This is a genomic window from Enterobacter cloacae complex sp. P15RS (assembly GCF_014895905.1).
Lineage (GTDB): Bacteria > Pseudomonadota > Gammaproteobacteria > Enterobacterales > Enterobacteriaceae > Enterobacter > Enterobacter quasihormaechei.
In genome coordinates this window covers 1-83663 of record NZ_JADBQL010000030.1, presented here as the reverse complement: position 1 = coordinate 83663, position 83663 = coordinate 1, and the positions used below count along the sequence as shown (strand labels likewise).

Below are 83663 nucleotides of genomic sequence, written 5' to 3'. Positions count from 1 at the left end.
GCCCAATACTGGCTTAATATCGCATAAAGACCATAAATATTTAATTAAAACCACCTGAAAATATCGACAATATGAAATTAGAAATACTTAATGTATTATTTATATATATCCTTCGTTTATATTCATTAAATAAATAAAATACGTTTTCTCTTCCTGACTTCAGACGCGCAACCAATCGCACAAATCTTGATCTGGCCCAGCACAACGGCCACCGCACTTTGTGTTAAAAGTAAGCAATCTCTCTTCTTTTCAGGGCGTTTCATGCAGGCAGATCGGTCTACGCAGCGTGCCGCAACGCGGCTATGTATTCAGTGCGGGCTTTTCCTCTTACAGCACGGGGCAGAAAGCGCCCTCGTCGAAGAACTTTCCACGCGCCTCGGGCTGGCGCTGGGGATGGACAGCGTGGAGAGTTCCATCTCGTCAAATGCCATTGTGCTGACCACCATTAAGGACGGACAGTGCCTGACCTCCACGCGTAAAAATCACGATCGCGGCATTAACATGCACGTGGTAACGGAAGTGCAGCACATCGTGATCCTCGCCGAACACAAGCTGCTCGATCTCCGGGAGATAGAAAAACGTTTCAACCAAATCAAACCCCTGCGCTATCCGCGCTGGCTGGTTGTTTTGATGGTGGGGCTGTCCTGCGCCTGCTTCTGTAAGCTCAACAACGGCGGGTGGGACGGCGCGGTAGTGACCTTCTTTGCCAGCAGTATCGCGATGTACGTCCGCCAGCTTCTGACCCACAGGCAGCTGCATCCGCAGATTAACTTCTGTATTACGGCCTTTGTGGCGACAACCGTCTCCGGCCTGCTGCTGCGCCAGCCCGTCTTCGCCAGCACGCCTACGGTTGCGATGGCCGCCAGCGTATTGCTGCTGGTGCCGGGTTTTCCCTTAATCAACGCCGTCGCTGATATGTTTAAAGGCCATATCAATACCGGTCTGGCGCGCTGGGCGATAGCCAGCCTGCTGACGCTGGCAACCTGTATCGGGGTGGTCATGGCAATGACGATGTGGGGGTTACGCGGATGGGCGTGATAGATTTTCTGCTCGCACTGTCGCAGGACATGCTCCTGGCAGCCCTTCCCGCCGTTGGATTTGCGATGGTGTTTAACGTCCCACAGCGTGCGTTACCCTGGTGCGCGCTGCTCGGCGCCATTGGCCACGGCTCGCGTATGGTGATGATGACCGCGGGCTTTAATATCGAATGGTCGACGTTTATTGCCGCCATGCTGGTCGGCAGCATCGGTATCCAGTGGTCACGCTGGTATCTGGCACACCCGAAGGTGTTCACCGTGGCGGCAGTCATTCCTATGTTCCCGGGCATTTCGGCCTATACGGCAATGATATCCGCCGTAAAAATCAGTCACTTTGGCTACAGCGAACCCCAAATGATCCTGCTCCTGAGCAACTTCCTTAAGGCCTCGTCGATTGTGGGCGCGCTCTCAATCGGTCTGTCGATACCCGGATTATGGCTTTACCGTAAACGTCCGCGTGTATAATAAAATCGCTTGCAATTGTGTCGCGCACTATCTATATTCATTCCATGGACGCAAAAACGAACGACACCACCAATGCGCTTCTGCTGGATAACCAGCTCTGTTTTGCCCTCTATTCGGCAAACCTGGCGCTTAACAAGCTGTACCGGCAACTGCTGGCACCGCTTAACCTGACCTACCCGCAATACCTGGTGATGCTGGTGCTGTGGGAGCAGGATGATATTACGGTGTCGGACATTGGCGAGCGGCTGTTTCTGGATTCCGCCACGCTGACGCCCCTGCTGAAACGCCTGGAAAGCGCAGGACTGATCTCCCGCCAGCGCTCCCGTCAGGACGAACGTCAGGTTGCCGTCACCCTGAGCGACGCGGGTCGGGATCTGCAACAGCAGGCCGTGACGATCCCGCATGCCGTGGGCTGCGCCGCGCAGTGTGATACCGACACCATGCTGGCACTTAAACAACAGCTCGAACTGCTGCGCCAACAGCTGCATCGCGCGTAAGGCTATACTTTACGCGTCTAATTTTAACCACATACATCGTGCGCTATTTAATAGCGCACTTAAACACAAGATGAGGAACCTGCCATGTCTTTAGAAAAAGTTGTCTACACTGCCAAAGCCAAAGCAACCGGAGGCCGTGACGGTCGCGCAACCTCTTCCGATGGTGTCCTGGACGTCAAGCTGGGCGTGCCAAAAGAGATGGGCGGCATGGGGGGAGAAGTCACTAACCCTGAGCAGCTGTTCGCGGCGGGCTACTCTGCCTGCTTCCTGGGCGCGATGAAGTTCGTTGCAGCCCGCGATAAATTCGCCCTGCCAAAAGACGCTTTTATTGAAGGCGAAGTGGGGATCGGGCCGCTGCCAACCGGTTTCGGTATCGAAGCGAAGCTGAACATCCACGTTGAAGGGATGGACGCTGCGGAAGCCAAAAAGCTGGTGGATGCCGCCCACATCGTATGCCCGTACTCTAACGCAACGCGCGGCAATATCGACGTGACGCTCAACATCATCGCGTAAACAGCGCCTCTGATTGTTGCCCCGGTAGCGCAGCGCCGCCGGGGAAATCCTCTCCTTTCCTCCTCTCTCTCTGTGCTACCATAACCCTCAATCACGCCCGTAGTAATCAGTTGAGAAAGTGTTATGTCCTCCAGAATCCTGACCACCAGCATTGCTGGCATTGATGCCTTTATGCGCGACCCTCGCGGTGTGTTGACGCGCGCCGAAGGCGGCACGCTCGCGGTATTTGCCGACAACGCCCCGGCGTTTTATGCGGTCACGCCGGAACGTCTGGCGCAGCTTCTGGACATTGAAGCGAGGCTCTCGCGTCCGGCGAGCGACGTCATGCTGGATAATCAGTTTTTTGACGAACCCACCAGCGCCCCGGTGGCCGTGCCGATGGGAAAATTTCCCATGTACGCTGGCTGGCAGCCGGATGCCGATTTTCAGCGCCAGGCGGCCTTATGGGGAATAGCCCTCTCGCAGCCCGCGACGCCGGAAGAGCTGGCGGCCTTTACCGCTTACTGGCAGGCTGAAGGAAAAGTATTCCACCATGTTCAGTGGCAGCAAAAGCTTGCGCGCAGCCTGCAAATCAACCGCGCCAGCACCAACGGCCAGCCAAAACGTGATATCAATGCCTTTTCAGAACCGGACAAAAAAATTCCTGATGGATTCCGAGGTGCGAAATGAAAAACGTCGGCGACCTGATGAAACGTTTGCAGAAGATGATGCCAGCTAACGTGAAGCCCGCCTTCACCACCGGTGAAGAGCTGCTGGCGTGGCAAAAAGAGCAGGGTGAAATCCGTGCGGCTGCCCTCGCCCGCGAAAACCGCGCGATGAAAATGCAGCGCACCTTTAACCGCTCGGGCATTCGCCCCCTGCACCAGAACTGCTCCTTCGACAATTATAAGGTCGAATCGCAGGGGCAGATGAACGCCCTTAACCAGGCGCGCCAGTACGTGGATGAATTTGACGGCAACATCGCCAGCTTCATCTTTAGCGGTAAGCCCGGCACCGGGAAAAATCACCTGGCGGCCGCTATCTGCAACGAGCTGCTGCTGCGCGGGAAATCAGTGCTGATTATCACCGTGGCCGACATCATGTCAGCCATGAAGGACACCTTCAGCAACCGCGAAACCAGCGAAGAGCAGCTGCTGAATGATTTAAGTAACGTGGATCTGCTGGTGATCGACGAGATCGGCGTCCAGACCGAATCCCGCTACGAAAAAGTGATCATCAACCAGATTGTCGATCGCCGTTCGTCGTCAAAACGCCCCACCGGTATGCTGACGAACCACAATATCGACGAGATGACCCGCCTGCTGGGCGAGCGGGTGATGGACCGCATGAAGCTGGGCAACAGCCTGTACGTCATCTTCGACTGGGACAGCTACCGCAGCCGCGTCACCGGCAAAGAGTATTAAGACATTTCCAGGGAGCGCCGGAGGAGCAGAGGTATATACTGGAGCCCCTTCCGGCCCTATTGAGTAAGTCATTATGAAAAAACAGTTTTTTATCAGCATTCTTTCTGGCGCCCTGCTGGTGGCTGGCGCAGCGCAGGCCGCTTCATGGCAGGAGTCGCTTTCCAGCGCGGCGAATGAGTTAACCAAAGAGAGCGGCACGTCTCAGGGCGGGCTGTCCGCCTCATCCCTCACCGGTCTGCTGGGCAACAGTTCCCAAAGCCTGAGCGCCGGCACGATGAACAACGCGGCGGGCATCCTGGAATACTGTGCGAAGCAGAAGCTGGCGTCCGTGACCGATACCGAAAACATTAAGAATCAGGTGCTGGGCAAGCTGGGCCTGGACACCCAGGAGCAGAAAGCGGATACCAACTATATGGACGGTATTCAGGGCCTGCTGAACGCGCAAAATGGTCAGCAGCTGAACCTGAGCACCCTTGGAAACTCCTCTCTGGCAAAACAGGTGAAAACAAAAGCTTGCGATCTGGTGCTGAAACAGGGCGTTAATTTCCTCTCCTGACCCCCGTTTTCTGCCACAACACGCCGCGTTTATGACGTTACTCCTTCAGCGCGGCGTGAAGCGTGCATTTTTCTCTTTCTCTACCGCCTCAGCGTCCGTCTGTCAGGATGCGACCGTCCTCAAAAACCGATTTTATAAACCAAATCCTAACCACAGCACACTTTCGTGACACTAAAATTGCAGCTAAGCGACATCGCAATTACAGTGTATTACCCAAAAAAATAAGCTATTAGCCGGCTAAGCGTACGGCATGATGAGGATCTGCTGTTGTCAGAGTTACTATCCCTTGTCCTTTTTCTGGCATCCATCGGCGTTTATGCCTGGAAAGCCGGTCGTCACACCTGGTGGTTTGTTGCCACCCTGGTCGTGCTCGGCATTTTTATTGTTTTAAACATTACCTTATATGCCAGCGACTACTTTACCGGCGACGGTATTAACGACGCGGTGCTCTACACCCTGACGAACAGCCTCACCGGCGCAGGCGTGGGCAAATACATTCTCCCCGGCCTGGGGCTGGTGGTCGCACTGGTGGGCATTTTCGCTGCGCTGGCCTGGGTGCTGCGCCGTCGCCGTCACCGCCCGCATCACCATGGCTACAGCCTGCTGGCGCTGTGCCTGGCGCTGGCCTCCGTGGATGCCAGCCCGGCCTTCCATCAGATTACCGAGCTGGTAAAATCCCAGTCGCGCGATGGCGATCCGGACTTCGCGGCCTATTACAAAGAGCCGGCGAAAAAAATCGACAACCCCAAACTCAACCTGGTCTACATCTACGGGGAGAGTCTGGAGCGCACCTGGTTTGACAACGAGGCATTTCCGAACCTGACGCCGGAGCTCGGCGCGCTGAAAAATCAGGGCCTCGACTTCAGCCACACCGCGCAGCTGCCCGGCACGGATTACACCATTGCCGGGATGGTGGCCTCCCAGTGCGGCATCCCCCTGTTCGCCCCGTTTGAGGGTAACGCCTCCGCCTCAATGTCGAGCTTCTTCCCGCAGAACGTATGCCTCGGCGATATCCTGAAAAACTCGGGCTATGAAAACTACTTTATGCAGGGCGCTAACCTGCGCTTCGCCGGGAAGGACGTGTTCCTGAAATCCCACGGTTTCGATCACCTGTACGGTTCTGAAGAGCTGAAAACTACCGTGGCCGATCCGGCTTACCGTAACGACTGGGGCTTTTACGACGATACCGTTCTGGATGAAACCTGGAAGAAATTCGAGGAGCTTTCTCGCGCCGGTAAACGCTTCTCGCTGTTTGCGCTGACCGTTGACACGCACCACCCGGATGGTTTCGTCTCGCGCACCTGTAAGCGTAAGGGCTACGACATTGACGGCAAAAACAATAAGTCATTCAGCGCCGTAACCTGTAGCCAGGAGCATATCGCGGCGTTAATCGAGAAAATTAAAGCGTCGCCCTATTTCAAAAATACGGTCATCGTCGTGTCGTCTGACCATCTGGCGATGAAAAACAGCGCCTGGGATGAGCTGAACAAGCGCGATCGCAGCAACCTGTTCTTTGTACTGCGCGGCGATAAACCGCAGCAGGAGGTCATTGCCGCTAAGCGTAACTCGATGGATAACGGCGCTACCGTGCTCGACATTCTGGGCGGCGACAACTTTATCGGCCTGGGCCGCAGCACGCTGTCGGGACAGTCCCTGTCGGAAATCTTCCTCAACATGAAGGAAAAAATCCTCGCATGGAAGCCGGATATCATTCGCCTGTGGAACTTCCCGAAAGAGATAAACGATTTCACCATCGATCGGGATAAAAAAACGATCGCCTTCTCCGGTAGCCATTTCCGCCTGCCTCTGCTGCTGCGCGTGTCGGATAAGCGCGTCGAGCCGCTGCCGGAAAGCGAATACTCCGCGCCGCTGCGCTTCCAGCTGGCGGAATTCGCCCCGCGCGATAATTTCGTCTGGGTCGACAGGTGCTACAAAATGGGCCAGCTCTGGTCGCAACAGCTGTCGCTGTCCACCGACTGGTGCGTTTCTCAGGGGCAACTCGGCGGTGAGCAGACCGTGCAACACGTTGACAAACCGCAGTGGCAGGGAAAAACCGCGTTTAACGATACGGTCATTGATACCGCACGCTATCAGCGCAACGTTGACCTGCTGAAAATCGTCGACAACGACATTCGCTACAAAGCAGACAGCTTCATCTTCAATGTTGCCGGCGCGCCGGAAGAGGTGAAGCAGTTCAGCGGAATTTCACGTCCCGAATCCTGGGGGCGCTGGTCTAACGCACAGCTGGGGGATGAGGTGAAAATTGAGTATACCCATCCGCTGCCGGAGAAATTCGATCTGGTGATCACCGCCAGGGCATTTGGTCCCAATGCAAACCGCCCTATTCCGGTGCGCGTCGGTGATAAAGAACAGATGCTGACGCTGAGCAATGATGTCTCCACCAGCACGCTGCATTTTGATAACCCCTCGCGCAGCAATACGCTGGTGATCGTGCCGCCAGACCCGCAGTCCACTAACGAAGGAAATATCCTCGGCCATGCCCCGCGCCAGCTTGGGATTGGCATGGTGGAAATCAAAATCGTCAAAAACAGCGGCTAACGCGCGCAAAGCCCGGCTTCCAGCCGGGCTTTTTTGAAATTATATAATCCTTTATAATGTTTATAAATTAGATAAAAACGCTATATATAAGCAATTTTTATTTATAAATATCCCGCCAAATTCACAATTTATAAAATGTGCAGCTTCTGAATTTACCACGGAGCGTTACGCACTTTTATCATGCTAACCGGCTACAAGTTCGAATCCATCCGGGCACTGCGCAGCGAAAACGTCATTGCCTGGGAGGTATTGTCCACGGCGATGCCTCACGTCGATCTCGAAGACTATTTTTGCTCAATGTCCGCGACGCAGCGTAAAGCGCATTTCTTTGCGCAGCTTCGTCATGCCATGTTCTGCGAAGCGGGCGACAAATATTATCTCAACGCGACGACGGATCTGCTGCTGGAAACGGACTTCCTGGACAGGCTGAAAGAAGAGACGCCCAGCCCGGAGAGGCTTGCTATCGAAGTCACCGATCTTCACAGGCTGGTACACCTTGACGATACGCAAAGCCGGGCCCTGCGGACGTGCATCGCCACGCTGCACCAGTGGGGAATAGAAGTGTGGGCCGACGATGTGTGCGAAGACATTCTTCCCGACCTGCTTGCCAGCCAGATCCGCTTCTGCGGCGTAAAAATTGACAAGCATACCTTCTGGAGCGGACGCACCGAGCGGGAAAAGTTTTTACAGCTCACCCGCCAGTGCAAACGTCTCGCCGGCAAGGTGTTGATAGAAGGCATCGAAACCGCGGGGGATTTCGCACTGGCCCGCGCCAGCGTGGCCGATTACGGCCAGGGTTATCTGTGGGGCAGATCGTGACGTCTTGTATCGTTAACGCTGGCTATCAGGTCATCGTCCTGAGCGAAAACGCCTATTTATGGCTTGGCCTCGAGTGGCTCATCTCGACGGCGGTCACCCCTCGCCCTGATATGTACTGGATCAAAAACGCGAGTCCGGAAGGGCTTGTGCGCCTACAGGAGCGCCTGCTGGATACGCATGCCGGCGCGGACTGGCTGGTATTTACCGATGCGGACCGGGTCAGCGACGTCAACGCCTTCCTGCGCGGCGAGCGGGCGAGAGCGGTGGCGGACAATGTATCGCTTGCCCAGCTGAGCCGCTGTTTTAGCGACACGACCTTCACCTTCGAAAACACCGCCACGCTGACGTATCAGGAGATGCGGGTTTGCATGCTGTTTCATAAAGGATTTAGCCCGGCACGTATCGCGCAAATCCTCAATAAATCACCAAAAACGATCTACACCCACAAGCGTAACGCGATGAACAAATTTTGCTGCCATACCCTGGCGGAGTTTCATCGGAAGCTCTGCCTGCTGGACGCTCAGTCCTCTTCTTTGTCAATGCACCGTTAATCACGTTAGGAAATACAATCATGAGAATTATCTCCACCGCTGTATGTTGTTCAGTTCTCCTGCTTCCTGCCGCTGCAATCGCCGCAGACAACAGCACCGCGAGCGCGACGATGCACGTCTCACTGGAGGTGGTAAAGTCCTGCACCCTCAACGCCAACGATCTCAACTTCTCGCGCCACGGTACGGATGAAGCCGGTGAAATTGAGGCCAGGACGCAGGTCGATATCGTCTGCACCAACGGTACCCCGTTCACCCTTTCCGCGACCAGCAGCGACAGCAGCGAGAACGGCACCTTCTGGCTGAAGCCGGAAAACGGCGAAACGGGCGCGCAAAAGATTGCGTGGAAGCTGTTTGCTGACGAAGGCAAACAGACGCAAATCACCGGCACCGGGGGGCTCACCGATACCGGCAACGGGATGAAACAGGAAGAGACGCTGTATGGCGTGATTGATGCGGGCGCCCTGACGACTGCCCAGGCGGGTACCTACAGCGACGATGTTACCTTAAACCTGGAGTACTGATCGTGCGTCGCTTTCTTCCCTGCTTCATTATCTGGCTCATGATGCTGGCGCTGCTGTCACGCTACGCGCTGGCCGCCACGCTTCAGGTCGCGCCCGTGACGCTCGACATGCAGAGCGGTCAACGCGCAACGGCCGTTTACCTCACAAACAGCGGGAAAACGGCCATCCACGCTCAGATACGGGTGTACGAATGGTCCCAGAAAAACGGCAAGGATGTGCTGGAAGCGACCGAGGAAGTCGTCAGCAGCCCGGCGATGACCTCGCTGGCGCCGGGCCAGCAGCAGCTGGTGCGTATTATCGTGATGCAGCCGGGTGCTCATGAACAGGAGCAAAGCTACCGGCTGATCATCGATGAGCTGCCAGACGCCGCGTCCCGTGCGGCCAACCCCAGCGCGGTCCACTTCCTGCTGCGCTATTCGATTCCGGTCTTCATCGCCGGAAGCCAGACAACGCCCGTCAGCCAGGCTGTCCTGAGCTGCGAACAGGCCGACATTCCGGCCACGCTGCGCTGCTATAACGCCGGAAACCGCCATATTCGCCTCAGCCACCTTCAGGTGCTGACGGCCGACGGGCAGGTTGCTGCCGCAGTCAAAGGACTGGCGGGCTATGTGCTGCCGGGACAGACCGCGCTTGTGCCGCTTAAGCAGACTCCCCGCCACGCGCTTAGCGCGTTACGCGCCTACATCAATGACGATCGCCATGCCAGCCAGATCCCACTGCGCCCGCTCGCTGCTCGCGCTCCTGCTTTGGCTACCGCTCATGCTGCCAGCAGCCCGGGCTGAACCTCCGGTTGACGCCGTTCAGTGGCTGGCCATTACCGTAAACCACGCTCCGCGCGGCGAGCTGTGGGCCTGCCGCGTAGAGGGCGATGCGCTGTGGATTGGCCGCAGCGACATCGCAAAGCTGGGGCTCCGCGCCCCGGAAGGCCGCAGCGAGTGGGTTGAACTGACGTCCCTGCCGGGCCTGAAGGTCAGCCTCGACGTGCTTTCGCAGCAGGTGTCCATCAGCGCCGAGGCGAAGGCGCTTGAGGGGCAGCAGCACGTGACGTTCGGGAGGCCTCCCTCGCAGTACCGCTATCCTGAAGCGCAGCCCGTCAGCGCCTTTACGCTCGGGTACGCGCTCTATGCCAGCGAGTCCGAGGGAAAACGCCAGCTTAATGCGCAAACCACGCTGTCCGCCTCCGGGCCGCTGCCCGGCCTGTTCAGCAGCAGCTTTTCCAGCCATGCCGGGGAGGAAAACAGCGCGGGTCGCCCCACCCATACGCGCCTTGAAACCCGCTGGCAGCGGGATAACACAGACTCGCTGACCAGCCTGGCCCTGGGGGACAGCATCACCACCGGTACCCGCTGGAGCCGCCAGGTTCGCTTCGGCGGGCTGCACTGGGCGCGCAACTTTGAGCTCAATCCGCAGCTCAACACCGAACCGCGCAGCCGCTACAGCGACACGGCCGTCCTGCCTTCAACGGTCGATCTCTACATCGACGGCCTTAAGCAGAGCAGCCAGCAGGTAACGCCGGGAGATTTTCTGCTCGATACCCTGCCCGCCTTTACCGGCAGCGGGCAGGCGCAGGTGGTAATTACCGACATCAACGGCCAGCGGCGCACCGTTCAGCTCGATTTGTACGGCGCGCCGGGAATGCTGGCGGAGGGGCTCAGCAGCGGCTCGCTGGACATCGGCTGGATGCGGCAAAACTATTCGCTGCGCTCCGATGATTATGCCGCCTCGCCGATGCTCGACGCCGGCTGGCGCTATGGCGTGAATAACCAGCTAACGCTGGCGCTGCATACGGAACAGCAGCGAAAGCTGCGCAACCTGGGAACAGGCGCAGACTGGCTAATATCCCCCAGTGCGGGCATTCTCAGCCCGCACGTTGCCCTGAGCGACAGCACCTACGGTAAGGGGATGCAGTGGGGCATCGGCTGGCAGTGGAACGGTAGCGGAACAGGATTTTCCGCCAGCACCGTTCGTACCGATGCCGCCTTCGCCGATAACGCCCGCATGAGCGGGGCCGAGCCCGTCCGGCGCAGCGACAGCGTATGGGTCAGCCACGCATTTCCCCACTTCGGCACGCTGGGTGCGGGCTGGGTGCAGCAAAATATACAGGGCAACCGGCAGCGCTATCTCAATGCCTCCTGGTCCGTTTCGCTCCCGGCCCATCTCTCTACCACGCTGAGCTATACCCGCTCGTTTACGGACGGGTCGAGCAACATCCAGCTTATGCTCTCCGTCCCGCTGGGCCGCCAGAATACCCTCTCGGTTCAGGCCAGCCGGGAAAGGCCGCGCGTGGACTATCGTCACCAGCCAGACAATCAGGCGGGCGGCTGGTCCTGGCAGCTGGGGCAGGGCTTTGGCCAAAACCGGGAAAGGTATGCAGACGTGGGCTACCTTGGCCGCGCCGGAGAGTGGCACGTCGGGCTGGAGCAGAGTACTAACGCGGTCAACCAGTACGCCTCGGCCGAAGGCAGCCTGACGCTACTGGACAACAGCCTGCACGCTTTACGCTACAGCCAGCAGGGGCTGGCGCTGGTCTCCACGCGCGGTATCGGGCACGTGCCGGTGATGCTGGAAAACCGCCGGGCGGGCGAGACCGATGAGAAGGGATACCTTCTGCTGACCGACCTGCCGCGCTACCACAACAGCAAAGTCAGCATCGATCCGCTGGATCTGCCGCCCGACGTCATCGCCCCCGTCACCGACATGTATGCCAGACCGGGCAACAGCAGCGCGGTAAAAGTCGATTTTAACGTCCACCGCGCCGTGACGGTTCAGGCCCGGCTGGTCGACAGGCGCCGCCAGCCGCTGCCGCTGGGCAGCGTCGTTTCAACGCCACATGGCGCCACTATCGTGGGTCGCGACGGGTTTATCTGGCTTGAAGATCCGCCCCTGCCGGGCGAGCTGGTGGTGAAAACCGGTGAAGGCGAGTGCCGGGTCACGCTTCCGGCCCCGCGCACCGCGTCAACCGTAATCAATATTGGAGAACAGCTGTGTCAATAAAAACGCCGTTAACATTGTTGCTTGTGCTGTCCATGAAGGCGATGGCGGCAGCGTGCTGGATTACCTCCCCCGCAGTGATTAACTTCGGCAACGTCGTGCCGGGTAACGCCGCCTCGACCAACACCGAGGTAAAGTTTAGCTGTCAGGCCGATAACTTCGGCACGGCAGAGTACATCAACGTCTGTCTGAGCAGCATCGACGCCCCGCCCTTTCAGATGCTCTCGACGGGCGACCAGGAGGGAAAGCAGTACACCCTGCTGTTTCGCCTGCTTAACGGCCTCGCGCGATCGCAGGAGCTGGGCCCCGCCAGCCGCGGGGATCTCATCCAGCAGACCATCACGGCGCGAAGCAACGCCAGCGTCAGCGGCAGCTTTCCGCTTATCGCCACCCTGCCGGCGGGGCAAAGCCAACTCCCCGCGACCCACTATTACAACTACAACATGAACCTGCGCATCGCCTGGCACAGCGCCACCCGCCAGGATGCCCTGCAAAGCTGTGCTGACGGCTCCGCGGAGGGGGAACAGGTGCAGGGCGGGAGCAATGCGCAGGCCGAAATCAGCGAGGGATGCTACATAGAGCGTGTCACCCCGCTGAACTTCGGCACCCTGACCAGCACCACCGCGCTGCGCCCCACGCGCTCGACGGCGACCCTCACCACGCGCTGCCCGGCCGGAACCGCATTCACGCTTGCCATGGGGAAAGGCAATCATGCCAGCGGCGACTGGCGGCAGCTTTGCAACGATGAGGGGCAGTGCCTGCGCTATGGGCTCTGGCAGGATGCGGGGGCGACGCAGCGCTGGGGCGATCAAAGCAGCGGCGATACGCTGAACGTCACCAACCCCGCCGGCGGCACGCAGGACTTCACCGTTTACGGGGAGGTTCCGGCCCAGCCCCTGAGCGGGACGGGGGAGTTCATTGACGACGTGATAGTCACGCTGACTTATTAAACTCACCAAAAAACCGTCTGGATCAATGTTATCGGTAACAGTGGCGCTAAAATAGCCAATCACGCTGTTTGCTCAGGCGTAATGCCTGTTTTTTTTAATTGAATATCTCTGTTTGTATTACAACAACTTATGAAATACCTGCTTGCTGACGCCCTCGTTTACAACGACGAGGACGGTACCATTGCTCCTGTTAATGCGCCGGACGAGGATGCGCAGATCCTCACCTGTACGGCCAATACCATCCTGAAGCTGCTGGTGAAGCATCACGGGAACGTCGTCGAACGGGAAACGTTCCTCCATGAGGTCTGGGATCGGCGCGGGCTTCAGGGATCCAACAACTCGTTAAACCAGTACATCAGCATCTTGCGCAAAATGCTGGCCAGCCTGCTTCCCGACGTGCTGTTTATCGTCACGGTGCCGAAAACGGGCTTTATGCTCTGCGCGGACGTCACGGTCACCCCGCTGGAGGAAGAGGCGCCGGCGGGCGAAACGGCGAAACCGACATGGCGCGTTCGTCCGGAACTGCTGTTCTGCGGCGCGCTCACGCTGGCGATTGTTGCGCTGTGCGTCTGGATAACGGCCATTAAGCCAGATGCCCCGCAGAGTGAAATTCACCTGCTTACCCATATCGACACGTGTCCGGTTTACACCTTTACGCCGCTGGCAGATGTGTTCCACGACAGGGCGATTGCCCTGGCGCAAAAGCTTCAGCAGGACGGTCATCTCCCGTGCCTGAAAAATTCGATCTTTTACATGCACATTCAGAGAACGCTTTTCTACGGTCACGAAGGGCGGCTGGTGCTATCCCAGTGCTCGCTCACGCACGATAAAGCCAGCGCCTGTCGTACGCTTTACTATTACGAGTGGTGATATGAAACACAAAAAAGTGTGGCTAATACTGGTCCTCAACCTGCTGCTTCTGGGCGCTGCGCTGGCGTGGTATTACTACACGCCCCCGCTGTCGGTGGCCTGCGATGGCAACCTGACCTTCTCCGACAGGCGCGACAACCATGAATTCACGTTCGACGGGGAGATCATAATGCGTTTTCACCCGGATAAAACGGGCTACATCACGCTAAACGGCAACGTCGAGAATGCCCCGAACAGCTGGGAGGTTTCTCGTCAGGAGATGTTTAAATGGCGGCACGTGGAGGGAGAGCTGTATGAAATTATTATTCAAAAAGTGGAGCGCTTCAGCCATGACGCCATGCCGCCGGGGGTATTTGAAAAGTACGTCGCGGGCCTGACGCTGGGGAAAAAAAGGCTCCTGACGATAGAGCGCACGCCGCAGAGCGCGCTGGTGATCAGCAATTTTTACTCGCCGGTGCTGGTTTGCTCGGAGTAATAGCGGTCGCTCAGGCTATACTTCCCGCCATGAACATTGAAATCCGCCCCACAACCTGCGATGACGCAACCGCCCTGCCCGCGATCGAACGCGCGGCCGGGCAGCGGTTTCGCGACGTTCCTGAGCTGGCCTGGCTTGCCGACGGCGACGTAATTTCGGTTGAGGATCACCTCAGCTATGCCGCGCGGGGATTAAGCTGGCTGGCGCTGGCTGACGGGTGCCCGGTGGGCTTTATTCTCGCCGAAGCCCATCCATCATCGCTGTTTATCGTGGAACTGTCGGTTGATCTGGACTGGCAGGGACAGGGGATTGGACGCCGGTTGATTAACCGTGTTGCAGAGTGTGCCCGCGCGTTGGGGCTCGCCTCGCTGACGTTAACGACGTTTCGTGATGTCCCGTGGAACGCGCCGTTCTATGCGCGGCTGGGGTTTGACATGATGACAACGCTGACGCCGGAGCTGCGTCAGAAACGTGAAGAAGAGGCGGCGCACGGTTTAGCGTATGGTTCCCGCTGCGCCATGCGTCTGCCTCTGTAAAATCGCCCGGTGGCGCTACGCTTACCGGGCCTACAAAAAACGCGTTCCGTAGTCGCGATCCCACACCGTAGGCCGGGTCAGGCGCAGCCGCCACCCGGCAACACGCACATCCCGTAGGCCGGGTCAGGCGTAGCCGCCACCCGGCAACACGCACATCCCGTAGGCCGGGTCAGGCGTAGCCGCCACCCGGCAAACCGCACATCCCGTAGGCCGGGTCAGGCGTAGCCGCCACCCGGCAAAACGCACATCCCGTAGGCCGGGTCAGGCGCAGCCGCCACCCGGCAACACGCACGCGATCAGAACGTTTCCCAGTTATCGCCCGCATCTGCGGTCGCCGGTTTACGCGCTATCACCGGTGCGGCAACGCTTTTCGCGGAGGCGAACTCGCGCGCCTTCATCTGCTCCTGCTGGATACGGAACACCGCAACGGCCTGCGTCAGACGGCTCGCCTGCTCTTCCAGTGCCGCCGCCGCCGCTGCTGACTCTTCCACCAGCGAGGCGTTCTGCTGGGTCACGCGGTCCATCTCCGCCACCGCCAGGCCGACCTGGTCGATACCGCGGCTCTGCTCGTCAGACGCAGAGGCAATTTCGCCCATGATGTCCGTCACGCGGGTAACCGCATTCACGATTTCACCCATGGTTTCACCGGCGCTTTCCACCAGCGTTGAACCCACTTCCACCCGGCCAACGGAGTCCTCAATCAGGCTCTTGATCTCGCGCGCCGCCTGGGCGCTACGCTGCGCCAGGTTTCGCACTTCACCCGCAACTACCGCAAAACCACGGCCCTGCTCGCCCGCACGTGCCGCTTCTACCGCCGCGTTCAGCGCCAGAATGTTGGTCTGAAAGGCAATACCGTCGATTACGCTGATAATGTCGGCAATTTTCTGTGAACTGCCGGCGATGTCGCGCATGGTCTGCACCACGTTATCCACCACTTTACCGCCTTTCTGCGCCGTCTCAGAAGCGCTCAACGCCAGGTTGCTCGCCTGACGGGCGTTCTCGGCGTTCTGCTTCACGGTGGCAGTCAGCTGTTCCATGCTGGCCGCCGTCTCTTCCAGAGAGGCAGCCTGCTGCTCGGTACGGGATGAGAGATCGTTATTGCCCATCGAGATCTCGCTCGCGCCGCTGTAAATGGCGTTTGCGCCGTTACGCACGTCACCCACGGTACGCACCAGTTCACCCTGCATATGGCGCAGGGAGTCGGCCAGCTCGCCCATCTCGTTGGAGCCTTCCACGTCGATGCGCTTCACCAGGTCGCCGCTGGCGATATGACGAATGCTGTCGATCAGACGGTTCAGCGGCGATATCAGCGCCTGCTTAATGCCCAACCAGACGGCGACAATCACCACCAGCACGGCAACCAGCACGCTAATCAGCACCCAGATAGCCTGGCGGTAAGAGCTGTTGCTGTCTTCAACCGCGGTCTGGTACAGCGCGTCGTTCTGTTGCAGGTAGGCGACGTACTGCTTCTCAAAGCCGTCCTGATAGCTCTGGGTCGGCTGGTCGAAGAACGCATTGATCTTGCCTGCCCCCAACAGCTGGATCAGCTCGGCCAGCGCGCCGTGGTAGATATCGTAATTACGTTTAATCTCCAGCGCCGCAGCGTCGCTCTGACGCGGGTCGCGCGGCAGCGCTTCGTAATCCGCCCAGTTTTTTTCCGCCTGCTTCAGGGACGCAGACGCAATTTGCATCAGCTCGGCGACGGTAGAGCCGCTGCCGATATTGTTCTGATCCATCATGTAGCGGATACCCGCGCGGTTCAGGGTATTACGGGTTTGCAGCAGCGCCACCCAGCTACCATTCAGGGTGGATTGTTGCTGGCGAATGGTTTGCAGGACGGTGAAATTCTCTTTGTCATGCTTCAGGGCATTGAAGAAAAGACCACCGGACGTGAGTTGTAAAAGGCCAAATATCGCTAAAACCAGCAGTAAGCTGGTGACAATCTTGATTCGGTTTAACATGTTTTCTCTTTCCTCAGACAGATACAGAATATTCGGCCTGGCATGAGAAAACTTTACGAAAATCATCCTGGAATTTAGGGTTTTTACGCTTCGTCCCGCGCGGCGATATGTCGGTTTCCGAGTTCAATAAACTCTTCCAGCAGCGCCGTGAGCTGCTTCATCTTCTCCGGCGTATATTCCGCCTCAATCTGCTGGTACGCCTCTTCCACCTGCGCCTGAGCACGCTGGTACAGCGCGTTACCTTCTTTCGTCAGCGACACGTACAGCTTGCGCTGGTCGTTCACCGGCTTTAAGCGCAGCACCAGACCGTCGCGCTCCATGCGCGTCAGAATGCCGGTCAGGCTCGGGCGCAAAATGCAGGTGCGAAACGCCAGATCGTGAAAATCCATGGAGGGATGCTCGGCCAGCACGCGGACGATACGCCACTGCTGCTCGGTCAGATTATGCTGCTTCACTATCGGGCGGAAGTAGCCCATCGCCGCTTCACGCGCCTGCAACAGCGCGATGGTTAATGAATCATGCATAGCCTTCCCCTTACATCATTAACAAGTAAACAATTCAAAACAGATGCTTTTATCAACAGCACGTTTTTACCTAAAAAGTCTAACAGAAAGAACGCGATTTTTTTAATGCATTGATTCAATGATATATTTACCTGTTTATGTAAATTTATTGTTACTCATATCACAAATTATTCACTTCTGATTGCGAAACGTTCAGCAAAAGCATAAAACCAGATCATTAATATATTAATGAAATCCGCACCGGATATCCGGTCTGAGGAGTATGGGAATGAAAGGTACTGTTTTTGCCGTGGCGCTAAACCACCAGAGCCAGCGTGCTGCCTGGGCAGAGGCGTTTGAAAAAGCCCCCTATAACGCGCCGCCAAAAACGGCGGTGTGGTTTATCAAGCCACACAACACCGTTATCCGCGCAGGCGAACCGATTCCTTTCCCGCAGGGGGAAACGGTGTTAAGCGGTGCGACGGTGGCGCTGGTGGTGGGAAAAACCGCCAGCAAAGTACGCGCTGAAGAGGCGGCGGCGTACATCGCCGGGTATGCGCTGGCCAACGAAATCAGCCTGCCGGAGGAGAGCTTTTATCGCCCGGCCATTAAGGCCAAATGTCGGGATGGATTTTGCCCGCTCGGCGAGCCTGTCGCCGTTGATAGCGTGGACAACCTGACCATCATCACCGAAATTAATGGCCGCGAAGCGGACCACTGGAATACCGCCGATCTGCACCGCAACGCCGTCGAACTGCTGAGCGCCCTGAGCGAATTTGCCACCCTGAATCCCGGCGATGCCATATTGCTCGGCACGCCGCAAAGCCGCGTCGAGATCCGCCCGGGCGATCGGGTACGCATTCTGGCAGAAGGATTTCCTCCGCTGGAAAACCCGGTGGTGGATGAGCGCGACGTCGCCCTTACCCGCACCGCGCCGCCGTACGCCACGCTGTTTGCCCTCGGCCTTAACTACGCCGATCACGCCAGCGAGCTGGATTTCAAACCGCCCACCGAACCGCTGGTGTTTATCAAAGCGCCAAATACCTTTAACGGCGACAACCAGACCTCGGTAAGGCCGAACAACGTTGACTACATGCATTACGAAGCCGAGCTGGTGGTGGTCATTGGCAAAACGGCGCGCAGGGTCAGCGAAGCCGAGGCGATGGAGTATGTCGCGGGCTACACGGTCTGCAACGACTACGCCATCCGCGACTACCTGGAAAACTACTACCGCCCGAACCTACGGGTAAAAAGCCGCGACGGGCTGACCCCCATCAGCCCGCACGTCGTGCCGAAATCAGCGATTCCCGATCCGCACAACCTTCGTCTTCGCACCTACGTCAACGGCGAACTGCGTCAGGAAGGCACCACCGCCGATCTCATTTTCAGCATCCCCTACCTGATTGCGTATCTGAGCGATTTTATGACCCTGCAACCCGGCGACATGATTGCCACCGGCACGCCGAAGGGGCTGTCCGACGTGGTGCCGGGCGATGAAGTGGTGGTGGAGGTGGAAGGCGTGGGCCGCCTGGTAAACCGAATTGTCAGTGAGGAGACTGCAAAATGAAAAAGATTAACCACTGGATCAACGGTAAAAACGTCGCCGGAAGTGAGTACTTCCACACCACTAACCCGGCCTCCGGCGAGGTATTAGCGGAAGTCGCCTCCGGCGGTGAAGCGGAAATTCATCAGGCCGTTGCCGCCGCTAAAGAGGCGTTCCCGAAATGGGCCAACCTGCCGATGAAGGAGCGCGCGCGCCTGATGCGTCGCCTGGGCGAACTGATTGACCAGAACGTGCCGGACATTGCCGCAATGGAAACCGCCGACACCGGCCTGCCGATCCATCAGACCAAAAACGTACTCATTCCGCGCGCCTCGCACAACTTCGAGTTTTTCGCTGAGGTGTGCCAGCAGATGAACGGCAAAACCTACCCGGTCGACGACAAGATGCTCAACTACACGCTGGTGCAGCCGGTGGGTGTCTGCGCGCTGGTGTCGCCGTGGAACGTGCCGTTTATGACCGCCACCTGGAAGGTCGCGCCCTGTCTCGCGCTGGGCAACACCGCGGTGCTGAAGATGTCCGAACTTTCGCCGCTGACCGCCGACCGTCTGGGCGAGCTGGCGCTGGAGGCGGGCATTCCGGCGGGCGTGCTGAACGTGGTGCAGGGCTACGGCGCCACGGCGGGCGACGCGCTGGTGCGTCATCACGACGTGCGCGCCGTCTCCTTCACCGGCGGCACCGCCACCGGGCGCAACATCATGAAAAACGCCGGGCTGAAGAAATACTCCATGGAGCTGGGCGGCAAATCCCCGGTGCTGATTTTTGAAGATGCGGATATCGAGCGCGCCCTGGACGCCGCGCTGTTCACCATCTTCTCCATTAACGGTGAACGCTGCACCGCCGGCTCGCGCATCTTCATCCAGCAGAGCATCTACCCGGAATTCGTCAGGCGCTTTGCCGAGCGCGCCAACCGCCTGCGCGTGGGCGACCCGACCGATCCGAACACCCAGATTGGTGCGCTCATCAGCCAACAGCACTGGGAAAAAGTATCCGGCTATATCCGCCTCGGCATTGAAGAAGGCGCAACCCTGCTGGCGGGCGGCCCGGACAAACCGACCGACCTGCCCGCGCACCTGAAAGGCGGCAACTTCCTGCGCCCGACGGTGCTGACGGACGTCGACAACCGCATGCGCGTGGCGCAGGAGGAGATCTTCGGGCCGGTGGCCTGCCTGCTGCCGTTTAAGGATGAAGCGGAAGGCCTGCGCCTGGCGAACGACGTGGAGTACGGCCTGGCGTCATACATCTGGACCCAGGACGTTAGCAAGGTGCTCCGTCTGGCGCGCAACATTGAAGCGGGCATGGTGTTCGTGAACACCCAGAACGTGCGCGACCTGCGCCAGCCGTTTGGCGGCGTGAAGGCCTCCGGCACCGGGCGCGAAGGCGGCGAGTACAGCTTTGAAGTGTTTGCGGAGATGAAGAACGTCTGCATCTCCATGGGCGACCATCCGATTCCAAAATGGGGGATCTGACAATGGGCAAGCTAGCGTTAGCGGCAAAAATCACCCACGTGCCGTCGATGTACCTTTCCGAGCTGCCGGGGAAAAACCACGGCTGCCGCCAGTCGGCCATCGACGGGCATAAAGAGATCAGCAAGCGCTGCCGCGAGCTGGGCGTGGACACCATCATCGTGTTCGACACCCACTGGCTGGTAAACAGCGCGTACCACATCAACTGTGCGGATCATTTTTCAGGCGTCTACACCAGCAACGAGCTGCCGCACTTTATCCGCGACATGACGTATGACTATGACGGCAATCCGGAGCTCGGGCAGCTGATCGCCGACGAAGCGGTGAAGCTCGGCGTGCGCGCCAAGGCGCACAACATCCCGAGCCTCAAGCTGGAGTACGGCACCCTGGTGCCGATGCGCTACATGAACGCGGATAAGCACTTCAAAGTGATCTCCATCTCCGCGTTCTGCACGGTTCACGATTTCGCCGACAGCCGCAGGCTGGGCGAGGCCATCGTCAGCGCCATCGAAAAGTACGACGGCACCGTGGCGGTGCTCGCCAGCGGCTCGCTGTCGCACAGGTTTATCGACGACCAGCGCGCCGAGGAAGGAATGAACAGCTACACCCGCGAGTTCGACCGCCAGATGGACGAGCGCGTGGTCAAGCTGTGGCGTGAAGGCCAGTTTAAAGAGTTTTGCAGCATGCTGCCGGAGTATGCCGACTATTGCTACGGCGAGGGCAACATGCACGACACGGTGATGCTTTTGGGGATGCTCGGCTGGGACAACTACAACGGCAAGGTGGAGTTTCTCACCGAGCTGTTCGCCAGCTCCGGCACCGGCCAGGTTAACGCCGTTTTCCCGCTGCCCGCGTAAGGAGTCGTTATGCCGCACTTTATTGCTGAATGTACCGACAACATCCGCGCGCAAGCCGACCTGCCGGGGCTGTTCGCCAAAGTGAACGAGGCGCTGGCTGCCACGGGGATCTTCCCGCTCGGCGGCATCCGCAGCCGCGCCCACTGGCTGGACACCTGGCAGATGGCGGACGGTAAGCATGATTACGCCTTTGTGCATATGACGCTAAAGATCGGCGCGGGCCGGAGCCTGGAGAGCCGTGAAGCCGTGGGAGAGATGCTGTTTACGCTGATCAAAACCCATTTCGCGGCGCTGATGGCGGAGCGCTATCTGGCGCTGTCGTTCGCCATGGAAGAACTCGATCCGACGCTCAACTACAAACAAAACAACGTACACGCGTTGTTTAAGTAGACATCTTTTTCGCCCGGTGGCGCTTCGCTTACCGGGCCTACAACGGCTCGAACGTAGGCCGGGATCGCTACGCGCCACCCGGCAACAGCCGCACAAAGGATACGCCATGCTCGACAAACACACCCATACCCTGATCGCCCACCGCCTGCATCAGGCGGAACAGTCCCGGGAGCAGATCCGCGCGATCTCGCTGGAGTACCCGGAGATCACGATTGAAGACGCCTACGCCGTACAGCGCGAATGGGTGAGCCTGAAAATTGCCGAAGGTCGCGTGCTGAAAGGCCACAAGATTGGCCTCACCTCGAAGGCGATGCAGGCCAGCTCGCAGATCAGCGAGCCGGACTACGGCGCGCTGCTGGACGACATGTTCTTCCACGACGGCAGCGACATCCCCGTTGACCGCTTTATCGTCCCGCGCATTGAAGTGGAGCTGGCCTTCGTGCTGGCAAAACCGCTGCGCGGCCCGAACTGCACAATCTTCGACGTTTACAACGCCACGGACTACGTGATCCCCGCGCTGGAGCTGATCGACGCCCGCTGCCACAACGTTGACCCGGAGACCCAGCGACCGCGCAAGGTGTTCGACACCATCTCCGACAACGCCGCCAACGCCGGGGTGATCCTCGGCGGTCGTCCGATTAAGCCCGACGCGCTGGATCTGCGCTGGATCTCCGCCCTGCTCTATCGCAACGGCGTGATCGAAGAGACCGGCGTCGCCGCTGGCGTGCTTAATCACCCGGCGAACGGCGTGGCGTGGCTGGCGAACAAGCTCGCGCCGTACGACGTGCAGCTTGAGCCCGGACAAATCATCCTCGGCGGCTCGTTTACCCGTCCGGTTGCCGCCAGCAGAGGCGACACCTTCCATGTTGACTACGGCAACATGGGCTCCATCAGCTGTCGCTTTGTGTAAGGAGGCGATCATGCAAAACGCATTCAAAGCGGCGCTAAAGGCGGGCCGTCCGCAAATCGGCTTATGGCTGGGGCTGACCAGCAGCTACAGCGCCGAGCTGCTGGCCGGAGCCGGTTTTGACTGGCTGCTGATCGACGGCGAGCACGCGCCGAACAGCGTGCAGACCGTCCTGACCCAGCTCCAGGCCATCGCCCCTTATCCCAGCCAGCCGGTAGTGCGCCCGTCGTGGAACGATCCGGTGCAGATCAAGCAGCTGCTGGACGTGGGGGCGCAAACCCTGCTGGTGCCGATGGTGCAAAACGCTGACGAGGCGCGGCTGGCGGTAAGCGCCACCCGCTACCCGCCTGCGGGCATTCGCGGCGTCGGCAGCGCCCTGGCACGCGCGTCGCGCTGGAACCGCATCCCGGACTATCTGCATCAGGCTAACGACGCCATGTGCGTGCTGGTGCAAATCGAAACCCGCGAGGCGCTGAAAAACCTGCCGCAGATCCTGGACGTGGAAGGGGTGGACGGCGTGTTTATCGGCCCGGCGGATCTGAGCGCCGACATGGGCTTTGCCGGCAACCCACAGCACCCGGAGGTGCAGGCCGCCATTGAGCAGGCGATCGCCCAGATCCTCAGCGCGGGTAAAGCGCCCGGCATCCTGATGGCGAATGAACAGCTGGCGAAACGCTATCTCGGCCTCGGCGCATTGTTTGTGGCGGTCGGTGTGGATACCACCCTGCTCGCCCGCAGCGCCGAAGCGCTGGCGGTCCGCTTTACCGACGTCACCACAGCAGTTGATAACAATAAATCCGTCTACTAAACGTACGATGTGGAGCGCAACATGACGACCTCAACCCTGCATAATAAAGATGTAGAACATCGCGCAATCAATAAGCTGTTCCGTCGTTTGATCGTGTTTCTCTTTATCCTGTTTGTTTTCTCGTTTCTCGATCGCATCAACATCGGCTTTGCCGGTCTGACGATGGGCAAAGATCTGGGCCTCACGTCGACCATGTTTGGCCTGGCCGCGACGCTGTTTTACGTCACCTACGTGCTGTGCGGGATCCCCAGCAACATCATGCTGGCGAAGGTCGGCGCGCGCCGCTGGATCGCCGGGATCATGGTGGTGTGGGGCATCGCCTCCACCTGCACTATGTTCGCCACCAGCCCCGAAACGCTTTACGTCCTGCGCATGCTGGTGGGCATTGCGGAAGCCGGTTTCCTGCCGGGGATTCTGGTCTATCTCACCTGGTGGTTTCCGGCCTATCACCGCGCCCGCGCCAACGCGCTGTTTATGATCGCCATGCCGGTGACCATGATGCTTGGCTCGATCCTCTCCGGGTATATTCTGGCGATGGACGGGCTGTGGAACCTGAAGGGCTGGCAGTGGCTGTTTCTGCTGGAGGGATTGCCGTCGGTGGTGCTCGGCGTAGTGACCTGGTTTTACCTCAACGACACGCCGGATCAGGCCACCTGGCTGGATGAAGACGAAAAGCAGGCGCTGAAAACGATGATCGCCCGCGAGCAGGAGGTTGCCATCGCCCAGGCCGTCACGCCGCGATCGACGCTTCGCGAGGTGCTTACGCCCGCCGTTCTGCTCTACACGCTGGCCTACTTCTGTCTGACCAATACGCTGAGTGCGATCAACATCTGGACGCCGCAGATCCTGCAAAGCTTCAACACCGGCAGCAGCAATATCGTGATTGGCCTGCTGGCGGCGATCCCGCAGTTTTGTACCATTCTCGGGATGATCTGGTGGAGTCGCCGCTCCGACAGGCTGAAAGAGCGAAAAAAGCACACCATCCTGCCGTACCTGTTTGCAGCGGCGGGATGGATGCTGGCCTCCGCGACGGATCACAGCCTGATCCAACTGCTTGGCATCATCATGGCCTCAACCGGATCGTTTACCGCCATGGCGATATTCTGGACCACACCGGACCAGGTTATTAGCCTGCAATCCCGCGCGGTGGCGCTGGCGGTGATCAACGCCATCGGCAACGTTGGATCCGCCGTCAGCCCGCTGCTGATTGGTATTCTGCGCGACGCGACCGGCAGCTTCAGCTCCGGGCTGTGGTTCGTGGCGGGTCTGCTGGTGGTCGGCGCGCTGGTGCTGACGCGCATCCCGATGACGCAGCGGGTTCAACAGAGGAACGAGCATGTGCCAGAGCCCTATCGCCAACATTGATATCAGCAAGGAGTACGACGAAAGTCTGGGCACCGACGACGTGCACTATCAATCGTTCGCCCGCATGGCGGCCTTTTTTGGCCGCGACATGCAGGCGCACCGTCACGACCAGTATTTTCAGATGCACTTTCTCGACACCGGGCAGATTGAGCTCCAGCTCGACGACCACCGCTATTCGGTGCAGGCGCCGCTGTTTGTGCTGACGCCGCCGTCGGTGCCGCACGCGTTTATCACCGAATCCGACAGCGACGGCCACGTGCTGACGGTGCGCGAGGATCTCATCTGGCCGCTGTTAGAAGTGCTCTACCCCGGCACGCGGGAAGCGTTCGGCCTGCCGGGGATCTGCCTGTCGCTTGCCGACAAGCCTGACGAGCTGGCGGCGCTGAAGCACTACTGGCAGCTCATCGCCCGGGAATCCACGGCACAGCTGCCGGGCCGTGAGCATACGCTGGTCCTTCTGGCGCAGGCGGTCTTTACCCTGCTGCTGCGCAATGCGAAGCTCGACGACCACGCGGCCAGCGGCATGCGCGGCGAGCTGAAGCTGTTTCAGCGCTTTACCCAGCTGATCGATACCCACTATCACCAGCACTGGACGGTACCGGAATACGCCAGCGAACTGCACCTCACCGAATCCCGCCTGACGGACATCTGTCGCCGCTTCGCCAACCGCTCGCCGAAACGGCTGATCTTCGACCGGCAGCTGCGCGAGGCCAGGCGCCTGCTGCTGTTTTCCGACAGCGCGGTCAGCGAGATTGCCTGGCAGCTGGGATTTAAAGATCCGGCCTATTTCGCCCGCTTTTTCAATCGCCTGACGGGCTGCTCGCCCAGCGCGTATCGGGCGCAGAAAGTACCGGTTTCCTGAGCGCATCGCGGTATGTAGGGCGGGTAAGCGCAGCGCCACCCGCCAAAAACCCGCACAGATCACAAATTCCAATCCCGCCCGAAAAGTACCCGCCGTTGTCCTAATCGTCCCTTCACGTTCCGCCCCTCTCACGCTTCAATTAAACAACAAAAACAAAACATTAATTTAACAACCATCTTCCGATACGAGGTCCCTATGAAGCCTGAAGATTTCCGCGCTGATGCCAAACGTCCGTTAACCGGCGAAGAGTATTTAAAAAGCCTGCAAGATGGCCGTGAGATTTATATCTACGGCGAGCGCGTTAAGGACGTCACTACCCACCCGGCATTTCGCAATGCGGCGGCGTCTATCGCCCAGATGTACGACGCCCTGCACAAGCCAGACATGCAGGATACGCTGTGCTGGGGCACCGACACCGGCAGCGGCGGCTACACCCACAAATTTTTCCGCGTGGCGAAAAGCGCCGACGATCTGCGCCAGCAGCGCGACGCCATCGCCGAGTGGTCGCGCCTGAGCTACGGCTGGATGGGGCGCACGCCGGACTACAAAGCGGCGTTCGGCTGCGCGCTGGGCGCGAACCCTGCCTTCTACGGTCAGTTCGAGCAGAACGCCCGCAACTGGTACACCCGCATTCAGGAAACCGGCCTGTACTTTAACCACGCCATCGTCAACCCGCCGATCGATCGCCATAAGCCGGCGGACGAGGTGAAGGACGTTTACATCAAGCTGGAGAAAGAGACCGACGCCGGGATCGTTGTCAGCGGCGCGAAGGTGGTGGCGACCAACTCGGCGTTGACCCACTACAACATGATCGGTTTTGGCTCCGCGCAGGTGATGGGCGAAAACCCGGACTTCGCGCTGATGTTCGTCGCCCCCATGGACGCCGAAGGGGTGAAGCTGATCTCCCGCGCCTCGTACGAGATGGTGGCAGGCGCGACCGGATCCCCGTATGACTATCCGCTCTCCAGTCGCTTCGACGAGAACGACGCCATTCTGGTGATGGATCACGTGCTGATCCCGTGGGAAAACGTGCTGATCTACCGCGACTTCGACCGCTGCCGTCGCTGGACGATGGAGGGCGGCTTCGCCCGCATGTATCCGCTTCAGGCCTGCGTGCGCCTGGCGGTGAAGCTCGACTTCATCACCGCCCTGCTGAAAAAATCCCTGGAGTGCACCGGCACCCTGGAGTTTCGCGGCGTGCAGGCGGATCTCGGCGAAGTGGTGGCGTGGCGCAACATGTTCTGGGCCTTGAGCGACTCCATGTGCTCCGAAGCGACGCCGTGGGTGAACGGCGCGTACCTGCCTGACCACGCGGCGTTGCAGACCTACCGCGTGATGGCGCCAATGGCCTACGCGAAGATCAAGAACATCATCGAACGCAACGTGACCTCCGGGCTGATCTACCTGCCGTCCAGCGCGCGGGACCTGAACAACCCGCAGATCGACCAGTATCTGGCGAAGTACGTGCGCGGCTCCAACGGGATGGATCACGTCGAGCGCATCAAGATTTTGAAACTGATGTGGGACGCCATCGGCAGCGAGTTTGGCGGTCGCCACGAGCTGTACGAGATTAACTACTCCGGAAGCCAGGACGAGATCCGCCTGCAATGCCTGCGTCAGGCGCAAAGCTCCGGCAACATGGACAAGATGATGGCGATGGTTGACCGTTGCATGTCCGAATACGACCAGCACGGCTGGACCGTGCCGCACCTGCACAACAACACTGATATCAACATGCTGGATAAGCTGCTGAAATAGCGCAGCGGGAGGTTTCAATGCAATCTGAAGAACGCCTGCGTTTTCGCGACGCGATGGCCAGCCTGTCGGCGGCGGTCAATGTGGTCACCACCGAGGGCGACGCTGGTCGCTGCGGTATTACCGCCACTGCGGTCTGTTCGGTAACGGATACCCCGCCCTCGGTCATGGTCTGCATCAACGCCAACAGCGCCATGAACCCGGTCTTTCAGGGCAACGGCAAACTGTGCGTCAACGTGCTGAACCACGAGCAGGAGATCATGGCCCGCCACTTTGCCGGGATGACGGGCATGGCCATGGAGGAGCGCTTCGCGCTCTCCTGCTGGCAGAAAGGCCCACTGGCGCAGCCGGTGCTGAAAGGCGCGCTGGCAAGTCTGGAAGGGGAGATAACCCAGGTGCAAACTATCGGCACCCATCTGGTCTATCTCGTGGAAATAAAAAACATCATTCTCAGCAGCGAGGGGCACGGCCTGATCTACTTCAAACGCCGTTTCCATCCGGTGATGATGGAGATGGAAGCCGCAGTTTGATCCCGTTGCACAAAAAGCGCTGCGTTTCCGCACAGGCGTGAACGGCCACGCCCGAAGCGCCAGATTATCCTTAGTGATCTCAATCACATATTTCTTTCCGCCGGGGGTGAGCCTTAACCACTCGCCCCCGCTTTCGACCGCTCACGCATCGCTTTCAACCACTCACCCATTTACCGTGCTTTACGCGCGCGGGGATCTGGCACGATCGCTCCAGCATTAATCAATACCTCCTCACAACGAACCCTGACCCTTTTTTCTTTACATAAAAAACCAGGTCTTACTATGGATACTAAAAAACTACTCAAGCACGTGCCCTGGGCCTTACTCGGGATCCTCGGTGCTTTCTGTCTGGCGGTTGTCGCATTGCGCCGGGGCGAGCACGTCAGCGCCCTGTGGATCGTGGTCGCGTCGGTTTCCGTCTACCTTGTGGCTTATCGCTACTACAGCTTATACATCGCGCAAAAGGTCATGAAGCTCGACCCGACGCGCGCCACCCCTGCGGTCATTAACAATGACGGCCTGAACTACGTGCCAACCAACCGCTACGTGCTGTTTGGTCACCACTTTGCCGCCATTGCAGGCGCGGGTCCGCTGGTCGGCCCGGTGCTGGCCGCGCAGATGGGCTACCTGCCGGGCACGCTCTGGCTGCTGGCGGGCGTGGTGCTGGCGGGGGCGGTGCAGGACTTTATGGTGCTGTTTATCTCCTCGCGCCGTAACGGTTCGTCGCTGGGCGAGATGATCAAAGAAGAGATGGGCCGCGTGCCGGGCACTATCGCCCTCTTCGGCTGCTTCCTGATCATGATCATCATCCTCGCGGTGCTGGCGCTGATCGTGGTGAAAGCGCTGGCCGAAAGTCCGTGGGGTGTCTTCACCGTCTGCTCGACCGTACCGATTGCGCTGTTCATGGGCATCTACATGCGCTTCCTGCGCCCGGGCCGTGTGGGTGAAGTGTCGGTCATTGGTATCGTGCTGCTGGTCGCCTCGATCTACTTCGGCGGCGTGATTGCGCACGACCCGTACTGGGGCCCGGCGCTGACCTTCAAGGATACCACCATCACCTTCGCGCTGATCGGGTACGCGTTTATCTCCGCCCTGCTGCCGGTGTGGCTGATTCTGGCTCCGCGTGACTACCTGGCAACCTTCCTGAAAATCGGCGTGATCGTCGGGCTGGCGATCGGGATTGTGATCATCAACCCGGAGCTGAAAATGCCGGCGGTGACCCAGTACATTGATGGTACCGGTCCGCTGTGGAAAGGCGCCCTGTTCCCGTTCCTGTTTATCACCATCGCCTGCGGCGCCGTTTCGGGCTTCCATGCGCTGATCGCTTCCGGCACCACGCCGAAGCTGATGGCCAACGAAACCGACGCGCGCTTTATCGGTTACGGCGCGATGCTGATGGAGTCCTTCGTGGCGATCATGGCGCTGGTAGCGGCGTCGATTATCGAGCCAGGCCTGTACTTCGCGATGAACACTCCACCGGCGGGTCTTGGCATCACCATGCCAAACCTGCATGAGATGGGCGGCGAAAATACCGCGCTGATCATGGCCCAGCTGAAAGAGGCCAGCGCACACGCGGCGGCAACCGTCAGCTCCTGGGGCTTCGTGATCTCGCCTGAGCAGATCATGCAGACCGCGAAAGACATCGGCGAACCGTCCGTGCTGAACCGTGCCGGTGGCGCGCCGACGCTGGCGGTAGGTATCGCACACGTGTTCCACAAAGTGCTGCCGTGGGCGGACATGGGCTTCTGGTACCACTTCGGTATTCTGTTCGAAGCGCTGTTCATCCTCACCGCGCTGGATGCCGGTACTCGTGCAGGCCGCTTTATGTTGCAGGATCTGCTGGGCAACTTCGTGCCATTCCTGAAGAAAACCGACTCTCTGGTGGCGGGTGTTCTGGGTACGGCGGGCTGCGTAGGCCTGTGGGGTTACCTGCTGTATCAGGGCGTTGTCGACCCGCTGGGCGGCGTGAAAAGCCTGTGGCCGCTGTTCGGCATCTCAAACCAGATGCTCGCAGCCGTAGCTCTGGTGCTGGGCACCGTTGTTCTCGTGAAGATGAAACGCACCGAATACATCTGGGTGACCGTGGTTCCTGCGCTTTGGCTGCTGCTCTGCACCACCTGGGCGCTGGGTCTGAAACTGTTCAGCACCAACCCGCAGCTGGAAGGCTTCTTCTTCATGGCAAACCAGTACAAAGAGAAGATTGCCGCAGGCGGCGCGGATCTGACCGCGCAGCAGATTGCCAACATGAACCATATCGTGGTGAACAACTATACCAACGCGGGTCTGAGCATTCTGTTCCTGGTGGTGGTGTACAGCATTATCTTCTACGGCATCAAAACCTGGATGAAAGTGCGCAACGCCGATGGCCGTACGGATAAAGAGACCCCGTACGTGCCAGTGCCGGAAGGCGGCGTGAAGACCTCTTCACACCATTAAAAAAATGGCGGGTGGCGCTACGCTGACCCGCCCTACAACGGTACTGTAGGCCCGGTAAGCGTAGCGCCACCGGGCTTTGTCTTATCAGGATGCATTATGTTTGGTAATTTAGGCGAAGCGAAAAAATACCTCGGTCAGGCGGCGAAGATGCTGATTGGCATTCCGGACTATGACAACTACGTTGAGCATATGAAGACCAACCATCCGGATAAGCCGTACATGACCTACACCGAATTCTTCCGCGAGCGTCAGGAAGCGCGCTATGGCGGAAGTGGAGAAGGCGGCGTCCGCTGCTGCTAAAGGAGAGACCATGACCCCGATTGCCGTTACCCTGCTGACCGGTTTTCTCGGCGCAGGCAAAACCACCCTGCTGCGCCACATCCTGAACGAGCAGCACGGCTTCAACATCGCCGTGATCGAAAACGAGTTCGGTGAAGTCTCGGTGGACGACCAGCTGATTGGCGATCGCGCCACGCAAATCAAAACCCTGACCAACGGCTGTATCTGCTGCACCCGCTCTAACGAGCTGGAAGACGCCCTGCTGGATCTGCTCGACAGCCGCGATCGCGGCGACATCGACTTTGACCGTCTGGTGATCGAATGCACCGGCATGGCCGACCCGGGCCCGATTATCCAGACCTTCTTCTCTCATGACATTTTGTGCCAGCGCTACCTGCTGGACGGCGTCATCGCGCTGGTGGATGCGGTCCACGCCGACGAGCAGATGAACCAGTTCACCATCGCCCAGTCTCAGGTTGGCTACGCCGACCGCATCCTGCTGACCAAAACCGACGTGGCGGGCGACAGCGAAAAACTCCGCGAGCGCCTGACGCGCATTAACTCGCGCGCGCCGATTTACACGGTAACGCACGGCGATATCGACCTGTCACAGCTGTTCAACACCAACGGCTTTATGCTGGAAGAGAACGTCACCACGAAACCGCGCTTCCACTTTATGGGAGACAGGCAAAACGACGTGGCGTCGATAGTGGTGGAGCTGGATTACCCGGTGGATATCAGCGACGTCTCCCGCGTAATGGAGAACCTGCTGCTGTCGTTTGCCGACAAGCTGCTGCGTTACAAAGGGATGCTGTGGATCGACGGCGAGCCAAACCGCCTGCTGTTTCAGGGCGTACAGCGCCTGTACAGCGCCGACTGGGACCGCCCGTGGGGCGATGAAGCGCCGCACAGCGTGATGGTGTTTATTGGAATACAGCTGCCGGAAGAGGAGATTCGGGCAGCGTTTGCGGGGCTGAAAAAGTAAATAGCCACTCCCTTGTCCGCGCGAAAGGGAGCGTATTTTTCTGAGGCAGATTTGCTCGTATCGCGCTTTCTGTTTGCCATATTGTCTGTTAATGTCCTTAATAATAACAAATCATGCTTCAATTAATATTGTCTGAAATATTAATTGAATGGGATTATATAATTTTCATGAATTGGTAGGCGTATTATGGCAATCATTATTCCCACAATCAGCAGCTGTAGTGAGAAGATAACGGCCGGAGAAAAAAGGCTGGCAAGGCTTCTGGAGGGTGGGCTCAGCGGACAGTGTACCTGCTGGTACGACACCCGAATGGGAGACAGGCAAGAGCATCCTGACTTTGTGATTCTGGCACCCGAAAAAGGTTTGTTGTTTATTGAGGTGAAAGACTGGTTTATCACGAAAATAAAATCCGCGAATAAAACGCATATTGATTACGAGACCAAAAACGGCATTGAGCCGCTGAAAAACCCGCTCGAACAGGTTCGACAATATACCTTCCACATCATCGACAGCCTGAAGAAAGATCCTCTGCTTCGCCAGCAGCAGGGTGATTATGAGGGCAGTTTTATCATGCCGTACGGATACGGGGTGTACTTGAGCAATATCACCCGGGCGCAGCTGGAAAAGAATTTTACACCCGACGAGCTGAATGAAATATTGCCCGCCAGCCAGGTGATTTGCAAAGATGAACTCACCGAGTTTATGACCCGAGAGCAGATCTCCGCCCGGCTCGAATCCCTTCTCAGACATCGCTTCGTTCATCATACTACGCCACAACAGCTCGACCGCATTCGCTGGCATCTTTATCCCGACGTACGCATTAACGCGTCCGTGACGCGAGTCGATCTGGATCATTTTACCTTCCATACTCCCGATGTGGTTTGCATGATGGACAGGAATCAGGAGCAGCTGGCCCGAAGCATGGGAGCCGGACACCGGGTTATTCACGGCGTGGCAGGCTCCGGCAAAACGCTTATTTTGCACCACCGCTGTATTGAACTTGCCAACAACATTGAAAACACTAAACCGATACTGGTGATTTGCTACAACATTACGCTGGCTAAAAAGCTGAAAGCGCAGCTCGAACAGCACAGCCTCAGGCTTCCAGTCGAAATTACCCATTTCCACGCCTGGTGTTATCAGCAATTAAAAGCGCATCGGCGTCTGCCACCTAAGAGCAAAAACTTTATTGAACTGATGGAAAATGCGCTGACGGAGGCATTTGAAGAGGGAGCGATCAAACCGGAGCAGTACAGCGCCGTTTTGATAGATGAAGGACACGATTTTAAGCCGGAGTGGCTAAAGATCCTCGCCAAAATGCCGGACAATAAAGATAGCTCCTTGCTTTTCCTGTACGATGATGCTCAGTCAATTTATCAGAAAAAGAAAGCGCTCGATTTTACCCTGTCCAGCGTCGATATAAAGGCTCAGGGCCGCACAACTATTCTGGATACCAATTATCGCAACACCCGGCAAATACTCCATTTCGCCAGCAGCGTAGCATTTAATTATCTCAATAATCACATAGAAGCTTCCCTCAAATACCAGCAGCCTGCCGCAGGAGGATTGTCCGGGAAGTATCCGGCGCTTGCCAGTTTTGATAATCAGGACGAGGAGATTACACGCGTCCTGGATTGGGTCACAGAGCAGCGACAGCAGGGTGTTCCATGGTCGGAAATTGCCATACTGTGCCCCTCAACCTACAGCATTTCAGGCATGCTCGCGCCAAGGCTTGAAGCCCGTAAGATCCCATACCAGATGATTGTCTCCAGCGATGATAAAAAGCACTGGTCTCCGCAGAATGATTACCTCTGCGTCATGCCGCTGCCCAGCAGCAAGGGGCTTGAGTTTAACTCGGTCGCCATTATGGATGCGGCAAAGGAAAGGGAAAGTGAAGATCTGAGTGACGATATCAAGCGCCTTTACGTCGGCTTTACCCGCGCGCGACAGAATCTTTTGGTAACAATGCACGGGACCGGAAGCCTGCGAGATCATCTGGTCGAAACCTGGGAAAAGAGCGTTAAGACGATTTAGCTGTCCAATAAATGTCTGCCCCGAACAATCCCCTCTCCCCTTTGGGGAGAGGGCTAGGGTGAGGGGTAAGCCCTGGTATTATTTCAACGCCTCCGGCAGCGTCACAATCCACAATTCGCTGTCAGATTCCGGCTTCTTCAGCGGCTTCACGCTGAGCGTGGTCTCCACCGGTTTGTCATCCAGCGTCAGCTTGCCTCCCGCGTTTACCCGATAATCCTTCAGCTTCTTGCCGTCGACCGGGTTCTGCATCGCGACCTTCACGCCAAAGTCGTTATCGTTCGCCACCGCAAGCGTTTTGCCGTCTATCAGTGCCAGTCCTTCGGCCTTTTCCTGCTGCCAGCCCAGCGCGCGCAGATCGACCACCTGCGTTTTTGCAGCAAGGGTAATGCCGCGCTGCGCCAGCGTTTTCTCATCGTCAAACTCCGGGTAGTCGCCCGGCTTGTCGAAGGCGGTCAGGTCGCTCGCTTTGCTCAGATCCACCTTGTAGATGAGGTTACGCATTGCGTCGTTTTTATCCTCACCCTGTTCAATCAGCAGGATAGTATGATTATCCAGCGCCACGATATCGCCGATTTTAGCGTCGCTGTTTTTGCTGTAGGCTGCGCTGTCAACGGGGTAACCGTACATCGCGGTTTTCCCGGTCGCCGGATCGAAGCTAACCAGACGCGTAAACAGCGCCTGCTTTTTGCTCTTACCGTCGATATCCAGCGTGCTTTGCACGGCGGCGATAATGCGCCCGTCCGGCATCCGGGTCAGGCCCTCAAAACCACGGTTCGCCTGGCGCCATTTGATGATGTTTGGCAGACCGCCCGCAATGGATTTCTCCCCTTCCGTCGCCTGCGGGCCGTGGATCGCGAGAATTTTCCCTTTGCTGTCGATATTGATCAGGAACGGACCATACTCATCGCACAGCCAGTAACCGCCCTTCCCGTCCGGCGTGATGCCTTCCGTATCCAGCCCGCGGTTATCGCCTTTGAGCACGTTTAAGGTGTCGCTGAACGCCACTTCATTGGTCGAGCCAATCACGCCGCTTTCCAGCGGCAGGCCGTTAATCTCGCCTTTATCATCATGCAGCGGGCGAGCATCGACGGCCTCCGCTTTGCCGTTCTGCACGCGGATGGTCATCAAGAGCGGAGCGAAATCCGGCGTAACAAAAATTTTGGCTTCGTTTTTGCCCTTCTTTGGCGCGTCGGCGTTTGGACCGCGATCGGTCACGGTCGCGAAGGTCAGGGTATCGCCCTGCTTGCCGGTGAACAGCAAACCAGAACCCACCCCCACAGGAAGCCCGTTCGGAAACGCGCTGGCAAACGCACCGCTGTATTTAACATGCGATCCTTCGGGGAAGCTGACGACGTAGCGCTCCGCGGTTGGCTGTTCCGCCAGGGCAGAGAAAGAGAGCACACAACCGATTAGCACAGGAATGATTTTTCTTTTCATATTGTTAGCACCCAGTAAGCGAAGCCAACAACGTAATGAAGAAACGTGTCAGAAAAATGACATGTAACGACAGCGGATCGGCAAAGAAATACGTATAGCAATCACCAGAAATGTAAACCTCTGTCTTTATCTGTGACAGCTGAAATATTTTTGGAAATTATTAGAAACTTAATTAATTCACCTCAAACGGCTTTCTTCGCCTCGTTCATTAAACGTTTAGCCAAAAATATAAACTTTCCCTAAACGCGAATGGAATGGGGATTGACGATTTGCTATAAAAACATCTCATCAACATTTAAGATTAAAAAACCCAACAAAAACAGCATAAAACTGCGATACACATCACATTTGCAGTCATAAACATCCCTTGTTAAGGTGCCCTCAGATTAATTTGATGACGAGGAAACACTCATGAAAAAGCTTAACGTTCTCATCCTTTCTGCTCTCACCGCCGTATCGGGCTCCGCACTGGCAATGGGCGGCAGCATTGAGCAGGGTAAAAACTTTACCAACCTGAATGTGGAAATGGGCAAATCTACCTCTGGTCTGTACACCGAAGGTAACTGGCTGAAAAACACCGACGACGGCACCACGACCGGTGGCGTGGGTGCAGGCTACAACTTCGAGGTCGGCCCGGTGATGCTGAACGCAGGCGCTAAGGCCCTCTACGTTGGCCCGAAGAAAGGCGATAACGGCGTGGCGTTCCCGGTCGGCGGCGGTGTGAACGTTGCCCTGACCGACAGCATCAAGGTATTCGGTGAAGGCTACGTTGCGCCAGACGGCCTGAACAACAGCGTGAAGAACTACGTTGAAGCTAACGGCGGCGTAAGCTGGACCCCGGTCAAACCGGTTACGCTGAAAGTGGGCTACCGCCACGTGAGCGTTGATGGCAAAGACGGTCGTCCAAACCACACGCTGATTGACGGCGCATATGTTGGCGGCGGCGTGTCCTTCTAAGACTGATTGCCCGTTTCGCCCGGCAGCGCTACGCTTGCGCGGGCCTACAATGAAGGGTGCAATAAAGTAAAATTATTGCACATTGTAGGCCGGGTAAGCGCAGCGCCACCCGGCAAGAAAGGCGATGAGACTGTTAATAAAAAACCTGCCGGATGGCAGGTTTTTTTATGTCCGACATTACTTGCGAACAACCACCAGCTTCTGGTTCACAAACTCTTTGATCCCCAGGTCCGACAGCTCGCGTCCGTAACCCGAACGTTTTACGCCGCCGAACGGCAGTTCTGCCGCCGTATCGGTGAGCCAGTTGATGTACACCATCCCGGTCTCAATACGCGACGCCATTTTCTTCGCGCGCTCGATATCCTGGCTGAACACCGCGCCGCCCAGACCGTAGTGCGAGTCGTTCGCCAGAGCAACCGCCTCGTCGTCATTTTTCACTACGTAGATCTGCGCCACCGGGCCAAAGAACTCTTCGAAGTACGCCGGGTTCTCACGTGATATATTCGTCAGGATCGTCGGTTCGAAGAAGCTCCCGTCACGCTGTACTGGTTTACCGCCAAAGTGCAGCGTTGCGCCGTTTTTCACCGCCTCGTTGACCTGTTTGGTCAATGTTTCAAGCGCGTCTTTCGACGACAGCGGCCCCAGCGTAGTGCTTTCGTCCAGCGGATCGCCAATCTTCACCTGCTTAAATGCCTCGGTGAATTTCTCGAGGAACGCGTCTGCGATGCTCTCGTGCAGGATAAAGCGCTTCGCTGCGGTACAGACCTGCCCGGCGTTATTAAGCCGCGCGTTAACGCCGATCTTCACGGCCTTCTCCAGGTCCGCATCGTCCAGCACCACGAACACGTCGTTCCCGCCCAGTTCAAGGGTCGATTTTTTGATGTGCTTCGCTGCCTGCGCCGCAACCACGCTACCCGCTTTTTCGGAGCCGGTTAATGCGGCACCCTGTACGCGATCGTCGGCGATGATGTTCGCTACCTGATCGGACGAGATAAACAGGTTGGTCCACGCTCCTTCCGGCGCGCCCGCCTCACGTACCAGGTGGGCAAAGGTCTCGGCACAGTGCGGCACGATGCTGGCGTGCTTGGCGATCACCGGGTTACCCGCCGCCAGGTTTGGCGCCAGAACGCGCATCAGCTGATAGTACGGGAAGTTCCACGGCTCTACGGCCATCAGCACGCCGATGGGGTGATGTTCCACCCACGCTTCCCCGAGTTCAGACGGATATTTCACCGGGGCCAGGAACTGCTTCGCATTGTCCGCATAGTAGCGGGCAATTTGCGCGCACAGCTTCACTTCGCCGCGGCTTTGTTCGATGAGCTTACCCATCTCCTGACTGGCAATTTTCGCCAGCTCCTCGGTGCGCTCGTCGATCAGGTCGGCAAGCTTATGCAGTACCGGCAGGCGCTGACTGATGTCGCCTTTGGCCCAGTCAGAATGATAGAGCGCATCGGCCGCCTTCAGCGCCGCTTCTACATCCGCGTCGGTATGTGAGGGGTATTCTTTGATGAGCTGGTTGGTGGCAGGATTTACTGTCTGGTAAGCCATATCGAATCTCCTTGTTTTACCGCTTAGGGTATTAAGGGTAGTCAATGTGACTGGCTATGAAGGTAAAGTTGGGTATATACGGAAGGTTCTTAGTAAGACGCTGCCAGGGCAGGCGCATACATGGTATAAAAAAAGCTCATCACTGGAGCTCTTATGACCGATACCCGCCACATCCGCCAGACATTTCATCGCGCCGCAGGTCTTGAGCTGCGTAGTACATGGCAGAGCACCCGGGCGTACAAACGTCATTGTCATCCGCAGCTCTCCATCGGCGCGATTATGGAAGGCCAGACCTGCTGCGTCAGTCATGGCAGAGAGTTTATCCTGAACCCCGGCGATCTCATTGTCATCCCGGCTTACGCGCCGCACAGCTGCAACCCCGTCAACGGGCAACCGCGCAGCTACCATATGCTCTATATCGACACCGATCTTCCCGTGGCGTTCCAGGTGATTCGCGACCCTGCGCTCTTCAAGCGCTACCTTGATGTTGTTGAGACGATGTCACCTGCATCCGTGGACACGCTACTTTCTGCTCTTCCCCGCTGCGTGGAAAACGCAGACGCGCTTCGCTCTACCAGTCAGCACCTTCAGCAGGCATTTCTTGCCGACCTGGCCGCACCGCCTTCGCTTGACGAACTTGCGCAACGATTCTCGCTGCGCAAAGAGACGCTGATCCGCACCTTCCGGCAGGACACCGGCCTGACGCCGGTCAGCTTTCTCAACGTCTCCCGCGTGGAGTTCGCCAAAGCGCGGCTGCGTGCCGGAGACGACATTGCCGACGTCGGCTACCAGAGCGGGTTTGCCGACCAGAGCCATTTTCATAAGACCTTTGTCAGCTATACCGCGGCCACGCCGCGTCAGTATGCGACAGGCCGATCAATATCTGACAATAAATAGCGTTTGCATCACCGTAGGCTGACCTCAGATTGTTAACCGAGGTTGCTATGGAACTGTTCTTCCCTTCCGCTTTTCTCGCCCTGGCGCTGGCGCATTTTGTCGCCCTGTTAAGCCCGGGCCCGGACTTCTTCCTGCTGGTGGGCTACGCCGCGCGCTACCGACTGCGCGGCAGCGCCGGGTTGTGCTTCGGTATCGCCGCGGGTAACGGGCTGTATATCTTACTGGTGATTATCGGCTGGAGCGCACTGCGCCAGTTTGCCTGGCTGTTTACGCTGATAGAGCTTTGCGGGGCGCTGTATCTGCTGTGGATCGGCTCGCATCTGGTGCGCAGCCAACCGCAGGCGCTGGCGCTTGCAGAAACCCGACAGCGGTGCCCTTCTTTGATGAAGCAGATCCTGCTGGGGCTGGGGTCGGCGCTGTTAAATCCGAAGAACGCGCTGTTCTACCTGGCGCTGATGACGGCGTTACTCGGTCCGGACGTCACGCTGCTTCAGCAGACAACGTGCGGCGTCTGGATGGTGACGGTGGTGCTGGTGTGGGATCTGGCACTGGTGTCGATGATGGGGCTATCGGCGGTGCAACAGAAGCTTAGCCGTTCGCTGTGGTGGATTGAGCGCACGGCGGGCGTGGTGCTGATGGGGTTTGGTGGGTGGGTGCTGTGGCGGTTTTTGCACATTCCCCCCGTCTCCCTCTATCCTTAACCCATGGAAAAAATAGCTGAACTCAAACGCGCCAAGCTTCTTGCGCTGTCGCTGCTGCTGATTGCCGCTGCGGCCTTTATCACCACCCTGTTTCTGCCGCAGACCTTCTGGGTACGCGGCGTGAAGGCCATTGCCGAGGCGGCAATGGTCGGCGCGCTGGCGGACTGGTTTGCCGTCGTCGCGCTGTTTCGCAGGGTGCCCATTCCGTTCATTTCACGCCATACGGCAATCATCCCGCGCAATAAGGACCGGATTGGCGACAATCTCGGCCAGTTCGTGCAGGAGAAGTTTCTGGATACCCAGTCGCTGGTCGCGTTAATTCGCCGCTACGAGCCGGCGCAGATGATTGGTGCCTGGTTCAGCAAGCCCGACAACGCCCAGCGCGTCGGGCTGCATCTGATGCAGGTGATGAGCGGTTTTCTTGAGCTGACCGACGACGGGCGCATTCAGCGCCTGCTCAAACGCGCGGTGCATAAGGCTATCGACAAGGTCGATTTCACCGAAACCAGCGCCGTGATGCTGGAAAGCATGACTAAAAACAACCGCCATCAGGTGCTGCTGGACGCCATCATCAACCGCCTGATTACGCTGATTCAGCGGGAAAGCACGCGGGAGTTTATCTCTGACCAGATTGTCCACTGGCTGAAGACCGAGCACCCCCGCAAGGCGATGGTGCTGCCCACCGAGTGGCTGGGCGATCAGAGCGCAGAGATGGTGTCGAACGCGGTTAACACGCTGCTGGACGATATCAGCCACGACCGCACGCACCAGATCCGCCGGGCATTTGACCGCGCCACGCTGAAGCTTATCGATAACCTGAAAAACGACCCGGAGATGGCGGCCAAAGCCGACAACATTAAGCACTATCTGAAGAATGATGAAGCGTTTAACCGTTATCTGGGTGAAATGTGGGCCGACCTGCGCCAGTGGCTGAAGGCGGATATGCAAAGCGAGGACTCGCGCGTGAAGCAGCGCATTGCCAACGCCGGGCTGTGGTTTGGTGAGACGCTGTCGAATGATGCCAGCCTGCGCGCGTCGCTGAACGAGCATCTGGAGCAGGCGGCGCACCGCGTCGCGCCGGATTTTGCGGCGTTCCTGACGCGCCATATCAGCGACACGGTGAAAAGCTGGGACGCCAAAGATATGTCACGTCAGATCGAGCTTAACATAGGCAAAGACCTACAGTTTATCCGCGTCAACGGCACCTTGGTAGGCGGGACGATTGGCCTGATCCTGTTTTTACTCTCGCAACTGCCCGCCGTGCTGGCGCACTAATCCGCTTTTGGCGGCGCGATAACGTAGCGCGTCGCTTCAAAGCGGTTCAGGATCAGGTGCACCAGAAAGACCATCGTCAGGGTGACCACCAGCGCGAAGGTGACGGAGGTAATGCGGTACAGATCGCTGAACACCAGGTCGCTGTCCGGGTGCATGTTCTGTCCGAACATGATGCCGATGGTGGTAATACTGGCGAAGCCTACCCCGGCGCCAACCTTCTCCATCACGTGCAGACGTGCCCCAAACGCCAGCCCAAGGCCGATCAGCGGCATCATCAGCAGCATATGGCTGCTGTGATCGTACAGAATAAGCTGAACGACGAGGATATAGAGACACCCCAGCACCACGCCGACCACGCGCCAGATAGAGCTGATCACCGAGCCGCGATAGTGCATCGGGAACAGGATCAGAATGCCCGCCATCAGCGCCGACAGGGAATCGCTGAGATCGCTTATCTGGAAAACCACGAAAATCAGCGTCGCCACGGTGCCGGAGAGCAGCGACTCGTGGCGCACGCGGGCATCGTTTTTCTCGATCAGCGGCGGCGGCTTACGCGGCTCAACGTCCGGCAGCAGGTAATTCATCAGCGCGCTCAGACACACCGCCATCACGCTCGCTTCGATGTTTGAGAACAAAAGCGTGTGCCAGTTAGTGGTGGGGTAGCTCATAAAGTTGAGCATCACGCTCTGGCATACCACGCCCATTGAACCGAACAGGAACAGCGGCCCCTTGCTCATAAAGCGAAAACGCATCACGTACAGGGCGAACACCACCAGCGTCATAATGACCGGCCATTGCGACAAATAGCCGATGATAATCACCATTTCGACGCAGTTCAGCGACGCGCTGAAGATAAACTGCTTCGCCACGTGGCGGTTAAATACCGGCACCAGCGAGAGGAGCATGATCGGGTAGACCACGAAGAATACGCCGTAGCTGGTGTTGTAGAAGCTCGAAATGCTCAGCGCAATCATCCCGGCGAAGACGATGCGCAGGGTCTGGCGAAAGTCGTTTGCCGTATAGACAATGTTGCCATGCGGGGTAAAGACCCGCGCCAGGGTGCTAATAGACATAGTGAAGCAGGCTCACCAGATGGATTTGCATTCCGGAGAAGAATCGCGCAAACGGCCCTTCGCTATTATAGAGCTGCACGGTGGCGCGCGCGCCGGTCGGCAGCGGCTTCGGTAAGGCTTCATCCAGCGCCACGTGAATGCGCATACGCTGGGCATCACGCACCCAGCGGTTGGACGTTTCCGGTTCAGAAAGTTGGCCGTTCACCGCCTCCTGGCCTGCGAGGATCCCCGCGTCGCTGCTGGTCACGTGGGCGCGGAAGACCTGCCCCGGGAAGGCGTCAAACACCACGGCGGCGTCGGTCCCCTGGTGGGTATGACGCAGGCTCTTCTCGCGGAAATCCGCCACGATATCGGTCTGGGTGTTCACCAGCGCCAGCGCGGCCGAACCGGACGCGGCGTAAAAACCGGGGCTAAGTTGCAGATTACTGACCGTACCGTCCGCCTCGGCGTAGACCTTCGTCCAGCCAAGGTTCAGCTCCGCGTCATCCAGCGCGTTACGGTATTTTTGCAGCGTCACGTTACGGTGCTCGTCCCGCTCGCCGCGCTGAATGCGCAGGTTATGAATATTCGCCTGAATCGAGCTGACGGACTGCTCGCTGCTCTGCCAGGTGGTGCGGACTTTATCCAGATCCGCCTGCGACACGTTCTGCAAGGTGCTCAGTTTCTGGTAGCGGTCGAAGGTCACCTTGTCGTTACGCGCCGTCAGCACGGCGGTTTTCAGGCTGGCCTGCGCCGCGGCGATCTGCGCGTCCAGCTGATCGTTAGACAGACGCGCCTGCTCCAGCGCGATTTGCGCCGCTTCGACCTTATTGCGAAACGGCGTGGGGTCGAGCTCAAACAGCAGATCGCCTTTCTTGACCTGGCTGTTATTGTGGACATGTACCGCCGCCACATAGCCGGAGACGCGCGCGGACACCGGGGTCACCACGCGCATCACGGTGGAGTCCGGCGTCAGCGGGATCCAGATATCCGCGACGATAAAGTAGACAAACATCAGCAGGAAAGAGGCAATACTCACCCTTACCCAGCGGGCAAACTTTTGTTCAGGAGTCATTATTTTTCGGTCTTATTATCTTCTTCGCGGATTGTCCGCAAATTGCAGGCGATTTGATTGAGTGTGGCGCTGAAAATGTCGATATGTTCCGGCGCGATGTTTTGCGATACGCGCGCCTGAAACGTCTCGATCACCTGAGTGAGCCTTGCAAGGATGGCTTTGCCCTCGGGCGTCAGCGTCAGCAGCCGGATACGCTTGTCGTATGGCGAGACGGTGCGCAGCAGATAACCCTGCTTTTCCAGCTGCGTCAGCGTGCGCATCAGCGGGGGCAGTTCGATACCCTGCACTTCCGCCAGCTCGCTGACCGAGACGTTATCCCCGAGCTGATGAAGCTGCATCATCACCGTCCAGCTCGACTGGGTTAACCCGGTGTCGAGAATGGCGTCGTCGATGACGGCGCGCCACTGACGCACGATCATCGCCATCCGCATGCCCATCGGCCTGCGGCTAAACAGATCTTCTTCACGCATGGGGAATCCTCTCGTAATACGCCATTACGATAATAGTTATCAGGGTAAGTATCAAGAAACGAGAAGTTAAAGCGCAGGAATTGCGAAAATGAAATTCTCCCTCTCCCTGTGGGAGAGGGCCGGGGTGAGGGCATCAGCCCGCAGCGGAGCTTAGCGGCTAAAAAGTCTCTGAACGGCACGTTTCCCCGACACCGTTACCACCACCTCCCTGTACCCCGCCACCCGCTGGATCCACCCTTTGCTTTCCAGATAAATAAGCAGCGCCGCGCCGGCTTCGCCTCCGAGATGAAACCGCCGCTCGCTCCAGTCCAGGCAGGCGCAGCAGACTTTGCGGCGCGGGTGAGCGTTCAACGAAACGCCGAGCGTCAGAAACTGCTCCCGACCATACGGCGTGAGCGCTGAACCGTCTGCCTCCAGCCAGCCTTCCGCCTGCATGAAATCGTAGATCTTTACCGCCACCGCGCCCGCCAGATGGTCGTAGCAGGTCCGCGCCTCCCGCATGGCCTTCGGCGCGGTGGTTTCCGGCGGCGCAATGCGGCGCCAGGAAAGCCCCATCATCTGCTCGACTAACTCCGCCACGTCGTGCCCCGCCAGGCGATAGTAGCGATGCCGCCCCTGAGACAGACAGGTAATCAGTTTACCGTCCACAAGCCGGGCGAGATGCCCGCTGGCGGTCGACGGCGCAACGTCCGCCGCGGTGCTCAGTTCGGTCGCGGTCCATGCCCGCCCGTCCATCAACGCACAGAGCATTTTCACGCGCGACGGATCGGCCATTGCCGCCGCCACCGCCGCAATGGCCTGTTCCAGCGCCGCACTGTTCTCAGGAGGTTGGCTCGTTTTTAACATATGTTGCCCAGGACTCGGTGATCTTTGCGGCCAGCTTATCATCATCCGTCAGCAGAATAAGGTGATTCGCATGGTCGCTGTACTGAGTAAGGATAGACACGCCGCGCGCTGCCAGCGCCGCCGCAATTTCACCCAGCTCGCCGGGGCGCTCCTGCCTGAGTTTTCTGATAACCGGCCTGCGCACCGCCTGCACGGTAAACCCGGCCTCCATCAGCACGCGGCGGGCTTTTTCCCCGTCCTCCACCAGAAAATGGGCTTCCGTACCGAAAACGCCGCCCCCCTCAAGCCCCACGTCGTTGCGCCCCAACAGCTGTCCAAAGCGCGCCAGCTCGCCGGGCCCGTCGTTGAAAACCACATGAACGTCATACATAAACGTGTCCTCCGGTTTCGGAACTGAACTCCCGCACCAGCTGCGCCACGCGAATACGGTAGAAAGAGAAAATCGACTCCCGGCCTTCCGCCTGCGCGGCCTGATGAAAAACGTTCTGCTTCCAGTTGCGGATAGCCTCTTCGTCCCGCCACCATGAGAGCGAGAGAGTTTTTCCGTCGGTGGTCAGGCTCTTGAAACGTTCGATATCGATAAAGCCGTCAACATCCGCCAGCAGGGGTTTAAGTTCAGCCGCGAGCTGCAAATAGCGCGCCTGATGCGCCGGCGCGGCTTTGGCTTCGAAAATGACTGCGATCATGAAGGTCTCTCCGTTGTGATGTTATGGAGAGAATGCAGGACTAATGATGTGGATGCTTCGGTATGGAGCGAAGTGTTTGCCGGATGGCGCTGCGCTTATCCGGCCTACGGTGTTTTGCAGGCCCGGTAAGCGCAACGTTATCGGGATTATTCCAGGTTAGCCTTATTCAGCCCATATGCCGCATCCAGCGAGCCCGGCTCCATGCGGGAGGTAATGCCCAGGCGGTTCCAGGCGTTGATCGCGACAATGGCGAAGTTCAGCTCTGAAATCTCCACGTCCGAGAAGTGCTCCGCCACGCTGCGGTACAGCGCGTCGCTCACCCCGTGAACGCCAATCTGGGTCAGCGCTTCGGTGAAGGCCAGCGCGGCTTTCTCGCGGGCGCTGAACAGCGGGGATTCGCGCCATGCCGCCAGATGGTACAGGCGCAGCTCGCGCTCGCCGGCAATTTTGGCCTCTTTCGAATGCATATCCAGGCAGAAGGTACAGCCGTTCAGCTGCGACACGCGGATGTCGATCAGGTGCTTCAGCGCCGGGTCAATGGAGGTTTTCGCCACTTCCATGCTCAGGGCGGAAAGCGCGTTGGCGAGTGCAGGTGTGGCTTTGTGGTGGTTTACGCGAGTGCTCATTGTCTTTCCTCTTTTTTTGCCGTTTTTGTCATGCGATGAGGCAAATCTACGCCGTTAATGACATAGTAAAAAGACACAAAAAACATGAAATGAGGTAGGACATGAAGCCAGGCTATCACGAGATTTATACCCGCTACCGCGATAACATCACGCGCGGCGTCCTGAAGCCCGGCGACAAGGTGCCTGCCATCCGCGTGCTGGCGGAAGAGCTGAAGGTCGCGCGAAAAACCGTTGAAACGGCCTATGCCATTCTGACGGGGGAAGGGTATCTGGTAAGCCAGGGCGCGCGCGGGACGCGGGTGAACCCGGATCTTCTGCTGCCCGCGCAAAACGCCCCCGCAGAACAAGCGACCGGCACGCTGCCACCGTCGTTGATTAGCCAGCGCGAACGGGCCGGTTTTTTGCGTCCCGGCATTCCCGCGCTCGACAGCTTCCCCTACAAAAAATGGCTGCTGCTGGCGGGCCAGGCGACGCGCGCCATGCGTCAGGATGAAATGCTCAATCCGCCGGTGCTGGGCTGGTATCCGCTGCGCGAGGCGATTGCCCGCTATCTGAATATCTCGCGCGGGTTATCCTGCACTGCGGAACAGGTGCTGATTACCAGCGGCTACAGCGGCAGCCTGCGCCTGATCCTCGACACGCTCGCCAGCCGCAGCGACAAGGTGGTGTTTGAGGATCCGGGCTATTTTATGGGCCAGCAACTGCTCAAGCGGATTGTGCCCCGCCTGCACACCGTGCCGGTCGATCGCGCAGGGATGGATACGGACTACCTGCTGCGCAATCACCCCGATGCCCGTTTCGCCATTGTCACCCCGTCGCACCAGAGCCCGCTGGCGGTAACGCTCTCCCTGCCGCGCAAGCAGCAGCTGCTAGACTGGGCCAGCCAGAACGAGGCGTGGATCGTCGAAGACGATTACGACGGAGAGTTTCACTACACCCGCAAGGTGCTGCCGTCGCTAAAGAGCCTCGACCAGCATGACAAGGTGATCTTTATGGGCACCTTCAGTAAAACCATCATGCCGTCGCTGCGCATGGGCTACGTGGTGATGCCCGCCAGCACTGTCGACGCGTTTACCGACTGCGCGGACATCCTCACCAGCGGCCAGCCAATCCTGACGCAAAAGATCCTCACCGCGTTTCTCAACGAGGGGCATTTTTTTCGCCACCTCAAGAAGATGCGCGCCCTCTATCAGACCCGCCGCGACTGGATGATAGCCGCCCTGCGTGAGGTCTATGGTGACCTGTTCTTCACCGAACAAAACGACGGCGGGATGCATATTGTCGCGTTTCTCGCAAAGGGAAGCGCGGACCGGGAGATTGCCCGCTGCTGGCAGGAACACCAGCTCCAGGTAAATGCCCTCTCAGCGTGGTATCGCGGCTCGGGCAAACGCTACGGGCTGGTGATGGGCTATAACAACGTGCGGACGTATCAGGAGGCGGTGGATTTACTGGAAAGGCCGAAACGGCAGACGCTTGAACTGTTGAGCTGAACATCGCCGGGTGGCGGCTGCGCCTTAACCGGCCTACGATCCGCGTTATACATCATGTCGCGATAACCCTACGTCCCTGAGCTGCTCGTCGCTCATCTGGCTCAGGATGCGGCGGGTCCGGTTGATGCGATACCAGTTGCGGATCGTTTTGCCGATCCAGACAAATACGACGAACGGACGTTTTGAACGGTTCTCGTAGAATTCCATGATGCTCTCCTCACTGTGCCAGTGGGGTTATCATCCTGGAAATCGGCCTGTGCAATACAGATGCAAAAACAACTTTTGTTTAACATACAGATCCGCTAAAACGGTATCTGCATGCCGTTTTTTGCGGCAATCTGTACTGGTTTAACAATCTGTATGGTGAAAATAAAGGATACAGCATGACGCGCTATCAACATCTCGCCAACCTTCTGGCAGAACGCATTGAACAAGGGCTGTATCGCAGCGGCGAGCGTCTGCCGTCGGTGCGCGCCCTGAGCCAGGAGCACGGCGTGAGCATCAGCACCATACAGCAGGCCTACCAGATCCTCGAAAACCTTCAGCTGATCACCCCCCAGCCGCGCTCCGGCTATTTTGTCTCGAAACGCAAAGCCCAGCCGCCCGTTCCGGCGATGACGCGCCCGGTGCAGCGCCCGGTGGACGTCACCCAGTGGGATGAGGTGATGATGCTGCTGGACGCCCGCGCCGACAAAGAGATGATTTCGTTTGGCGGCGGCTCGCCGGACATCAACCAGCCAAGCCTGAAGCCCCTGTGGCGCGAGATGAGCCGCCTTGCGCAGCATAACCCGAGCGAGATGCTGAGCTATGACGTGCTCGACGGCCGCCTTGAGCTACGCGAACAGATCGCCCGCCTGATGCTGGACGGCGGCTCTACCGTCGCGGCAAACGAGATTGTCATCACCAACGGCTGCCACGGCGCGCTGTCGATCGCCCTGCTCTCGGTGTGTAAGCCGGGGGACATCGTGGCGGTGGAGTCCCCGTCGTTTCACGGCACCATGCAGATGCTGCGCGGGTTTGACATCAAGGCAATTGAAATCCCTACCGATCCCGAGACCGGGATCAGCATTGAGGCGTTAGAGCTGGCGCTGGAGCAGTGGCCGATCAAGGCGGTGATCCTGGTGCCCAACTGCAACAACCCGCTCGGGTTTATCATGCCGGAAGCGCGCAAGAAGCAGGTGCTGGCGCTCGCCCAGCGGCACGATATCGTGATTGTGGAGGATGATATCTACGGCGAGCTGGCGGCGGAGTACCCGCGCCCGCGCACCATTCACTCGATGGACATTGATGGCCGCGTGATCTTGTGCAGCTCGTTTACTAAGACCGTGGCGCCGGGCCTGCGCGTCGGCTGGATTGTCCCGGGGCGCTATTACGACCGGGTGATGCACATGAAGTACGCCGCGGGCGGGTTTAACGTGCCGGGCACGCAGATGGCGGTGGCGGCGTTTATTCGCGACGGCCATTACCATCGCCACGTGCGCCGTATGCGCCAGATTTATCAGCAGAATATGGAAACCTACACCTGCTGGGTGCGGCAATATTTCCCGGCAGAAATTTGCGTCACGCGCCCGCAGGGAAGCTTTCTGCTGTGGGTCGAGCTGCCGGAAACGGTGGATATGGTGTGCGTCAGCAAGCAGCTGTGCCGCCTGAAGATCCAGGCGGCGGCCGGGTCGCTGTTTTCCGCATCAGGGAAGTACCGCAACTGCCTGCGGATCAACGTGGCGCTGCCGCCGACGGATAAACATCGCGAGGCGTTGAAAAAGATGGGTGAAGCGATTGTGATTGCGATGGAGGAGTAGTACGTTTTTTTGCCCGGTGGCGCTACGCTTACCGGGCCTACGGGTAGAGTAGGCCGGGTAAGGCGAAGCCGCCACCCGGCAAAATCAACGACTCAGAACTTCCACGAAACGCTGCCCACAATGCTGCGTTCTGCACCGAAATAACAGTAAGAGAGCGAGTTACACGCCGCAACGTAGCTTTTGTCCGTCAGGTTATTGACGTTCAGCTGCGCACTCACGCCCGTGAGCCCCACTTTCGACAGGTCATACCCCACGACCATGTCCACCAGCGTGTACGACGGAAGCGTATGGGTGTTCTGGCGATCGCTGGCGATCCCGTTGACATAGCGCACGCCGGAGCCGACGGTCAGGCCGTCCAGCGGGCCGGTTTTGACGTCGTAGCTCAGCCAGGCGCTGGCCATGTTACGCGGGGCATAGACGGCGCGCTTGCCCTCCTCTTCCGGGCTGCTCTTCTTATAGCGAATATCCGTGTAGGTATACGCCGCCTGCATGCGCAGGCTGTCGGTCAGCTGACCAATCGCCTCCAGCTCAACGCCTTCAGATTCGATTTCACCGATGGAACGGTACGGATCGGTCGGCTCCTCTTTGGTGGCAATGTTCTTCTGGTTGATGCGGAACACCGAGGCGCTGAACTGGCTGTTCATCCCCTCCGGCTCATACTTCACGCCCGCTTCCCACTGCTTGCCCTTCATCGGATCCAGGATATTGCCCTGCTCGTCGGCAAAGCTGGTCGGCGTAAAGGCGGTGGAGTAGCTGACGTACGGGGCAACGCCGTTATCAAACAGATACAGCAGCGCCGCGCGGCTGCTGAAGTTGTTTTTATCCAGATCGCTGCGGGTGTGGTTGAAGTTGTCGACGTTCGACACGCTCACCTGGTCGTAACGCCCGCCGAGCGTCAGGCGCCAGCGGTCAACGGACATCTGATCCTGTAGGTAGTAGCCGGTCTGGCGAAGCTTATGCTTTTCCCTGCTGTACTGGGTGATGTAGTCCGGCTTTGCGCCGTAAACCGGGTGGAAGGCGTCAATCGGTGGGAAGCCGCCATAGTAGCCGGTCACGTTGTTGGTGCGGTCCTGGTAGTCCATGCCGATCAGCACGCGGTGGTTTACCGCCCCGGTGTCGAAGCTGCCGTCGACCTGATTATCCAGGGTGATGGCGTTCATCTTCTCGTCGGAGCCGGAATAACCGCGGTTCAGCTCGGTGTCATTCAACCAGCCTGCGGCATACACCTGGTTCAGCTCCACTTTGGTGTGCAGGTAGCGCAGCTTCTGGCGCACGGACCAGCCGCTGTCAAACAGGTGTTCAAGGTTATAGCCGACCATGTTTTCCCGACGATCGTACTTGTCGTAATCGTCTTCACCTTCAAAGAACGTATTGGAGATTTTCTTCCCGCTGTGCGGCACAACGGTGCCTTCATACGGCAGGCCGGAGTGGCTGCCGCCTTCCGGATCGCGGTGCAGGTAGGCCATCAGATCCAGACGGGTGTTATCGGTGATACGCCAGGTCAGGCTCGGCATCAGCGCGTAACGCTCTTCCTTCAGCGGATCGAACTGGGAATCGGCATAGCGGGTCATCCCGCTGAGGCGCACCGCCACGCGGTCGTTATCATCAACCGGGCCGGTGACGTCGAACATCGCCCCACGCTGGCTATTGTTTCCGGCAAAGAGCTTGATCTCCCCGCCCGGATCGAACGACGGCTTACGGGAGGTAAGCGCCACAATCCCGCCCGGCGATGAACGGCCATAGAGCACGGAGGCCGGGCCGCGCACGACTTCGATACTGTCCAGGAACCACGGATCAACCACCAGCGAGCTGTGGGAGTTGGTGTCGCCCATCATCTTCAGGCCGTCCAGGTAGACGTTGTCCAGGCTGCCGTCAGAGAAGCCGCGCAGCACCATGTAGTCAAAGCGGTTAGACGCCCCAATCTGGTTGCTGTAGACCCCCGGCGTGTAGCTCACGGCCTGACGCACGCTGGTTGCGCCCTGCTCTTCGAACTGCTCGCGCGTGACGATAGAGACCGACTGCGGAGTTTCAATATCCGGCGTTTCAAGCTTGGTGGCCGCAGACTGCATCTGCGAGGTCACCACCACGGTGTCAGTTTTTTGCGCATCCTGCGCCAGTAAAGGAAAAGCGACGCTACCGGTAACCCATCCCACCAGCAGTGCCAGACGCGATTTAGCAAACATAACCCTCTCCAGAGATATTTCTTATTGTTAATAAGAATTATTACCTTTTTGAGAGTGCAAACGGCTATGCGCGCCGCCAGGTTACGTATGCGCGATGCTAAACCGCACGGGATGCGTTCGCGCGATGGGCGAAATTACGTTAGCGGAGTTTGCGCACGTCGCCCGGAGAAATCCCGTAATGACGACGGAACGCGGTGGCGAAGTTGGTGGCATGCTGATACCCGCACATCCAGGCCGCCTGCTGCACGCTGTGGCCCTCCAGCAGATAGCGGCGCGCCAGCGCAAGGCGACAGTCGCGGAGATAATCGAAAAGCGTGCAGCCGTAGCGCTGACGGAACTTGCTGCGCAGGCTGCTTGGGCTCATTGCAGCCAGGGCCGCCAGCTGCGCGAGAGTATGATCCCGTTCAGGAGACTGTTCCAGCATGCTCCGCACGCGTTCCAGACGCGCATACTCAGGGCGGCTCGGGCAGGGCTGCTGGCGCTGGTTCAGGCCGTGGCCGAGCAGCTGATACATCAGTCCCTCCAGCAGCAGCTTACGCGCGAGCACGCTTCCCCTCTGCTGCTGCGCATGCTGAATACCTGACATAACAAACTCGGGAACGTGCCAGACAAACGTGGGTGTATTCAGGTTTTGCCATTCCAGCAGCAGCGACTCAAGCAGGGCTTCACGCCCGGCTTCATGCGGGTACACGCCAAACGAGAGCGTTTTCAGCGAGCTGTCGGCGTCGTGACGCGCGCTCATCACCTGTTCCTCACTCAGACGGGCGCTGAACGCCATGCCGGGACGCACGTGATAGTCGATGCCATTGAGCGCGATCGTAACGCACCCTTCCAGGACGACCAGCATATAGAGCGGGCTGCTGTGGCGGGATGTGGTTTCGTAGGGTTGTAATACATGCACGTCGGAGTGGGTCAGCGAAATGCCGGACGAGAGCGTCATCTCTTCCACATTCCCCTGCAACACCGGGCTGCCGCTGACCTGCTCCCCTTTTAACAGCGGGAAACGGTAGTCGATGCCGTAGCGCTCGCCGAATATCTGAAAATCTTCAACAAAAAATAGGCGTTTCGCTGATCTATTTTCACTCTGGAGCATAATTCGGGGCCTGCATCGGGGAAAGGTCAGGCAAAACAGTACCATCCCTTTGCCATGTCAGCAATCACCGGGCGCAGACACTATTACGCTCCGGACAAAGCCGGAGCGAAGGCGTATATTTCTTAACGAGAAATATATTTTATGCTTCCTGCCACTCAGCAAAAACCTCTTTATGGTTTTTGGTCAGGACAACTTTATTATCTTCGACCTTATCGACCCAGCCGAGAGGAATAAAGTGGTGCTTGCCGCCCGATTCCGGGTCGCTCTTCGCAAGCTTGATACGCTCACCGTCTAAATGGTCCACAACCCCGACGTGCGTTCCGCAGCTGGCGACAACCTGAGTGTGATCCTTAATTGCGCTTTTATCTACCATAATCATTCTCCTGTTTCGGTTATTTGCCTGTTGCACGAAATTAACTGTAGCGCATAAATTCAGGCTTAAAAGACTTATTAGCATTTTGAAACATCATTGACAGAATGGAATATTATGTCTATTTAACGCCGAATCGAAAAAAATAAGAATGAGATGAATTATTACCGGCTGATTATTTCCCGTTCATAATTAAATTATCGCAACCAACGAGGAGGTATTTATGACGATTCGCAACAATAATCGGGCAGAAATTTCGCTGGCTCTTGGTGAAGCGGTCTTAGACATCGTGCAAAAAGGCCATGAGGTATCGCGAGAGAATCTGGCCCAGGCGATGAAAATCAAAGCGGAGAAAGAGCGCGACGACGAGCGGCTTTTGAACTACTGGAAGGCGTGTAACATGCTGGTTTGAACGTAGCGGCGTTTAGGCTGACTAAACGCCGCCTGCTGTTACTCGTCGAAGAACCAGTAGCCCTGGTTAATCAATCCGGTCAGCTCGTCCACAAACGCCGGATTATTCAGCGCGTCGCCCAACTCGGCCTGGCCGAGCTCGGTGTAGCGGCACAGCGCGTCTGCCCCGTTCATATCCGCCGTTTCCAGCTGTTCACTGTTGATAAAAACGCTGCCGTTGACGTTCAGCACGCGCAGCCCGCTCAGGCGGGAGAGCGTTTCGCCCCCTTGCAGCGCGTCGAGCACCTCTTCTGCTGAATACGGCGGCTCGGCGGCGGCAATATCCAGCTCGTGACGCGGCGTGGAGACGAAGCTGCCAAACCATTTCGTGAAATCGTCCGGCTTGCTAATCATGTCGATCATCATCTGGCGGATACGATCGAGCTCGTACTGCTCCACGCGGCCCGGGTGTTCGCGGCAGGTCAGATCCGGATCGCTGTAGTGCTCGCCGCCCAGATCGTTTTCCAGCGCGTAATCAGCAAAGCTGCTGATCAGATCGCGGCCGTTCGGCCCGCGGAAGCCGACGGAGTAGTTGAGCGCGGTTTCATGGGTGAAGCCGTCATGTGGGAATCCAGGCGGAATATAGAGGATATCGCCCGGCTCAAGATCTTCGTCGATGATCGGCTCAAACGGATCGACATGCAGCAGCGCCGGATGCGGACAGAACTGACGCATCGGCAGCTTGTCACCCACGCGCCAGCGACGGCTGCCCATCCCCTGGATGATAAACACATCGTACTGATCGATATGCGGCCCCACGCCGCCCCCCGGAACGGAGAAGGAGATCATCAGGTCATCAAGACGCCAGTCCGGCAGCACGCGGAACGGACGCACCAGTTCGGCGGCGGGCATATGCCAGTGGTTCACCGCCTGCGCCAGCAGGGACCAGCCGGTTTCACCGAGGTTATCGAAATGCTCAAACGGACCATTGCTCGCCTGCCACTTGCCGTTGGCATGGCTTACCAGGCGGCTATCGACTTCCGGCTCCATCGCCAGACCCGCCAGCTCGTCCGGCGTAATCGGATCGACAAAATTCGGGAAGGCATTTTTCAGCACAACGGGTTGTTTTTGCCAGTATTTTTCAAGAAATTCCGGCCAGTTCAGGTTCAGTTGATACGCCATGGTTAGCACCAGTGAGAGGGTAAACAGGCGCGATTATAGGGGAGACGGCTGGGGGGGAACTTGTCATGGGTCAAACGAGCGCGCGTAGGTCGGGTATGGCGAAGCCGTCACCCGACGCACGCGCGGGCTAAAACTTAATCCAGGTTCAGCTCGTCATAATGGGTAATCAGCTTGCCCACAATCCCGTAGTCCAGCGCTTCCGCCGGGGACATCCAGAAGTTGCGGTCAGTGTCTTTCTTCACTTTCTCCAGCGGCTGGCCGGTGGCGTCAGCAATCAGCTTGTTCACGCGTTCCAGCATGCGGATGATCTCGCGCGCTTCGATCTCAATATCCGTCGCCTGACCGCGCACGCCGCCCAGCGGCTGGTGGATCATAAAGCGAGTATTCGGCAGCGAGTAGCGGTGCTCTTTTTTCGCTGCCAGGAAGATGGTGATCCCGGCGCTCGCCACCCAGCCGGTGCCGATCACGTGCACTTCCGGACGGATGAACTTAATGAAGTCGTGGATGGTGTCGCCCGCTTCCACGTGGCCGCCCTGGCTGTTGATGTACAGCTTGATCGGATCGTTGCTGACGCTTTGCAGCAGGATCAGCTGGGTGATGACCTTCTGGGCCAGCTCCTGGTTAATCTCACCGGAGATGACAATCGAACGGGATTCCAGCAATTTTTGCTGTAGAGCGCCCGCGCCGGTCGTTCCTTCCGCTTTTTCTTTATCGTCACTGCTTTTCAGTGTGTAGTGCATTGTTATGTCCTCAGCTTGTCGCGCTCAAAACCAGAGTGTAGCCTGTTTTACCCGTCTCCGTCCTCACTCAAAAACATCGCGGGTTAAGATGCATATCGCCTTGCGGGCGTTCGGGTTCCGCAACCGGAAAGCCTCTAAAAACAGCGTTTCGATACTAACTAAATCGCCACATTTTTATTACACTTTCATATCATCTTCATATTGATAAATGATAATGATAATTAATGTGTTAGTATGAATGAGCATAGCAAACAGTCCCTTACGTTCATTTCGGGGCCGTTTTTATTCTCAATGATTTACTGAGCGCACACCGGGGCGGTGAATGGAACACATTGTGTATGTGGTTGATGACGATGACCCAGTCAGGCAGTCCGTAATCGGGCTGCTGGAATCAGCGGGCCTGAACGCCATCGGCTTTTCCTCGGCAGAAGCCTTTCTTCAGCACCCCTTTGACGATTTGCCCTCCTGCGTGATCCTCGACATGCAAATGCCCGCCATCTCGGGTTTTGAGGTGGCGGACGCGCTCAAAGACAGCGGACGCGAGATCCCGATTATCTTTCTCACCGGGCACGGCACTATTCCCATGTCGGTGCGCGCCATTAAAGGCGGGGCTTATGAATTTCTCACCAAGCCCGTCGAATCGAGCGCGCTGCTCGACGCCATTGAATCCGCCCTTCAGCTGGCGGAAAACAACGCCCTGCGCAACAAAGAGCACTACGCCCTGAAGCAGCGCCATATGTCCCTCACCCCGCGCGAGCGTGAGGTGCTTGAGCTTGCCATCATCGGCAAGCTCAACAAGCAGATCGCCGCCGAGCTGGGCGTCAGCGAGATAACGGTGAAAGTGCACCGCCGCCGGGTGATGGAGAAAATGCAGGTTCGTTCCGTGGCCGAGCTGGTCAGGGCCGTCGAGCGCCTGACCCAAAGCCAAACCGTGGAATAACCCTTACGCCTCCGGGCCGGCAAGCGGCAGCGCGAAAGCAAACACCGTGCCGTGCGGCTCCCTGCGGCGCGCGCTCAGTTTTCCCCGGTGCCGCTCAATGATGCTGGCGCTGATGGTCAGCCCCATCCCCATTCCCTGTGCCTTGGTGGAGTAGAACGAATCGAAGATCCGCTCGGTAAGCTCCGGCTCAATGCCGCTGCCGGTATCGGCAATCTCGAAGATCACCTTTCCTTCAATGCCGTTCGCGGTGGAGATCGTGATGCTGCACGGGCGATCTTTTATCTCCGCCATCGCTTCCACCGCGTTCATCACCAGGTTAAGCAGCACCTGCTGGATCTGCACGCTGTCGCCAATGATAAAACTGTCGTGAGCGTTTAAAAGGTAATCAACGCTAATGTGTCGCAGCTCAAGCTCGCTGCGGGAAAGCATAATAATGTGGTGGATCAGGAAGTGCAGATCGATGCGCGTAAGCGTGGGATCCTGCTTGCGGGTCAGGGATTGAATGCTGCGGATGATCTCCCCCGCCCGCTCGCCCTCGGCGGCGATCTCTTCCAGCCCCTCGCGCACCTTGTCGAGCCGCGCCGGATCGCGGCCAAGCCAGCGCAGGCTCGCCCCGGCGTTCGAGACAATCGACATCAGCGGCTGGTTGATCTCGTGGGCGATCGAGGAGGTCAGCTGCCCGACGGTGGTGGCCCGGGACACCCGCGCCAGATCCGCCTGCGCCACCCGCATCGCATCCTCCGCCGCCCGCTGGCTGGTGATGTCGGTGATGATGCCGTAATACTCGTTCACCTCGCTGCCCACGCCCACCGGATCGCCAATCCCCAGAATGTAGCGCACGGAGCCGTCGGTGCGGATAATGCGAAACTCCGCGCGCATGGAAAGCCCGTCGCGCACGCTCTGGTTAACGAGGGCGCCAATCCGGCCATAGTCGTCCTCATGGACGTAGGTCAAAAACTCCGCCATTGACAGCATTTTTTGCTGTTCCGGCAGGCCGAGAATGCGGGCGTACTCTTCGGAGATAAACATCAGATCCTGCACCAGCTCCCAGCGCCAGCTGCCGGTGTGGCTGATCTGCTCGCCCAGCATGAGGGACGTCTGGCTGGCGCGCAGCTCTTTCTCCACGCGCCGACGGTGGATATTTTCCGCCAGCAGCTCGGCGTAAAGCCGCGCCGTCTCCAGCGAAACCGCCGCCTGCGCGCCCAACAGGCTGACCACGCGCGAGTGCTCGGCGGTAAACACCTCCGGCATCAGGCGGTTTTCCAGATAGAGTACGCCCACCAACCGCGCCTGCTTGAACATCGGCACGCACATCACCGCGGCGCCGGACGTCACCAGATACGGATCCTGGCTGAACGGGTGGAACGCCTCCGGCTTGCCGGTGCGGATCTCCTGCCCGGTGCGGATCACCGCAGCCAGCACCGACAGCGGCATGTCCGTCGCCATCGGTGACTCTTTCACGATGCGCACCCGCACGCCGTCGGTGCTGGTCCAGGCGCTGGCTTCAATTTCCGGTATATGATTATCGCTGACGCGCAGCAGCAGACCGCGCTGCGCCCCGGCCCGTTCGAGCAGCAGCGTCATCAGGTTTTCGATTAAGCGTTCGAGGTTAATCTCTTCGGACAGGGCGCGCGAGGCTTTGATGACGCTCTGTAAATCGCGGATCACCTCGTCCTGGGCGAACGCCACCGACTCATACGCCCGGCTCTGCCCGGAGGCCAGCAGGTGCGGGAAATCCTGCTCCAGCTGGCGCACCTTGGCCTGCGCCCCGGCGCGGCCCCAGGCGGCAATCGACCCGCGGAAATGGGCGTCGGAGGCGGTCGGGTAGCCGCAGGCCAGCGAGAAACGCCCCGCCAGCTCGTGCGCCAGGGCATTGATCGGGTTAAACCCGCCCTCCCGCGAGAGGCGCACCGCCTTTTCATACTGCTCCAGCGCGATGCTGTTCATGCCGTCCAGACGGACGATTTCGGCGTAAATCAGCGCCTCTTTATCGGCAAACGTGCCCGGATTGATCCGCGCCCAGAGGGCAATTTTGTCGTAGTGGTGATGAATGCTGCGGCGATAATCCGCCGAAAAGGTCTCCGGCGTGAGCTGGCGCGAGAGGGCCAGCGCGCTGTAAAGATGGTAATCCAGCAGATGGATATGGCCCGGCGCGGACCACGCATACCAGCCCGCCCTCTCTAAATCCGCCTGCGCGTCGGCATATTCGCCGCAGGTAAAGTGCGCCATCCCGCGATAGAGCCAGTACCAGAACAGCATGGTCGACGTTTGCTCGGGCGCCTGCTCCGGCGGTGCGGGCAGCAGATCGTCAGGCAGCGCCTGGGCGGCGCTCCAGGTGCCCGTCACCGGCGTACGTAAAAACTCCACGTAGCGGCGCTGAATGTGCAGAACGGTTTCAATGTCCTGGAAATCCGTTTTACGCACGAAGGCCAGACCGCGATCGATGCTGGTCAGCACGCCGTCCAGATGATCGCCCCGGGAGAGGAAGTTAATGATTTGATGACAGGCTGCGAAGCAGGCCATCGTCGTGTCGCCGTGCGTTACCGCTGAGGTAAAACAGGCTTTCGCGCACTCGATAGTGTACGACAGCGGCTGGGTCCAGACGCTGAGCTGGTCGAGCGGCAGCAGGGTTTTGGCTTCATAGGCATCATAGCCGTGGCGGTTTACCAGCTCGCGAGCCAGCGTGCCGTACTCAAACCCGAGACGGTATTCGGCGTAGCGGTGGCCAATCAGCACGCCAAACCAGGCCATCGCCGTGGTGGATGCTCCGGTAATGCCGTGGTCGAGCGTGAGGTGCATCATCCGGCACAGGAGTAAAAAGTGCAGCCGTGGGCAGGTAAAGCTGGCGAACATACTGGCGCTGTAAAGCAGGTTCATTACCGCTTCAGTCTCTGCATTCTTCATCAGCGTCAGCTGAGAAAACGGGTTCTGTGGCGCGTCGGCGATGCGTTCACAGAACTGCTGCCAGGCCTCGTCACAATCGGCATTTTCCGGGTAGCGGCTGACCTGGATCCCGAACACGCCCAGCCAGCACAACGAGGCCTCCAGCGCCAGGCGTATCTCCGACTGGCGCATATAGACTTCCGCCAGCAGGTTGGCCGCCAGCGCTTTCTCTGTCAGCCCGCCCGGTGAACCAAGGATCGTATCGCACAGCGCCCGCGTACGCTCCAGGTGCCCGAGCGCAAACTCGCAGCCCGCCTCTTCGATATCGAGCATAAAGTCCGATACCGGACCCGCATTCCCCAGCGCTCTGGCGGTCTGGATATAGCTCAGGGCGGAAAGGTAATCGCCGGTACGCTTCGCACGCCGCGCGGCCTGGAGGCTCAGCTCACGGAATCTCTGGCGCTGCGGCGCAGGCTGGACGCAGTCCAGCGCGGCGCTGACGTGGTGAACCGCGCGGAACAGCAGCTCATTGCCTGCCGCCTGGCGCGCGGCGTCCGCCAGCAGGCTGGCGGTGGTCAGGTGCAGATGGCTTTTCTCGCCCTCATCCAGCAGGGCAAAGGCGGCTTCCTGCACCCGATCGTGGGTAAAGGCATACTCTTTTTCCGTCAGCACAATCAGTTGAGCGGTCACCGCCGGGTGAAGCGCGTAGCGGATTTCCGCCGCCGACAGCCCCACCACGCGGCACAGCATCTCCAGCTCGCCCGTACAGCCGAGGCAGGCGATGCTGCCCAGCAGACGGCGCGTTTCGTCAGGCATCTCCTTGAGCTGTTCCAGCACCAGCGTCACCACGTTTTCGGTGTAGTGCCGGGCGCGGATCGCCTGAAGATCGTAATGCCATTTACCCTGATATTTGTTGTGCACTACCAGCCCGTCATCGACGATGCGGCGGAAAAATTCCTGCACGAACAGCGGGTTGCCGCCGGTTTTTTCGTGGATCAGCGTAGCAAGATCGGTGGTGCCGGCGCTGCGGGCATGAAAAATCCCTCCGAGCCAGCGCGCCACGGCCTTCACCGACAGCGGCTGCGGAACGATCGTCGTGGCGTGCTGCGCCGCTTCCGGCAGGCTCGCCAGCGCGGTCTGCAAGCTGGGGTCAGAAAGTGAACTGAGATCGCGGTGCGCCACCACCACCAGCAGCGGAATGGCGCCGCAGGTACGCAGCAGGTGATCGAGCGTTTGCAGGCTGGCGACGTCGATCCACTGCACATCATCCAGCAGCAGCACCAGCGGCGTGCCCTGGGTGGTGAAGGTTTTCACCAGCGCCAGCACCATATGACTGAAGCGCGCCCGCGCGTCGATGGAAAACGTATCCGCTGAGAAACGCGGTTTGTTCTCCAGGAGTAAATTCAGCTCCGGCACCAGGCTGACGGCCAGCTCCTCGTAGCCTTCCAGCGCGCGCGTCAGGCGGATTTTCCACGTCGCCACCTCCCCGGCTGGCAGCCCGAGCAGGTGCAGCGTGAGCGTCCGAAACGCCGAACTCAGCACGCCGTAGGGCAGCGTGGGGGAATATTGATCGACCTTGCCCACCGCCAGCAGCACCTTGCGCTGTTGCAGCGATTTCAGCGTGGTGGCGATCACGGAAGATTTGCCGATCCCCGACGGTCCGCCAATCGTAACCAGTTCCGGCGCACCGCTCTGGCTCACCCGCTCAAACGCGGCGATGACGTCGCTGGCCTGCGGATGAGCGGAAAAAAGCGAATCGGCCAGATGGATCGCCGGAGAGCGATCCTGCTGGCCGGGAATAAAGTCGACAATTTCGCCTTCAACCGTCAGCGTCGCCTGGCAGCGCCTGAGGTCGGCAATCAGCCCGTCGACGGTCTGATAGCGGTTCTCCGGATTCTTCTCCAGCAGCTTAAGGATGATGGTCGACAGCATGCCGGGGACATCCGGGCGCACCCGGCCCGGCGCAAGCGGCTCAGAGGCAATGTGGTAATGCGCCCAGCTGGTCTGGTCATCCGCGCTCAGTTCAAACGGTAATCGCCCGGTCAGAAGTTCATACAGCACGATACCCAGGCTGTAGAGATCGCTCCGGCTGTCGACGGCGCGCCGGGTACGGGTGGTGTGTTCCGGTGACATGTAGGCGGGCGTGCCGCCAGACGCGGCAAGCCGGGTCTGGGAGAACGCGTCAGAGGTGCCGCAGGCGAGGCCAAAGCTGCACAGACGGCAGGTGGCGTCATGGTGAACGAAGATCGACCCGGGTTTGATATCGCCGTGGATCAGGTTGTGCAGATGCATCTGGCGCAGGGGACCGCAGATGCGGATTGCCATCTCAATAAAGCGGGCGATCCCGGAAATCGCCTTGCCTGCCCGGCACGCCAGCAGTTCAAAGCAGAACGGCGCGTAGACCAGCGCAAAACGTCCGCGGTACTGGGTAGAAGCGACGGGCCGGATGGCCCAGCCGTCATGAAGCCGATCGCGCAGGGCAAACTCGTTCTTCAGCAGGCGGGTTGCCCGCTCCTCTTCTTCATCGCTGACCGCGGTGGCAATAATAAACGAACCGCCGGACTGGGGATGCCGCGCGTTCATCCAGGAGATGCCGCCCTCCTGCGCCAGCACGGTAAAAATAACATCCTCTTTCAGAACAAAAGCCCGCCCTTCATGGAGACTTCCCCGGGCGGGCCAAAATGCAGGCGACGTATGTTCGTTCATCCGCGATCCTTATTGTCGGCGGGTCAGCTCCCGCTGAATATGATCCAGCAGAATATCGATGTTAATCGGCTTACGCAAAAATGCAGCGGCGCCCAGACTGAGTGCATACCGCTGCATATTTTCATCAGCATGGCCGGAGATAAACAGTATTGGCGGCGGCGGCGCGGCCAGCAACCGCAGCTTCTCAAACAGCTCGATGCCGTTCATGCCGCGCAGCTTGATGTCGGCGATCACCAGCGACGCGCCGGACAGGGCGAGAGGGTGGCTTAAAAACACCTCTGCCGAATCGAAGGTATCGGTAGCATACCCTTCCGATTGCAGCAGATTACTGAGCCCGCTGCGAACAGAGCGTTCGTCATCGATGATGGCAATGCGCCACGGCAGCGTCATGCTGTCTTTCCTCAAACAAATCGTTACGCGTCGCGGCTTTCCTTCGCGGGCGCGGGGGGCGCAGTACCGCTGATTTTCGGTACGCATTCATGACGAAACCAGGCCAGGGTCAGCGGTTCGCGGCTCACCAGACGACGCCCGATGGGGATCAGCTGTTCACCCACCAGCATGCCGAACAGGCCTAGCAGCGCGACGACCGGCGGCGCCGGGGAATGTACGTCGAGCAGGGCGTAAAGTACCCCAGCCGCGACCCCACACACCAGCGAAATAATCCAGGCCTTCATGATGACGCTCCGGTCGGGTGTTGAACGTGGGGAACCGTCACCTGCACGGCAGCCGGATTATCGCGGGATAAAAGATGACGCATCGCCTGTTCGCCTGCCAGCATGCCCAGCAGGCCAATCAGCGCCAGCGCGGGCGGCGCGGGGGACCGCACCTTCAGCACGGCGTACATCAGGCCAATCAATACGCCTGCCGCGAGGGATATCAACCCTGTACTCATTGAAAACTCCAGAGAAAAAGGCGCGGCGAGCCGGATGAGGGACCAGCCCGCCGACGAGGCTTAGCGTGCCGGGACCGGCGCTAAAGTGCGGTGCTCGCTCTTCTGGCGAGACGGCGCTTTGTGCACCATGGTGTAGGCGTAGTCCACGCCCATGCCGTAGGCGCCGGAGTGCTCGCGCACGATATCCATCACCGCGGTGTAGGTCTCTTTGTGCGCCCAGTCACGCTGCCACTCCAGCATGACCTGCTGCCAGGTCACCGGGATCACGCCCGCCTGGATCATGCGCTGCATCGCGAAGTCGTGGGCCTCTTTGGAGGTGCCACCGGACGCATCTGCCACCATGTAAATTTCGTAGTCGCCTTCCAGCATCGCGCACAGGGCAAAGCTGTTGTTGCACACTTCGGTCCACAGACCGGCGACAACCACTTTCTTCTTGCCGTTGGCCTTCAGCGCGTCACGCACTTTCTGGTCGTCCCAGGAGTTCATGGAGGTACGCTCCAGAATGTCCTGGCCCGGGAACACGTCCAGCAGCTCCGGATAGGTGTTGCCGGAGAAGCTTTCGGTTTCAACGGTAGTGATGATGGTCGGGATGTTGAACACTTTTGCCGCTTTCGCCAGCGCCACGGTGTTGTTTTTCAGCACCTGGCGGTCAATAGACTGCACGCCAAACGCCATCTGCGGCTGGTGGTCGATGAAGATGATCTGACAGTTGGCAGGGGTTAAGACTTCGAGCTTTGAAGTGGTCATAAGATTATCCAGTGAGGTTAAAGGTTAAAATCGTCGCGAAAGGCACGCCGATAAAATCGCATTCATCCTATGACCCACGCCGCCGGGGCGTAATTATCTCTTCGTATAGTTAACCTTAGGTATAGTTATACTTTGGTATACCTATCCTATTGTATAACTGGATCTTTCCCGAAACCGGTTCCCATAATCCTGACCATTCCCCTCTTAGTCTGGAGCTATTATGGTTACCCTCGGTAAAGCCGATCTCATTCTGGTTAACGGCCAGTTTCACACCGTCGATCGCGAGAATCCCCTCGCGGAAGCCGTTGCCGTGCGCGACGGGAAATTTCTGGAAGTGGGTACCGTCGCCGAGGTGATGCAACACCACTGCGACGGCACCAAAGTGGTTGATTTGAAAGGCCACACCGCGATCCCCGGCCTGAACGATTCGCACCTGCACCTTATCCGCGGCGGGCTGAACTACAACCTCGAGCTGCGCTGGGAAGGCGTGCCGTCGCTGGCTGATGCCCTGCGCATGCTGAAAGAGCAGGCCCTGCGCACACCGTCGCCGCAGTGGGTACGCGTGGTGGGCGGCTGGAGCGAGTTCCAGTTTGCCGAGCGCCGCATGCCGACGCTGGATGAGATTAACGACGCCGCGCCGGATACCCCGGTCTTCATTCTGCACCTGTACGACCGCGCCCTGCTCAACCGCGCCGCGCTGAAGGTGGTTGGCTATACCAGGGATACGCCGAACCCGCCGGGCGGCGAGATCCAGCGCGACGCCAACGGCAACCCGACCGGGATGCTGATCGCCCGCCCGAACGCCATGATCCTCTATTCAACCCTCGCCAAAGGGCCGAAGCTGCCGCTGGAGCAGCAGGTCAACTCCACGCGCCAGTTTATGCGCGAGCTGAACCGCCTGGGGCTGACCAGCGCCATCGACGCGGGCGGCGGCTTCCAGAACTACCCGGAAGATTACGAGGTGATTGCCGAGCTGCACGAGAAAAAGCAGATGACCATCCGCATCGCCTATAACCTGTTTACCCAGCGTCCGGGCCACGAGCTGGAAGACTTTGAAAAATGGACCGACATGCTCACGCCGGGCCAGGGCAGCGACTTCTTCCGCCACAACGGCGCGGGCGAGATGCTGGTCTTCTCCGCCGCCGACTTTGAAGATTTCCTCGAGCCGCGCCCGGATCTCGCGCCGGGCATGGAGGACGAGCTGGAGCGCGTGGTGCGCCATCTGGTGGAGCACCGCTGGCCGTTCCGCCTGCACGCCACCTACAACGAATCCATCAGCCGCATGCTGGACGTGTTCGAGAAGGTGAACCGCGACATTCCGTTCAACGGGCTGCACTGGTTCTTCGACCACGCCGAAACCGTATCGCAGGCCAATATCGACCGCATCAAAGAACTGGGCGGCGGCATTGCCGTGCAGCACCGCATGGCCTTCCAGGGCGAGTACTTTGCCGAGCGCTACGGCATTGAAGCCACTCGCCACACGCCACCGGTGGCCAAAATGCTTGAGACCGGCGTGCCGGTGGGCTTAGGCACCGACGCCACCCGCGTGGCGAGCTACAACCCGTGGACCGCGCTCTACTGGCTGGTCTCTGGTCGTACCGTTGGCGGGATGCAGATGTACGATCACAGCGCCCGTCTGGATCGCGATACCGCCCTGATGCTCTGGACCCAGGGCAGCGCATGGTTCTCCAGCGAGCAGAATCAGAAGGGGCAGATCAAAGCAGGCCAGCTCGCGGATCTGGCGGTGCTCAGCAAAGACTACTTCCGCGTGCCGGAAGAGGAGATCAAGGGCATTGAGTCCGTCCTCACCGTGGTGAACGGCGATATCGTCTATGCCGCTGGCACCTTTGGCCCGCTCGCGCCGCCGGCCATTCCGGTCCTGCCCGAGTGGTCCCCGGTGGTCAACGTACCCGGCCACTACCGCAGCGCGCCGCCGCAGGCCGCACGCGTGGGTATGAGTGTGGCTCACCACTGTAGCGGCCCGTGCGGGGTTCACAGCCACCAGCATGATTTTGCCCGCACGTCAGAGATGCCGGTATCCGACGATAACGCTTTCTGGGGGGCGCTGGGTTGCAGCTGCTTTGCATTCTGATGAAACATTATGACGCTTCGCCCCGGATCGATCCGGGGCTGTTTTTCCTGCGCCTGACCGGCAGCCTGCTGTTGCTTTACGTGCACGGCCTGCCGAAGGTGCTCCACTTTAGCGAAGAGCTGACGCGCATCGAAGATCCGTTTGGCTTCGGGCCGTATGCCAGCCTGATCCCGGCGATCGTCGCCGAGGTCATCTGCCCGCTGTTTATCATTGCAGGCGTCTACACCCGCCTGGCCTGCCTGCCGATTATCGCCGTGCTTCTGGTGGCGATGCTGGTGGTCCACCCGGGCTGGTCGATTGCCGAGGGGCAGTTTGGCTGGCTGCTGCTGATTATCTTCACCACCCTCGCCCTCACCGGGCCGGGCCAGTGGCGGTTGCAGCGTAAGGCGACGGAGAGGTTCGCATGACCCAGGTTAACGACGTTCGCGACGCACACGTCGAGACTACGCCCGCACCGACGGTTTCGCCATGGCAGCCGCTGAGCCAGCCGGTGTTCCGCATGCTGTGGATCGCCACGGTGGTCTCTAACGTCGGCTCATGGATGAGCGACGTCGGCATCAACTGGAGCATGCTGACGCTCAGCGCCGATCCGCTGGATATCGCGCTGGTGCAGGCGGCCAGCAGCCTGCCGATGTTCCTCTTCGCCCTGCCGTCCGGGGTGATGGCGGACATCGTCGACCGGCGTAAATACCTGCTCTTCTCCCAGCTGTGGGTGTTCATCGCCGCCGCCGGGCTGACGGTGCTCTCTTTTACCGGACACGTCACCCCCACCGTTCTGCTGGCGGCAACGTTTCTGCTGAGCGTGGGCGCGGCCATGAGCTCGCCGCCGTTCCAGGCGATTGTGCCTGACCTGGTGAGCAAGCCCGAGCTGGGTTCCGCCGTGGCGCTTAACTCGCTCGGAGTCAACATCAGCCGGGCGATTGGCCCCGCGCTGGGCGGTTTTCTGCTGTCGCTGGCCGGGCCGTGGATGGTATTTGCCCTGAACGCGCTCTCCGTAATGGGCGTGGCGTGGGTGCTGTGGCGCTGGCGTCCGGCGCCGTCCGTGCAGCGCCTGCCGCCGGAGCACTTCTTCTCTGCGGTGCGGTCCGGCATCCGCTACGTGCACGCCGCCCCGGTGCTGCGTAACGTGCTGGTGCGGACCGTAGCCTTTTTTGTCTTCGGCAGCGCGGGCTGGGCGTTACTGCCGCTGGTGGCGCGCCGCGAGCTGGGCTTAGGCCCGGCGGGCTACGGCGTGATGCTGGCGTGTATCGGCCTGGGGGCGATTGCCGGAGCCATCCTGCTGCCGCGCCTGCGCCAGCGGCTGAACGCCGACCGCCTGATGGTGGCCGCCAGCCTGACGTTTGCGATCACCATGCTGGCGCTGGCGTTCGTGCGCCACTTCTGGCTGCTGAACCTGTTTGAGTTCTTTACCGGCTTCGCGTGGATTGCGGTGCTTTCCACTCTCAACCTCGGCGCGCAGCGCAGCGCCGCCCGCTGGGTGAAGGCCCGCGCGCTGGCGGTTTATCTGACGGTGTTCTTCGGCTCGATGACCGCAGGCAGCGCCGTCTGGGGGCAGATCGCCTCGCAGTTTGGCACCCCGACCTCGCTGGTGGTCGCCACGCTGGGGATGGTGCTGGCGAGCGCGACGGTGTTCCGCTGGAAGCTGGAGAAAGATCCTGACCTGAACCTCGACCTCAGCGGCCAGCCGCTGGACGGCGTGGAGATTGAACTCCCGAACGAGCGCGGCCCGGTGCTGGTGTCGCACGAGTACAGCATCGACCCACAGAACGCGAAAGCGTTTTTGCAGGCCGTGCACGAGCTACGCCGGGTGCGCCGCCGCGCCGGGGCGATGAGCTGGGCGGTGTACGAGGATATCGAACGTCCGGGGCTGTTTATCGAGACTTTCCTGATGGGCTCGTGGATCGAGCATTTGCGCCAGCAGGAACGCCACACCATGAATGACCTCCTGTTGCAAAGCCGCGTTCTGGCTTTTCATCAGGGCACAACATCACCGGCAATTCGCTATCTGGTCGCGCCGGTATAACCATAACAATCACCTGCACAGGAACACACTATGGCACTGTTTAAGGCAAAAGACGGCACGCAGATTTACTACAAAGACTGCGGCGCGGGCAAACCGATCCTCTTCAGTCACGGCTGGCCGCTGGACGGCGACATGTGGGACAGCCAGCTGAACTATCTGGCGGAGCGCGGCTTTCGCGCCATCGCCTTTGACCGTCGCGGGTTTGGCCGTTCCGAACAGCCGTGGAACGGCTACGACTACGACACCTTTGCGTCCGACATTAACGACCTGATTACCACCCTGGATCTGCGCGACGTGACGCTGGTGGGCTTCTCCATGGGCGGCGGCGACGTGACGCGCTACATTAACAACTACGGCAGCGAACGCGTAGCCGGACTGGCGCTGCTGGGCGCGGTAACGCCGATTTTCGGCAAATCCGATAGCTACCCGGAAGGCGTAGATCAGAGCGTGTTCGACGGTATTCGCGACGGACTGCGTAAAGATCGCGCCCAGTTCATCAGCGATTTCGCCACTCCGTTCTACGGCACCAACGCCGGACAGACCGTTTCCGCGGGTGCCCTGACGCAGACGCTGAACATCGCCCTGCTGGCGTCCCTGAAGGGCACCATCGACTGCGTGACCGCCTTCGCCGAGACCGACTTCCGCCCGGATATGGAGAAAATCGACGTACCGACGCTGGTGATCCACGGCAGCAACGACCAGATCGTGCCGTTTGAAAGCACCGGCAAGCTGGCGGCGGAGATGATCAAAAACGCCACGCTGAAGGTGTACGACAACGCCCCGCACGGCTTCGCGCTGACCCACCAGGATCAGCTGAACGAAGATCTGCTGGCGTTTGTGAAGTCGCTGTAAGCGGTTACCGCTTCCCACCACGTTAACGCTCGTGGGCGCGTTGTGTTCCTGTTCAGACTTTGTCCAACTACATACGCGCCCCGAAATAGCGACGCTCGCAACGATTGAACAGAATAATTTCCTGCCGGAAAAGAGGTGATGAATTTACAAATAATCATTTGACTGCATGGCATATTCTGCAACGCCATGAAGCGAAACCTACGTCTGGATTTTAATTCTCTCCCCGAGTCATAAAAGCGTTTTTTTCTCCCCGCGCGCAATATAATTCCGTTTCCCCTCAACCCGCCGTAAATTTTACAAAGTGCTTTAATATAAAAGACTTAAATTTACTGTTTGACTGAATAACTTTAATTATTCCTTCCGGCTAAGATCGAGCAGGCCGATCGATTGTGGATCATTGATAGGACTTATCAATACCTTAAAATCGATCGGAATTGGCGATCATTTTTGCTTTAAAAATGCCTTAAAGACATATAAAATCGCCGACTTACTTTATAAATCCTATTTTAAAGAGTTACCTGTTTTTTACTTGTAATTTTAATGTTAACTAGTGTGGTTGAAGTGAAAAACATATTCCCGAGGCGGAAAAATAATTTCCGCAAAGAGATTCACATTACGTTCTTTATTGTAATCCTAACGACTGCGCTGGGCGGCATAATTGCAAACGTTCTTCAGTGGAAGAATCAAGAAAGAGTTTATGACAATATTTCACTACAGATAACCGAAGATAAGAAAAATGAAATTGAGTATATTATTCGGTACGTTGAGAGGAAATTTAATAACCTGACGAGGCTTCTCGAAAAAAGTAAGAGCCCTGACAGTCTCTTTAACGAGAAAATCCATCTGCGAGAAAATCTCATGGGTGCCTTTGGGCTTATTCCTGCGGTTTCGTCAGTCTACATCGGGGATACAAAGGGCCGCTTTTTAGCCGTACCGTCGTTAGAGCTGGAAACCGGCCTGAAGCCAGGCGGGAGGCCGTGGTTTGTACGCCCCACCGACGATCTCTCCAGCGTGAAATATTCGGGAGGATATCGCGATCTGCAAACGGGCCAGCGCGTTTTCTCCGTGTCCAGGGCGCTTTTTATCGAAAACGGCTATTACGCCGTGATTGGTATGGACGTCAACCTGCTCAGGCTCGGCGTTCTCTATGAAAAAATGCGCCATACCATGCCGGCCGATCTCTATATTCTCGACGAGCGCGGCAACCTGGTGATTGGTGACGAAAAACGCTGGCAGACGTTGCCGCAGCAGTCATTCACGGCCCTGGAGGGGAACAGCGGAGTGCTAAGCCAAACCCTCAACGGAAAACGTTTCTACTATAGCAAAATGCGCGAACCGCACTGGACCGTGCTCATGGCGGTTGATGATAAAGTCCTCGCGGAAACGCTTTACCGGGAAAGCGTTTTGCCGGCGATCACGCTTCTGACGATGCTGCTGTTTCTGCTGTTTTGCTGGTGGCGGTCGCTCGAAATCCTACAGATTTTCTACTTCAACCTCCTGAACAAGCTCAAGGGCCACAGCAGCAGCGTGGATAATCTTCTTGAAGAACAGATCCGTAAGAGCAGCAACGAGCTTGGGATGATGGAAACCTGCGCGAAAACGGATGGCCTGACGGGCTTATTAAATCGTCGCGTCTTCGACCGCGATCTCCATGACGCACTGAAGCGCCCTGATTTGCCTGTTTCCCTGGCGATGGTGGATATCGATAACTTCAAGCTCATCAACGATACGTATGGTCATCTCATTGGGGATGATGTGCTTCGTGTCTTCGCATCCATGGCGATCCAGTCTCTCGAGAGCGAAGCCATACGCGTGTATCGCTATGGCGGAGAAGAGTTTGCAATCCTCTTCCAGGGGCTCCCTTTTGCAGAGGCTAAACGCGCGCTGGAAACCTTCAGGCATGCATTTGCCGCACGTAAATGGCGAGATAATCTCTCATCCGTGTCGTTCAGCGCCGGGATAAAGCAGTGGGAGGGAGAAAAGCTGGCTCCCTTTGTCGCGGCGGTGGATAAATTGCTCTATCGGGCAAAGGAATCAGGGAAAAATAATATCAACGGTGACGGCGGCAAGAAGGACGATAATTAATGAAAAACTTGAGTATTTATGCAACGCTTAACCGCCTGTTTTTAGGTCTGGCCATCTGCTCAATATTCTTATTCGCCCTTTTTTATTTGAGTCAACGGGTCATTATTGCTAATTCATACCATCAGATGAACGATGATTATATTAGCAACATGCGCAACTATGTACTCCAGCGGCTAACCGGATATCAAGAAGAGACAAAATTTATCGCGGAAACCATCGGTGCGAATGAATCCTTAGCGACCATCATTAGTGGGAAGAATGAGACTAAAATGCTCAATACCTTTCAGATGCTCCCACACATCGGCGCATTGACCGTGAGCGACATGGAGGGAAACTATCTTCTGCTGCCCCAAACGTTTTCCAGAAAGCTCGATGTTAGCTTTGATCCACGCGAGCGCCCCTGGTTCATCCGCAGGGCAACCTACGGTTTACGGCCAGAATTTACCCTCCCCTATCGTGATATTTTTAATAATCAGCCGTGGATTAGTATCTCTTTACCGATCTTTTATAAAAATACTAAACAGGAAGGAGTCGTATCCCTCTCAATAAACCCTCAGGTATTGACGGACCTGCTGAAAGTTTCAGTGGGCCCGTCCAGGGGTAAACTGTCACTGGTGGCGCATGACGGGACGTTTATTGCCGGCACGCCGCCTGCGGTCATGCCCAGCCAAACCGATCTCAACGGCGAAGTGGGATCCTATGAAAACGTTGAGGCAGCCTATTACTACGTCTCCCTGACGCATCCCAACTGGTACATTGTTTATGAAGTTCCGAAAAGCATTCTCAATGGGATGATCAACCACGAAAGCAGCGCGGTACTGTACGCGGCGGTATTCTCGCTGCTCATGCTCCAGCTGTGCTGGATCCGCATGCGTGCAAATGCCAATCGTATTGAAAAACATTTTACCGGCCAGCTGGTGCAAAACGGCGACGACACAAGGCATGTCAGCCTGCCATCGGCCCTGAATCATCTCTCTGAGAGACGTAATAAACTCAGGAAGGAATCGATCCAGGACGGTTTAACCGGCCTGTACAACAGGCGGGCGTTTGACAAGCTGCTACAGGAAAGCAGCCAGGATAAACATCTCTATCTGGCGATAATTGATATTGATAATTTCAAAGCGATAAACGATATCTGGGGACACCCGATCGGCGACGAGGTGCTAAAGCGGATGGCCTCCATGGCAATGCTGGCGTTTCACCATCAGGGAATGTTTCTCTTCCGCTACGGCGGCGAGGAGCTGGCGGTAGTATTCCGGGACGTTGCGCCCGCCGTCGCCCTGCATGCTCTGGAAACACTGCGTAAAGCGGTCGAGCACTATAAATGGGACAATGGCCCTGAGCAGGTCACATTCAGCGCCGGGTTCTGCCAGTGCAGGGAAGAAGATGTTCAGCTGATGCTGGCTACCGCAGATGCGCTGCTTTACCAGGCAAAGCGTAGCGGTAAAAACAGAATCATCTGCGAGGCCGGGTTGGAACCGAACCTTACCTGGTAACCTGTCCGAGAGAATAAAAATGCCCGCGTGGTTTCACGCGGGCATTTTTTTACGCGTATTTTCCTCGCCTCATTCAGGCAGGAGAGGCCGCGTCACGATCGCAGCAATACTCCACGAAGGCACTGAAGGGAAGCGGCTTTGAATAATAATACCCCTGGAAAAAGTCGATATTGTTCTCCAGCAGCCAGCTAACCTGATAATCGTATTCCACCCCTTCGGCCACCGTTTTAATGCCCATTTGCTTCGCCATGGCAATCACGCAGTTGATTAACGGCGTTGAAGCGGCGGGTGAAATTTGATTGATAAACATACGGTCTATCTTGATGCTGTCCGGGTTAAGCGTGCTTATCCATGACAGATTCGAAAAACCGGTGCCAAAGTCGTCCAGAGAAATCGATACGCCCTTTTCACGAATAAACTTAATCTTATTCAAAAGATCGTCATTCATCTCAATTCGTTCATTTTCCGTAAATTCAAAAACCAGCCGTAATCCCATCTCACGAAAACGTTGTGCAAAACAGGTGGTAAATGCGCCAAAGCTGTCAAGCGACAGATGAGAATGGCTGATATTGACATTAAAAATGAAGCCTTGCGGCCAGATATTTCCCGCCTGACGACAGTCAGCCAGCACCCGATTAAGCAAATTTTCGGTCATCATGCCAATAAGATGATTTTTCTCCGCCAGGGGAATAAAAATATCTGGCCTGACAAACCCGAGGTCATGGTGTTCCCAGCGCGCCAGGATCTCCGCGCCGATGACGCGATTATCGCTGGCGGAAATAATAGGCTGATAGTGCGGTTTAATATGATCGTTAATGATTGCGGTAGCCAGATGCTGTTCAAGTGAACGACGGCGTGACATGACCATCCAGGCCAACAGCGTAAGCAAGAAAGACGGAGCAATAATCAGAAAGAGATATATCCAGGACTGGCCGATCTCCTGCCAGACCTCGTGCCTGTCAGGTAAACGCCAGGAGAGGGTATAAAAATCGGAGGCCTCGTGCCGGGTATAGTCCGACAGGATCCTCTCCGCCTCTTGCCCTTTTAAAATGCCCTGTTTGGTCAGAAGATTATCGTTAATCTGTAAGACGAATCGCCGATCGAGATTGGCATTTCCCATGATCCCCCACAGATAACGAAGATCGGCGGAGACGATCACTCCCCCTCCCGGCAAACGCTGGTATAACGACAAAACGGGAATACCCACCGAAGCCATTGTATTATCAATTTTGATGCCGCCCGTACCAAAGCTGCTGAGGTTCACCCGATGACCAATGTTATCAAGAAGCGAGGAGCAATATATTCGGTCTTTATTCAGCAGGTTAACCACCAGCATTCGCATTTCGTGGGCCGTTAGCGTATTGAGCTGGTTCTGAAGCCGCGCATCGCACTTTTTATTTATCCACTGATCGGCCTTTCGGGCAACGTCCTGCGCTTCGGCGAGTAAACTTTCAACAGCATTTTGAATCGGTACCGTCTGCTGGATAATTTGCGCCTCAAGCTGGCGCTGCGCAACGAAGAAAGTTAACAAGGTCGCCAGAGCCATCGACGACAAAGAAAATAACGCAAGAAGAAAATATCTTCTGCGTTGGGCTTTGCCCGCGTTAATTGTGTTCATGTTGTTCCGTCTGTCCGGGGAAACGATCCGTTTAACGTGAAGCGCCTGTTACACGCTCTTTTTGTTTTTGCATATATTCGTTAATAAAACGCTCTTTACTCAGCGGTCGTGAGAACAGATACCCCTGCCCGTATTTTACGCCCAGCCTTAACATGCTGGATAACTGAGTGTAATTCTCGACACCTTCAAGAATAACGTCGGTATCGTGCTGGCTTATTACCTGCAAAATCTCTTTAGTGGACGCCTCGTTGCCCCGTGCCAGGCAGGCGCGATCGAGCTTAATATAGTCGGGGCTCCATTCTGCCAGACGTGTATTAAGCGCATCCAGCGTGCCTATTCCATCCCAGGCAATATGGAGGCCCCCTGTCTTTAACGTTTCAAGATTCTGTCTGGCAATATCCGATAGAGGCCCTTCGCCATGCGTAATTTCACAGACGAGCTGAAGTGCTGGAATCGCCTGTTTTTCAACAATGCTCATTGTCTTACGGCCAAAGTCGGGCGTATTGATCTGAACGGATGAGATATTAAAAGTATAAAGATAAGAGGTGTCCGTCTCCCCGTGCTTTTTGGCCATAAACGACAGGGCCTTTTCCAGAACGTAATACCCCATCTCCACGATAGTGCCGTTTTGTTCCAGAAGCTGGATAAATTCAGCCGGCGGGACAACGTTGCGACGATGGGTGCCACGCACCAGCACTTCGCCACCAATACAAATAAAGCGAGATAAATCAAAAATGGGCTGAATAACAAAATCAATGCCGACATCAAATTTTGCATCTTCTACACAGCGCACGACGTAATCGGTACTTTTTTCCATATCGACCTCGCAGAAATAAATTTTTTAATCAAAGCGGCCGCAGACGGTAAGAACTTAAATGCCGTAAGATTCGATCGCGGGCGTACGAAAAGAGGGTACGGGCGCAAACCGGTCAGAAAACGCCTTTTTGCCGAATGGCCTTCATCTTCTGCGCCGGTGCGCTCAGGCTGCTCAGCGCAATCTCTTCCGTCTGTCCGTTTTTTACGCTTTCAGCGGGTTGGACGCTGCCAGCGCCCCCCGAGCTTAGCTTCCGCAACAGCCGTGTTTGCTGGTCCAGCAGTGTTTTCAGGTGAACGACCTCGCTGCGAAGCTGCGTCAACTCTTCACGCGACGCCTCATCCAGCGCGGCTGGCGGTTGCCGTTGCAGCGCGTCGGACATGAGCGCGCGCAGCTGACGCAACTGCTGTTTGCTGAAATCCGCGTTTGCTTTTGCCGGGTCTGTCTCCACGGGAGCAGACCCGTGGGCAGGAAGCAGATCGGCGCTGGAAAGCTCCTGAAACAGGGCATCCAGGGTGAGCCCTTCGCGGCCAAGGGATTCCGCGATATGGCTGCAAAGTAGCGGGTTCAGGAGCTGCAACTGAAGGCCGGCCAGGTAAACGTTGCGGTGGAAACGACGCATCTCCATCTGGGTATCTTCAGAATTGCTTCCCTGAAGCTTAATGGCCTCGTGCCATTTTTTAAGCTGTAGCATTGCGCGCATGTCCGCGCGCGAATGCTCAGGCGACAAATGAAGGGTAAAATTTACCCGCCGAATTGGCCCGTTACTCATCGTCACCCACCTCTGCCATATGCGGCAGGGCGACCTCCTCTACCTCCGAATCGGCATGATAGAGGCAAATTTCCCGCGACAGTGCGCTCTGAGGGTTATCGATGGCGATCACGCGATCCCCCAGCGTGGCATAGGTTTCACGAACGGCCTTTTCAACCAGATGTGCGCCCCCGCCAACCAGATAAACGCGATTCGGGTTTTTGGAGAACTTCTTCGCTTCGTAAGCCACCTGATCCCCCAGCTCCTGAATTTTGATTTCAATTCGTTCCAGGATATCTGTAATGCGAGATTCATCGTTAATGACGCTTTTCACGAAATCCATATCATTGCGACGTTTGATGAGCTCGTTAGCAACAAGGTAGCTGGAGTCGCTATCGGCAGCGGCTAACAGCTTACGCGTCGCGTCAGTCACCATGGCCACGCCAATTTCGTTGTTACCGTAGATCGCAGAAACATCATCAAACTCACCAACAATAACGCCCATATCCAGCGTGGTGCCGCCGCAGTCAATCACCAGTGATTTGGTGAATTCATTGACCCGTGAGTTAAGCAGGTGAGAAAGCGCCGCAGGTAAACTTTCCGGCATCACCTGAACATCGACGATGCGGAATAATTCGCCTTTATTCAGCGAGATATCCCGCATCAGATTGCGCCGTTTTGCGTCAATGCGGCTTTCGTTGCGCTGGCAGTCATCTGGGTTGTAGTACTGCGTGATCGGCAAAGTCACGATGATTTCAACTTCGCATGGGGCAATTCCCGTTTGCAGCAGGGCGTGGTGAACGGCCAACAGGTTGAGATCGTCATACTGATAGTCGATGTGCGTGGTCGAAAGCGCCTTGTCGGAGGTCGCGTCGTACGTATATTTCGTCGTCCCAATGGTGTAGTTGTAAACCGACTGTCCACGTAGTAGCGCAGCGCTTTTCCAGTCTTTGCGGAAGGAGTTTGGTGATACCACCGTTTTCAGAATGCCGTCCTGGATCCAGCTGATTTTGACGTTAGTGGAGCCATCATCAATGGCGAATTTCATACGTTTTGCAGTCATTATTAAAGTCTCATTTCAGGTATGTAAGAAGGCTTTCTGCACGGCCTTACAGGACGCGTCGTGCACCTAAATAACGTTTTTGCCAGAAGTCATCGGTGAGTTGACTAATACGGATAGTGAGCCCGGTTCGCGGGGCTTCGATAAACTGCCCCTCGCCGAGATAAACGCCAACGTGATCGGCTCCCGGCCGCTGGTTGATATTGAAAAAGACCAGATCGCCCTTCTTCAGGTGTGGCTGTCGCACCGGCTTTAAGCGGTTGTCCTTGTACATGCTGTTCGCCGTACGCGGCAGCTTTTGCTCCAGAACATGGTTGAAGGCGTAAAATACCAGGCCACTACAGTCGAAACCTTCGTGCGGGCTTGCCCCGCCCCACTGATAGGGTTTTCCAAGCTGGCTTTCCAGACGGTGAATAACGGTGCGTAACTTCGTCTGGCTCTCTCTCATGCGGCGCGGATCCCGCGCCTTTTTCATTATTTTTTCTGAGCTACCGAGCGCACCGGGCGACCAGCGTACGTGCATAGCCAACGTCTTTCGGTTGCTCGCCCGCTCCGCCAGTTTCCTCTCACGCTCGCGGGCTATCTGTCCGGGCGTGGGCGGCAGCCGGTTTTCGCGCTTTTTCGCTTCCGCAAAAAGCCGGTCACGGTTTGCCTTACGCTTCTGAGCCTCGGCGGAAACTGGCGATGCGGATAACGTCAGCGGCTGCGCCTCAACCGGGGATATCGAACCAACCAGAGTGACCATCAGGAAGAAAAAGCGCACCAGACGGACGCGATCAGTCCGTACAGGTACGAAATTGAGAAGAAGAGGAAAACGTTTCACAGCGATAGTCTGGACGTTACTGACGGTGGTTAAGCTTATCTGCCAATGGCTTAATGACTTTCTCGCCCTGGTGTCCGAAGAACTGATACAGCGAATCGCTGGCCGAATGGGTCAGCACCATGATCTCAATACGTCGGTTCTCGGAACTCAGGGGGTTGTCCGGGTCCAGCAGCACCTGGTCAGCCATGCCGCTTACCTGCAATACTTTTTCCGGATCAAGGCCGCCGCGCGTCAGCACGGCACGGGCCTGCATCGCACGTTCGCCAGAGAGCGCCCAGTTGTTGTACAGCTCCTGATCGCGAAAACGGGTTGCATCGGTATGGCCTGTGATCACAATCTTGTTTTCAATTTTGTTAAGCTCAGGCGCAAACTCGGTCAGCAGACGTTTGAAAAAAGGCGTCAGAATGGCGCTGCTGCGCTGGAACATTTCGCGTTTACGATCGTCGGTTATCAGGATACGTAACCCCTGAGGCACCACTTCCATCTTGAGGTTCGCCTGCGCGTTATAGGCGGAGGTGATCTTCATGATAACGCGCGCCAACTCCTCAATTTCGTTTTGAGAGCGCACGCTGACGTCTTCAAGCGTATCCGCATTTTTCGCCAGCGCCTCGAGTTCCTTGCGTTCCTCCGCGACGGCCGCGGCCGCGCCCTCATCCTTATCCTCGTCATCCTCATCCTCATCGCTGCTGCCGTTATGCTGGTGAACGAGGGGGATCTGGCTGCCTCTGTTGAACTCTTCCTGGGAAATCTGAATGATGGAGCTGCCTTCAAATATCGACTCGCCGTTCAGCCGCGAGACGATCTCTTTACGTTCTTCTTCTGTTACCGCCCCCATAATCCAAAGCACCATGAATAGCGCCATCATCGCCAGGGTAAAATCGGCAAAGGCCACCTTCCACGCCCCGCCATGAAAAGCATCATGGCTTTTGCGCGACGAGCGTTTGATGATGGTGGTATGTTCTTTATTACGACCGCGCATCAAGCATCACCAGTCATCTGGTTTACCCAGCCGTCAAGTGTGGCAAAGGTGGGTTTGGTGTCCATCGGTAGCATTTTGCGGCCCGCATCCACCGCCAGCAGCGTCGGTTTACCGGCAACATGGTTGACCAGCACGGTGCGGACGCACTCCAGTACCGCAATCTGCTTTTTGGTGCGCTGCTCCATGGCGTTTGCGACAGGATCCATCAGGCAGTAGCAGAAAAACACGCCCAGGAAGGTGCCGACCAGCGCGGCGGCAACCTTCACACCGATGACCGCAATGGAGCCGTCGATAGACTGCATGGTGATGATAATGCCAAGCACCGCGGCACAGATGCCGAAGCCGGGCATCGCTTCTGCCGTACGCTGTAGCGACCGGGACGGCTGAAGCAAGTTTTCCTCCATCGCGACCAGCTCTTGCTCAAGGATGCCTTCCAGCTCGTGCTCGTTGATCTTGCCCATCGCCATCAGGCGGAAGTTGTCAGAGATGAACGTCACCAGCGCGTTGTCGTGAAGCATGAGCGGGTACTTCTGAAACAGCGGGCTGTTCTCGGGCGATTCAATATGTTCGTCCAGTACCTTCAGGCCACCATCCTGCACCAGCTCCAGCAGTTCATATAAGAGCATGAGCAGCTGGCGCTGGTACTCATTGGTATATTCATTCTTACGCATGATGCCGCGGAACTGGCGATACATTTCCCCCATCACCGCAGGCGGGTTCGCCAGCACCATCGCCCCCAGCCCCGCGCCAAGAATGATAATGATTTCACCCGGTTGCCAGAACGCCGTGAGCTTGCCGCCAGACATAAGAAAACCGCCAACAACGCAGGCCATAATGATTAAAATACCTAAGAGTTTCTGCATACACCTTTCACTTCTGGAAAAAAGACTGAATTTTTTGGGCGATTTTTTTATTGAGCTGACAGACCCTGGCTTCCGTTAAATCAAGGACCAAAGCGATCTCTTTAAGGCTCATTTCATGCTGGTAATAAAGCGTCAGGATCAGCTGTTCGCGTTCATCCAGCGCCGCCAGCGCACTGCGCAGCGTCCGGCTAACGACGATTTCATCCTCCAGCTTGCGGCTATCCAGCGCGCTGGTGTGAACATCATCGCTTAACAGCTCATCCAGGCTCTCTATGGTTTTGGCGCAATCCAGCAACAGGTACTCCTGGTACTCTTCCGCCGAAATGGAGAGATGACGTTTGATATCCTCAAACGTGGGCGTACGCCCGAGTTGACGCGTCACGTCGCGGATATCGTCATTGAGTTTGTGCGTCTTTTGCCGCAGGCGCCGCGGACGCCAGTCAAGCGAGCGGAGTTCATCCAGTATCGCGCCGCGAATACGCTGTGCCGCATAGGCAGCAAATTGCTCGTCCGGATGACCATAGCGACGCAGGGCGGTTAACAGGCCCATGAGCGCGATCTGCTCCATATCTTCCTGACCCATCACGCTGCTGGTCTGGTACGACAGCTGTTTCACAATCTTTTTGACCAGCGGCAAATAGGCGCTGAGATAGCGCCCTTCATCCGCGGGGGTCAGCGTTTCGTTCGCGACAAAATCCATCATTTGCATTGCGGTGCCGCTTTCACTGGAAGACCATTTTGCTGATGATGACGTCCTCGAAAGGCACGCTCATCTTCAGGCTCTTGAAACGGGCTGCGTAGGCGTCCTGTAGTTTTTTATGCAGTTGTTCGACGCTCATTGCGCGCACCACGTCGTAATCCAGGTCTGAGAGCAGGCTTACCGTGGCGCCGCGAACGGCAGGGATCATCTCCTGCGCTTTACGCGTACTTTCCGCATCGCTGGTCGCCAGATTGAGCTCAAGCAACAGATAGCGTTCTTTATGCCCGGTCCCTCTTAGCGTGATGACCACATTTTTGATCTCCACAAACTCAACGGCGCCTTTCTCAGGGCTGGAAAACATCCCGGACAGGAAGCTCTTACCCGTGGTTTCATCCAGACGAAGCAGATGCGTGCCGACCACCGTCATACCGGCGGCCAGCATGGCGGTCACGAGGGCGATGATAATGCCGAAAGAAAGCGTTTTTGCATTCATAGTGTTCTGTGCCTTATACCGTCAGAAGGACCGAGTTATCGTGGCGAGCGTCGTCGCCGTTCGGGGAATGAGCAGCAATCTCTGCACCTGCCAGAATGGCGTCCTGCTGCCCGTTAAATGGATGTCCTCTTCCCTGCTGTTGTCCTCCGGACTGGGAAGAGACCTGGACGTTAACCTGGACAAAGTTTTGCTCCGTCAGGCTCTGCCGAAGTTCGTTGCTTGTCTGCTGTAAGGCACGATAAACCTCGGCATGACTGGCGTTGATTTGTACCTGTACACGTCCGCTATCGATTTGCATCGCGATGTCGATTTTGCCCATATCCGGGGGATCGAGACGGATAGTGGCATGCTGAATTTGCTGCTTAACCTGTACCTGAAGGCGCTCTCCCAGCGCGCTTTGAAGTTGCTCGCTCCAGCGTGAAGGTTCAGGATCCATCTTCAGCGTCGTCGCGGGCAGGGATGGCGTGGAGGTCACAGCCGCGCCGACGGACGGTGCCGGAGAGGGTGATGCTGGCGTTGACGTTGCTACCGGCATCACCTGCGTCAGGTCAGCAGCTGCCGGTTGCGAAACGACGTGTGCAACAGTGGCGGCTGGCACAGCGTCCACGCCTGCCGACCGCGGTGCGGGCTGCGTTAGCGGTGTTAGCGGTTGCTGCGTCGGTGCTGAGGCAAGCGGAACGCTTTGTGAAGCCAGTGACGTATGCTGGACCGACAGCGCGCGCGCGGCGTCACTCTTTGGCTTTAATTCCAGCGTCAACGCAGGCGGCGTCGCGCTTACCGCCAGCCCAACAGGGCTATCGGTGAAGGTCGGCGAAGCGGCTCGCCCCGACATGAGCAGCGTCTCAAGCAACTGCTGACGCGCATCATCCTTTAGCAGTGACTCGGCAGAGGGCGGAGCATCCTCCTCGGACAAGAGGGGTCGCTCTTCGCCCGGCAGCATCGGGGCAGGCGCGCCCTGTCCCGCCAGTAAGGTACCGATCACGTTGGATAACGCGTCATTAAAGTCCGCCGTCGGCTGCCCCGCCTCAGGATCCAGGACCGCCAGAGGTGCAGATTCGGCCTGCATAAGCAGGCCAGACCCGATGAAGGTGCCCTGAAAAAGATTGAGAATATCCATTAGCCCCCCTCCACGTCGCTAAACAGCGCATACGCCGTCGCGCCCTCGCGGTTACGTAACGCAAGGTCCATTTTTTCCGCCAGGATGTCGCTTTGTCCCTGGCAGTAGTCGCGCGCCTGCCGGTGCAGTTTTTTTAGGTGATCCAGCGCCTGACGCTCGTGAGACGAGAGGGGGCGATCCCCGAGCCCCGTCAGGAACTCAGCGATGCTGGCATCCACGTTCATGACGGCGGGCCAGTTATGGTTTTCCGTTGCGTCACGCAGCGCTTTTGCCAGCGTCTGGAGGGTGTGAAGCGTGCTCATTTTCCCTGGCCCATTTTTTCCCAGCCCTCCTGGATATTGCCCAGAATCACTTCTACCTCCTCAATGATTTCTATTGAGAGCTTGTGGCTGGCGTCATACAGGCGATACACGCAGAAGTCGTATAGATTCGCCAGGCTCAGCGCCAGCTCGCCCCCTTTTTCGTAATCCAGCGAACTGGTCAGCGCATTCAGAATATCGATGCACTTATTGATGCTTTGCGCCTTACGCTCAAAACGGCGGGCCGCAATATGGCTTTTGGCGCGCACAAGCTCGTCCATCAGGCCGTTGAACAGCATCAATACCAGCTGATGCGGATTCGCGGCGGCGGCCTGGAGCGCCAGATCCGATTGTTGATAAAGGCCGTATCCTTCCTGTTCGTTACCGTACATAGCAGCGAAATTCCCTCAGAATTAACTAAACAGACCCATGGTGTTGTTCATCTGCGTCATCAATGACTGCAACTGCGTAAACTGCTTCAGATAGCGGTTGTAGGCAGACTCATAGCGCGATTCCATCTTTTCGGTTTTGGTATCAATCTCGGTCTGTTCGCGATCGAGTGTCTCCTGTCGCCCTTTAAGCAGGCCGCTGGAGCTGCTGAGATATTTATCCAGCGCTTTATCCATCGTCTTGATTAAGCCGTCGTTGCCGTTGAAGAACTGGGTGAGCGTTTGCGGATCGCGTTTGAGCTGTTCTTCAAAGACGTCAGAATCGAGCGTGAGCTTGCCGTCTTTGTCGGCGGAAATACCGAATTTGGTCATGTTTTGCATGCCGTATGTGCCGCGCAGCAGCCCGCTCAGCTCGCTGGTCAGAGACGTGATGCTGGCGTCGCCCGCAAAGGCGCCGCGCGAACTGCCGCTGGTAGACGTCAGTTCGGAAATGGTGCTTTGTAGCGTGTTAAAGGCATCGATAAAGGTCTGGACCTGCGTTTTGGTCTCAGCGGTATCCGTATCGATGGTGATAATCAGTGGCTTATTGTTTTCGGTTGTACTGGTGAGCTTGATGGAGACCCCGTCAACCAGATCGTCCAGCGTGTTGGAGCTGCTGGTGTATTCCGTAGGCGAATCGCCCAGAGTGAATTTGGCGTCCCGGCCACTGGTGATGATCTCTTCGTTATCAAAAATGTCCTGCCCGCTGGTCATGCCGCTGGTATCCAGCTGGATATCGTATTTGGAACCGCTCTGATCGCTATTGAGAATCAGTGAGACCTTGCCATCGATGCGCATCAGCGAGGCGGTGACGCCGTTTTGCCCTTCGGCGCTGGTCGTTGAGTTAGACGCGCTTGGAAAATCCGTGCCGTTAATCGCATCGGCGAGATCGCCGAGGTTTTCGAGATCGTCCATCTCAATCTCAATGCTTTCGCCATTAAGATTGATTTTCAGCGTACCGGTCGCGTTCTTGACGGCCTCATCGTCCAGCCCACCGTAGCTTTTCTGCTGGGCGGTCGCTAACTGGTTAACGTTGATACTGTATGTCCCTTTACGCGCGCTGGCGTCGGCGGTGACGGTCGCAATCCCTTCCTGGTTCAGCGTGGCGGAATTTTTGAGCACGCTGGCGCTACTGGAGTTCAGGGCGGTAATCGCACTGCGGAAGGTCGTCATCGCCGAGCGTAGTGATGAGAGCGCTTCTTTCTGCGCCTCCAGCGTTTTGGTCTTGGTCGTTATTGAGTTCTGGAGCGGAAGAATATCAAGGCTTGCCAGCTGCGAAGCGAGATAAGTGGGATCAAAATCAGACATGTTTCATTCTCCTGGCACGCAAACCGTGATTGACTTGCCAATAATTAGCAATTAGCGTGCCAACTTTTTAATCGTTTAAAATCAATTAATTATAAAAAACCAGGAATACGCTTTTCCGCTTTGAAGACGAAACCGGCTGGTAAGCGGATACAAAAACACCGCCATACAGCGGTGTTTTAACTGCGTTAATGTGGGATGAATTAGCCCAGCAGAGAGACCACCATGCTGGACATGCTGTTGGACTGTTTCAGCATGGACATACTGGTCTGCGACAGCAGCTGGTTACGCGTCATGGAGGAAGCTTCCGTTGCGTAGTTCGCATCACGGACGTTACTTAATGCCAAATCCGTATTGTCCTGCATGTTTGCGAGGTTCGAAGCCGCATAGCTAAGACGGTTGATACTTGCACCCATTTTGGAGCGGACGCTGCCCACATCATCAAGGGTTTTCTCCAGGTCTTCCATCAACGCTTTCGCGCCCGCAGCATCTTTAATATTAATTGTGGTCACACCGCTCGCGGTGCTAGCGTATCCTGAACTATTGAGGCCATTGAAATTGCCGCTGCCGTCAATCAGACCGGTGTTCGCACCGCTCGCACCACTTGCACCGCCCAGCTCAGCACTCAAATCGACCTTCATGGTTTCATCGGCGGAAGAACCGATCTGGAAGCTCAACTCTTTACCGAACTTACCGGAGGCGCCGAACAGCTTCTCACCCGCGTAAGAGGTATTTTTCATAATGTTGCCCAGCTCGGCGTTCAGGTCGTTCAGCTCGGTGTTGATGGCATCACGGTCTTTCTGGGTGTTCGTGTCGTTCGCCGCCTGGGTTGCGAGGTCCTTCATGCGGTACATGATGTTGCTTACTTCATCAAAAGCCCCTTCCGCGGTCTGCATCATCGCAGTGGAGTCAGCAATGTTACGCTGAGCAACGGTCATACCGTTGGACTGGCCCTGCAAGCGGGTAGCAATTTGCAGACCTGCCGCATCGTCCGCCGCGGAGTTGATGCGTTTACCGGTCCCCAGACGCTCCATAGAGGTGGTCAACAGCTTGTTCGCATTGTTCATTGCATTGGTGGATGCCATGGAGGCGGCGTTGGTAAAGATAGACATTGACATATGTATATTCCCTTTGTCGTTCAGGTGGTTCAGATGTTGTATTGACTAAAGACGACACAGGTGAAATGAACATTAAATCGCTGACGTTCGTTCGAACAAAAATTAAACACAATGAAAATTAAGCGATTGTTTTATCTATATTATTTTACGAATGCTGGCGCATAAAATACCGCATGGGGAGGGAAAAATGGCAGGAATCGCCTGTCCATGCCGCTCTGAATCACGCGTTAAACTGCTTTAATTTTCTTTATCTATTTTTAGCGGCTTTTACATAATGATAATTCTATAAAAAACCTTAATTTATATAGTTCTTTTTCGCA

At 57.6% G+C, this 83663-nt stretch carries 81 protein-coding genes; 45 read left to right on the top strand and 36 right to left on the bottom strand.

The genetic code is table 11. The features are described 5' to 3' along the window. The first annotated feature begins 261 nt into the window (after window positions 1–261). The 17 genes from IM267_RS18240 (at window position 262) to IM267_RS18160 (ending at window position 14743) form a co-directional block, all read left to right on the top strand. Entirely contained in the window at window positions 262–1038 is a 777-nt protein-coding gene (locus IM267_RS18240) for a threonine/serine exporter ThrE family protein (protein ID WP_107534649.1), read from the top strand. Beyond that, window positions 1029–1502, top strand: a complete 474-nt coding sequence (locus IM267_RS18235; protein ID WP_107534648.1) for a threonine/serine exporter — start codon at window positions 1029–1031, stop codon at window positions 1500–1502. Before IM267_RS18240 ends, IM267_RS18235 begins: the two co-directional genes overlap by 10 nt. A gap of 44 nt (window positions 1503–1546) precedes the next feature. Continuing rightward, window positions 1547–1999 carry a MarR family winged helix-turn-helix transcriptional regulator gene (locus tag IM267_RS18230; protein WP_063867389.1) on the top strand — a complete coding sequence of 151 codons (453 nt, stop codon included), beginning with the start codon at window positions 1547–1549 and terminating at the stop codon, window positions 1997–1999. 84 nt (window positions 2000–2083) lie between these two features. After that, entirely contained in the window at window positions 2084–2512 is a 429-nt protein-coding gene (locus tag IM267_RS18225; RefSeq protein ID WP_003856578.1) for an organic hydroperoxide resistance protein, read from the top strand. A gap of 123 nt (window positions 2513–2635) precedes the next feature. Continuing rightward, window positions 2636–3181 (top strand): primosomal protein DnaT, encoded by a 546-nt coding sequence (dnaT, locus tag IM267_RS18220; protein ID WP_193033996.1) that lies wholly within the window; start codon window positions 2636–2638, stop codon window positions 3179–3181. Beyond that, window positions 3178–3915, top strand: coding sequence for a DNA replication protein DnaC (dnaC, locus tag IM267_RS18215; RefSeq protein ID WP_063450743.1), 738 nt, complete (start codon window positions 3178–3180; stop codon window positions 3913–3915). The genes dnaT and dnaC overlap by 4 nt, the downstream gene beginning before the upstream one ends. A gap of 73 nt (window positions 3916–3988) precedes the next feature. Beyond that, window positions 3989–4471 carry a DUF2501 domain-containing protein gene (locus IM267_RS18210; RefSeq protein ID WP_193033995.1) on the top strand — a complete coding sequence of 161 codons (483 nt, stop codon included), beginning with the start codon at window positions 3989–3991 and terminating at the stop codon, window positions 4469–4471. Window positions 4472–4738: 267 nt separating this feature from the next. After that, a complete protein-coding gene (gene opgB, locus IM267_RS18205) occupies window positions 4739–7030 on the top strand; it encodes a phosphatidylglycerol--membrane-oligosaccharide glycerophosphotransferase (RefSeq protein ID WP_193033994.1) in 2292 nt (763 codons plus the stop codon). 180 nt (window positions 7031–7210) lie between these two features. Beyond that, the gene (locus IM267_RS18200; protein WP_063867385.1) at window positions 7211–7849 is read left to right on the top strand and encodes an EAL domain-containing protein; all 639 of its coding nucleotides are present in this window, start codon (window positions 7211–7213) and stop codon (window positions 7847–7849) included. After that, window positions 7846–8400 carry a LuxR C-terminal-related transcriptional regulator gene (locus IM267_RS18195; protein ID WP_131636643.1) on the top strand — a complete coding sequence of 185 codons (555 nt, stop codon included), beginning with the start codon at window positions 7846–7848 and terminating at the stop codon, window positions 8398–8400. The genes IM267_RS18200 and IM267_RS18195 overlap by 4 nt, the downstream gene beginning before the upstream one ends. Before the next feature lie 20 nt (window positions 8401–8420). Beyond that, entirely contained in the window at window positions 8421–8921 is a 501-nt protein-coding gene (locus tag IM267_RS18190; protein ID WP_063450747.1) for a spore coat protein U domain-containing protein, read from the top strand. A gap of 2 nt (window positions 8922–8923) precedes the next feature. Next, window positions 8924–9703 carry a molecular chaperone gene (locus IM267_RS18185; protein ID WP_063450748.1) on the top strand — a complete coding sequence of 260 codons (780 nt, stop codon included), beginning with the start codon at window positions 8924–8926 and terminating at the stop codon, window positions 9701–9703. Then, the gene (locus IM267_RS18180) at window positions 9621–11915 is read left to right on the top strand and encodes a fimbria/pilus outer membrane usher protein (protein WP_226848169.1); all 2295 of its coding nucleotides are present in this window, start codon (window positions 9621–9623) and stop codon (window positions 11913–11915) included. Before IM267_RS18185 ends, IM267_RS18180 begins: the two co-directional genes overlap by 83 nt. After that, on the top strand, window positions 11906–12862 hold the full coding sequence (locus tag IM267_RS18175; RefSeq protein WP_193033993.1) for a spore coat U domain-containing protein: 957 nt from the start codon (window positions 11906–11908) through the stop codon (window positions 12860–12862). The genes IM267_RS18180 and IM267_RS18175 overlap by 10 nt, the downstream gene beginning before the upstream one ends. Window positions 12863–12991: 129 nt before the next feature. Beyond that, window positions 12992–13732, top strand: a complete 741-nt coding sequence (locus IM267_RS18170) for a winged helix-turn-helix domain-containing protein (RefSeq protein ID WP_193033992.1) — start codon at window positions 12992–12994, stop codon at window positions 13730–13732. A gap of 1 nt (window position 13733) precedes the next feature. After that, entirely contained in the window at window positions 13734–14207 is a 474-nt protein-coding gene (locus tag IM267_RS18165; protein WP_063867381.1) for a hypothetical protein, read from the top strand. A gap of 29 nt (window positions 14208–14236) precedes the next feature. Next, entirely contained in the window at window positions 14237–14743 is a 507-nt protein-coding gene (locus IM267_RS18160; RefSeq protein ID WP_193033991.1) for a GNAT family N-acetyltransferase, read from the top strand. 296 nt (window positions 14744–15039) lie between these two features. Here the strand turns inward: IM267_RS18160 and tsr are convergent, their stop codons facing one another. Together tsr and hpaR are read right to left on the bottom strand one after the other, a co-directional pair. After that, complete coding sequence (tsr, locus tag IM267_RS18155; protein WP_063450753.1) at window positions 15040–16704, bottom strand: methyl-accepting chemotaxis protein; 1665 nt, start codon at window positions 16702–16704, stop codon at window positions 15040–15042. Between the two features lie 83 nt (window positions 16705–16787). Then, on the bottom strand, window positions 16788–17228 hold the full coding sequence (gene hpaR / locus IM267_RS18150) for a homoprotocatechuate degradation operon regulator HpaR (protein ID WP_063867379.1): 441 nt from the start codon (window positions 17226–17228) through the stop codon (window positions 16788–16790). A 268-nt stretch (window positions 17229–17496) separates the two neighbouring features. Between hpaR and hpaG the strand changes: the two genes are divergently transcribed. The 14 genes from hpaG (at window position 17497) to IM267_RS18080 (ending at window position 33442) form a co-directional block, all read left to right on the top strand. Continuing rightward, a complete protein-coding gene (hpaG, locus tag IM267_RS18145; RefSeq protein WP_193033990.1) occupies window positions 17497–18774 on the top strand; it encodes a 4-hydroxyphenylacetate degradation bifunctional isomerase/decarboxylase in 1278 nt (425 codons plus the stop codon). Then, window positions 18771–20237 (top strand): 5-carboxymethyl-2-hydroxymuconate semialdehyde dehydrogenase, encoded by a 1467-nt coding sequence (gene hpaE, locus IM267_RS18140; RefSeq protein WP_193033989.1) that lies wholly within the window; start codon window positions 18771–18773, stop codon window positions 20235–20237. Before hpaG ends, hpaE begins: the two co-directional genes overlap by 4 nt. Before the next feature lie 2 nt (window positions 20238–20239). Continuing rightward, the gene (gene hpaD / locus IM267_RS18135; RefSeq protein WP_063867376.1) at window positions 20240–21091 is read left to right on the top strand and encodes a 3,4-dihydroxyphenylacetate 2,3-dioxygenase; all 852 of its coding nucleotides are present in this window, start codon (window positions 20240–20242) and stop codon (window positions 21089–21091) included. Between the two features lie 9 nt (window positions 21092–21100). After that, on the top strand, window positions 21101–21481 hold the full coding sequence (locus tag IM267_RS18130) for a 5-carboxymethyl-2-hydroxymuconate Delta-isomerase (RefSeq protein ID WP_102750119.1): 381 nt from the start codon (window positions 21101–21103) through the stop codon (window positions 21479–21481). 106 nt (window positions 21482–21587) lie between these two features. Further along, window positions 21588–22391 (top strand): 2-oxo-hept-4-ene-1,7-dioate hydratase, encoded by an 804-nt coding sequence (gene hpaH / locus IM267_RS18125; RefSeq protein WP_045259529.1) that lies wholly within the window; start codon window positions 21588–21590, stop codon window positions 22389–22391. Between the two features lie 10 nt (window positions 22392–22401). Next, a complete protein-coding gene (gene hpaI / locus IM267_RS18120; protein ID WP_193033988.1) occupies window positions 22402–23196 on the top strand; it encodes a 4-hydroxy-2-oxoheptanedioate aldolase in 795 nt (264 codons plus the stop codon). A 21-nt stretch (window positions 23197–23217) separates the two neighbouring features. After that, window positions 23218–24561 carry a 4-hydroxyphenylacetate permease gene (gene hpaX / locus IM267_RS18115; protein ID WP_193033987.1) on the top strand — a complete coding sequence of 448 codons (1344 nt, stop codon included), beginning with the start codon at window positions 23218–23220 and terminating at the stop codon, window positions 24559–24561. Continuing rightward, complete coding sequence (gene hpaA, locus IM267_RS18110) at window positions 24533–25423, top strand: 4-hydroxyphenylacetate catabolism regulatory protein HpaA (RefSeq protein ID WP_047363639.1); 891 nt, start codon at window positions 24533–24535, stop codon at window positions 25421–25423. Before hpaX ends, hpaA begins: the two co-directional genes overlap by 29 nt. A gap of 195 nt (window positions 25424–25618) precedes the next feature. After that, on the top strand, window positions 25619–27181 hold the full coding sequence (gene hpaB / locus IM267_RS18105; RefSeq protein WP_102750121.1) for a 4-hydroxyphenylacetate 3-monooxygenase, oxygenase component: 1563 nt from the start codon (window positions 25619–25621) through the stop codon (window positions 27179–27181). A 17-nt stretch (window positions 27182–27198) separates the two neighbouring features. After that, on the top strand, window positions 27199–27708 hold the full coding sequence (locus tag IM267_RS18100) for a 4-hydroxyphenylacetate 3-monooxygenase reductase subunit (RefSeq protein WP_003856606.1): 510 nt from the start codon (window positions 27199–27201) through the stop codon (window positions 27706–27708). Between the two features lie 282 nt (window positions 27709–27990). Next, complete coding sequence (locus tag IM267_RS18095; RefSeq protein ID WP_193033986.1) at window positions 27991–30144, top strand: carbon starvation CstA family protein; 2154 nt, start codon at window positions 27991–27993, stop codon at window positions 30142–30144. A 96-nt stretch (window positions 30145–30240) separates the two neighbouring features. Continuing rightward, window positions 30241–30444: a YbdD/YjiX family protein gene (locus IM267_RS18090; protein WP_003856610.1), complete on the top strand. Its 204-nt coding sequence runs from the start codon at window positions 30241–30243 to the stop codon at window positions 30442–30444. A gap of 10 nt (window positions 30445–30454) precedes the next feature. After that, a complete protein-coding gene (gene yjiA / locus IM267_RS18085; protein WP_193033985.1) occupies window positions 30455–31408 on the top strand; it encodes a GTPase in 954 nt (317 codons plus the stop codon). Window positions 31409–31594: 186 nt separating this feature from the next. Next, the gene (locus IM267_RS18080) at window positions 31595–33442 is read left to right on the top strand and encodes a 3'-5' exonuclease (protein WP_193033984.1); all 1848 of its coding nucleotides are present in this window, start codon (window positions 31595–31597) and stop codon (window positions 33440–33442) included. A 78-nt stretch (window positions 33443–33520) separates the two neighbouring features. Here the strand turns inward: IM267_RS18080 and IM267_RS18075 are convergent, their stop codons facing one another. Continuing rightward, window positions 33521–34879 carry an esterase-like activity of phytase family protein gene (locus tag IM267_RS18075; protein WP_193033983.1) on the bottom strand — a complete coding sequence of 453 codons (1359 nt, stop codon included), beginning with the start codon at window positions 34877–34879 and terminating at the stop codon, window positions 33521–33523. Between the two features lie 411 nt (window positions 34880–35290). On the opposite strand from IM267_RS18075, the gene IM267_RS18070 reads away from it, so the two are divergent. Continuing rightward, entirely contained in the window at window positions 35291–35836 is a 546-nt protein-coding gene (locus tag IM267_RS18070; RefSeq protein ID WP_063867357.1) for a YfaZ family outer membrane protein, read from the top strand. Window positions 35837–36013: 177 nt separating this feature from the next. Here IM267_RS18070 and IM267_RS18065 read toward each other — a convergent pair whose 3' ends face one another. Beyond that, the gene (locus IM267_RS18065; RefSeq protein ID WP_063867356.1) at window positions 36014–37384 is read right to left on the bottom strand and encodes an NAD-dependent succinate-semialdehyde dehydrogenase; all 1371 of its coding nucleotides are present in this window, start codon (window positions 37382–37384) and stop codon (window positions 36014–36016) included. A 153-nt stretch (window positions 37385–37537) separates the two neighbouring features. Here IM267_RS18065 and IM267_RS18060 point away from each other — a divergent pair, with 153 nt between their 5' ends. The 3 genes from IM267_RS18060 to IM267_RS18050 are packed head-to-tail and all read left to right on the top strand — an operon-like array spanning window position 37538 to window position 40257. Beyond that, window positions 37538–38281 (top strand): AraC family transcriptional regulator, encoded by a 744-nt coding sequence (locus IM267_RS18060; RefSeq protein WP_193033982.1) that lies wholly within the window; start codon window positions 37538–37540, stop codon window positions 38279–38281. A gap of 47 nt (window positions 38282–38328) precedes the next feature. Beyond that, on the top strand, window positions 38329–38982 hold the full coding sequence (locus IM267_RS18055) for a LysE family translocator (protein WP_063867352.1): 654 nt from the start codon (window positions 38329–38331) through the stop codon (window positions 38980–38982). A gap of 3 nt (window positions 38983–38985) precedes the next feature. Then, the gene (locus tag IM267_RS18050; protein WP_107534626.1) at window positions 38986–40257 is read left to right on the top strand and encodes a DUF445 domain-containing protein; all 1272 of its coding nucleotides are present in this window, start codon (window positions 38986–38988) and stop codon (window positions 40255–40257) included. Here IM267_RS18050 and IM267_RS18045 read toward each other — a convergent pair. The 7 genes from IM267_RS18045 to IM267_RS18015 form a co-directional block, all read right to left on the bottom strand. Beyond that, the gene (locus IM267_RS18045) at window positions 40254–41330 is read right to left on the bottom strand and encodes a DUF2955 domain-containing protein (protein ID WP_063867348.1); all 1077 of its coding nucleotides are present in this window, start codon (window positions 41328–41330) and stop codon (window positions 40254–40256) included. The two genes, IM267_RS18050 and IM267_RS18045, sit on opposite strands and share 4 nt — an antisense overlap. Beyond that, window positions 41320–42387, bottom strand: coding sequence for an HlyD family secretion protein (locus tag IM267_RS18040; RefSeq protein WP_102750128.1), 1068 nt, complete (start codon window positions 42385–42387; stop codon window positions 41320–41322). The genes IM267_RS18045 and IM267_RS18040 overlap by 11 nt, the downstream gene beginning before the upstream one ends. Continuing rightward, window positions 42384–42854 (bottom strand): MarR family winged helix-turn-helix transcriptional regulator, encoded by a 471-nt coding sequence (locus tag IM267_RS18035; RefSeq protein WP_193033981.1) that lies wholly within the window; start codon window positions 42852–42854, stop codon window positions 42384–42386. Before IM267_RS18035 ends, IM267_RS18040 begins: the two co-directional genes overlap by 4 nt. Before the next feature lie 150 nt (window positions 42855–43004). Next, the gene (locus IM267_RS18030) at window positions 43005–43700 is read right to left on the bottom strand and encodes a helix-turn-helix transcriptional regulator (protein WP_193033980.1); all 696 of its coding nucleotides are present in this window, start codon (window positions 43698–43700) and stop codon (window positions 43005–43007) included. Next, complete coding sequence (locus tag IM267_RS18025; RefSeq protein ID WP_193033979.1) at window positions 43675–44070, bottom strand: amino acid-binding protein; 396 nt, start codon at window positions 44068–44070, stop codon at window positions 43675–43677. Before IM267_RS18025 ends, IM267_RS18030 begins: the two co-directional genes overlap by 26 nt. Next, a complete protein-coding gene (locus IM267_RS18020; RefSeq protein WP_193033978.1) occupies window positions 44063–44386 on the bottom strand; it encodes an antibiotic biosynthesis monooxygenase in 324 nt (107 codons plus the stop codon). The genes IM267_RS18025 and IM267_RS18020 overlap by 8 nt, the downstream gene beginning before the upstream one ends. Before the next feature lie 146 nt (window positions 44387–44532). Next, window positions 44533–45012: a carboxymuconolactone decarboxylase family protein gene (locus tag IM267_RS18015; RefSeq protein WP_010427243.1), complete on the bottom strand. Its 480-nt coding sequence runs from the start codon at window positions 45010–45012 to the stop codon at window positions 44533–44535. A 101-nt stretch (window positions 45013–45113) separates the two neighbouring features. On the opposite strand from IM267_RS18015, the gene IM267_RS18010 reads away from it, so the two are divergent. Then, entirely contained in the window at window positions 45114–46502 is a 1389-nt protein-coding gene (locus IM267_RS18010) for a PLP-dependent aminotransferase family protein (protein WP_193033977.1), read from the top strand. Window positions 46503–46547: 45 nt separating this feature from the next. Here the strand turns inward: IM267_RS18010 and IM267_RS18005 are convergent, their stop codons facing one another. After that, the gene (locus IM267_RS18005) at window positions 46548–46709 is read right to left on the bottom strand and encodes a DUF1127 domain-containing protein (protein ID WP_107534623.1); all 162 of its coding nucleotides are present in this window, start codon (window positions 46707–46709) and stop codon (window positions 46548–46550) included. Between the two features lie 176 nt (window positions 46710–46885). Between IM267_RS18005 and IM267_RS18000 the strand changes: the two genes are divergently transcribed. Then, window positions 46886–48301 (top strand): PLP-dependent aminotransferase family protein, encoded by a 1416-nt coding sequence (locus tag IM267_RS18000; RefSeq protein ID WP_193033976.1) that lies wholly within the window; start codon window positions 46886–46888, stop codon window positions 48299–48301. Between the two features lie 92 nt (window positions 48302–48393). Here IM267_RS18000 and foxA read toward each other — a convergent pair whose 3' ends face one another. The 3 genes from foxA to IM267_RS17985 all read right to left on the bottom strand — a co-directional run bounded on the left by foxA (window position 48394) and on the right by IM267_RS17985 (window position 51950). Next, window positions 48394–50502, bottom strand: coding sequence for a ferrioxamine B receptor FoxA (gene foxA / locus IM267_RS17995; protein ID WP_112792168.1), 2109 nt, complete (start codon window positions 50500–50502; stop codon window positions 48394–48396). Between the two features lie 121 nt (window positions 50503–50623). After that, a complete protein-coding gene (locus IM267_RS17990; protein ID WP_193033975.1) occupies window positions 50624–51577 on the bottom strand; it encodes an AraC family transcriptional regulator in 954 nt (317 codons plus the stop codon). A gap of 139 nt (window positions 51578–51716) precedes the next feature. Further along, window positions 51717–51950, bottom strand: a complete 234-nt coding sequence (locus IM267_RS17985; protein WP_003863067.1) for a DUF2171 domain-containing protein — start codon at window positions 51948–51950, stop codon at window positions 51717–51719. Window positions 51951–52170: 220 nt separating this feature from the next. Here IM267_RS17985 and IM267_RS17980 point away from each other — a divergent pair, with 220 nt between their 5' ends. Continuing rightward, complete coding sequence (locus tag IM267_RS17980) at window positions 52171–52359, top strand: hypothetical protein (RefSeq protein ID WP_047363975.1); 189 nt, start codon at window positions 52171–52173, stop codon at window positions 52357–52359. Between the two features lie 38 nt (window positions 52360–52397). Here the strand turns inward: IM267_RS17980 and IM267_RS17975 are convergent, their stop codons facing one another. Both IM267_RS17975 and IM267_RS17970 read right to left on the bottom strand, forming a co-directional pair. Continuing rightward, window positions 52398–53519 (bottom strand): cupin domain-containing protein, encoded by a 1122-nt coding sequence (locus tag IM267_RS17975; protein WP_107534619.1) that lies wholly within the window; start codon window positions 53517–53519, stop codon window positions 52398–52400. A 134-nt stretch (window positions 53520–53653) separates the two neighbouring features. Further along, a complete protein-coding gene (locus tag IM267_RS17970) occupies window positions 53654–54259 on the bottom strand; it encodes an ATP-dependent Clp protease proteolytic subunit (protein WP_063450782.1) in 606 nt (201 codons plus the stop codon). Between the two features lie 322 nt (window positions 54260–54581). Here IM267_RS17970 and IM267_RS17965 point away from each other — a divergent pair, with 322 nt between their 5' ends. Then, complete coding sequence (locus IM267_RS17965) at window positions 54582–55199, top strand: response regulator transcription factor (RefSeq protein ID WP_193033974.1); 618 nt, start codon at window positions 54582–54584, stop codon at window positions 55197–55199. Window positions 55200–55202: 3 nt separating this feature from the next. On the opposite strand, the gene IM267_RS17960 is transcribed toward IM267_RS17965, so the two are convergent. From IM267_RS17960 to IM267_RS17940, 5 genes are read right to left on the bottom strand one after another with little or no spacing between them, the layout of a single operon-like run. After that, window positions 55203–60788 carry an ATP-binding sensor histidine kinase gene (locus IM267_RS17960; RefSeq protein WP_193033973.1) on the bottom strand — a complete coding sequence of 1862 codons (5586 nt, stop codon included), beginning with the start codon at window positions 60786–60788 and terminating at the stop codon, window positions 55203–55205. 9 nt (window positions 60789–60797) lie between these two features. Beyond that, a complete protein-coding gene (locus IM267_RS17955) occupies window positions 60798–61178 on the bottom strand; it encodes a response regulator transcription factor (protein ID WP_045894247.1) in 381 nt (126 codons plus the stop codon). 23 nt (window positions 61179–61201) lie between these two features. After that, window positions 61202–61462 (bottom strand): XapX domain-containing protein, encoded by a 261-nt coding sequence (locus IM267_RS17950; protein ID WP_003863056.1) that lies wholly within the window; start codon window positions 61460–61462, stop codon window positions 61202–61204. After that, a complete protein-coding gene (locus IM267_RS17945) occupies window positions 61459–61680 on the bottom strand; it encodes a DUF1427 family protein (RefSeq protein WP_003863054.1) in 222 nt (73 codons plus the stop codon). The genes IM267_RS17950 and IM267_RS17945 overlap by 4 nt, the downstream gene beginning before the upstream one ends. Window positions 61681–61740: 60 nt before the next feature. Further along, window positions 61741–62427, bottom strand: coding sequence for a hydrolase (locus tag IM267_RS17940; RefSeq protein WP_023315321.1), 687 nt, complete (start codon window positions 62425–62427; stop codon window positions 61741–61743). 220 nt (window positions 62428–62647) lie between these two features. Between IM267_RS17940 and IM267_RS17935 the strand changes: the two genes are divergently transcribed. The 6 genes from IM267_RS17935 (at window position 62648) to IM267_RS17910 (ending at window position 70975) form a co-directional block, all read left to right on the top strand. Further along, window positions 62648–64519, top strand: a complete 1872-nt coding sequence (locus IM267_RS17935; RefSeq protein WP_193033972.1) for an amidohydrolase — start codon at window positions 62648–62650, stop codon at window positions 64517–64519. Further along, window positions 64519–64926: a DoxX family protein gene (locus IM267_RS17930; protein WP_063450788.1), complete on the top strand. Its 408-nt coding sequence runs from the start codon at window positions 64519–64521 to the stop codon at window positions 64924–64926. The genes IM267_RS17935 and IM267_RS17930 overlap by 1 nt, the downstream gene beginning before the upstream one ends. Then, complete coding sequence (locus tag IM267_RS17925; protein ID WP_193033971.1) at window positions 64923–66542, top strand: MFS transporter; 1620 nt, start codon at window positions 64923–64925, stop codon at window positions 66540–66542. Before IM267_RS17930 ends, IM267_RS17925 begins: the two co-directional genes overlap by 4 nt. Window positions 66543–66572: 30 nt before the next feature. After that, window positions 66573–67394: an alpha/beta fold hydrolase gene (locus IM267_RS17920; protein WP_193033970.1), complete on the top strand. Its 822-nt coding sequence runs from the start codon at window positions 66573–66575 to the stop codon at window positions 67392–67394. Between the two features lie 552 nt (window positions 67395–67946). After that, complete coding sequence (locus IM267_RS17915; RefSeq protein ID WP_193033969.1) at window positions 67947–69479, top strand: sensor domain-containing diguanylate cyclase; 1533 nt, start codon at window positions 67947–67949, stop codon at window positions 69477–69479. Further along, window positions 69479–70975, top strand: a complete 1497-nt coding sequence (locus IM267_RS17910) for a sensor domain-containing diguanylate cyclase (RefSeq protein WP_193033968.1) — start codon at window positions 69479–69481, stop codon at window positions 70973–70975. The genes IM267_RS17915 and IM267_RS17910 overlap by 1 nt, the downstream gene beginning before the upstream one ends. Before the next feature lie 73 nt (window positions 70976–71048). On the opposite strand, the gene IM267_RS17905 is transcribed toward IM267_RS17910, so the two are convergent. The 14 genes from IM267_RS17905 to IM267_RS17840 all read right to left on the bottom strand — a co-directional run bounded on the left by IM267_RS17905 (window position 71049) and on the right by IM267_RS17840 (window position 83343). Beyond that, complete coding sequence (locus IM267_RS17905) at window positions 71049–72593, bottom strand: EAL domain-containing protein (RefSeq protein ID WP_193033967.1); 1545 nt, start codon at window positions 72591–72593, stop codon at window positions 71049–71051. Between the two features lie 31 nt (window positions 72594–72624). Beyond that, on the bottom strand, window positions 72625–73410 hold the full coding sequence (locus tag IM267_RS17900; protein WP_193033966.1) for an EAL domain-containing protein: 786 nt from the start codon (window positions 73408–73410) through the stop codon (window positions 72625–72627). Between the two features lie 112 nt (window positions 73411–73522). Continuing rightward, complete coding sequence (locus IM267_RS17895) at window positions 73523–74101, bottom strand: hypothetical protein (RefSeq protein WP_193033965.1); 579 nt, start codon at window positions 74099–74101, stop codon at window positions 73523–73525. Window positions 74102–74171: 70 nt separating this feature from the next. Continuing rightward, on the bottom strand, window positions 74172–75221 hold the full coding sequence (gene parM / locus IM267_RS17890) for a plasmid segregation protein ParM domain-containing protein (RefSeq protein WP_370551747.1): 1050 nt from the start codon (window positions 75219–75221) through the stop codon (window positions 74172–74174). 46 nt (window positions 75222–75267) lie between these two features. After that, complete coding sequence (locus tag IM267_RS17885) at window positions 75268–76041, bottom strand: C40 family peptidase (protein WP_239005139.1); 774 nt, start codon at window positions 76039–76041, stop codon at window positions 75268–75270. Between the two features lie 16 nt (window positions 76042–76057). Next, the gene (lafU, locus tag IM267_RS17880) at window positions 76058–77020 is read right to left on the bottom strand and encodes a putative lateral flagellar export/assembly protein LafU (protein WP_193033964.1); all 963 of its coding nucleotides are present in this window, start codon (window positions 77018–77020) and stop codon (window positions 76058–76060) included. Beyond that, complete coding sequence (gene motA / locus IM267_RS17875; protein ID WP_063450798.1) at window positions 77020–77883, bottom strand: flagellar motor stator protein MotA; 864 nt, start codon at window positions 77881–77883, stop codon at window positions 77020–77022. Before motA ends, lafU begins: the two co-directional genes overlap by 1 nt. Window positions 77884–77890: 7 nt before the next feature. Next, the gene (locus IM267_RS17870; protein WP_370551748.1) at window positions 77891–78583 is read right to left on the bottom strand and encodes a FliA/WhiG family RNA polymerase sigma factor; all 693 of its coding nucleotides are present in this window, start codon (window positions 78581–78583) and stop codon (window positions 77891–77893) included. 22 nt (window positions 78584–78605) lie between these two features. Then, window positions 78606–79076 carry a flagellar basal body-associated protein FliL gene (gene fliL, locus IM267_RS17865; RefSeq protein WP_107534606.1) on the bottom strand — a complete coding sequence of 157 codons (471 nt, stop codon included), beginning with the start codon at window positions 79074–79076 and terminating at the stop codon, window positions 78606–78608. A gap of 13 nt (window positions 79077–79089) precedes the next feature. After that, on the bottom strand, window positions 79090–80193 hold the full coding sequence (locus IM267_RS17860; RefSeq protein WP_193033962.1) for a flagellar hook-length control protein FliK: 1104 nt from the start codon (window positions 80191–80193) through the stop codon (window positions 79090–79092). Next, on the bottom strand, window positions 80193–80495 hold the full coding sequence (locus IM267_RS17855) for a hypothetical protein (RefSeq protein ID WP_107534604.1): 303 nt from the start codon (window positions 80493–80495) through the stop codon (window positions 80193–80195). The genes IM267_RS17860 and IM267_RS17855 overlap by 1 nt, the downstream gene beginning before the upstream one ends. Continuing rightward, entirely contained in the window at window positions 80492–80884 is a 393-nt protein-coding gene (gene fliS, locus IM267_RS17850) for a flagellar export chaperone FliS (protein WP_063450802.1), read from the bottom strand. Before fliS ends, IM267_RS17855 begins: the two co-directional genes overlap by 4 nt. A gap of 21 nt (window positions 80885–80905) precedes the next feature. Further along, the gene (gene fliD / locus IM267_RS17845; protein WP_107534603.1) at window positions 80906–82228 is read right to left on the bottom strand and encodes a flagellar filament capping protein FliD; all 1323 of its coding nucleotides are present in this window, start codon (window positions 82226–82228) and stop codon (window positions 80906–80908) included. Window positions 82229–82428: 200 nt separating this feature from the next. Next, window positions 82429–83343, bottom strand: coding sequence for a flagellin (locus IM267_RS17840; protein WP_193033961.1), 915 nt, complete (start codon window positions 83341–83343; stop codon window positions 82429–82431). Between the last annotated feature and the right edge of the window lie 320 nt (window positions 83344–83663).

What these genes read in the sequence shown, in the direction of transcription:
- IM267_RS17840 (WP_193033961.1), bottom strand. Translation starts at nt 83,343, where the DNA reads ATGTCAATGTCTATCTTTACCAACGCCGCCTCCATGGCATCCACCAAT.
- tsr (WP_063450753.1), bottom strand. Translation starts at nt 16,704, where the DNA reads ATGTTAAACCGAATCAAGATTGTCACCAGCTTACTGCTGGTTTTAGCG.
- IM267_RS17965 (WP_193033974.1), top strand. Translation starts at nt 54,582, where the DNA reads ATGGAACACATTGTGTATGTGGTTGATGACGATGACCCAGTCAGGCAG.
- IM267_RS18045 (WP_063867348.1), bottom strand. Translation starts at nt 41,330, where the DNA reads ATGTCTATTAGCACCCTGGCGCGGGTCTTTACCCCGCATGGCAACATT.
- IM267_RS18060 (WP_193033982.1), top strand. Translation starts at nt 37,538, where the DNA reads ATGACCGATACCCGCCACATCCGCCAGACATTTCATCGCGCCGCAGGT.
- IM267_RS18170 (WP_193033992.1), top strand. Translation starts at nt 12,992, where the DNA reads ATGAAATACCTGCTTGCTGACGCCCTCGTTTACAACGACGAGGACGGT.
- dnaC (WP_063450743.1), top strand. Translation starts at nt 3,178, where the DNA reads ATGAAAAACGTCGGCGACCTGATGAAACGTTTGCAGAAGATGATGCCA.
- IM267_RS17855 (WP_107534604.1), bottom strand. Translation starts at nt 80,495, where the DNA reads ATGAGCACGCTTCACACCCTCCAGACGCTGGCAAAAGCGCTGCGTGAC.
- IM267_RS18190 (WP_063450747.1), top strand. Translation starts at nt 8,421, where the DNA reads ATGAGAATTATCTCCACCGCTGTATGTTGTTCAGTTCTCCTGCTTCCT.
- IM267_RS18230 (WP_063867389.1), top strand. Translation starts at nt 1,547, where the DNA reads ATGGACGCAAAAACGAACGACACCACCAATGCGCTTCTGCTGGATAAC.
- IM267_RS18025 (WP_193033979.1), bottom strand. Translation starts at nt 44,070, where the DNA reads ATGTATGACGTTCATGTGGTTTTCAACGACGGGCCCGGCGAGCTGGCG.
- hpaH (WP_045259529.1), top strand. Translation starts at nt 21,588, where the DNA reads ATGCTCGACAAACACACCCATACCCTGATCGCCCACCGCCTGCATCAG.
- hpaG (WP_193033990.1), top strand. Translation starts at nt 17,497, where the DNA reads ATGAAAGGTACTGTTTTTGCCGTGGCGCTAAACCACCAGAGCCAGCGT.
- IM267_RS17895 (WP_193033965.1), bottom strand. Translation starts at nt 74,101, where the DNA reads ATGCTACAGCTTAAAAAATGGCACGAGGCCATTAAGCTTCAGGGAAGC.
- IM267_RS18050 (WP_107534626.1), top strand. Translation starts at nt 38,986, where the DNA reads ATGGAAAAAATAGCTGAACTCAAACGCGCCAAGCTTCTTGCGCTGTCG.
- IM267_RS18240 (WP_107534649.1), top strand. Translation starts at nt 262, where the DNA reads ATGCAGGCAGATCGGTCTACGCAGCGTGCCGCAACGCGGCTATGTATT.
- fliS (WP_063450802.1), bottom strand. Translation starts at nt 80,884, where the DNA reads ATGTACGGTAACGAACAGGAAGGATACGGCCTTTATCAACAATCGGAT.
- parM (WP_370551747.1), bottom strand. Translation starts at nt 75,221, where the DNA reads ATGACTGCAAAACGTATGAAATTCGCCATTGATGATGGCTCCACTAAC.
- IM267_RS18235 (WP_107534648.1), top strand. Translation starts at nt 1,029, where the DNA reads ATGGGCGTGATAGATTTTCTGCTCGCACTGTCGCAGGACATGCTCCTG.
- IM267_RS17860 (WP_193033962.1), bottom strand. Translation starts at nt 80,193, where the DNA reads ATGGATATTCTCAATCTTTTTCAGGGCACCTTCATCGGGTCTGGCCTG.
- IM267_RS18035 (WP_193033981.1), bottom strand. Translation starts at nt 42,854, where the DNA reads ATGCGTGAAGAAGATCTGTTTAGCCGCAGGCCGATGGGCATGCGGATG.
- fliD (WP_107534603.1), bottom strand. Translation starts at nt 82,228, where the DNA reads ATGTCTGATTTTGATCCCACTTATCTCGCTTCGCAGCTGGCAAGCCTT.
- hpaD (WP_063867376.1), top strand. Translation starts at nt 20,240, where the DNA reads ATGGGCAAGCTAGCGTTAGCGGCAAAAATCACCCACGTGCCGTCGATG.
- IM267_RS18015 (WP_010427243.1), bottom strand. Translation starts at nt 45,012, where the DNA reads ATGAGCACTCGCGTAAACCACCACAAAGCCACACCTGCACTCGCCAAC.
- IM267_RS17930 (WP_063450788.1), top strand. Translation starts at nt 64,519, where the DNA reads ATGAAACATTATGACGCTTCGCCCCGGATCGATCCGGGGCTGTTTTTC.
- IM267_RS17925 (WP_193033971.1), top strand. Translation starts at nt 64,923, where the DNA reads ATGACCCAGGTTAACGACGTTCGCGACGCACACGTCGAGACTACGCCC.
- IM267_RS17980 (WP_047363975.1), top strand. Translation starts at nt 52,171, where the DNA reads ATGACGATTCGCAACAATAATCGGGCAGAAATTTCGCTGGCTCTTGGT.
- IM267_RS17975 (WP_107534619.1), bottom strand. Translation starts at nt 53,519, where the DNA reads ATGGCGTATCAACTGAACCTGAACTGGCCGGAATTTCTTGAAAAATAC.
- hpaA (WP_047363639.1), top strand. Translation starts at nt 24,533, where the DNA reads ATGTGCCAGAGCCCTATCGCCAACATTGATATCAGCAAGGAGTACGAC.
- IM267_RS18160 (WP_193033991.1), top strand. Translation starts at nt 14,237, where the DNA reads ATGAACATTGAAATCCGCCCCACAACCTGCGATGACGCAACCGCCCTG.
- IM267_RS17870 (WP_370551748.1), bottom strand. Translation starts at nt 78,583, where the DNA reads ATGGATTTTGTCGCGAACGAAACGCTGACCCCCGCGGATGAAGGGCGC.
- lafU (WP_193033964.1), bottom strand. Translation starts at nt 77,020, where the DNA reads ATGCGCGGTCGTAATAAAGAACATACCACCATCATCAAACGCTCGTCG.
- IM267_RS17990 (WP_193033975.1), bottom strand. Translation starts at nt 51,577, where the DNA reads ATGCTCCAGAGTGAAAATAGATCAGCGAAACGCCTATTTTTTGTTGAA.
- IM267_RS17950 (WP_003863056.1), bottom strand. Translation starts at nt 61,462, where the DNA reads ATGAAGGCCTGGATTATTTCGCTGGTGTGTGGGGTCGCGGCTGGGGTA.
- IM267_RS18075 (WP_193033983.1), bottom strand. Translation starts at nt 34,879, where the DNA reads ATGAAAAGAAAAATCATTCCTGTGCTAATCGGTTGTGTGCTCTCTTTC.
- IM267_RS18005 (WP_107534623.1), bottom strand. Translation starts at nt 46,709, where the DNA reads ATGGAATTCTACGAGAACCGTTCAAAACGTCCGTTCGTCGTATTTGTC.
- IM267_RS18080 (WP_193033984.1), top strand. Translation starts at nt 31,595, where the DNA reads ATGGCAATCATTATTCCCACAATCAGCAGCTGTAGTGAGAAGATAACG.
- dnaT (WP_193033996.1), top strand. Translation starts at nt 2,636, where the DNA reads ATGTCCTCCAGAATCCTGACCACCAGCATTGCTGGCATTGATGCCTTT.
- IM267_RS17945 (WP_003863054.1), bottom strand. Translation starts at nt 61,680, where the DNA reads ATGAGTACAGGGTTGATATCCCTCGCGGCAGGCGTATTGATTGGCCTG.
- IM267_RS17970 (WP_063450782.1), bottom strand. Translation starts at nt 54,259, where the DNA reads ATGCACTACACACTGAAAAGCAGTGACGATAAAGAAAAAGCGGAAGGA.
- IM267_RS17920 (WP_193033970.1), top strand. Translation starts at nt 66,573, where the DNA reads ATGGCACTGTTTAAGGCAAAAGACGGCACGCAGATTTACTACAAAGAC.
- hpaI (WP_193033988.1), top strand. Translation starts at nt 22,402, where the DNA reads ATGCAAAACGCATTCAAAGCGGCGCTAAAGGCGGGCCGTCCGCAAATC.
- IM267_RS18130 (WP_102750119.1), top strand. Translation starts at nt 21,101, where the DNA reads ATGCCGCACTTTATTGCTGAATGTACCGACAACATCCGCGCGCAAGCC.
- IM267_RS17985 (WP_003863067.1), bottom strand. Translation starts at nt 51,950, where the DNA reads ATGGTAGATAAAAGCGCAATTAAGGATCACACTCAGGTTGTCGCCAGC.
- IM267_RS18090 (WP_003856610.1), top strand. Translation starts at nt 30,241, where the DNA reads ATGTTTGGTAATTTAGGCGAAGCGAAAAAATACCTCGGTCAGGCGGCG.
- IM267_RS18065 (WP_063867356.1), bottom strand. Translation starts at nt 37,384, where the DNA reads ATGGCTTACCAGACAGTAAATCCTGCCACCAACCAGCTCATCAAAGAA.
- IM267_RS18165 (WP_063867381.1), top strand. Translation starts at nt 13,734, where the DNA reads ATGAAACACAAAAAAGTGTGGCTAATACTGGTCCTCAACCTGCTGCTT.
- motA (WP_063450798.1), bottom strand. Translation starts at nt 77,883, where the DNA reads ATGCAGAAACTCTTAGGTATTTTAATCATTATGGCCTGCGTTGTTGGC.
- IM267_RS18095 (WP_193033986.1), top strand. Translation starts at nt 27,991, where the DNA reads ATGGATACTAAAAAACTACTCAAGCACGTGCCCTGGGCCTTACTCGGG.
- IM267_RS18010 (WP_193033977.1), top strand. Translation starts at nt 45,114, where the DNA reads ATGAAGCCAGGCTATCACGAGATTTATACCCGCTACCGCGATAACATC.
- IM267_RS17910 (WP_193033968.1), top strand. Translation starts at nt 69,479, where the DNA reads ATGAAAAACTTGAGTATTTATGCAACGCTTAACCGCCTGTTTTTAGGT.
- IM267_RS17935 (WP_193033972.1), top strand. Translation starts at nt 62,648, where the DNA reads ATGGTTACCCTCGGTAAAGCCGATCTCATTCTGGTTAACGGCCAGTTT.
- IM267_RS18030 (WP_193033980.1), bottom strand. Translation starts at nt 43,700, where the DNA reads ATGTTAAAAACGAGCCAACCTCCTGAGAACAGTGCGGCGCTGGAACAG.
- hpaB (WP_102750121.1), top strand. Translation starts at nt 25,619, where the DNA reads ATGAAGCCTGAAGATTTCCGCGCTGATGCCAAACGTCCGTTAACCGGC.
- IM267_RS17900 (WP_193033966.1), bottom strand. Translation starts at nt 73,410, where the DNA reads ATGGAAAAAAGTACCGATTACGTCGTGCGCTGTGTAGAAGATGCAAAA.
- IM267_RS17955 (WP_045894247.1), bottom strand. Translation starts at nt 61,178, where the DNA reads ATGACGCTGCCGTGGCGCATTGCCATCATCGATGACGAACGCTCTGTT.
- IM267_RS17960 (WP_193033973.1), bottom strand. Translation starts at nt 60,788, where the DNA reads ATGAACGAACATACGTCGCCTGCATTTTGGCCCGCCCGGGGAAGTCTC.
- IM267_RS17940 (WP_023315321.1), bottom strand. Translation starts at nt 62,427, where the DNA reads ATGACCACTTCAAAGCTCGAAGTCTTAACCCCTGCCAACTGTCAGATC.
- hpaX (WP_193033987.1), top strand. Translation starts at nt 23,218, where the DNA reads ATGACGACCTCAACCCTGCATAATAAAGATGTAGAACATCGCGCAATC.
- IM267_RS18020 (WP_193033978.1), bottom strand. Translation starts at nt 44,386, where the DNA reads ATGATCGCAGTCATTTTCGAAGCCAAAGCCGCGCCGGCGCATCAGGCG.
- IM267_RS18225 (WP_003856578.1), top strand. Translation starts at nt 2,084, where the DNA reads ATGTCTTTAGAAAAAGTTGTCTACACTGCCAAAGCCAAAGCAACCGGA.
- IM267_RS18055 (WP_063867352.1), top strand. Translation starts at nt 38,329, where the DNA reads ATGGAACTGTTCTTCCCTTCCGCTTTTCTCGCCCTGGCGCTGGCGCAT.
- IM267_RS18180 (WP_226848169.1), top strand. Translation starts at nt 9,621, where the DNA reads ATGCCAGCCAGATCCCACTGCGCCCGCTCGCTGCTCGCGCTCCTGCTT.
- hpaE (WP_193033989.1), top strand. Translation starts at nt 18,771, where the DNA reads ATGAAAAAGATTAACCACTGGATCAACGGTAAAAACGTCGCCGGAAGT.
- IM267_RS17905 (WP_193033967.1), bottom strand. Translation starts at nt 72,593, where the DNA reads ATGAACACAATTAACGCGGGCAAAGCCCAACGCAGAAGATATTTTCTT.
- IM267_RS18200 (WP_063867385.1), top strand. Translation starts at nt 7,211, where the DNA reads ATGCTAACCGGCTACAAGTTCGAATCCATCCGGGCACTGCGCAGCGAA.
- IM267_RS18100 (WP_003856606.1), top strand. Translation starts at nt 27,199, where the DNA reads ATGCAATCTGAAGAACGCCTGCGTTTTCGCGACGCGATGGCCAGCCTG.
- hpaR (WP_063867379.1), bottom strand. Translation starts at nt 17,228, where the DNA reads ATGCATGATTCATTAACCATCGCGCTGTTGCAGGCGCGTGAAGCGGCG.
- fliL (WP_107534606.1), bottom strand. Translation starts at nt 79,076, where the DNA reads ATGAATGCAAAAACGCTTTCTTTCGGCATTATCATCGCCCTCGTGACC.
- IM267_RS18210 (WP_193033995.1), top strand. Translation starts at nt 3,989, where the DNA reads ATGAAAAAACAGTTTTTTATCAGCATTCTTTCTGGCGCCCTGCTGGTG.
- yjiA (WP_193033985.1), top strand. Translation starts at nt 30,455, where the DNA reads ATGACCCCGATTGCCGTTACCCTGCTGACCGGTTTTCTCGGCGCAGGC.
- IM267_RS18070 (WP_063867357.1), top strand. Translation starts at nt 35,291, where the DNA reads ATGAAAAAGCTTAACGTTCTCATCCTTTCTGCTCTCACCGCCGTATCG.
- IM267_RS18000 (WP_193033976.1), top strand. Translation starts at nt 46,886, where the DNA reads ATGACGCGCTATCAACATCTCGCCAACCTTCTGGCAGAACGCATTGAA.